99 protein-coding genes and 1 pseudogene are annotated in these 113,482 nt (G+C 71.2%); 46 read left to right on the top strand and 54 right to left on the bottom strand.

Annotated features, from left to right (window positions below):
- From ftsZ to murB, 5 genes are all read right to left on the bottom strand, one after another.
- A partial coding sequence (gene ftsZ, locus MTDSW087_RS13105) for a cell division protein FtsZ (RefSeq protein WP_144764503.1) occupies positions 1-1,612 on the bottom strand: 1,612 nt, incomplete at its 3' end.
- Positions 1,613-1,704: 92 nt separating this feature from the next.
- Positions 1,705-3,027 carry a cell division protein FtsA gene (gene ftsA / locus MTDSW087_RS13100; RefSeq protein ID WP_144764501.1) on the bottom strand — a complete coding sequence of 441 codons (1,323 nt, stop codon included), beginning with the start codon at positions 3,025-3,027 and terminating at the stop codon, positions 1,705-1,707.
- A 59-nt stretch (positions 3,028-3,086) separates the two neighbouring features.
- Positions 3,087-4,019: a cell division protein FtsQ/DivIB gene (locus MTDSW087_RS13095; protein ID WP_144764499.1), complete on the bottom strand. Its 933-nt coding sequence runs from the start codon at positions 4,017-4,019 to the stop codon at positions 3,087-3,089.
- Positions 3,986-4,909: a D-alanine--D-alanine ligase gene (locus tag MTDSW087_RS13090; protein ID WP_144764497.1), complete on the bottom strand. Its 924-nt coding sequence runs from the start codon at positions 4,907-4,909 to the stop codon at positions 3,986-3,988. The genes MTDSW087_RS13095 and MTDSW087_RS13090 overlap by 34 nt, the downstream gene beginning before the upstream one ends.
- Before the next feature lie 35 nt (positions 4,910-4,944).
- On the bottom strand, positions 4,945-5,868 hold the full coding sequence (murB, locus tag MTDSW087_RS13085) for a UDP-N-acetylmuramate dehydrogenase (RefSeq protein WP_144764495.1): 924 nt from the start codon (positions 5,866-5,868) through the stop codon (positions 4,945-4,947).
- Positions 5,869-5,915: 47 nt separating this feature from the next.
- Between murB and MTDSW087_RS13080 the strand changes: the two genes are divergently transcribed.
- A complete protein-coding gene (locus MTDSW087_RS13080) occupies positions 5,916-6,173 on the top strand; it encodes a type II toxin-antitoxin system RelE family toxin (protein ID WP_144764493.1) in 258 nt (85 codons plus the stop codon).
- A gap of 10 nt (positions 6,174-6,183) precedes the next feature.
- Positions 6,184-6,567 (top strand): helix-turn-helix transcriptional regulator, encoded by a 384-nt coding sequence (locus tag MTDSW087_RS13075; protein ID WP_144764491.1) that lies wholly within the window; start codon positions 6,184-6,186, stop codon positions 6,565-6,567.
- A 16-nt stretch (positions 6,568-6,583) separates the two neighbouring features.
- Here the strand turns inward: MTDSW087_RS13075 and murC are convergent, their stop codons facing one another.
- The 3 genes from murC to MTDSW087_RS13060 are packed head-to-tail and all read right to left on the bottom strand — an operon-like array spanning position 6,584 to position 10,323.
- The gene (gene murC / locus MTDSW087_RS13070) at positions 6,584-7,990 is read right to left on the bottom strand and encodes a UDP-N-acetylmuramate--L-alanine ligase (protein WP_144764489.1); all 1,407 of its coding nucleotides are present in this window, start codon (positions 7,988-7,990) and stop codon (positions 6,584-6,586) included.
- Between the two features lie 60 nt (positions 7,991-8,050).
- Entirely contained in the window at positions 8,051-9,160 is a 1,110-nt protein-coding gene (murG, locus tag MTDSW087_RS13065; RefSeq protein ID WP_144764487.1) for an undecaprenyldiphospho-muramoylpentapeptide beta-N-acetylglucosaminyltransferase, read from the bottom strand.
- Positions 9,157-10,323 carry an FtsW/RodA/SpoVE family cell cycle protein gene (locus tag MTDSW087_RS13060; protein WP_144764485.1) on the bottom strand — a complete coding sequence of 389 codons (1,167 nt, stop codon included), beginning with the start codon at positions 10,321-10,323 and terminating at the stop codon, positions 9,157-9,159. Before MTDSW087_RS13060 ends, murG begins: the two co-directional genes overlap by 4 nt.
- Before the next feature lie 252 nt (positions 10,324-10,575).
- On the opposite strand from MTDSW087_RS13060, the gene MTDSW087_RS13055 reads away from it, so the two are divergent.
- Positions 10,576-12,051 (top strand): methyl-accepting chemotaxis protein, encoded by a 1,476-nt coding sequence (locus MTDSW087_RS13055; protein ID WP_144764483.1) that lies wholly within the window; start codon positions 10,576-10,578, stop codon positions 12,049-12,051.
- A 218-nt stretch (positions 12,052-12,269) separates the two neighbouring features.
- Here MTDSW087_RS13055 and glgB read toward each other — a convergent pair whose 3' ends face one another.
- The 7 genes from glgB to MTDSW087_RS13020 all read right to left on the bottom strand — a co-directional run bounded on the left by glgB (position 12,270) and on the right by MTDSW087_RS13020 (position 31,872).
- On the bottom strand, positions 12,270-14,549 hold the full coding sequence (gene glgB / locus MTDSW087_RS13050; RefSeq protein WP_144764481.1) for a 1,4-alpha-glucan branching protein GlgB: 2,280 nt from the start codon (positions 14,547-14,549) through the stop codon (positions 12,270-12,272).
- Positions 14,550-17,810: a maltose alpha-D-glucosyltransferase gene (gene treS / locus MTDSW087_RS13045; RefSeq protein ID WP_144764479.1), complete on the bottom strand. Its 3,261-nt coding sequence runs from the start codon at positions 17,808-17,810 to the stop codon at positions 14,550-14,552. It abuts the gene before it with no gap.
- Positions 17,811-17,960: 150 nt separating this feature from the next.
- A complete protein-coding gene (locus MTDSW087_RS13040; RefSeq protein ID WP_144764477.1) occupies positions 17,961-21,344 on the bottom strand; it encodes a maltotransferase domain-containing protein in 3,384 nt (1,127 codons plus the stop codon).
- Positions 21,345-21,440: 96 nt separating this feature from the next.
- Positions 21,441-26,339 carry a malto-oligosyltrehalose synthase gene (locus MTDSW087_RS13035; protein ID WP_144764475.1) on the bottom strand — a complete coding sequence of 1,633 codons (4,899 nt, stop codon included), beginning with the start codon at positions 26,337-26,339 and terminating at the stop codon, positions 21,441-21,443.
- Entirely contained in the window at positions 26,336-28,141 is a 1,806-nt protein-coding gene (gene treZ / locus MTDSW087_RS13030; protein WP_144764473.1) for a malto-oligosyltrehalose trehalohydrolase, read from the bottom strand. The genes MTDSW087_RS13035 and treZ overlap by 4 nt, the downstream gene beginning before the upstream one ends.
- A gap of 163 nt (positions 28,142-28,304) precedes the next feature.
- Positions 28,305-30,416, bottom strand: coding sequence for a glycogen debranching protein GlgX (glgX, locus tag MTDSW087_RS13025; protein WP_144764471.1), 2,112 nt, complete (start codon positions 30,414-30,416; stop codon positions 28,305-28,307).
- A gap of 34 nt (positions 30,417-30,450) precedes the next feature.
- Positions 30,451-31,872 carry an alpha,alpha-trehalose-phosphate synthase (UDP-forming) gene (locus MTDSW087_RS13020; RefSeq protein WP_144764469.1) on the bottom strand — a complete coding sequence of 474 codons (1,422 nt, stop codon included), beginning with the start codon at positions 31,870-31,872 and terminating at the stop codon, positions 30,451-30,453.
- 571 nt (positions 31,873-32,443) lie between these two features.
- Here MTDSW087_RS13020 and MTDSW087_RS13015 point away from each other — a divergent pair.
- From MTDSW087_RS13015 to MTDSW087_RS12955, 13 genes are all read left to right on the top strand, one after another.
- Positions 32,444-32,947 carry a hypothetical protein gene (locus MTDSW087_RS13015; RefSeq protein WP_238178596.1) on the top strand — a complete coding sequence of 168 codons (504 nt, stop codon included), beginning with the start codon at positions 32,444-32,446 and terminating at the stop codon, positions 32,945-32,947.
- Between the two features lie 8 nt (positions 32,948-32,955).
- On the top strand, positions 32,956-33,369 hold the full coding sequence (locus MTDSW087_RS13010) for a phage holin family protein (RefSeq protein ID WP_144764467.1): 414 nt from the start codon (positions 32,956-32,958) through the stop codon (positions 33,367-33,369).
- The gene (locus tag MTDSW087_RS13005) at positions 33,366-33,746 is read left to right on the top strand and encodes a DUF3618 domain-containing protein (RefSeq protein WP_373321876.1); all 381 of its coding nucleotides are present in this window, start codon (positions 33,366-33,368) and stop codon (positions 33,744-33,746) included. The genes MTDSW087_RS13010 and MTDSW087_RS13005 overlap by 4 nt, the downstream gene beginning before the upstream one ends.
- Before the next feature lie 34 nt (positions 33,747-33,780).
- Entirely contained in the window at positions 33,781-34,590 is an 810-nt protein-coding gene (locus tag MTDSW087_RS13000) for a hypothetical protein (protein WP_144764464.1), read from the top strand.
- Between the two features lie 227 nt (positions 34,591-34,817).
- A complete protein-coding gene (locus MTDSW087_RS12995; protein WP_144764462.1) occupies positions 34,818-35,888 on the top strand; it encodes an apurinic/apyrimidinic endonuclease family protein in 1,071 nt (356 codons plus the stop codon).
- 38 nt (positions 35,889-35,926) lie between these two features.
- Positions 35,927-36,478, top strand: a complete 552-nt coding sequence (locus tag MTDSW087_RS12990; RefSeq protein WP_144764460.1) for an RBBP9/YdeN family alpha/beta hydrolase — start codon at positions 35,927-35,929, stop codon at positions 36,476-36,478.
- A gap of 89 nt (positions 36,479-36,567) precedes the next feature.
- The gene (locus MTDSW087_RS12985) at positions 36,568-36,792 is read left to right on the top strand and encodes a hypothetical protein (RefSeq protein WP_144764458.1); all 225 of its coding nucleotides are present in this window, start codon (positions 36,568-36,570) and stop codon (positions 36,790-36,792) included.
- 158 nt (positions 36,793-36,950) lie between these two features.
- Positions 36,951-38,450, top strand: a complete 1,500-nt coding sequence (locus MTDSW087_RS12980) for an MmgE/PrpD family protein (protein WP_144764456.1) — start codon at positions 36,951-36,953, stop codon at positions 38,448-38,450.
- Between the two features lie 138 nt (positions 38,451-38,588).
- Positions 38,589-40,556 (top strand): AI-2E family transporter, encoded by a 1,968-nt coding sequence (locus tag MTDSW087_RS12975; protein WP_144764454.1) that lies wholly within the window; start codon positions 38,589-38,591, stop codon positions 40,554-40,556.
- A 76-nt stretch (positions 40,557-40,632) separates the two neighbouring features.
- Positions 40,633-41,421: a histidinol-phosphatase gene (gene hisN, locus MTDSW087_RS12970; protein ID WP_144764452.1), complete on the top strand. Its 789-nt coding sequence runs from the start codon at positions 40,633-40,635 to the stop codon at positions 41,419-41,421.
- A gap of 55 nt (positions 41,422-41,476) precedes the next feature.
- Entirely contained in the window at positions 41,477-42,628 is a 1,152-nt protein-coding gene (locus tag MTDSW087_RS12965) for a hypothetical protein (protein ID WP_144764450.1), read from the top strand.
- 141 nt (positions 42,629-42,769) lie between these two features.
- Positions 42,770-44,215: a YcjX family GTP-binding protein gene (locus MTDSW087_RS12960; protein WP_144764448.1), complete on the top strand. Its 1,446-nt coding sequence runs from the start codon at positions 42,770-42,772 to the stop codon at positions 44,213-44,215.
- A 19-nt stretch (positions 44,216-44,234) separates the two neighbouring features.
- Positions 44,235-45,263 (top strand): YcjF family protein, encoded by a 1,029-nt coding sequence (locus MTDSW087_RS12955; protein ID WP_144764446.1) that lies wholly within the window; start codon positions 44,235-44,237, stop codon positions 45,261-45,263.
- A gap of 139 nt (positions 45,264-45,402) precedes the next feature.
- Here MTDSW087_RS12955 and pncB read toward each other — a convergent pair whose 3' ends face one another.
- Positions 45,403-46,692, bottom strand: coding sequence for a nicotinate phosphoribosyltransferase (gene pncB / locus MTDSW087_RS12950; protein WP_144764444.1), 1,290 nt, complete (start codon positions 46,690-46,692; stop codon positions 45,403-45,405).
- A gap of 136 nt (positions 46,693-46,828) precedes the next feature.
- A complete protein-coding gene (locus MTDSW087_RS12945; protein WP_144764442.1) occupies positions 46,829-47,332 on the bottom strand; it encodes a pyridoxamine 5'-phosphate oxidase family protein in 504 nt (167 codons plus the stop codon).
- Positions 47,333-47,496: 164 nt separating this feature from the next.
- Between MTDSW087_RS12945 and MTDSW087_RS12940 the strand changes: the two genes are divergently transcribed.
- The 3 genes from MTDSW087_RS12940 (at position 47,497) to mobA (ending at position 49,638) form a co-directional block, all read left to right on the top strand.
- Positions 47,497-47,781 carry a hypothetical protein gene (locus MTDSW087_RS12940; protein ID WP_144764439.1) on the top strand — a complete coding sequence of 95 codons (285 nt, stop codon included), beginning with the start codon at positions 47,497-47,499 and terminating at the stop codon, positions 47,779-47,781.
- Positions 47,782-47,882: 101 nt separating this feature from the next.
- Positions 47,883-49,016 carry an iron-sulfur cluster carrier protein ApbC gene (gene apbC, locus MTDSW087_RS12935; protein ID WP_144764437.1) on the top strand — a complete coding sequence of 378 codons (1,134 nt, stop codon included), beginning with the start codon at positions 47,883-47,885 and terminating at the stop codon, positions 49,014-49,016.
- Between the two features lie 7 nt (positions 49,017-49,023).
- Positions 49,024-49,638: a molybdenum cofactor guanylyltransferase MobA gene (gene mobA, locus MTDSW087_RS12930; RefSeq protein WP_144764435.1), complete on the top strand. Its 615-nt coding sequence runs from the start codon at positions 49,024-49,026 to the stop codon at positions 49,636-49,638.
- A 669-nt stretch (positions 49,639-50,307) separates the two neighbouring features.
- Here mobA and MTDSW087_RS12925 read toward each other — a convergent pair.
- From MTDSW087_RS12925 to MTDSW087_RS12915, 3 genes are all read right to left on the bottom strand, one after another.
- Positions 50,308-51,438, bottom strand: a complete 1,131-nt coding sequence (locus MTDSW087_RS12925) for an NADH:flavin oxidoreductase/NADH oxidase (RefSeq protein ID WP_144764432.1) — start codon at positions 51,436-51,438, stop codon at positions 50,308-50,310.
- 122 nt (positions 51,439-51,560) lie between these two features.
- On the bottom strand, positions 51,561-53,483 hold the full coding sequence (locus MTDSW087_RS12920; RefSeq protein WP_144764430.1) for a propionyl-CoA synthetase: 1,923 nt from the start codon (positions 53,481-53,483) through the stop codon (positions 51,561-51,563).
- Between the two features lie 148 nt (positions 53,484-53,631).
- Positions 53,632-53,814, bottom strand: a complete 183-nt coding sequence (locus MTDSW087_RS12915; protein WP_144764428.1) for a YdcH family protein — start codon at positions 53,812-53,814, stop codon at positions 53,632-53,634.
- A 172-nt stretch (positions 53,815-53,986) separates the two neighbouring features.
- Between MTDSW087_RS12915 and MTDSW087_RS12910 the strand changes: the two genes are divergently transcribed.
- The 4 genes from MTDSW087_RS12910 to MTDSW087_RS12895 all read left to right on the top strand — a co-directional run bounded on the left by MTDSW087_RS12910 (position 53,987) and on the right by MTDSW087_RS12895 (position 57,174).
- Positions 53,987-54,232 (top strand): YdcH family protein, encoded by a 246-nt coding sequence (locus tag MTDSW087_RS12910; RefSeq protein WP_144764426.1) that lies wholly within the window; start codon positions 53,987-53,989, stop codon positions 54,230-54,232.
- Between the two features lie 146 nt (positions 54,233-54,378).
- Complete coding sequence (gene purE / locus MTDSW087_RS12905) at positions 54,379-54,846, top strand: 5-(carboxyamino)imidazole ribonucleotide mutase (RefSeq protein WP_144764523.1); 468 nt, start codon at positions 54,379-54,381, stop codon at positions 54,844-54,846.
- Between the two features lie 5 nt (positions 54,847-54,851).
- Entirely contained in the window at positions 54,852-55,940 is a 1,089-nt protein-coding gene (locus MTDSW087_RS12900; RefSeq protein WP_144764521.1) for a 5-(carboxyamino)imidazole ribonucleotide synthase, read from the top strand.
- Between the two features lie 370 nt (positions 55,941-56,310).
- On the top strand, positions 56,311-57,174 hold the full coding sequence (locus MTDSW087_RS12895; RefSeq protein ID WP_373321878.1) for a tetratricopeptide repeat protein: 864 nt from the start codon (positions 56,311-56,313) through the stop codon (positions 57,172-57,174).
- A gap of 41 nt (positions 57,175-57,215) precedes the next feature.
- On the opposite strand, the gene MTDSW087_RS12890 is transcribed toward MTDSW087_RS12895, so the two are convergent.
- The 7 genes from MTDSW087_RS12890 to MTDSW087_RS12860 form a co-directional block, all read right to left on the bottom strand.
- Positions 57,216-58,067, bottom strand: coding sequence for a hypothetical protein (locus tag MTDSW087_RS12890; RefSeq protein ID WP_238178597.1), 852 nt, complete (start codon positions 58,065-58,067; stop codon positions 57,216-57,218).
- Positions 58,064-59,317: a glycosyltransferase gene (locus MTDSW087_RS12885; RefSeq protein ID WP_144764421.1), complete on the bottom strand. Its 1,254-nt coding sequence runs from the start codon at positions 59,315-59,317 to the stop codon at positions 58,064-58,066. Before MTDSW087_RS12885 ends, MTDSW087_RS12890 begins: the two co-directional genes overlap by 4 nt.
- A gap of 100 nt (positions 59,318-59,417) precedes the next feature.
- Entirely contained in the window at positions 59,418-61,307 is a 1,890-nt protein-coding gene (locus MTDSW087_RS12880) for a glycosyltransferase (RefSeq protein ID WP_306421674.1), read from the bottom strand.
- The gene (locus tag MTDSW087_RS12875; RefSeq protein ID WP_144764419.1) at positions 61,304-62,035 is read right to left on the bottom strand and encodes a hypothetical protein; all 732 of its coding nucleotides are present in this window, start codon (positions 62,033-62,035) and stop codon (positions 61,304-61,306) included. The genes MTDSW087_RS12880 and MTDSW087_RS12875 overlap by 4 nt, the downstream gene beginning before the upstream one ends.
- A gap of 38 nt (positions 62,036-62,073) precedes the next feature.
- Positions 62,074-63,063, bottom strand: a complete 990-nt coding sequence (locus MTDSW087_RS12870) for an NAD-dependent epimerase/dehydratase family protein (protein WP_144764417.1) — start codon at positions 63,061-63,063, stop codon at positions 62,074-62,076.
- Positions 63,060-64,043, bottom strand: a complete 984-nt coding sequence (gene gmd, locus MTDSW087_RS12865; RefSeq protein ID WP_144764415.1) for a GDP-mannose 4,6-dehydratase — start codon at positions 64,041-64,043, stop codon at positions 63,060-63,062. Before gmd ends, MTDSW087_RS12870 begins: the two co-directional genes overlap by 4 nt.
- 216 nt (positions 64,044-64,259) lie before the next feature.
- Positions 64,260-64,493, bottom strand: a complete 234-nt coding sequence (locus tag MTDSW087_RS12860) for a hypothetical protein (RefSeq protein ID WP_144764413.1) — start codon at positions 64,491-64,493, stop codon at positions 64,260-64,262.
- Positions 64,494-64,633: 140 nt separating this feature from the next.
- Here MTDSW087_RS12860 and guaA point away from each other — a divergent pair, with 140 nt between their 5' ends.
- Positions 64,634-66,190: a glutamine-hydrolyzing GMP synthase gene (guaA, locus tag MTDSW087_RS12855; RefSeq protein ID WP_144764411.1), complete on the top strand. Its 1,557-nt coding sequence runs from the start codon at positions 64,634-64,636 to the stop codon at positions 66,188-66,190.
- Positions 66,191-66,296: 106 nt separating this feature from the next.
- Here guaA and MTDSW087_RS12850 read toward each other — a convergent pair whose 3' ends face one another.
- Complete coding sequence (locus tag MTDSW087_RS12850; RefSeq protein ID WP_144764515.1) at positions 66,297-67,595, bottom strand: RsmB/NOP family class I SAM-dependent RNA methyltransferase; 1,299 nt, start codon at positions 67,593-67,595, stop codon at positions 66,297-66,299.
- Between the two features lie 134 nt (positions 67,596-67,729).
- On the opposite strand from MTDSW087_RS12850, the gene MTDSW087_RS30125 reads away from it, so the two are divergent.
- Entirely contained in the window at positions 67,730-67,900 is a 171-nt protein-coding gene (locus tag MTDSW087_RS30125; RefSeq protein ID WP_186383826.1) for a hypothetical protein, read from the top strand.
- Here MTDSW087_RS30125 and panE read toward each other — a convergent pair.
- From panE to MTDSW087_RS12835, 3 genes are all read right to left on the bottom strand, one after another.
- Positions 67,894-68,841 carry a 2-dehydropantoate 2-reductase gene (panE, locus tag MTDSW087_RS12845; protein WP_144764409.1) on the bottom strand — a complete coding sequence of 316 codons (948 nt, stop codon included), beginning with the start codon at positions 68,839-68,841 and terminating at the stop codon, positions 67,894-67,896. The genes MTDSW087_RS30125 and panE overlap by 7 nt on opposite strands.
- A 79-nt stretch (positions 68,842-68,920) precedes the next feature.
- Complete coding sequence (gene guaB, locus MTDSW087_RS12840) at positions 68,921-70,414, bottom strand: IMP dehydrogenase (RefSeq protein WP_144764407.1); 1,494 nt, start codon at positions 70,412-70,414, stop codon at positions 68,921-68,923.
- A 184-nt stretch (positions 70,415-70,598) separates the two neighbouring features.
- Positions 70,599-71,486, bottom strand: a complete 888-nt coding sequence (locus MTDSW087_RS12835; protein WP_144764405.1) for a DUF3313 domain-containing protein — start codon at positions 71,484-71,486, stop codon at positions 70,599-70,601.
- Between the two features lie 260 nt (positions 71,487-71,746).
- On the opposite strand from MTDSW087_RS12835, the gene MTDSW087_RS12830 reads away from it, so the two are divergent.
- Positions 71,747-73,168: an MFS transporter gene (locus MTDSW087_RS12830; protein WP_144764403.1), complete on the top strand. Its 1,422-nt coding sequence runs from the start codon at positions 71,747-71,749 to the stop codon at positions 73,166-73,168.
- Between the two features lie 60 nt (positions 73,169-73,228).
- Here MTDSW087_RS12830 and MTDSW087_RS12825 read toward each other — a convergent pair whose 3' ends face one another.
- Together MTDSW087_RS12825 and MTDSW087_RS12820 are read right to left on the bottom strand one after the other, a co-directional pair.
- Positions 73,229-73,729: a DoxX family protein gene (locus MTDSW087_RS12825; RefSeq protein WP_144764401.1), complete on the bottom strand. Its 501-nt coding sequence runs from the start codon at positions 73,727-73,729 to the stop codon at positions 73,229-73,231.
- Between the two features lie 88 nt (positions 73,730-73,817).
- A complete protein-coding gene (locus tag MTDSW087_RS12820) occupies positions 73,818-74,984 on the bottom strand; it encodes an MFS transporter (protein ID WP_144764513.1) in 1,167 nt (388 codons plus the stop codon).
- A 297-nt stretch (positions 74,985-75,281) separates the two neighbouring features.
- On the opposite strand from MTDSW087_RS12820, the gene MTDSW087_RS12815 reads away from it, so the two are divergent.
- Complete coding sequence (locus MTDSW087_RS12815) at positions 75,282-75,455, top strand: YqaE/Pmp3 family membrane protein (protein ID WP_142582948.1); 174 nt, start codon at positions 75,282-75,284, stop codon at positions 75,453-75,455.
- A 61-nt stretch (positions 75,456-75,516) separates the two neighbouring features.
- On the opposite strand, the gene MTDSW087_RS12810 is transcribed toward MTDSW087_RS12815, so the two are convergent.
- The 4 genes from MTDSW087_RS12810 to MTDSW087_RS12795 all read right to left on the bottom strand — a co-directional run bounded on the left by MTDSW087_RS12810 (position 75,517) and on the right by MTDSW087_RS12795 (position 79,963).
- Positions 75,517-76,515 carry a class I SAM-dependent methyltransferase gene (locus tag MTDSW087_RS12810; RefSeq protein ID WP_210248285.1) on the bottom strand — a complete coding sequence of 333 codons (999 nt, stop codon included), beginning with the start codon at positions 76,513-76,515 and terminating at the stop codon, positions 75,517-75,519.
- A 110-nt stretch (positions 76,516-76,625) separates the two neighbouring features.
- Complete coding sequence (locus MTDSW087_RS12805; RefSeq protein WP_238179473.1) at positions 76,626-78,137, bottom strand: L,D-transpeptidase family protein; 1,512 nt, start codon at positions 78,135-78,137, stop codon at positions 76,626-76,628.
- A 138-nt stretch (positions 78,138-78,275) separates the two neighbouring features.
- Positions 78,276-79,013 (bottom strand): DUF1796 family putative cysteine peptidase, encoded by a 738-nt coding sequence (locus MTDSW087_RS12800; protein WP_144764399.1) that lies wholly within the window; start codon positions 79,011-79,013, stop codon positions 78,276-78,278.
- Positions 79,010-79,963: an acetyl-CoA carboxylase carboxyltransferase subunit alpha gene (locus MTDSW087_RS12795; protein ID WP_186383828.1), complete on the bottom strand. Its 954-nt coding sequence runs from the start codon at positions 79,961-79,963 to the stop codon at positions 79,010-79,012. Before MTDSW087_RS12795 ends, MTDSW087_RS12800 begins: the two co-directional genes overlap by 4 nt.
- A 289-nt stretch (positions 79,964-80,252) precedes the next feature.
- Between MTDSW087_RS12795 and MTDSW087_RS12790 the strand changes: the two genes are divergently transcribed.
- Positions 80,253-80,621, top strand: coding sequence for a hypothetical protein (locus MTDSW087_RS12790; RefSeq protein WP_144764395.1), 369 nt, complete (start codon positions 80,253-80,255; stop codon positions 80,619-80,621).
- Positions 80,622-80,644: 23 nt separating this feature from the next.
- Here MTDSW087_RS12790 and MTDSW087_RS12785 read toward each other — a convergent pair whose 3' ends face one another.
- Together MTDSW087_RS12785 and MTDSW087_RS12780 are read right to left on the bottom strand one after the other, a co-directional pair.
- Positions 80,645-82,018: a PleD family two-component system response regulator gene (locus MTDSW087_RS12785; protein ID WP_144764393.1), complete on the bottom strand. Its 1,374-nt coding sequence runs from the start codon at positions 82,016-82,018 to the stop codon at positions 80,645-80,647.
- Positions 82,019-82,079: 61 nt separating this feature from the next.
- Entirely contained in the window at positions 82,080-82,454 is a 375-nt protein-coding gene (locus MTDSW087_RS12780; RefSeq protein WP_142582914.1) for a response regulator, read from the bottom strand.
- A gap of 77 nt (positions 82,455-82,531) precedes the next feature.
- On the opposite strand from MTDSW087_RS12780, the gene MTDSW087_RS12775 reads away from it, so the two are divergent.
- Positions 82,532-82,831 carry a DUF3572 domain-containing protein gene (locus tag MTDSW087_RS12775; protein ID WP_342353839.1) on the top strand — a complete coding sequence of 100 codons (300 nt, stop codon included), beginning with the start codon at positions 82,532-82,534 and terminating at the stop codon, positions 82,829-82,831.
- 20 nt (positions 82,832-82,851) lie between these two features.
- Here MTDSW087_RS12775 and MTDSW087_RS12770 read toward each other — a convergent pair whose 3' ends face one another.
- Positions 82,852-83,730 (bottom strand): cell envelope integrity EipB family protein, encoded by an 879-nt coding sequence (locus tag MTDSW087_RS12770; RefSeq protein ID WP_144764389.1) that lies wholly within the window; start codon positions 83,728-83,730, stop codon positions 82,852-82,854.
- 308 nt (positions 83,731-84,038) lie between these two features.
- Between MTDSW087_RS12770 and MTDSW087_RS12765 the strand changes: the two genes are divergently transcribed.
- From MTDSW087_RS12765 to MTDSW087_RS30785, 3 genes are all read left to right on the top strand, one after another.
- Entirely contained in the window at positions 84,039-84,572 is a 534-nt protein-coding gene (locus MTDSW087_RS12765; RefSeq protein WP_144764387.1) for a ComEA family DNA-binding protein, read from the top strand.
- A gap of 103 nt (positions 84,573-84,675) precedes the next feature.
- Positions 84,676-84,891 carry a hypothetical protein gene (locus MTDSW087_RS30790; RefSeq protein WP_142582918.1) on the top strand — a complete coding sequence of 72 codons (216 nt, stop codon included), beginning with the start codon at positions 84,676-84,678 and terminating at the stop codon, positions 84,889-84,891.
- Positions 84,888-85,364 carry a DUF3016 domain-containing protein gene (locus tag MTDSW087_RS30785; protein ID WP_373322026.1) on the top strand — a complete coding sequence of 159 codons (477 nt, stop codon included), beginning with the start codon at positions 84,888-84,890 and terminating at the stop codon, positions 85,362-85,364. The genes MTDSW087_RS30790 and MTDSW087_RS30785 overlap by 4 nt, the downstream gene beginning before the upstream one ends.
- Before the next feature lie 205 nt (positions 85,365-85,569).
- On the opposite strand, the gene MTDSW087_RS12755 is transcribed toward MTDSW087_RS30785, so the two are convergent.
- The 3 genes from MTDSW087_RS12755 to MTDSW087_RS12745 form a co-directional block, all read right to left on the bottom strand.
- Positions 85,570-86,382, bottom strand: a complete 813-nt coding sequence (locus MTDSW087_RS12755; RefSeq protein WP_144764383.1) for an enoyl-CoA hydratase — start codon at positions 86,380-86,382, stop codon at positions 85,570-85,572.
- Positions 86,383-86,520: 138 nt separating this feature from the next.
- Complete coding sequence (locus MTDSW087_RS12750) at positions 86,521-87,294, bottom strand: AMP-binding protein (RefSeq protein ID WP_144764381.1); 774 nt, start codon at positions 87,292-87,294, stop codon at positions 86,521-86,523.
- 73 nt (positions 87,295-87,367) lie between these two features.
- The gene (locus MTDSW087_RS12745; RefSeq protein ID WP_144764379.1) at positions 87,368-89,068 is read right to left on the bottom strand and encodes a thiamine pyrophosphate-binding protein; all 1,701 of its coding nucleotides are present in this window, start codon (positions 89,066-89,068) and stop codon (positions 87,368-87,370) included.
- 163 nt (positions 89,069-89,231) lie between these two features.
- Here MTDSW087_RS12745 and MTDSW087_RS12740 point away from each other — a divergent pair, with 163 nt between their 5' ends.
- On the top strand, positions 89,232-89,660 hold the full coding sequence (locus MTDSW087_RS12740; protein WP_144764377.1) for a hypothetical protein: 429 nt from the start codon (positions 89,232-89,234) through the stop codon (positions 89,658-89,660).
- A 4-nt stretch (positions 89,661-89,664) separates the two neighbouring features.
- Here the strand turns inward: MTDSW087_RS12740 and MTDSW087_RS12735 are convergent, their stop codons facing one another.
- From MTDSW087_RS12735 to MTDSW087_RS12725, 3 genes are read right to left on the bottom strand one after another with little or no spacing between them, the layout of a single operon-like run.
- Positions 89,665-90,357 (bottom strand): uracil-DNA glycosylase, encoded by a 693-nt coding sequence (locus tag MTDSW087_RS12735; RefSeq protein ID WP_144764375.1) that lies wholly within the window; start codon positions 90,355-90,357, stop codon positions 89,665-89,667.
- Entirely contained in the window at positions 90,354-91,886 is a 1,533-nt protein-coding gene (locus MTDSW087_RS12730) for a bifunctional metallophosphatase/5'-nucleotidase (protein WP_144764373.1), read from the bottom strand. The genes MTDSW087_RS12735 and MTDSW087_RS12730 overlap by 4 nt, the downstream gene beginning before the upstream one ends.
- Before the next feature lie 8 nt (positions 91,887-91,894).
- The gene (locus MTDSW087_RS12725; protein WP_144764371.1) at positions 91,895-92,842 is read right to left on the bottom strand and encodes a class I SAM-dependent methyltransferase; all 948 of its coding nucleotides are present in this window, start codon (positions 92,840-92,842) and stop codon (positions 91,895-91,897) included.
- A gap of 134 nt (positions 92,843-92,976) precedes the next feature.
- On the opposite strand from MTDSW087_RS12725, the gene hemH reads away from it, so the two are divergent.
- Entirely contained in the window at positions 92,977-94,062 is a 1,086-nt protein-coding gene (gene hemH, locus MTDSW087_RS12720; protein WP_144764369.1) for a ferrochelatase, read from the top strand.
- A 66-nt stretch (positions 94,063-94,128) separates the two neighbouring features.
- Here hemH and MTDSW087_RS12715 read toward each other — a convergent pair whose 3' ends face one another.
- The gene (locus MTDSW087_RS12715) at positions 94,129-94,392 is read right to left on the bottom strand and encodes a hypothetical protein (protein WP_144764367.1); all 264 of its coding nucleotides are present in this window, start codon (positions 94,390-94,392) and stop codon (positions 94,129-94,131) included.
- Between the two features lie 200 nt (positions 94,393-94,592).
- Here MTDSW087_RS12715 and MTDSW087_RS12710 point away from each other — a divergent pair, with 200 nt between their 5' ends.
- Positions 94,593-94,844 (top strand): hypothetical protein, encoded by a 252-nt coding sequence (locus tag MTDSW087_RS12710; RefSeq protein ID WP_144764365.1) that lies wholly within the window; start codon positions 94,593-94,595, stop codon positions 94,842-94,844.
- A 52-nt stretch (positions 94,845-94,896) separates the two neighbouring features.
- Here MTDSW087_RS12710 and MTDSW087_RS12705 read toward each other — a convergent pair whose 3' ends face one another.
- A complete protein-coding gene (locus MTDSW087_RS12705; RefSeq protein ID WP_144764363.1) occupies positions 94,897-95,802 on the bottom strand; it encodes a peptidylprolyl isomerase in 906 nt (301 codons plus the stop codon).
- Positions 95,803-96,077: 275 nt separating this feature from the next.
- On the opposite strand from MTDSW087_RS12705, the gene MTDSW087_RS12700 reads away from it, so the two are divergent.
- From MTDSW087_RS12700 to MTDSW087_RS12685, 4 genes are all read left to right on the top strand, one after another.
- Positions 96,078-96,392, top strand: a complete 315-nt coding sequence (locus MTDSW087_RS12700; protein ID WP_144764361.1) for a hypothetical protein — start codon at positions 96,078-96,080, stop codon at positions 96,390-96,392.
- A gap of 155 nt (positions 96,393-96,547) precedes the next feature.
- Positions 96,548-99,442, top strand: a complete 2,895-nt coding sequence (secA, locus tag MTDSW087_RS12695; protein ID WP_144764359.1) for a preprotein translocase subunit SecA — start codon at positions 96,548-96,550, stop codon at positions 99,440-99,442.
- A gap of 198 nt (positions 99,443-99,640) precedes the next feature.
- Positions 99,641-100,312, top strand: a complete 672-nt coding sequence (gene bioD, locus MTDSW087_RS12690; protein ID WP_144764357.1) for a dethiobiotin synthase — start codon at positions 99,641-99,643, stop codon at positions 100,310-100,312.
- Between the two features lie 103 nt (positions 100,313-100,415).
- On the top strand, positions 100,416-102,341 hold the full coding sequence (locus MTDSW087_RS12685) for a potassium transporter Kup (protein ID WP_144764355.1): 1,926 nt from the start codon (positions 100,416-100,418) through the stop codon (positions 102,339-102,341).
- 282 nt (positions 102,342-102,623) lie between these two features.
- Here MTDSW087_RS12685 and MTDSW087_RS12675 read toward each other — a convergent pair whose 3' ends face one another.
- The 5 genes from MTDSW087_RS12675 to MTDSW087_RS12655 all read right to left on the bottom strand — a co-directional run bounded on the left by MTDSW087_RS12675 (position 102,624) and on the right by MTDSW087_RS12655 (position 106,468).
- Positions 102,624-103,616 (bottom strand): catalase family peroxidase, encoded by a 993-nt coding sequence (locus tag MTDSW087_RS12675; RefSeq protein ID WP_144764354.1) that lies wholly within the window; start codon positions 103,614-103,616, stop codon positions 102,624-102,626.
- 112 nt (positions 103,617-103,728) lie between these two features.
- A complete protein-coding gene (locus tag MTDSW087_RS12670; RefSeq protein WP_244948384.1) occupies positions 103,729-104,622 on the bottom strand; it encodes a VOC family protein in 894 nt (297 codons plus the stop codon).
- Positions 104,619-105,521: an SMP-30/gluconolactonase/LRE family protein gene (locus tag MTDSW087_RS12665; RefSeq protein WP_144764352.1), complete on the bottom strand. Its 903-nt coding sequence runs from the start codon at positions 105,519-105,521 to the stop codon at positions 104,619-104,621. Before MTDSW087_RS12665 ends, MTDSW087_RS12670 begins: the two co-directional genes overlap by 4 nt.
- Before the next feature lie 10 nt (positions 105,522-105,531).
- The gene (locus MTDSW087_RS12660; protein ID WP_144764350.1) at positions 105,532-105,981 is read right to left on the bottom strand and encodes a cupin domain-containing protein; all 450 of its coding nucleotides are present in this window, start codon (positions 105,979-105,981) and stop codon (positions 105,532-105,534) included.
- 10 nt (positions 105,982-105,991) lie between these two features.
- Positions 105,992-106,468 (bottom strand): DoxX family protein, encoded by a 477-nt coding sequence (locus MTDSW087_RS12655; protein ID WP_144764348.1) that lies wholly within the window; start codon positions 106,466-106,468, stop codon positions 105,992-105,994.
- A 202-nt stretch (positions 106,469-106,670) separates the two neighbouring features.
- On the opposite strand from MTDSW087_RS12655, the gene MTDSW087_RS12650 reads away from it, so the two are divergent.
- Positions 106,671-108,236 (top strand): GMC oxidoreductase, encoded by a 1,566-nt coding sequence (locus MTDSW087_RS12650; protein WP_144764346.1) that lies wholly within the window; start codon positions 106,671-106,673, stop codon positions 108,234-108,236.
- Between the two features lie 4 nt (positions 108,237-108,240).
- Here MTDSW087_RS12650 and MTDSW087_RS12645 read toward each other — a convergent pair whose 3' ends face one another.
- Positions 108,241-108,756 (bottom strand): phenylacetaldoxime dehydratase family protein, encoded by a 516-nt coding sequence (locus MTDSW087_RS12645; RefSeq protein ID WP_238179792.1) that lies wholly within the window; start codon positions 108,754-108,756, stop codon positions 108,241-108,243.
- A 260-nt stretch (positions 108,757-109,016) separates the two neighbouring features.
- On the opposite strand from MTDSW087_RS12645, the gene ykgO reads away from it, so the two are divergent.
- From ykgO to MTDSW087_RS12615, 6 genes and pseudogenes are all read left to right on the top strand, one after another.
- Entirely contained in the window at positions 109,017-109,142 is a 126-nt protein-coding gene (gene ykgO, locus MTDSW087_RS12640; protein WP_003601867.1) for a type B 50S ribosomal protein L36, read from the top strand.
- A gap of 130 nt (positions 109,143-109,272) precedes the next feature.
- Positions 109,273-109,884, top strand: coding sequence for a tetratricopeptide repeat protein (locus MTDSW087_RS12635; protein WP_144764344.1), 612 nt, complete (start codon positions 109,273-109,275; stop codon positions 109,882-109,884).
- A 74-nt stretch (positions 109,885-109,958) separates the two neighbouring features.
- The gene (gene lgt / locus MTDSW087_RS12630) at positions 109,959-110,855 is read left to right on the top strand and encodes a prolipoprotein diacylglyceryl transferase (RefSeq protein ID WP_144764342.1); all 897 of its coding nucleotides are present in this window, start codon (positions 109,959-109,961) and stop codon (positions 110,853-110,855) included.
- Positions 110,852-111,913, top strand: coding sequence for a class I SAM-dependent methyltransferase (locus MTDSW087_RS12625; protein ID WP_238179793.1), 1,062 nt, complete (start codon positions 110,852-110,854; stop codon positions 111,911-111,913). The genes lgt and MTDSW087_RS12625 overlap by 4 nt, the downstream gene beginning before the upstream one ends.
- A gap of 355 nt (positions 111,914-112,268) precedes the next feature.
- Entirely contained in the window at positions 112,269-113,033 is a 765-nt protein-coding gene (gene pgeF / locus MTDSW087_RS12620) for a peptidoglycan editing factor PgeF (protein WP_144764340.1), read from the top strand.
- Between the two features lie 260 nt (positions 113,034-113,293).
- Positions 113,294-113,482, top strand: a pseudogene (locus tag MTDSW087_RS12615) (porin family protein); the annotation flags it as partial.

The following is a 113,482-nucleotide window of genomic DNA, read 5'->3' as shown; positions in this document are numbered from 1 at the left end:
GGGCCGGGGCGACGGGCGCCTGCGGCTGGGGCGCGCGGGGCTGCTGGGCACGCGGGGCCGGGGCGGGCTCGGCCTCCTCGCGCCGGCCGCCGAAGCCGACGGTGGCGAGGCGGCGCAGCAGCGAGGTGCGCTTGGCGTCGGCGGGCTCCGGCGCCGGCTCGGCCCGGCTCGCCATGATCTGGTTCTGGGCGATCGGGGGCAGCTCGTGGATCTGCGGCATGCGCGGGGCGCGGGCGACCGGCGCGGAGGCCGGGGCGGCCGGGCGCGGCGGCACGAACGGGCCGGCATGGTGCTGGGGCACCGACTCGGCCTGCGGCGCGGCCGGGGCGGGCACGAAGGGCGCCGCGGCGCGGGGCTGGGCATGGGTCAGCACCACGTCGTCGCGCATCAGGGAGGCGGCCTCGATGGCGGCCTCGACGGAGGGCAGCACCGGGGCGGGCGCGGCCACCGGGGTGACCGGGATGTGAGCGGCCGGCATGTGCGGCGCCGGAGCCTGGGCCAGCGGCGCCTCGGTGCGGATCGAGGGGATCGCATGGCCGGCGGCGGCGCGGGAACGGGCCTCGGAGCGCAGGCGCTCGGCGACCTCGGCGATGCGCTGCTCGGTCTCGGCGATGGCCGGGTTGTTCGGCGAGTTCGCCGAGATCAGGGCCGGCTCGATGCCGGTGGCGACCACCGACACGCGGATGATGCCGTCGAGGCTCTCGTCGAAGGTGGCGCCCAGGATGATGTTGGCGTCCTGGTCGACCTCCTCGCGGATGCGGGTCGCGGCCTCGTCGAGCTCGTAGAGGGTCAGGTCCGAGCCGCCGGTGATCGAGATCAGCAGGCCGCGGGCGCCCTTCATCGAGACGTCGTCGAGGAGCGGGTTGGCGATGGCCGCCTCCGCCGCGCGGTTGGCGCGCTTCTCGCCCGACGCCTCGCCGGTGCCCATCATCGCCTTGCCCATGCCGCGCATGATCGCGCGCACGTCGGCGAAGTCGAGGTTGATGAGACCCTCCTTCACCATCAGGTCGGTGATGCAGGCGACGCCCGAGTAGAGCACCTGGTCGGCCATCGCGAAGGCGTCGGCGAAGGTGGTCTTCTCGTTGGCGACCCGGAACAGGTTCTGGTTCGGGATCACGATCAGGGTGTCGACGGCGGCCTGGAGCTCCTGGATGCCGGACTCGGCCGTGCGCATGCGGCGCATGCCCTCGAACTGGAACGGCTTCGTCACGACGCCGACCGTCAGGATGCCCATGTCGCGGGCGGCCCGCGCGATGACCGGAGCGGCGCCGGTGCCGGTGCCGCCGCCCATGCCGGCGGTGATGAAGCACATGTGGGCGCCCGAGAGCTGGTCGCGGATCTCGTCGATCACCTCGTCGGCGGCGGCCGAGCCGACCTCCGGGTGCGAGCCGGCGCCGAGCCCCTGCGTGACGTTGAGGCCCATCTGGATCACCCGCTCGGCCTTCGAGGAGGTGAGCGCCTGCGCGTCGGTGTTGGCGACCACGAACTCGCAGCCGAGGAGGCCCGACTCGATCATGTTGTTGACGGCGTTGCCGCCCGCGCCGCCGACGCCGAACACGGTGATGCGGGGCTTGAGTTCGCGGATGTCGGGCGCCTGGAGGGAAATGGCCATGGTGTCGAGCCTCTCGTGACCTCTGTGTTGCGTGCGGCGCCTCGAGCGCCATTTTTCGAGCGGCCCGTCCTCGCGGAGGGGCCGGGAAACCGTCAGAAGCTTTCGCGGATCCAGCGGACGACCTTGGGCAGGTAGCGGTCGGTGCCGGTCGCGGCGAAGGCGCCGTGCCCGCGGGGCTCGAAATGCTCCGCGTGCGCGACCTGCGGGTAGACGAGCAGGCCGACCGCCGCCGAGAAGGCGGGGCCCTTGGCGGCCTCGGGCAGGCCGCGGATGCCGAGGGGCCGGCCGATGCGGACCTGGCCCTGCATCACCCGACGGGCGACCTCGGGCATGCCGACGAGCTGGCTGGCGCCGCCCGTCAGCACCACGCGGCGCCCGGCCTGGGCCGCGAAGCCCGCATTGCGCAGGCGGTCGCGGACGAGTTCCACCACCTCCTCGACGCGCGGCTTGATGATGCGCACGAGCTGCGAGCGCGGCACGTGGGCGGGCGCCTCGCCCTCCTCCTCGCCGACGCCGTGCACGGCGATCATGTCGCGCTCGTCGGAGGGGGTGGCGATGGCCGAGCCGTAGAGGGTCTTCAGCCGCTCGGCCGCCGCGACGCGGGTGGAGAGCCCGCGGGCGATGTCCATGGTGACGTGGTGGCCGCCCACCGCGATCGCATCCACGTGGACGAGGTGGCCGCCGGAGAACACGCCGACGCTCGTGGTGCCGCCGCCCATGTCGACCACGCAGACGCCCATCTCCGCCTCGTCGTCGACGAGGGCCGAGAGGCCGGCCGCGTAGGGCGTGGCGATCACCGCCTCGACGCCGAGATGGCAATGCTCCACGGCGAGCATGACGTTGCGCGCGGCCGCGGCCTCGGCGGTGACGACGTGGAGGTCCACGCCGAGCGCCTCGCCGATCATGCCGGACGGGTCGATCACGGCGCCCTGGCCGTCGAGGGCGTAGCCGGTGGGCAGGGCGTGCAGCACGGCGCGGCCGGGGCTGACGCCGTGGGCGCTCGCGGTCTCCAGCACGCGCTCCACGTCGGTGCCGGTGACTGTGCCGGTGCGGACGTTCACCCGCGCCTGGAAATGCTGCGAGGCGAGGCGGCCGCCCGACATGTTCACGATGACCGACTGGACCTCGACCTTCGCCATGCGCTCGGCGGCGTGGACGGCCTGACGGATCGCGCCCTCGGCGGCCTCGAGGTCGACGATGGCGCCGCCCTTCAGGCCGAGCGAGCGCTGGTGGCCGATGCCGATGATGCGCGCGAGATGGGTGCGGCCCCTGAGCGTCGACATCGCCTCGGCCGGCTGCAGCTCGGCGATCAGGCAGACGACCTTGCTCGTGCCGATGTCGAGCACGGAGAGCGTCGTCGCGCGGCGGGCGGAGAGCGGCTTCAATCGGGGCGTGAGGCCGTGATGGCTGTGCATCGAACGCTACCGGGCGACAGGACGGGCTGGGGCGGGACGGCGGGACGGCTGAAGGGCGATCACGAACTGGTGCCCTTCTTCGTCTTCTTCTGCGCCTCGGCGCGGGCGGCGGCGGCTTCCTCGGTCAGGCGGACCACGACGCGGTCCGGCAGGCGCAGGTCGACCGCGATGATGTCCTTCTCGAGGAGGCGCTCGTTGCGCTCCAGATCGACGAGGCGGGCGAGCGCGGCGGCGGGATCGGATTCGGGCAGGCGGATGTCGACGCCGTCGAGCTTCAGGGTCCAGCGCCGGCCCGAGACGTAGGTGCCGGCCTTCACCCGCTCGGCGAGCCCGCCCACCGAGGCGATCAGGGCGAGGTACTCGCCGAGCTTGGCGTTGGCGCCCTCGCCGACCACGAGCGGCAGGCTGGCGTAGCGGTCGTCGCGCAGGGTGTCGATCACGGTGCCGTCGGCGGCGATGACGCTGACCTCGCCGTTCCGCTGCCAGAGGGCGGCGGGCTCGCGCTCCACCTGGTTGATCACGATCTCGTTGGGATAGATCTTGCGGACCGAGGCCGAGGCGATCAGCGGCACCGCGAGCAGGCGCTGCCGCACCTCGATCACGTCGAGGAAGGGCACGGAGGAGCGCCAGTCGATGCCGGCCGCGGCCAGCACCTCGCGCTCGTACATCCGCGAGATCCCGGAAATGGTGACGCGCTCGACGCCGAAGCCCGAGAGCCGCGCCGCGATGTCGAGGGGGCGGCCGTGCTCGGCCACGAATCCGTCATAGCGCCCGCTCGCCACGAAGCCGGCGAGCGCCACGGCTGCGAAGGCGGCCGAGAGGCCGACCGCGCCGAGGCCGCGGGGCAGGCGCCGATCCAGCGGCTCCTTGGAGCGGAAGGCCGAGCGGCGGAGCGAGCGGGGCAGACGCTCGGCGAGCCCGGAGACCAGCCGCGCGGCGAGGCCGGGGGCGGCGGGGCTCAGCGGCCCAGAGAAGCGTCCTCCACCATCCATCGGACGAGCTCACCGAATCCGTAGCCCGCATGGGCCGCCATCTCCGGCACAAGGCTCGTCTGGGTCATCCCGGGTTGCGTGTTGACCTCGAGCACGACGAGGGCACCGGTTCCTCCCGGTGTATCGTCGTAGCGGAGGTCCGCACGGCTGACGCCCCGGCAGCCCAGTGCTTGATGCGCCGTTAACGCCAACTCTTGGACACGCTGGTAAACATTTGGTTTAAGGTCGGCCGGCAGCACGTGGATCGAGCCCCCTTCGGCGTACTTGGCGTCGAAGTCGTACCAGTCGCCCGTGGCGGGCTTGATCTCGATCACGCCGAGGGCTTCCTCGCCCATCACCGCGCAGGTCAGCTCGCGGCCGGCAATGTAAGTCTCCACAAGGACTTCCTCGCCGTAGGTCCACTCCGCCGAGGCCAGGATCTGGGGCGGGTGCGAGCGCCCGTCGCGCACGATGATGACCCCCACGGAGGAGCCCTCGGAGACCGGCTTGACCACGTAGGGCGGCGGCAGGACGTGTGACTTCGCGGCCACGTGACGGTTAACGACGCGGCCCTCCGGCACCGCGACGCCGGCCGCCTTCATCACCACCTTGGCCCGCTCCTTGTGCATGGCGAGCGCCGAGGCGAGCACGCCGGAATGGGTGTAGGGAATCTTCAGGATCTCCAGGAGGCCCTGGATGGTCCCGTCCTCGCCGGCCGGCCCGTGGAGGGCGTTGAAGGCCACGTCCGGGCGGAGCCCGGTGAGCACCGAGGCGACGTCCGCGCCGACATCGACGCGGGTGACGCGGTAGCCGACGCCCTCGAGCGCGTCGGCGCAGGCATTGCCGGAGCTGAGCGAGACCACCCGCTCGCTGGAGGTGCCCCCCATCAGGACGGCGACGTGCTTGGGCATGGAGGGTCTCCGGTCGTCGAAGGTTCGGGCGGGATTCACGCTGCCGCGGCCACGCCGATGCGCCGGATCTCCCAGTGCAGCGCGGTTCCGGAGGTCTCGCGCACGCGGCGGCGCACCTCCTCGCCGAGGTTCTCGATGTCGGCGGCGCTGGCCTCGGCCCGGTTGATCAGGAAGTTGCAGTGCATGGGCGAGACCTGGGCGCCCCCGAGGGTGAGCCCGCGGCAGCCGGCGGCGTCGATGAGCTGCCAGGCCTTGCCGCCCTCGGGATTCTTGAAGGTCGAGCCGCCGGTGCGCTCGCGGATCGGCTGGGCCGCCTCGCGGGCCGCGGTGACGCGCTCCATCTCCGCCTCGATCGCGGCGCGATCGCCCGGCCGGCCGCGGAACAGGGCGCTCGTGAAGATCACGTCCTCGGGCGCTGCGCTATGCCGGTAGGTGAAGCCCATCTCGGCATGGCTGAAGGTGCGGACCTGCCCCCGCCGGTCGATCCCGCGGGCCTCGACCAGCACGTCGGTGGTCTCGCCGCCATGGGCGCCGGCATTCATGCGCAGCGCCCCGCCGATGGAGCCCGGGATGCCGCGGTAGAAAGCGAGCCCGTCGAGCCCGGCCTCGGCCGCGGCCTTGGCGAGGCGCATGTCCGGCACGGCGGTGCCGACCCGGAGCGTGTCGCCGTCGATGTCGATGCCGCCGAAGGCCCGGCCTCCGAGGCGGATCACCACCCCCGGCACACCGCCGTCACGCACGATCAGGTTCGAGCCGAGCCCGATCACGGTGACAGGCACCGCCGGATCGAGGGCCGCGAGCAGGAGGCTAAGATCCTCCTCGTCGGCCGGCGTGAACAGCACCTCGGCCGGCCCGCCGACGCGGAACCAGGTGAGGTCGGCGAGCGGCTGGTTCGCGAGCAGGCGCCCGCGCAGAGCCGGCGCCGCAGCGCGAATGGAGTCGTGGAGTGCGTTGGTCATGCTAAGCTTCGCACCGGCCGGACCGGCTTGCGTGAGGGGAACGCGGCATGGGCAAGGACCTCGTCTTCACCCGCGCGGCCGCGCGGACCTTGAGCCGGATGCCGCGCGATACGGAGGATCTGATCCGCAGGAAGTTGCGGCAGTACGCGTCGGATCCGGCGAGTCTCGCCAACAACGTCAAGGCGTTGAAAGGCGAGGGAGAACGCTGCCGCCTGCGGATCGGAGACTGGCGCGCGGTCTTCACGATCGAAGCGGATCGGATCATTGTCCATGCCGTGGGCCCGCGCGGCTCGATCTACGGATAGGAGCGTGACCGTGACGATCGTGCGAACCCGGACGCCCTCGGGCGAGGCCATCGTAATCCTGCCCGAAGCCGAGTTCGAGCGCCTGCGCGAGCTCGCGGAGGATGCCCTGGACGCGAAGCTCTTGGACGAGTCGGCGGCCCGGCTGGACGCCGGCGCGGACGAACTCCTGAGCGAGGCGGAGCTCGACGCCCTGCGCGCCGCGCCGAGCCCCCTCGCCTTCTGGCGGGAGCGCCGCGGCCTCACGGTTGCGGCCCTCGCGCAGGCGGGCGGGGTTCCCGAGGCGCGCATCGCGACGCTTGAGCGGAACGAGGCCACGGCCGAACCGGCGCTCTACGAACGGCTCGCCGGGGCCCTCGACGTGGACGTCGAGGACATTCGGCCGGAAGCGGCGTGAGCGGCAGGCACGCGCCTCACCCCTTCAGCGCGGCGAGGTCGCCCGGCAGGGCGTAGGCCCACTGGGTGATGTTGCCGGCGCCGAGGCAGACGACGTAGTCCCCGGGCTTGGCGAGCCCCGCGATGATCCGCGGCAGGTCCTCGGGCCGCTCCAGCGCCTGGGCGTCGCGGTGGCCGCGGGAGCGCAGGCCCGCCACCAGGCCGTCGCGGTCGATGCCCTCGATCGGCTGCTCGCCCGCCGCGTAGACGGGGGCGACGATGACCGTGTCGGCATCGTTGAAGCAAGTGCAGAAATCGTCGAACAGCGATTGCAGGCGGCTGTAGCGGTGGGGCTGCACGATCGCGATGACGCCGTGCTCGGTGGAGGCGCGGGCGGCCTTCAGCACCGCCTTGATCTCCACCGGATGGTGCCCGTAATCATCGAAGATCGCCGCGCCGTTCCATTCGCCGGTGCGGGTGAAGCGCCGCTTGACGCCGCCGAACTGCGACAGGGCCTGGCGGATCGCCTCGGGCTTCACGCCGAGCTCGTGCGCGACCGCGAGCGCCGCGGTGGCGTTGAGCGCATTGTGCTTGCCCGGCATCGGCAGGATGAGATCCTCCATCTCCATCCGGTAGCCCGGCCGCCGGTCGCGGATCATCACGCGGAAGCGGCTCTGGCCGCCGCGCAGGTCCACGTCGATCAGGCGAACGTCCGCCTGGGGGTTCTCGCCGTAGGTGATGATGCGCCGGTCCTCGATATGGCCGACGAGGTCCTGCACCACGGGATGGTCGATGCACATCACCGCGAAGCCGTAGAACGGGATGTTGTCGATGAAGCGCCGGAAGGCGTCCTTCACCGCGTCGAACGAGCCGAAATGGTCGAGATGCTCGGGGTCGATGTTGGTGACGATGGCCACGTCCGCCGGCAGCTTCAGGAAGGTGCCGTCGGATTCGTCGGCCTCCACTACCATCCACTCGCCCTCGCCCATGCGGGCATTGGTGCCGTAGGCGTTGATGATGCCGCCGTTGATGACGGTCGGGTCGAGGTTGCCGGCATCGAGCAGCGTCGCGACGAGGGAGGTCGTCGTGGTCTTGCCGTGCGTGCCGGCGATGGCGACGCAGGACTTGAAGCGCATCAGCTCAGCCAGCATCTCGGCGCGGCGCACGACGGGCAGGCGGCGCTCGCGGGCGGCCTGCAACTCCGGGTTGTCGCGGCGGATCGCGGTCGAGACCACGACGAGGGCGGCCGCCTCCACGTTCGCGGCGTCGTGGCCGACGAAGGTGCGCATGCCCTTCTCCGCCAGACGGCGCACGTTGGCGTTGTCGGAGGCGTCAGAGCCCTGCACCGTGTAGCCGAGATTGTGCATCACCTCGGCGATGCCGGACATGCCGATGCCACCGATGCCGATGAAGTGGATGGGGCCGAGCTTGTCGGGCAGCTTCATGGGTCGAACCGTCGTGTCGCGGGATCCGCGAGGCGGTATCCCAGAAGAATCAGGTGAGAATCAGGTGCGTGCGGCCGTCTCGGCGACCACCGTGGCGAGACGCTCGGCGGCGTCGTGAATCCCGGCGCTTTTGGCCGCCTCGGCCGCGCGGGTCAATTTTTCGGGAGTTTCGAAGTATTCCACCAGCTCCGCCGTGAGGCGATCCGGGGTGAAGGCGGTCTGCGGCAGCGCCAGGGCGGCGCCGATCCGGGCCAGCGTCGCGGCGTTGGCCGCCTGGTCCTGGTCGAGGGCGCCGGGCAGCGGCACCAGGATCGCGGGCCGGCCGATCGCGGCGAGTTCCGAGACGGTGGAGGCGCCCGAGCGCGAGACCACGAGGTGGCTCGCCGCCATGCGGGCGGGCAGGTCCTTGAAGAAGGGCGCGGCCTCGAGCCCGGCGAGGCCCATGGCGCGATACGCGGCCTGGACGGCAATGAGGTCCTCGGGCCGGACCTGCTGCACGAGGTGCAGGCGCGCGCGCAGGTCCGCCGGCAATTGCGCCAGCGCCTTCGGCACCACCTCGCCCATCACCCGCGCGCCCTGGCTGCCGCCGAAGACGAGGAGGCGCAGCGTCCCGTCCGCGGCGAGCGCCGGATAGGGCGTCCGCGCCGCCTCGATCACCGTGGGGCGTAAGGGGTTGCCGGTGTGGATGCGCGGGGCGGTCGCCTTGGCGGGCACGCCGCGCACCTCCGCGAAGCCGGTGGCGATGGTGCGCGCACCGCGCGCCAGGAAGGCGTTGGCCCGGCCCATCACCGCGTTCTGCTCGTGCAGCACGGTGGGCACGCGCAGGATCTGGGCGGCCAGAACCGGCGGCACGGTCGGGTAGCCGCCGAAGCCGACCACCGCCGCCGGGTTGATGCGCTTCACTTCCTTGGCGGCGACGCCGAAGCCGCGTCCCAGGGTCAGCACGGCGCGCGCCCGCTTGACGAGGTTGCGCCCCGAGGGCGTCGCCGAGGGGATGGTGACGAACTCGGAGGCCGGAAACGCGTCCTTCAGCGCGTCGACCCGGGCGTCGGTGGCGAGCGCCACCCGGATGCCGCGAGCGCGGAGCGCATGGGCGAGGCTCTCGGCGGGGAAGAGATGGCCGCCGGTGCCGCCCGCGCAGAGCAGGATCGTGGGGGTGAAGACCGTCACCGCATCACCCCGGCGACGGTGGCCGGCGCGGTGCCGGGCGGCTTCTGGCTCAGCAGCGTGCTGCGCGGGCGCTTGCGGGTGAGCGCCACGAGGAAGCCCATGCCGAGCGCCAGCGAGATCAGCGAGGAGCCGCCGTAGGAGACGAAGGGCAGGGTCATGCCCTTGGCCGGCATGAGCTGGGTGTTCACCGCCATGTTGATGCAGGCCTGGAGGCCGAACAGCGTGGTCAGCCCCGTGATGGCGAGGCGCGAGAAGGTGTCGTCGGTCCGCCGCGCCTGCTTCAGGCAGCGCAGCACGATGTAGGCGAAGAGGGCCACGAGGCCGAGGCAGACCAGCACGCCGAATTCCTCGCCGGTGACGGAGAAGATGAAGTCGGTATGTGCATCCGGCAGGTGGCGCTTGGCCACCCCCTCCCCCGGGCCCGTGCCGAACCAGCCGCCGGAGCGGAAGGATTCCTGCGACCAGAACACCTGGAAGCTGTCGCCCGAATCCTTGTCGAGGAAGCGCTCGATGCGCTCCCGCACGTGGTGGAAGAAGGTGTAGGCGGCGAACACCCCGACCATGCCGGCAAGCCCGAGGGCGCCGACCCAGATCAGGTGCAGGCCGGCCACGAAGAACAGCGCGCACCAGACCAGGGTTATCAGCATGGTCTGTCCGAAATCGGGCTGCAGCAGCAGGGGCACGATGGTCAGGGGCAGGATGAGCAGCCCCAGGATGCCGCCCGGCATGTCGCGGCGCTGCGCGCCCTCCGAGAAAGCCCAGGCCGCCACCACCACGAAGGACGGCTTCACGAATTCCGAGGGCTGCAGGCCGAGCGAGCCGAACTGGATCCAGCGGTGCGCGCCCTTGATCTCGGGTCCGAACTTGGCCGCGAAGACGCAGAGGACCACGCCGATCGCCCAGGTGATGAGCGCGAGGCGGCGGACGCCGCGCAGCGACAGGAAGGAGACGGCGCAGATCAGCAGGATCGTCGGGACGAGATAGATCGCCTGGCGGTTGAGGAAGTAGAAGGTCGGCAGGCCGATGCGCTCGGCCACCGGCGGGCCGCCGCCCATCAGGAAGACGAGGCCGGCCACCATCAGGCAGCCGAGGGCCGCGAGCAGGCTGCGGTCGACGGTCCACCACCAGTCCGTCAGGGGCGTGCGTTCCGCGCGGGACATCATGGCTGGGGACGCGTCTCCGGGGCGCGCGGCGGGAATCCTGCGCGCCGGCCGCGATCCTGTGCCCGAATGGTAAACGCATCCTTGATGGAGCTTGGCCTGATGGGGGATGGCGCGAGCCGGCCGTGCGCAATCGAATGTTAACCTGTGTTTTACAACCATAGGTCGCATCGATCGGTCGATCGATGCCGGCGGTAGGGTGCGACCGCCGGAAGCCGCACCCGGCCGAACCGCACGGCCGCCCGCGAGACGATGATGTTCACAGCCAGGAAGACGCGCGAGGAGCGCGCGAAGCTCGTCGCCCTCGACAATGTGCAAGCGGTGATCGAGTTCGATCTCGACGGCAACGTGCTGACGGCCAACGAGAATTTCCTGCGCGTGATGGGCTATGCCCTGTCCGAGGTGGTCGGGCGCCCGCACGCGATCTTCGTGGCGCCCGAGCATCGGCAATCGCCGGATTACCGCGCCTTCTGGGAGCGGCTGCGCTCCGGCGCGCGCGAGGTGGCGCAGTTCCGCCGGATCGCCAAGGACGGTCGCGAGGTCTGGATCGAGGCCTCCTACAACCCGATCCGCGACGCTTCCGGCCGGCCCTACAAGGTGGTGAAGTTCGCCACCGACATCACCCGCCAGAAGGCGGAGGATGCCGATCTGGCCGGCCAGATCGCGGCGCTCCATAAGGCGCAGGCGGTGATCGGCTTCGACCTCGACGGCACGATCCTCGACGCCAACGAGAACTTCCTCGCCGTCGTCGGCTACCGGCGCGAGGAAGTCGTCGGGCGCCACCACAGCCTGTTCGTCGACCGCGCCTACGCGGCGAGCCCCGAATACGCCGCCTTCTGGGCTGGCCTGCGGGGGGGCACCTACCAGGCCGCGCAGTTCCGCCGCATCGGCAAGGACGGGCGCGAGATCTGGATCCAGGCCTCCTATAACCCGATCCTCGATGCGGGGGGCAGGCCCTACAAGGTGGTGAAGTTCGCCACCGACATCACCGAGCAGGTCCGCCTGCTTGCCAGCCTGCGCACCCTGATCGACCGGAATTTCGGGGAGATCGAGGGCGCGGTAGAGCGTTCCTCCCGGGCCGCGCGCGACGCCTCCACCGCGGCGGACGCCACCTCCGGCACGGTGCAGACGGTCGCCGCCGCGGCCGAGGAGCTCGCGGCCTCGGTCCGCGAGATGTCCCAGAGCATCATGCGCTCGCAGGGGGCCACCGACACGGCCTACGAGCGCGTCCAGGAGGCGGACGGCCAGACCAAGCGGCTCGCCGAGACGGCGACGGCGATGACCGGCATCGTCGGGCTGATCCAGACCATCGCCGGCCAGATCAACCTGCTCGCCCTCAACGCCACCATCGAGGCAGCCCGCGCCGGCGAGGCCGGCCGCGGCTTCGCGGTGGTGGCCTCCGAGGTGAAGGCGCTCGCCGATCAGGCGGCGCGGGCGACCGAGCAGATCAACGCCGAGATCGGCAGCATCCAGGCCGTCTCGAAGGAGGTGGTCGAGGCGCTCGGCTCGATCCGCGGCTCGGTCGGGGTGATGCGCGAGACCGTGGTGGCGACCGCCGCGGCGATCGAGGAGCAGAGCGCGGTGACGCGTGACCTCGCCGAGAACATGCAGCACGCTGCCGACGCGGTGGGCTCGATCACCGGCAATATCGGCGCGATCGGCGAGGCCGTGACGCGGGTCTCGGACGCCGTCGCCACCACGCGCGACGCCGCCAAGGTGCTGGCGCGGTAGGGACCGGTTCCGGACGAGGCGCCTCCCCGCCCCACGGATCTCGGGCTTGCCCGAGATCCGCTCCTTGCCTGTCCAGATCGGGCAAGCCCGATCTGGATGGGCAGGGGTTTGGGGTGGGGGTGGTTCAGGATGAGGCGTAGCGGTGCCTTCTGCGCCACCCCCACCTCCGGCTCCTCCCCGCAAAGGGGGAGGAGAGGTGTGGTGAGTCCTCCGCCGCCTCAGCGCTGCAGCACGAAGATCGTCGTGGAGAGCGGCGGCAGGGTCAGGCCGAGGGACTGGGCGCAGCCGTGGCTCGGGGCGTCCTCGCTCTCGCGACCGCCCATGTTGCCGATGTTCGAGCCGCCATATTGCGCGGCGTCGGAGTTGAAGGCCTCGCGGTAGAAGCCCGGCTCCGGCACGCCGATGCGGTAGCCCTCGCGCGGCACGGGGGTGAAGTTCGAGACCACCACCGCGATCTCGCCCGGCTCCCTGCCCTTGCGGGCCCAGGCGATGACGCTGTTGTCCTGGTCGTCGGCCACCAGCCATTGGAAGCCGCCGGGCTCCACGTCCCGCGCGTAGAGGGCGGGCGTGGCCTGGTAGAGGTGGTTGAGGTCGCGGATCGCATCCTTGACGCCGCGGTGGAGCGGGTCGTCGAGCAGGTGCCAGTCCAACGACTGGTTGTGGTTCCATTCCCGCTCCTGGCCGAACTCGCCGCCCATGAAGAGCAGCTTCTTGCCCGGATGCCCCCACATGAAGCCGAAATAGGCGCGCAGGTTCGCGAATTTCTGCCAGCGGTCGCCCGGCATCTTGCCGAGCAGCGAGCCCTTCCCGTGCACCACCTCGTCGTGGGAGAGCGGCAGCACGAAATTCTCGGAGAAGGCGTAGAGCAGGCCGAAGGTCAGGTCGTGGTGGTGGTAGCGCCGGTGGATCGGCTCCTTCGAGATGAACTCGAGGGTGTCGTGCATCCACCCCATGTTCCACTTGAAGCCGAAGCCGAGGCCGCCGGTATAGGTCGGGTGCGAGACGCCGGGCCAGGACGTCGATTCCTCGGCCACCGTGATCGTGCCCGGCGCGTGGCTGTAGGTCGCCTCGTTGGTCGTGCGCATGAAGTTGATGGCGTCAAGGTTCTCGTTGCCGCCATACTGGTTCGGGATCCACTCGCCCGCACGCCGCGAATAGTCGAGGTAGAGCATCGAGGCGACCGCATCCACGCGCAGGCCGTCGAGATGGTAGTGCTCCAGCCAGAAGCGCGCGTTGGCGGCGAGGAAGGTCGCAACCTCGGCGCGGCCGAAATTATAGATGTAGGTGCCCCAATCCTGGTGGAAGCCCTGGCGCGGGTCGGCATGCTCGTAGAGATGCGTGCCGTCGAACAGGCCGAGCCCGTGCGCGTCGAGGGGGAAGTGGCCGGGCACCCAGTCGAGCAGGATGCCGATGCCGGCCTCGTGCGCCGCGTCCACGATGGCCGCGAAATCCTCCGGCGTGCCGAAGCGGCTCGTCGGCGCGAAGAGCGAGACCGGCTGGTAGCCCCAGGAGCCGTCGAACGGGAACTCCGTGATCGGCAGCATCTCGATATGGGTGAAGCCCATCTCCTTGACGTAGGGGATGAGGCGGTCGGCCAACTCCCGGTAGGTCAGGTAGCGGTTGCCCTCGTCGGGCACCCGCGCCCAGGAGCCGAGATGCACCTCGTAGATCGACATCGGCGCGTGGCGCGGATCGCGCTTGCCGCGCGACTCCATCCAGGCCTTGTCGTGCCAGACGATGTCGGAGGTGCCGTGCAGGACCGAAGCCGTCTCCGGCGGGTGCTGGGCGCGGAAGGCGAGCGGGTCGGCCTTCAGCGGCAGCACTGAGCCGTCCGGCCCGCGGATCTCGAACTTGTAGCTCTGCCCCGCCACGAGCCCGGGCACGAACAGCTCCCAGATGCCGCCGTCCTGCCAGAGGCGCATCGGGTGGCGGCGCCCGTCCCACTCGTTGAAATCGCCGACGATGCTCACGCGGCGCGCGTTCGGCGCCCAGACTGCGAAGCGGAACCCGTCGATGCCGTCGAGGCGGCCGCGCTGGGCGCCAAGCACCCGGTAGACGAGGTTGGTGCCGGGCTCGCGCAGGGTCGAGACGTCGTGCTGCTCCAGGGAAGAGCCGAAGCTGTAGGGGTCGTAGCGGCGGCGGGTGGTGCCGTCCCAGAGCTCGATCTCGATCTCGTAGAGGGGCCGGCCCTCGCTCTTCACGGGGGCGATGAAGAATCCGTCCGGATGGCGCCGCTCGAAGGAGATGCGGGTGCCGCCGACGAGGAGCGTGGCGCTGCGCGCCTCGGGCAGGACGGCGCGGACCTCCCAGGCGCCCGGTCCCACCTGATGGGGGCCGAGCACCGAGAAGGGGTCGCCGTGGTCGGCGGCCATCATGGCCTTGATCGCGTCCGGATGGACCCCGGAGCGCGCAGGCGCGGCGGGCGGCGGGGCCTCGGCGGTGGGAGCGGCCGATCCGCGCTCGGTCCCGGTCGCGAAGCTCTCGTCGATCGCCGTCATTCAGTCGCCTTTCATCCCTGCGTCCAGAATATCGAGAACCCCGCGTGCGGGAATTTCGATCCAGTCCGGGCGGTTGTTGGCCTCGTAGTCGATCTCGTAGAGGGCCTTGATCAGCAGGCAGAGGCGCAGCAGTGCCGCTGCCGTCCCGGGCTCCGTCACCGCCGCGGGGCTTTCCGCGACCGCGTCGCCGTAGCCGGCCAGGAAGGCCTGCTCGATCATGCCGCGCCAAGCCACGGCCGCGGCGCGCCCGCGCCCCTCAGAATCGGCGAAGCGGCTCGCGATCTCGCGGATCACGGTCTCGGCGCCGTAGGCGAAGGAGCGCAGCATGCCGGCCACGTCCCGCATCGCCGTCGACTTGGCGCGGCGCTCCTCGGCCGGCCGCGAGGGCTCGCCCTCGAAGTCGACGATGATCAGGTCGCCCTCGGAGACCAGCACCTGGCCGAGATGGAAGTCGCCGTGGATGCGGGTCCGCTGCGCGCCGCGCGGGGCGGTGGCCGCCAGACGCTCGATCAGGGCGTCGATCTCGCGGCGGCGGCCGTGCAGCTCGGTCACCGCCGGGCGGTCGAGCCCGCGCTCGACCACGAGCTTCATGCCGCGGAAGGCGCGGTCGGCCTGGAGCCGCGCGTCGCGCGCGAGCACCGCCACATCCTCATCCGTGAAGGGCTCGGGCGTGAAGGCCGGGTCGTCGGTCGGCGCGGCGAGCGCCCGGTGCATCTCGGCCGTACGGCGGCCGAGGAGGTCGGCCCAGCGCAAATGCGCGCTGAACGCGTCCTCGGGGCTCGGCGCCTCGCTCTCGGGGGCGAGCACCACGGTCTCGAAGTCGCGGCGCAGGCCCTCCAGCATCACCGTCCAGGCATCGCCCTGGTTGAGGACGAAGCGCTGCAGCACGGCGAGCGCGGTGCGGGTGCCGTCCTCGGCCACGTGCTCCAGGGTGCCGAGCAGCGCCGGGGTGTTGGTGAACTCGGCGACCTCGGTGAGGAAGCGGCCGACCTCGATCTCGGGATGCGTGCCCGGCTGCAGGCGGCGCAGCAGCTTGAGCATCATCTTCGAGCCGATGGCGATGGAGGTGTTGCTCTGCTCGGCCGAGAGGCGGCGCACCTCGCCGGCCTCGAAGGTCATCTCGGGGTCGAAGGCCGAGGTCTTCGAGAAGACGAGCCGGCCGTTCTCGGTCGGGATCTCGCGGCCGGCGCGCATGCCCTCGATCAGGCAGATCGCGAAGTCGTCGGAGCCGGCGGCGCCGTAGAGCAGGCCGGTGCGGGGGCCGCGGCGGACGCGCGCCACCGCGAAGGGCATCAGCGTCTCGTCCTCGCGGCCCTCGTCGACGCCGACGGGCACGAAATAATCCTGCCGCTCGCCGGTCGAGAGCTGGACGGCGATGCGCGGCAGCAGGAAGCGGGCTTCGCCGGCGCTCTCCTTGACCACGGCGCAGTCGACGATCTGCACGCTGCGGATGCGTGAGCCCTTGGCGCCGAACCAGCGCCGGGTGCTGAGGAAAGGCGGGATAACGGTCCGCTCGAAGGCGGTGCGCTCGCGGCCCGCCACCAGCGATTCGATGCCGCCGGTGAGCACCAGCGTGAACAGCTCCGGCGGCTCCTGCCGCGGGCCGACCGCGCCGGTATTCGCGCTCGACAGGGAGAACCAGTAGAAGCCGTAGGAGGGCAGCGTCAGCAGGTAGGGCAATTCGCCGATCGCCGGGAACTCGGTGCCGCCGGTCAGCTCGATCGGCACGGCGCTGCGCAGCTCAGACAGGTCGAGCTGCACCGCCTGGGGTGCGCGCGACAGGTTCGCGACGCAGAGGATGCGCTCGCCCTCGAACTCGCGGATCCAGGCCAGCACCTTGCGGTTCGACGGGTAGAGGAACTGGATCGTGCCGCGGCCGAGCGCGACCGAATTGTTGCGGATCGCGATCATGCGCCGCGTCCAGTTCAGCAGGCTCGTCTGCGCCTGGGTCTGCGCCTCGACGTTGATGGCGTCGAAGCCGTAGATCGGGTCCTGCACCGAGGGCAGGAACAGCTTCTGCGGGTTCGCCCGCGAGAAGCCGCCGTTGCGGTCCGGCGACCATTGCATCGGCGTGCGCACGCCGTCGCGGTCGCCGAGATAGATGTTGTCGCCCATGCCGATCTCGTCGCCGTAATAGAGCACCGGCGTGCCGGGCATCGACAGGACGAGGGACTTCATCAGCTCGATCTTGCGCCGGTCGTTCTCCAGGAGCGGCGCGAGGCGGCGGCGGATGCCGAGATTGATGCGGGCGCGGCGCTCGGCGGCGTAGAACGACCAGAGGTAGTCACGCTCTTCGGCCGTGACCATCTCGAGCGTCAGCTCGTCGTGGTTGCGCAGGAAGATGGCCCATTGGCAGCCCTCCGGGATCTCCGGGGTCTGGCGCATGATGTCGGTGATCGGGTGCCGGTCCTCGCGCGCGATCGCCATGTACATGCGCGGCATCAGCGGGAAGTGGAATGCCATGTGGCACTCGTCGCCGTCGCCGAAATACTGCGCCGTCTCCTCCGGCCACTGGTTCGCCTCGGCGAGCAGCATCCGGTCGGGATAGCTCGCGTCGAGGGCGGCGCGGATCGCCTTGATGACGTCGTGCGTCTCCGTGAGGTTCTCGCAGTTCGTGCCGTCGCGCTCGATCAGGTAGGGGATCGCGTCGAGGCGCAGGCCGTCCACGCCCATGTCGAGCCAGTAGCGCATCACCTCAATGACCGCGTCCAGCACGGCCGGGTTGTCGAAGTTGAGGTCCGGCTGGTGGCTGTAGAAACGGTGCCAGAAATACTGCTTGGCGACCGGGTCCCAGGTCCAGTTCGAGACCTCGGTGTCGAGGAAGATGATGCGCGTGTCGCTATAGGGCTCGTCGGTGTCCGACCAGACGTAGAAGTTGCGCTCCGGCGAGCCGGGAGGCGCCTCGCGGGCGCGCTGGAACCAGGGATGCTGGTCCGAGGTGTGGTTGATGACGAGCTCGGTGATGACGCGCAAGCCCCGCTCGTGCGCCGCCTCCACGAAGGCCTTGAAGTCCTCCATGGTGCCGTAGGACGGGTTGATGTCGCGGTAATCGGCGATGTCGTAGCCGTCGTCGCGCAGCGGGGACGGGTAGAAGGGCATCAGCCAGATCGCGGTGACGCCGAGATCGCGCACGTAGTCGAGCCGCTGGGTCAGCCCCGCGAAGTCGCCGATCCCGTCATTGTTCGCGTCGAAGAACGACTTGACGTGGATCTGGTAGATGATGGCGTCTCGGTACCACTGCGGATCGGTGCGATCGATCATCGCGTCGCTGCCTCATGCGTCGGGTCGGAGCGGGGCCGGTCCCGCCCGACGGGGGTCGGTGCGTGAACGGGGTCGATGCAGCTTGCGCGCATCATCTCGGCGAGAGCGCGGCGGCCTGCGCCGCGTCGGAGTCTGGTCGCACGGGGCGCCTCATCCCGCAACCCGACGTGGCACCGCCAGGCGCCAGACGATGCAGGAGCGCTCCGCCGGGTCGAGGGCGATGCGGTGGGACTTGCCGCGCAGCTCGAAGGTGTAGCCCTGGAGCAGATCCTCGACCGCGACCGCGCCGTCGTCGGGCAGGCCGAGCAGCCAGAGCGGCACCTCGTAGGTGCATTCCTGGCGGTTCCTCGGATCGAGGTTCACCATCACGAGGATGCAGTTGTCGCGCGCCGGCGTCACCTTCGCGAAGGCGATGATGTTCTCGTTGAAGGCGCCCGTGAAGTGGATGTTGCGGAAGTCCCACAGTGCCGGGTTCTCGCGGCGGATCTGGTTCAGCTTGATCACGTGCTCACGGATGTTGCCGGGGCGGTGGTAGTCCCAGGCCTTCAGCTCGTACTTCTCCGAGTTGAGGTACTCTTCCTTGCCGGGATACGGCGCGGCCTCGCACATCTCGAAGCCGTTATAGATGCCGTAGACGGAGGAGAGGGTCGCGGCGAGCGTGGCGCGGATGACGAAGCCCGGCCGCCCGCTGGTCTGGAGGAAGTACGGGTTGATGTCCGGCGTGTTGGCGAAGAAATTCGGCCGATAGTACTCGCCCATCTCGCCCGCGAGTTCGAGGGCGTATTCGGTCAGTTCCTGCTTCGTGTTGCGCCAGGTGAAGTAGGTATAGCTCTGCTGATAGCCGGCTTTGGCGAGCTTCTTCATCATCTTCGGCCGGGTGAAGGCCTCGGCGAGGAAGATCGCGTCCGGATAGGTGCCGTTGACCTCGCCGATCACCCATTCCCAGAACGGGATCGGCTTGGTGTGGGGGTTGTCGACCCGGAAGATGCGCACGCCGCGGGCGCACCAGCCGAGCAGGATGTCGCGCAGCTCGATCCAGAGCGAGGGCAGCGCGCCGCCGTAGAAATGGACGTTCGAGATGTCCTCGTACTTCTTCGGCGGGTTCTCGGCGAACTTGAGCGTCCCGTCCGGCCGCCACTCGAACCATTCGGGATGGTTCTTGATCCAGGGATGGTCGGGCGAGCACTGGATCGCGAAGTCGAGGGCGATCTCCATGCCGTAGGCGTGGCTCGCCGCGACGAGCTGTGCGAAATCCTCGAAGGTGCCGAGGTCGGGGTGCACGGCCTCGTGGCCGCCCTCCTCCGCGCCGACCGCGTAGACCGAGCCGACATCGCCCGGCTCGGCCTTCAGGGTGTTGTTCTTGCCCTTGCGGTTGGTGCGGCCGACCGGGTGGATCGGCGTGAAGTAGAGCACGTCGAAGCCGAGTTCGCGGATCTCGGGCAGGCGGGCGATCACGTCCCGGAAGGTGCCGTGCCGGTTCGGATCCATGGATTGCGAGCGCGGGAAGATCTCGTACCAGGCCGAGAAGCGCGCCGCGAGGCGATCGGCGATCACCGGCAGGATCACGGGATAGCGCGTGAGGTTCACCCGCTCGGCATTGGCCCGCACCAGCCGCACCGAATCCGGCTGGAGGATGCGGTCGAGCTGCGCGGGCGAGCCGGTCTCCTCGGCGGCGAGGGCGGCGACCAGGGCGGCAAGACGGTCCTTGTCGCGGCCCTTCGCGAGGTCGGCGGCGTTCTGGACCAGGGTGACGCCCTCGATGGTCTCCAGGCGTATGTCCACTCCGGCGTCGCGCTTCTTCAGGGTGTCGCGCATCCAGGAGAAGAAGCCGTCGCGCCACGCCTCGATCGTGTACTCGTAGCGGGCGTTCCGCTCGAGCGGGAATTGGCCGCCCCAGCGGTCGTTGTCGATGAAGACCAGCGGGTCGCGGCGCCAATCTTCCGTGCCTGCGACGCGCGACAGGATGGCCGCGTCGATGATCTCGTGGCCATCGGAGAAGATGTCGGCCTCGACGCGCAAGGACTCGCCGACCACGCGCTTCACCGCCGAGCGCCCGCCATCGAGTTCCGGGGTCACGGCCTCGATGACCACGCGGCCCCTGCCATCCGGCCGGTCGTTCGTGGGCAGGCGGGCGACCTTGGCAGCCTCGGCCGCGATGATCCGGAGTTCGCCCGGCGCGAGGTCGATCGCGCTGCCCGGATGGAAGGCGATGGGCTCGGCCTCCGGCGTGCGGTCCACGAAGGGCCCGAGCAGGCCGCCGGTGCGGGCGATCAGCGTGCCGGCATCGACGGGGAGCGGGCGGCTGGTGGGATTGTAGAGCACCAGCACGGCGCTGCGAGCCGAGGCATGGTGGCCGGTATCGTAGCGGATCAGCGCGACCACGTCGGAATCGGGGGCGGACAGGCTCGCCTGTGCACCCTCGACATTGGCGGCGGGCAATTCGGCCCGCAGGCGGTTGATCGCGGCGATCGCGGCCGAGATGTCGATGCCGGTGTCGCTCTCGCGATAGGCCGGCGTGGTGTCGACCACGTGCAGCCGGCGGCGATAGCCCCATTCGTAGCCGATCGGCATCAGCACGCCGGCGGAGAAGAAGGCGGCGAGCGCGTAGCGGGCGCGCAGATGCGCCGTGATCTCGGCCGGGCCGCCGACCACCTCGGCGGCGAGCCGGCCCATATCGTGGTTCTCGGGGAAGGCGATGGAGGGCGCGAGCACCCGCAGGCGCTCGTACTGCTCCAGCGCCCAGGGCTTCTTCAGGTCCCACCACGCGAAGGAGTTGAACAGGTAGTCGAAGCCGGCACCGGCCGTGTCGCGGGCCTGCGCGAAGGTGCAGCCGAGGGTCTCGGCGGCGAACAGGCTCTCGGGGTCGCGCGCCTTGGCCTCCGCGATGATGGCGCGCCACGTGTCGGCGGGGACCATGTAGGCGGCATCGCACCGGAAGCCCGCGACGCCGAGCCCCTGGAGGTGGGCGACGTAGCCGCTCCAGATCCGGGTCAGCTCGGCGCGGGCCTGCTCGGAATGGTAGTCGAACTCGGCGAGGTCGCCCCAGACCGTGCGCTTGTCCGGATCGTCCGGATCGACCGCGAAGGGGCTCGCGATGCTGCCGTCGGGATTCTTCGCGAACAGGTCGGGCCGCTCGCGGGCGAGCCGCCCGTCATTGGCGGCGTGGTTGACGACGAGGTCCGTCATCACGCCGAGGCCCTGCGCCGTCGCCGCCGCGCAGAAGTCGCGGATCTGGTCGTCGTCCGAGCGGCCGTCCTGGTCGCGGAAGCGCTCGTCCAGCCGGTCGGGATCGGCCACCGCGTAGAGGCTGCCCGAGCCGCCGGTCTGATGGAACGGGTTGAGATAGACCCAGTCGAAGCCGAGGCCGGCGATGCGGGGCAGTTCGGCCGTCCAGTCCGAGACGCGTCCGACGAGGAGCGGGAACAGGTTGTAGATCCGCGGCCCCTCCGCCCGGGGGGCGAAGGCCGCCGGGAGGGCCTCGACGCCGGTCGCCGGGGCGGCCTTGGCCGTCTTCGCGCTGGTCGGTGCGTTCATTCTGGCCTCGTCGTCGTTCATCGTATCCGGCTAACGCCCGAGCCGCCGGAGCGTGCCGGAGGCATCGGGCGTCCCACGGCTTAAGCCCGGTGGATGTCAGTCCGTCCGTCGCAGCACCGCGAAGGGCAGGTTTCGGAACAGGTCGGCACAATCGACCCGGTTCCCGTCGAGGCTCTCCCCCGTCACCAGATCGCGCCAGCGCGTGCCCGTGCCGAGCTCGATCGCGGTCCCGGCGAAGGCCTCCGCCGACCAGACCGCGCCTTCGGGCACGAGCTTGGCGACGAGGCGGGGCAATGCCACGAACAGGTCCTCGGCCCCGTCCGCCCCGTCCGAGCGCAGGAAGGCGAGGACATGGGCCGCGCGCTCGCCGGAGGCTTCGAGGGCCCGGTAATCGGCATCGGCGTAGAAGCCGGGGCGCTCGGCCCGCTCGGCCAGGAGCCGGGCCAGCACCGCCTGCTTCACCCGCCCGTCCGGCCAATGCGCCAGCAGGTCGGCCGCGGGCCTCCCCTCCTCCAGCGCCCGCTCCCGCGCGCCGTAATCGACCGGGCGGCGGTTGTCGGGATCGACGAAGGAGAAGTCCCAGAACTCGGTGCCCTGGTAGGTGTCGGGCAGGCCCGGCAAGGTGCATTTCAGGACCGTGCGGCCGAGCGAGGCCAGCATGCCGAGATGGGCGAGGCGTCGCGCGAAGGGCCTGAGCTCGCGCAGGAAGTCGGATCCCGGCGCGATCAGCGCCTCGAACAGGCGCCGCACGGCGCCCTCGTAGGCCTCGTCCACGTTGACCCAGCTCGAGCGGCGCTTGCCCTCGCGCATCGCCTTCTCGCCGTAGGCGATCAGGCGGTCGCGGAAATCCGCGATCGCCGCCGGGTCGTCATGCTCCAGCAGCTCCAGCGGCCACGCCCCCAGGATCGCTTGGAAGAACATCCACTGGTCGTTGGCGTCGGGCGCCGGCTCGTCGTCGATGGTGGCGAGGCGCGGGGTGGCGGTGGCGCGCCAGAGGTCCCAGGCGCGGGCCCAGGCATCGGGCATCTCGGAGAGCGCGATCAGGCGCGTGCGGGCATCCTCGCCGCGCTTGGTGTCGTGCGTCGCCGTGGTGATCATGGCGTTCGGCCAGTCGCGGGCGCGGGCTGCCTGGAGCGCGTGGAAATGCTCCGCGTCGATGCCGTACTCGCCCGGATCGCCGCCGACCTCGTTGAGGCCGAGCAGCATGGCGAACCGGTAGAACAGGGTGTCCTCCAGGCTCTTGGCCATGACCGGCCCGGTGAGCTGCTGGAAGCGGCGGCGGAAGCGCAGCACCGTGCGCGGATCGGGCCGGCCGGGGCCCGAAGCCTCGACGCGGCCGAGCAGGACGTCGCGCGCGAAATGGTGCACCGAGCGGTCGGGCAGGCCCGACCAGCGCTTGGCCTTGGCGACGGCGCCCTCGATCAGGCGCACGTCCTCCGGCTCGATCTCGGCATCCTCGAGTTCCGGCGGCAGGTAGCTGCGGTAGGTCGGGAAGCGGGCGATGATCTCGATGAGCGCGCGCCGGATCGCGGTGAGCGAGAAGTCGCGGGTGCGCCGGTCGGAATCGGCCACCTCCTTGAGGTCGGCGGTGAGCACCTCCAGCTCGCTGGCGAAGCTGATCTCCAGGATCTCGGCCTTGGCGGCGCGGAGCTGGAAGCCATAGGGCTCGTCCACGCCGGAGGCCCATTCGTAGAGGCGGCGGACCTTGGCGCGCTTGTCCCGGTCGACCAGGATGCCGTCGAGCTGGTTCAGCACGTCGTAGCCGGTGGTGCCGGCGACGGGCCAGGGGCGCAGGCGCTCGCCGGGCTCCAGGATCTTCTCGACCACCACGTAGAAGCCGGGGCCGACCGCCGCCTGGAGCGCCCTCGCATAGCCGAGCGGATCGGCGAGCCCGTCGATATGGTCGATGCGCAGGCCGTCGATCCGGCCCTCGCGCACGTGCCGGAACACGGTCTCGTGCGAGCGGTGGAAGATGTCGGTCTTCTCGACGCGCAGGCCCGCCAGCGAGTTCACGTCGAAGAAGCGGCGGTAGTTGATGTCGCTCGACGCGATGCGCCAATGGGCCAGCCGATAGGCTTGGCTCTCCAGCAGCCGGTGCAGCGGCCCGAAGCTGTCGGGATGGCCCTTGAAGCCGTTGAGGAGCTTGAGGCCGCGCGCCATCGCGTCGCGGATCGCGGGCGAGGCCGCGTGGACCGCGGCGAGGCGCTGCTTCAGCCCCTCGGCCTCCGCGGGCAGGGCGCGGCGGCGCTCGGGATGGGTCTCTTCGCCCATGGTGCGCAGGCGCTCGGAGATGGCGAGCAGTTCCGCCGAGGCGTCGTCGCCGACATCGCCGAGCGCGGCGAGCACGCGGTTGAGGATGGTCGGGTAGTTGAGCGGCCGGATCGGGAACAGGTGCTCGTAGTGCCAGACGCTGAAGGCGCCGGCCTCGGCGTCGAACTTCAGCTCCAGCGTGCCCTTCTCCAGGGCCTCGCCGTAGCGATCGCCGAGGAAGGGGATGACGAGGTTGCGGTTGGCCCCGAGCCGCGCCCAGTCGATGTCGAAGGCGTGGGCGAACGGCGACAGGGGCCCCCATTCGAGGACCGAGAGCCACCACGGGTTGTCGGCGCCGCCGACGCCCATGTGGTTCGGCACGATGTCGAGGAGAAGCTTCAGCCCGTGCGCGCGGAGGGCGTCGGAGAGCTTCACGAAGCCCGCCTCGCCGCCGAGCTCCGGGTTGATCGCGCCGTGGTCGACGATGTCGTAGCCGTGGGTCGAGCCCGGCCGCGCCTTCTGGAGCGGCGAGGCGTAGACGTGGCTGATGCCGAGCCGCGCGAGATAGGGGACGATCCTCTCGGCGTCCGCGAAGGTGAAGTCCTTGTGGAACTGCAGCCGGTAGGTCGCCCGCGGCGGCGGGGCGGCGAGCCGCGCGGCGCCGGAATGGGGCCCGCGCTCCTCGGCCGAGAGCGCGGCGGCGAGCTTGGCGAGCGGGCCGCCGGGCTCGGCGATCGCCGCGAGGTCGCGGTCGAGCTTGCGCCGCCAGTTCGGATAGCCCTCGGTGGAGCCCGGCACGTTGGCCTGGGAGAGTTCCGAGATCACGTCCTCGTACTGGACGGCGGTGAGGATCGCGGGGGCGCGGGCGAGGTAGCGCGCGGCGGCCTCGAAGGGCGCGGCCTCGGGCGGGTCCCAGCTCGGCAGGAGCTGCTCGCCGGCCAGAGCCTCGGTGAGGCGGCGCCGCTCGGTCACGCGCTCGCCGCGCTCGGCCTCCGCGCGCTCCTGGTCGTAGAGGCCAAGCGCCTGCCGCGTGTCGGTGTCGACGCCGCGCCACCAGCCGACGAAGGTCGGCAGGTCGTGCGTGGTGATGGCGGTGAGCGCGTCGCGCGGATAGGCGCCGGGCGCCTTGAAGCGCCCGTCATGCTCGCGCTCGAAGGCGAGGATGCGGTAGCTCAGGATGCCCGCCCGCATCAGGGCGTCGGAGAAGCCTTCCGGCGCGGTGCCGAGATCCTCGGCGATGACGAGGCAGGTGTTGCGGTGGCTCTCCAGGCGCAGCACCGCGAGCATCGGCTCGAAGGGCATCGCCACATAGGCGCCGTCATGGGCCGAGCCGCCGAGCGGGATCAGGAACAGCCGGGCGAGCTGGAAGGCGTGATCAATGCGGATCGCGCCGGCATGGCGCATGTTGGCCTGGACCAGCGCCCGGAAGGCGGCGAGCCCGTCGCGCTCCATCTCCAGCGGGTCGAAGGCCGGCAGGCCCCAATCCTGGCCCTTCGGTGCCAGGAGGTCCGGCGGCGCGCCGATGGAGACGCCGTTGGCGAAGCGCTCGGGATGCGACCAGATCTCGGAGCCGCCGCGGTCGGCGCCCACCGCGAGGTCGCGGTAGAGGCCGATGCGCATGCCTGCGTCGAGGGCGGCCTCGGAGGTCGCCCGAAGCTGGCGGTCGGCGAGATATTGCAGCCAGGCGTGGAAGCTCACCGCCTCCGCCTGCTCGGCCTCGAAGGCGCGCACGGAATCGGTGCCGGCGCGGCGGTATTCCTCCGGCCAGTCGCCGAGCCAGTGCGCGCCCTTCGCCTCGAAATGGACCGACAGCGCCTCGAACAGCGCGTGCGCTTGCAGGCTGGCGCCGCCCGCCTCGCGAAAGGCCCGAAAGTCCGGATCGTCGCCGGCGCGGGCGGGCGAATCCTGCCAGAGCGCCTCGAGGACGGGCGCCAGCACGGCCCAGACGCCCTCGTGATCGACGAGGGAGGCGTCGCGCAGCGCCTCGACGGCGCGGCCCGACGCGTCGAGCAGGGCCTCGGCCCGCGAGCCGGCGAAGCCCGGCAGGTCGCGCGGGGCGATGAACAGCGTCTCCAGGAACAGGCGCGAGGAGGGCGAGTAGGGCGAGATCTTGCTCCGGTCGGCCGCGAACAGGGCGTGGACCGGGCTGAGCCCCAGGAAGGCTGCCCCGCGCAGGCCCGCATCGTGCGCGGCGCGGCCCGCATCGGCATAGGTGCCGATGCCGATATTGTCGGCCGAGCGCAGGCCGTAGAGCTGCGCGGCGAGGCCCCAATCGGCGGCGCCCTCGTCCGCATAGGCGCGCGGGCGCCAGCAGCGCTGCGGCGCCGCGATGATCCAGGCCTCGGCCCTGGCCTCGCCGAGCGTCACCGCGAGGTGGTGGTAGCCGGGGGTGAGCGGCGGCAGCTCGAAGGCGGCCTCCGGCCCGGCGAGGGCGGCCCGGCCCTCGCGGGCATGGCCGCGCTCGTCGACGACGCGCCAGGCCACGGTGCCGCCCTCGGCGCGCACCGGCACGCGGGCGGCGCGGCGCGCCTCCACCGGCACGAGCGGCGGGATCAGGCCGCGGCGCAGGGCCTCGACCATGCGCAGCGATTCCGCGATCTCGGCCTCGCTGCCGACCCGGAAGCCGAGCGCCGCGAGCAGGCCGCGGCGGGTCTCCAGCGCGGTCTCGACGGGTTTTCCGAAGGCATCCGTATAGCCGCCGGCGACGCCGACGAGGTCGGCGAGACGTTCGAGAGTGCCGCTCACTGCAGGGAATCCGTCAGGAAGACGCCGGTCCAGCCCGGCAGGCTCGCACCCGACCCGTCGGGCGCGTTGGTCCAGATCACCCGGCCGGAGAGGTCGTCCGGCTCGAAGGCCGCGTCGCCGAGATTGGCGACGAAGCGCATCCGCCCGGCCCCGAAGGTCCAGGTGCAGTCGATCACGTCGGCGCGCGGCCGGGTCGCCGCGGCGCCGTGGTAGCCCGACTTCGCGAGGGGCACGACGACGTCGCGGCGGATCGCGAGGAGCCGCTTCGTGTCGGCCAGGACCTCGCGATGGGGCGAGCGCGCCTGCTCGGCCCAGTCGAGCTTCGAATCGAGGAAGGTCTGCTCCGCGGTCGGGTCGGGGATCACCGAGGTGTCGTCGGCGAACGCCGCGAAGCTCTTGAACTCGCGCCGCCGTCCCTCGCGCACGGCCTTGTTCAACTCTTCGTCGGGGGCGAAATCCACGAAGAACAGGAACGGCGTCGAGGCCGACCATTCCTCGCCCATCCACAGCATCGGGATCTGGGGTGCCAGCAGGAAGCCGGCCCGGGCGAGCGCGAGCTTTCCGGGATCGGCGAGCTGGCTCAGCCGCTCGCCGAGCGCCCGGTTGCCGACCTGATCGTGGTTCTGCAGGAAGGTGACGAAGGCCGAGGGCGGGAGATGGCCCGAGGGCTCGCCGCGCGGGTGGTCGTCCAGCGTCTTGAAGGGCTCGCCCTGGTAGGCGAAGCCCTCCGCGAGGCAGCGGGCGAGACGCTCCACCGGCCTGTCGCTGAAGCTCGCATAGTAGCCCGCATCCTCACCGGTCAGCAGGACGTGCCAGCAATGGTGCAGGTCGTCCGCCCATTGCGCGTCGTGCTGGCGCGGCCTGCCCGACGCGTCGCGCTCCAGCCAGCGGGCCTGGTTGGCCTCGTTCTCCAACATCAGGTGGATGTGGCGGTCGGGGAAGCGCTTGCGGACGGTCTCGCCGAGCTCGGCCAGGAAGTGCGTCTCCGAATCGTCCAGGATCGCGTGCACGGCATCGAAGCGGATGCCGTCGAAATGGTACTCCTCCAGCCAGTAGAGCGCGTTCTGGATGAAGTACTGGCGCACGATGTGTCCGCTCTCCTTGCCGTCGAAGTTGATCCCTGCACCCCACGGCGTCTGGTGGCGCTCGGTGAAGAACGTCTTGGCGTAGGCGTGGAGATAGTTCCCGGCCGGTCCGAAATGATTGTAGACCGCGTCGATATAGACCATCAGCCCGAGCGCGTGCGCCCGGTCGATCAGGCGCTTCAGGTCGTCGGGCCGGCCGTAGGCGGAATCGGGCGCGTAGGGCAGCACCCCGTCATAGCCCCAGTTGCGCGTTCCCTTGAAGTCGGCGAGCGGCAGCAGCTCGATCGCGGTGACGCCGAGGTCGCGCAGCGCCTCGAGCTTGCCCATCAGCCCGGCATAGGTGCCCTCGGGCGTCGCCGCGCCGATATGGGTCTCGTAGATCACCGCCTCCGTGAAGGGGCGGCCGTGCCAGGCATCGTCGCTCCAGGCGAAGGCGTTCGGGTCGATCACCTCGCTCGGGGCCGAGACGTCCTCCGGCTGGAAGCGCGAGGCGGGGTCGGGCACCACGAGGTCGCCGTCGATGCGGAAGCCGTAGCGGGCGCCCGCCTGCACGCCCGGGACGACGGCGCGGTGCCAGCCGCCCTCGGCTGCCGTCAGCGGCCGGTCGGCGCCGTCGAGGACGAGGCTCACGCTCTGCGCGGTGGGGGCCCAGAGCGCGAAGCGCACGCCGCCCTCCACGAACTCGGCTCCGAAATCCATGCTGTGGGCACGCCGCATCGGGCCGTCATCCTCGTCTGTCCGGGAGCGCTCGCGGGGCGCGCGACCGGCGCGCCCTCCATGCAGAAGGCCTGCGCGGTCCGTCGGTTCCCGCGGCGCAACTAAGGCAGCGGCGCGGGGCGGCAACCGAGCGGGACGGCAGATTCCCGGGGGAATGTTCCGGTCAGGCCGGCACGAAGCGCGGCGCGGCGCCGAGCGCCGCGAGCACCTGCACGCTGCGCCCGGGCAGCGTCACCGTGCCGCCCTCCGGCACGGGCTCGGCTTGTCCCGCGGGCACCGCGCCGGTCTCGCTCGCGGTGTCGAAGACGGGACGCCAGGGGCCGCCGACGATCGGCGCGAGGCGGAAGTCGCACGGGATCTCGGCGGCGTTGAACAGCAGGAGGAGCCGGTCCCCGGCCTCGGCATCGTTGCCGATCTGCATGCCGAAGGCCTGCCGCCCGTCGTCGCCCCAGGCCTCGCCGTCCATCTCGGTGCCGTCCGGCGAGAGCCAGTGCACGTCGCGCAGCGGCTCGTCCGGATCGATCTGATGGCCGTCGAAGAACTTGCGGCGGCGCAAAGCGGGCTGGGCGCGGCGCAGGCGCAGGAGGTTGGCCACGAAGCTCGTCAGCGTCGGATCCGGGTCCGAGGTCCAGTCCATCCAGGTGGTGGCGTTGTCCTGGCAATAGGCGTTGTTGTTGCCGCCCTGGCTGCGCGAGCGCTCGTCGCCCATCAGCAGCATCGGCACGCCTTGCGCCAGGATCATCGTGGCGAGGAGGTTGCGCTTCTGGCGGGCGCGGAGCCCGAGGATCGCGCGGTCGTCGGTGTCGCCCTCGACGCCGTAATTGCGCGAGAGGTTGTGGCCGTGGCCGTCGCGGTTCTCCTCGCCGTTGGCTTCGTTGTGCTTCTCCTCGTAGGCGACCACGTCAGCCAGGGTGAAGCCGTCATGGCTCGCGGCGAAGTTGATGCTGGCGAGCGGCGAGCGGCCCGAGGGCGCGAAGACCTCGCGCGAGCCGGACAGGCCCTGCGTGACCTTCGCCAGGGTGCCGCGGTCGCCGCGCCAGAAGCCGCGGGCGGCGTCGCGGAACTGGTCGTTCCAGTCGCTCCAGCCGCGGGGATAGCCGCCGAGCTGGTAGCCGCCCTCGCCGATGTCCCAGGGCTCGGCGATCATCTTCACGCCCGCGAGGATGGGGTCCTGCGCCACCGCCTGGAAGAAGGCGGCCCGCGGCGTGAAGGCCATGGGCGCCCGGCCGAGACTGGAGGCGAGGTCGAAGCGGAAGCCGGCGATGCCGTAGGCGGTGACCCAGTGGCGCAGCGAATCGAGGACGAGCTGCATCACCCGCGGATGGTCGAGGTTGAAGGTGTTGCCGCAGCCGGTGCAGTCGATCTCGAGGCTGCGGTCGGCGGGGTCGAGCTTGTAGTAGCTGGCGTTGTCGATGCCGCGGAAGGAGAGGGTCGGGCCGGTATGGCCGCCCTCGCAGGTGTGGTTGTAGACCACATCGAGGAAGACCTCGATGCCGGCCGCGTTCAGCTCCCGGATCGCCGCCTTGAGGCCGCCGATGCCGCCGCCGCCGAGATAGCGCGGATCGGGCGCGAAATAGGCGAGCGGCTGGTAGCCCCAGTAGTTGACCAGCCCCTTCTCCACGAGGAAGCGGTCGTCGGCGAAGGCCTGGATCGGCAGGAGCTCGAGGGCGGTGATGCCGAGCTTCCACAGGTGCTCGATCACCGCAGGATGGGCGAGCGCCGTGTAGGTGCCGCGCTCCTCCTCCGGGATCGCCGGATGCGTCATGGTCAGGCCGCGGACATGGGCCTCGTAGATCACCGTGTCGGCGAGCGCGCGGCGCACGGGCTTGAGCGCGAGGTTCTGCGCCTCGGGGGCGGTGACGACCGCCTTCGGCATGTAGGCCGCACTGTCGCGCCGGTCGATCCGGTCCTCGCGCGCCAGCGTCCGGCGATGGCCGTAGAGGGCGTCGTGCCAGCGGATGCGGCCGGCGATCTCGCGGGCATAGGGGTCGAGCACCAGCTTCGAGGCGTTGAAGCGGTGGCCGGATGCCGGGTCCCACGGGCCGTGGACCCGATAGCCGTAGAGCTGGCCCGGCAGCACCCCGCGCAGGTAGCCGTGCCAGACGTCGCCGGTGCGGCAGGGCAGCCGGATCGTGCGCGTCTCGTGGCGCTCCCCCGGCTCGAACAGGCAGAGGTCGACCGCGGTCGCGTATTCGGAGAACAGGGCGAAGTTGACGCCGCGCCCGTCGAAATGCGCACCGAGCGGGGCCGGCACGCCGTCGTCGACGCCGATCATGGACGCGGGTTCCGTCTGGACAGGGGCTGCCGGGCTACTCGGCGGCCTGCGCCGCGGTCGGGGGCTCGCGCTCGACGGTGCGGAAATGCTCGAGCTCGGTCAGGAAGTTGCGCGCCCACCAATCCACGTCCTCGCGGGTCATGCGCTCCGCCATCGGCTTCCAGCGCTCGAGCCGCTCGCCCCGCGACATGTAGAGCGCGGTGCGGATCGCCTCGGCCACCTCGAAGCGGTCGTAGGGGTTGACCAGCAGCGCCTCGGGCAATTGCCGTGCCGCGCCCGCGAATTTCGACAGCACCAGGACGCCGGGATCCTCCTCGCTCTGGGCGACGACGTATTCCTTGGCGACGAGGTTCATGCCGTCGCGCATCGGCGTGACGAGACCGACGCGGGCGGCGCGGTAGAGGCCGGCGAGGACGGGGCGCGGATAGGCCTTGGTGACGTACTGGATCGGCGTCCAGGCCGGGTCGCCGAGCGAGCCGTTGATCTCGCCCACCGTCTCGTTCACCTCGCGGGCGAGCTGCTCGTATTCCGGCACCTCGCTGCGCGATTTCGGCGTGATCTGGATGTAGGTGACGTTGCCGCGCTGGTCGGGGTTCGAGGCGAAGAAGCTCGACACCGCCTCCATGCGCTCGGGCACGCCCTTGGAGTAGTCGAGCCGGTCGACGCCGATCAGCAGCTTGCGGGTGCGCAGGCCCGCGATGGTCTCGCGCACCACCTTGTTGGAGCCGGCCTTGTCGGCGGCCTCCCGGAAGCCATCGACGTCGATGCCGATCGGGAAGCTGCGGATGCGGGTGCGCCGCCCGTCGACCATCAGGGAGCCGCCGCCGAGCGGGATCGCGCGCATCGTATCGATGAGGTTGCGCGAGAGGTTCTGTACGTCCGGATCGGTCTGCAGGCCGATCAGGTCGTAATCGGCGATGGCGCGCAGCAGGTCGCCGCTCGCGGGCAGCGAGTTGAACACGTCGGCCGCCGGCCACGGGATGTGGTGGAAATAGCCGATCGGGTTGGCGAGCCCGAGGCCGCGGAGTTCCGAGGCGAGCGGCAGCAGATGGTAGTCGTGCACCCAGATGATGTCGTCGGGCTCGACGAGCTTGGCGAGCGCCCGGGCGAAGGTGCGGTTGACGCGGCTGTAGCCCGAATAGTCCGAGCGCGAGAAGGCGCCGAGCCCGAGCCGGTAATGCATGATCGGCCAGAGCGCGCGATTGGCGAAGCCGGCGTAATATTCCTTGTGGTCCTGGGGCGAGAGGTCGACCACCGCGTACTGGACACGGCCGCGGTCGATCAGCGTCGGCTCCTCCGCCGGGTTCTCGGTGACGGTGCCGCTCCAGCCGAACCAGAGGCCTTCGTAGGAGGAGAACGCCTCCTTCACGGCGACGGCGAGGCCGCCCGCGGCGACCGCCTTGCCGCCCTCCTCCGGAACCGCGACACGGTTCGATACGATGACTAGGCGTGCCACGCAGCCGGCTCCGGATCCTCGAGCTGGCGGGCGCAGCGTGAGACGCGCGTCCGCAACCTGACTTCAGCAAGAACGCGCGGAAGCGATGCGCGATCCGTCGGGCCCTGAACCAAGCGCGAACCCCCCGCCGGGTCAAGATGCCGGGGCCGTCCTGTCCCGACAAATGCCGGCCCCCGGCGTGCACGGACGGGCGGATCCTGCCGCAACGCAACGCGTTATCGGTCCGCCGGCATAAGCACGTTTCAGAGCGGCGATGATTCCCGGGCGCTGCGCCCTCTCCTCCCCCTTGCGGGGAGGAGCCGGAGGTGGGGGTGGTGCAGAAGGCACCGCTCCGCTTCATCCTGAGCCGCCCCCACCCCTGGCCCCTCCCCGCAAGGTGGGAGGGAACCCGCACCTCGCTCGGGCAGCGGCGCGCTCGATCCAGGAGACCGCGCTGCGCCGGCCGGCGGCACCGCAAAAACACCGTCGGGAAGCTTGGCCGCGGCCGGAACCGCTACGGGCCCGAAGGGTTACTCAGCCGAGTTCGAATGCATCTGCCGTTGCATCCGCCGTGGCGAGGAGTTGACCGAAGATGGCCGCCAGCGAGTCCCCCCACATCCCGCAGCCCGAGACGGCCGCCCCCGCCGGGGCCGGCCCCGCGGCCCGCGAGCAGGCGGACTGGCACGCCCTGAAGGGCGATGTCGAGGGACTCGCCGACGAGGCGGCCGAGCGCGGGCGCGGCCTGCTCGACGCGGCCCGGCTGCAGGCGCAGGACTATGTCGAGCGCCGCAAGAACGACGCGGCCCAGTCGGTGCACGACTTCGCCCGCACGCTGCGCACCTCGACCAAGGATTTCGAGGACAAGCCGAACATCAAGGCCTTCTTCGACAGCGCCGCGGACGGGCTGGAGCAGCTCGGCTCCTCCATCGAGACCCGTAGCTTCAGCGAGTTCTACACCGAGGCCGAATCCTTCGCCCGCCGCGCGCCCGTGGCCGTGGCGGTCGGCACCTTCGTGGCGGGTCTCCTCGCCGCGCGGCTGATCAAGGCGTCGAGCCTGCCGCCGGACGGCGACGCGCGCGACCGGTTCAGGGCCTGAGGCGCGCCATGGCCGAAGGGACCACCCCGCCGCCGCCCGGCCCGTCGAGCATCCAGGCGCTGCTCGGCGACGTGCTGCGCGAGACGAGCGACCTCGCGCGCAAGGAGATCGCGTTGTTCCGGGCCGAGATGGCCTCGAACATCCGCTCCCTCGTCGTCGGGCTCGCCTGCATGGCCGCCTCGGCCGTCTTCGCCGTGGTGGCGCTGATCGTGCTGATCGGCGCCTTCGTGAAGTGGCTCGCCACCATCGTCGGCTCGGAATGGCTCTCCGCGCTGATCGTTGGCGGCGTGCTGCTCGTCATCGCGGCCGGGCTCGCCTTGTGGGCGCGCAGCGCCCTGTCCCTGTCGACGCTCGCGCCGACCCGGACCACCCGCCAAGTCCGCCAGGACGCCCGTGCATTGTCGGAGCGCGTATCCGGATGAGTGGCATGAACGAGTTGGAGCGGGAGATCGAGGAGAGTCGGGCCCGGCTCGACCAGACGATCGACCAGATCCAGGGCCGCCTGTCGGCCTCCAGCCTCGTGGACGAGATGCTGGGCAATGCCCGCCGCACGCCGGCGCTCAGCGGCGCCTATGACGGCGCCCTGGAGGCGGTGCGCAAGAACCCGGTGCCGGTGCTGATGATCGCGGCCGGCGTCGGCTGGCTCCTGCATCGCATGTCCCAGGATGCGAGCCGCCGCCGCACCCAGGTCCAGGCCGAGCGCGTGCCGGTGCTCAACACCGGTGCCGCCCGCACCTACGACCCCGACCTGCCGACCGCCAAGGCGGTGCAGGACCCTGTCGAGGAGACCCGCCTCTGACCGGGGGCGAGGCCGCGCTTTTGAGGAGTTGACGATGAGTGACGCTGACGGCGCGCCGAAGGGACCCGGCTCCTTCGCGGGCGATGCTGGGCTCGACCCGCATGCGCGGGCGGCCGACCACAGCCTGCGGCCGGACCCGAAGGGCGAGCACGACCCGGTTCGCGGGGCGGGCCTCGGTCCGCACGACCGCGCGGACGACTTCACTCTGCGGGCGGATCCGGCGGGCGTGCACGACCCGCTGAAGGGCGCCGATTTCGACCCGCATGCGCGCGCTGCCGACTATTCCCGGTCGACGGGCGCCGGCTCCACGGCCGAGTCCCTGCGCGACCGGGCGGAGGCCGCGACGGCGGAGGCCCGCGAGCGCGTGGCCGAGCATGCGGACGCGATCCAGGACCGGATCGGCGAGGCGGCCGAGGATGCCCGCGGCCGCATCCGCTCGGCCTACGGCGATGCCCGTTCCTGGGCGGAGGACACGCGCCAGAGCGGCCTGCGCCGGATCGACGACCTGACCGACCGCAGCCGGGAGGGGCTCGACCGCGGCCGCACCGCCGTCGAGCAGTTCGTGAACGAGAATCCGCTGCTGGTGGGCGTCGTCGGCGTCGCGGCGGGCCTGCTGCTCGGTGCGCTCCTGCCCCGCACGCGGCAGGAGGACCGCAATCTCGGCCCCTTCGCCGACGAGATGCGCGACCAGGGCCTGCGCTACGCCCGCGAGTTCACCAGCCGCGGCCGCGAGTTCGTGCACAACGCCCTCGACCCGGAGAACGTCAACGCCGCCGCCCGCCGCACGGCGGGCGACAACGACGACGGCCGGCCGCCGAGCGACCCGGTGCGGCATACGCTCTGAGGCCCCGTCAGGCTGCGATTGAGGTCCGGGCGGCACCGTATCCCTGCTCGCCCGGGCCGCGTCGGACCGTCTTATTGACAGGGCGCGGGTCCCCTCTCCCGTTCGGGAGAGGGAGCCCGTGGCGGTTCCGCCCGCACGCCATGCAAGGGGGCGAGAGCGCCCGTCTTCGTGAGTTGAAATCGTATCGGGCGATGCGTCCCGAACCGCCCGAGCCGCGTTGACCGCACATGCGCGACGAACCCCGCCTCGGCTTCTGCTGCAAGTTCATCCCCACCGACCCACCCGGCACCCACGCCACCCAGAAGGCGGCCAAGGACGCCGCGCTCGCCATGAACCTGACGAGCGCGACCATGGCCCATCTCGGCAAGCTCCAGCCGGCCGCGCGCCGGGAGAAGCTCGCCACGATCGTGCTGCACAACCTCGTCGCGCTGGAGCGGCAGATCGAATGGGTCGGCGCCCGGCCGCCGCTGGAGCGGCTCCTGCGGATCGCGAGCAGCGTGCTGCCCGGCTACACGCATCCGGTGGCCGCCCCGCTCTATGACGAACCGACCTTCGCCCGCGCCATCGCGGACGGGCTCGCCCGCATCGGCGCGCGGGCCCGGGAGCTCGGCGTGCGCCTGAGCTTCCATCCCGGCCCGTTCTGCCTGCTCGCGAGCCGCAATCCGTCGGCGATCGCGAACGGGATCGGGGAGCTCGAATATCACGCCCGCATCTTCGAGATGATGGGCTACGGCTCGGGCTGGCACCCGTACGGCGCGCACATCAACATCCATATCGGCGCCCGCGACCCGGGGCTCGCCGGCTTCCGCGAGACCCTGCCCCGGGTGAGCCGGACGGCGCGCGACCTCCTAACCATCGAGAACGACGAGTTCGGCTTCGGCCTGGACGAACTCCTGACGCTCGCCGACCTCGTGCCCATCGTGCTCGACCTGCACCATCACTGGGTCGAGAGCGGGGGCGCCTATATCGAGCCGGAGGATCCGCGGATCGGGCCGATCCGGGAATCCTGGCGCGGCGTGCGCCCGATCGCCCATGTCAGCGTCTCCCGCGAGGGGCTGTGGCCGGGCCAGGACCCGGACGTGCTGCCGGACTACGCGGCCCTGCGGGCTTCGGGCTATTCCGGCCGCGACCTCGCCGCCCATTCCGACCTGATGTGGAACCGGGCGCTCAACGACCTCGTGGCGCGCCACCTCGCCTGGGCGGATTTCGAGATCGAGGCCAAGGCCAAGAACCTCGCCTCGGTCGGCATCGCCGACCATGTCCGCGCCGGCCGGACCGCCCTGCTTGCGGCGGAGTGAGGCTCGACGTGAGCCCGCCCAGGGTCTAGGCAACCCCCATGAAGACTGCCGATTGCGACATCCTCATCCTGCCCGGGCTCGCCGGCTCGGAGGAGGGGCACTGGCAGGCCCGCTGGGCGAGCCGCCTGCCCACCGCCCGCATCGTCGCCCAGGACGATTGGCACGCGCCCGAGCCCGCCGCCTGGAAGGGCCGGATCGTGGAGGCGGTCGCCGCGGCGAGCCGGCCCGTCATCCTCATCGCCCACAGCCTCGGGGTCGTCGCGGCGGTCGAGGCCGCGCCGGACTTCCCCGCCGACGTGGTCCGCGGCGCGCTGCTCGTGGCGCTCCCGGACATCGAGGAGGCGCCGGATCTGCCCGCGAGCGTGCGCGCCTTCGCGCCGCTGCCGCGCGACCCGCTGCCCTTCCCGTCCCTGCTGGTGGCGAGCCGCACCGACCCGCACTGCACCTACGCGCGGGCCGAGGATTTCGCCTATGCCTGGGGCGCGCAGATCCTCGATGCTGGCGATTCCGGCCATATCAACGTGGCGAGCGGGCACGGGCCCTGGCCGGAGGGCCTGATGCGGCTCGCCGGATTCCTGAAGGCCCTTTAGCCGCGCGCGGCCGGCTCGTTTTAACCCTTCGTTTACCCTGGGGTCGTCTGGTGGGCGGAGGCGGGCAGGCCCGCCCGCGGGAGACGGACGTGACGCGCAAAGAGCTTCTGGAACGACTCGACGCCGCGCTCGCGGCGCTCGGCCCCCGTGCGCCGATGAACTTCAACAGCTCGATCTTCGGCGACGCGGCCCTCCTCAAGCGCATCGAGGCCTTCGAGTCCCAGGCGACCGTGGTCGAGAAGCCGAAGGTCGCCGACTACACCGGCAACATGTTCTCGCGCATCGCCAACCGGCGCGCCGCGGCGGGCAAGTAAGCGCCCCTCGGCTCGAACAGCTTCGCCGATGCTCCGGGCTCCCGGTGCCCGGGCGCGGTGTCAGGCCGGTCGGGGTTGAAACCGGAGCCGGGAACGGCGCCGGATTAAACGTGGTAGGCGGCATGCCAAGGATCCGCAGGGACCCTGGGAGGAACGCCATGTCCGCCACAGATAAGTCCACTACAGACAAGTCCACCACCGATCGCCCCACCATCGGCCGTCGCGCGCTGCTCGGCGCCGCCGGGCTCGCGCTGGCCGGCCCCGTCGCCGCCGCGCCCGCCCGCGCCGCCGAGAGGCAGGGGCCCGCTCCGGCGCCGAAGGACGTGACGCGCACGCTCGCCCGCTACGTCACCGGCGCCCGCTATGAGGACCTGCCCGAGGCGGTGCGCAAGGAGGCGACGCGCACCTTCCTGAACTGGGTCGGCGTCGCCATCGGCGGCTCGCATCACGAGACCCTGGACGTCGCGGTCTCGGCGCTGCAGCCCTTCAGCGGACCGCCGCAGGCCGGCCTGTTCGGGCGCGGGGAGCGCTTCGACATCATGAAAGCCGCCTTCCTCAACGGCGTGTCGAGCCACATCTTCGATTTCGACGACACCCACCTGAAGACCGTGATCCACCCGGCCGGCCCGGTGGCCTCGGCGATCCTCGCCTATGCCGAGATGCAGCCGGTCTCCGGCCGCGACTTCCTCAACGCCCTGGTGCTCGGCATCGAGACCGAGTGCCGGATCGGCAATGCGGTCTATCCGAACCATTACGATGTCGGCTGGCACATCACCGGTACGGCGGGCGTGTTCGGCGCGGCGGCCGCGGCCGGCAAGCTGATGGGCCTCACCGAGCAGCAGATGGTCTGGGCGCTCGGGCTCGCCGCCTCGCAGCCCGTGGGCCTGCGCGAGTCGTTCGGCTCCATGAACAAGAGCTTCAACCCGGGCCGGGCGGCGTCGAACGGGCTGTTCGCGGCGATCCTGGCGGCCAAGGGCTATACGAGCAGCGACGGGATGATCGAGGCCAAGCGCGGCTGGGCCAACACCGTCTCGACCAAGCAGGATTACCGCGAGATCACCGAGGGTCTGGGCACGCGCTACGAGACGCTCCTCAACACCTACAAGCCCTTCGCCTGCGGCATCGTCATGCATCCGGCGATCGACGCGGCGATCCAGGTCCGCGACGGCGACCGCGTGAAGCCCGAGGACGTCGCCCGCATCGACCTCAAGGTCCACCCGCTGGTGCTGGAACTCACCGGCAAGACCGCGCCGAGGACGGGCCTGGAGGGCAAGTTCAGCATCTACCACGCGGTCGCCGTCGCCCTGGTGGAGGGCGCGGGCGGCGAGAAGCAGTTCAGCGACCGGGCCGTGAACGACCCGCGCGTGGTGGCCCTGCGCCAGAAGGTGGTGCCGGTCGTGACGCCCGGCATCGAGGCCGCGCAGGTCGACATGACTGTGGTGCTGAACGACGGCCGCACCATCAACCGGCGGATCGCGCACGCCATCGGCAGCGTCGAGAAGCCGATGACCGACGCGATGCTGGAGCGGAAATTCGCCGACCTCGCCGACGGCGTCCTGCCCGGGCCCCAGGCGGCCCAGGTGATGCGCCTGTGCTGGGGCATCGCCGACCTGAAGGACGCGGCCGAGGTGACGCGAGCCGGCACCGCACGGGCCTGAAGGCCCTCGGCCAGACCCTCACGCCCCCGTGAGAATCGCGGCCGCGGCCCGGGATCGTTTTCGAGCCGCCCGGGGTTCCTCGTGCGGCGGCGCAGCATCCCGCGCCGCCGCTGCGTGGCGTTTCAGGGCTGGCGGGACATGGCGACGTCGACATCCGAGGGTCCGCTGATCCAGCCGCGGCCGACCCGCGTCGCCGCCGCCGAGACGCCCCGGGCCGCGCTCGCCTCGCCGGTCGTCATCGCCGCCGTGATCATTGCCGGCCTCTATTTCGGCCGCGAGATCCTGATCCCCATCGCGATCGCCCTGCTCCTGTCCTTCGTGCTGGGGCCGCTCGTCCAGTTCCTGCGCCGGCTCCGCCTGCCGCGCCTGCTCGCGGTGGGGCTGACGGTGCTGATGACGATGGGCGTGCTTGCGGCGCTGGCCACGCTGATCGGCGTGCAGGTGGCCGACCTCGCGGATGACGTGCCACGCTACCAGCGCACCATCGAGCGCAAGATCGAGGGCCTGCGTGAGAGCCCGGTCGGGCGGCTCACCGGATACGTCGCCAATATCGGCCGGGCGATCCACACCGCCGGCACTGCCGAGCAAACGGAGAAGGCGGAGAAGACGGGCCCCGCTCCGAAGGCCGAGCCCGAGCCGAAGCCCGTCGTAGTGGAGACGCGCCAGCCCCCGCCCGGCCCCCTGGAGATGGCCGAGAAGGTGCTCGCCCCGGTGATGCAGCCGCTCGCCACCACCGGCATCGTCGTGGTGGTGCTGCTCTTCGTGCTGATGCAGCGGGAGGACCTGCGCGACCGCATGATCCGGCTCGCCGGCTCCAGCGACCTCCACCGCACCACGGTGGCGATGGACGATGCCGCGCGCCGCCTCAGCCGCTACTTCGTCGCCCAGCTCGCGCTGAACACCGGCTTCGGCCTCGTCATCGGCGTCGGCCTCTACCTGATCGGCGTGCCGAACCCGGTCCTGTGGGGCATCTTCGCCGCGCTGATGCGCTTCGTGCCCTATATCGGCGCCTTCCTCTGCGCGCTGCTCCCCATGGCGCTGGCCGCGGCGGTCGATCCCGGCTGGAACATGCTGATCGCCACCGCGCTCCTCTTCGTGGTGCTGGAGCCGCTCGCCGGCCAGGTCTTCGAGCCGATGCTCTACGGGCACTCCACCGGCCTCTCGCCGCTGGCGGTGCTCGTCTCGGCCCTGGTCTGGACCTGGCTGTGGGGGCCGATCGGCCTGCTGCTCTCGACGCCGCTCACCGTCTGCCTCGTGGTGCTCGGCCGGCACGTCGACAAGCTCGAATTCCTCGACGTGCTGTTCGGCTCCAGCCCGGCCCTGACCCCGGTGGAGAACTTCTACCAGCGCATCCTCGCCGAGGATCCGGAGGAGGCCCAGGAGCATGCCGACCTCATCCTGCAGCAATGCTCGCTCTCGGCCTATTACGACAGCGTGGTGGTGAAGGGGCTCGAACTCGCCGCGCGCGACGCCGCCCGCGGCGTGCTGACGGTGGAGCAGCGCTCCGCCATCCGCGAGAGCGTCACCGAGCTGATCGATGAGCTCGCCGGGCACCCGGACGCGGAGCCCGAGGCGCCGCTCGCCGAGCGTGGGGACGACGACGAGGCCCGCCCCGGCACGGTGCCCTTTGCGCCGAAGCCCCCCACCGTGCCCGAGATCTGGGCGCGCGAGGGCGCGGTGCTCTGCGTGGCGGGCCGCGGCTTCCTCGACGAGGCGGCGGCCGCGATCCTCGCGCAGCTCCTGGCCAAGCGCGGGCTCGGCACCCGCGTCGTTCCGTTCTGCGACCTCGCCCGCGCACATATCGACGCCTTCGATCCGGGCCCGGCCCGGATGACCTGCATCGTCTCCCTGGCGATTCGCGGCGAGCCCACGCATCTGCGCCGCCTCGCCCGGCGCCTCGAGCAGCGCATGCCGCGGGTCCCGATCCTCGTCGGGCTCTGGCAGGTGGACGATGTCGCCGCCGCCGCCGCCGCCGTGCCGGCCGGCCAGCACGTCTCGACGCTGCGCGCCGCCACCGAGGCGGTGATGGCCGCCGTGCGCCAGGACGCCACCCCGGTGGCTGCCGGGCGCCGCGCCGAGCTTGCGGGAGCCGATGCCGGGGCTTGACGCGGAGCGCCCCATGCGGGCTTCGTCGGTCGGGCCGGGACCTGTCCCGGGCCTGCCCCGGAGCGGAGAAGTGCCGATGAGCGTCGTCGAACTCGGACGGTTCATGGACGATCTCGCCGATGCCTCGGGCCGCGCGATCCTGCCCTTCTTCCGCGCCCAGTTCGGCCTCGACGACAAGGCCCATGGCGGCGCTCCCTTCGATCCCGTCACCGAGGCCGACCGCGCGGCGGAAGTCGTGATGCGGCGGATGATCCGCGACGCCTTCCCCGGCCACGGCCTCCTCGGCGAGGAATTCGGCTCCGAGCGGCTCGACGCCGATTGCGTGTGGGTGCTCGACCCGATCGACGGCACCCGCGCCTTCATCGCCGGCCTGCCGACCTGGGGCACGCTGATCGGCCTGCGCAAGGGCCAGACCGCGGTGCGCGGCATGATGCACCAGCCCTTCCTCGCCGAGCGCTTCTTCGGCGACGGGCGCAGCGCCAAGCTCAGAAATGCCGCCGGCGAGCGGGCCCTGCGCACCCGCCGCTGCGCCGACCTCGCCTCCGCGCTCCTCTGCACCACCGATCCGCGCCTGTTCGCGGCGGGCGAGGAGGCCGAGCGCTTCCAGTCCGTCCAGGCCCGCGTGCGGCTCGCCCGCTACGGCACCGATTGCTACGCCTATTGCATGCTGGCGGCCGGCCAGGTCGACCTCGTGGTGGAGGCGGGCCTGAAGCCCTACGACATCGTCGCCCTGATCCCGATCGTCGAGGGCGCCGGCGGCATCGTCACGAGCTGGGACGGCGGGCCGGCCACCGAGGGCGGGCGCATCGTGGCCGCGGGCGATCCGCGCCTGCACGAGGCGGCGCTGCGGCGGCTCTCGAGCTGAACCGGATCGGCGGCTCGGCCGTTTCCCGGACAGCCCCGCCCGGATCGCCCCCGCCTTGCTGCTCACCGCCCTCATCGTCCTGACGACGCTGCTGCCGCGGGCCGGGCTCGACGGGGTCGAGCGCCGCCTCGACGCGCTACGTCCCGCGCCGGCGCCCGCGCCGGCCTATGAGGCGCAGGGCCGCGCGGTCTCGAACTGGCGGCCGGAGGCGGAATCCTCCCTGCGGCCCTACGCGCTGGCGCTCACTGCGCGGCTCTCGGCGAGCGATCCGGCCTTCGTCGCCCGCTGCGTCAAGCTCAACAATTACTGGTGCATCAAGCGCGCCCGCTGGTCGGGCGAGATCGGCGGCGACGCCGAGGGGCACACCGCCTTCCGCAGCGCCGCAGACGGGGCGGATGCGGCCGCGAACCTGCTGCGCCGCTATTACCAGGCTTACGGGCGGCGCAGCGCGCTCGCCATCGTCCGCCGCTGGGCGCCGGCCGCGTGCGGCATCGCGCCGGTGGTTGCTTCCTCGGCCGCCCGGACCGGGCCGGCCGCGCCGTCGCCCGCGGTGGCGCCGGGGCTGACCACGCACGGCCTCGGCAAGACCCTGCGCGCCCGCTTCCTCGCCCGGCACCTGCGCGGGGGTGCGCCGCGCCGCGCCGTGGCGGTTCGGAGCAAGCCGGGTCTGCGCGTCCAGCCGTGGTCGCCGCTCGCCCGCATGGCCGGCCGGCCCGGAGCGCGGCCGGGGGGGCGTGCGATCGCGGCGCCGCCCCTACCGGCGATCGCCACCGGCATCGCCGAGGCGCGCCCCGCGCCCCGCGCCGCCACATCCCATGTCCCGATCCGCGGCGCCGACAACCCGGCCGCGCTCCTCGACCGGCGCACGCCCTCGCCGGAGCAGCTTGTGGCGGAATCGGCGACCCTGCCCCTCCTGGCGCCGGGCTTCTCCCTCACCGACCTGAAGGCGCCCGCGCCGATCTGCGCGGGCGACAGCGTCCGCATCGACAATTACGCGGCCCGGATCGCGCGCAGCGTCGGCCTGAAGCCCACCGACGACCTCAAGCTGTTCTCGACCGAGGGCGCGCCGCTGCCGAACCTCGCCGCCGTCATGCTCGCCATGTCGGCGGTGGAGCTCGGCACGATGCGCGCCGCGCCCGACCTCGTGGACGCGGCGATCGCCCGCCTCGCGACCGCGCCGGGGACCACGGCACAGGCGGGCCCGTGAGGGGGAGGGAGAGCGCGCGTCCAACAGTGCGCCACCCGCCAGTGCCGCCTTCGCGGCGGATGACACCCTTGCGGCCGAGCCTCCCGCGCGCCACGTGAGCGCGGCCTCCCATCGACTCCTCCACCCCTCGAGCGGATCACCGTGCCCCTGTCCGATTTCGCCGCGCGCGCCGGCTCCGCCGTTCGGGCCCTCGCCGAGGCGTCGAGCGATCTGCTGATCCAGCCGACGCTCCGGCTCGGCGTCACCGGGCTCGCCCGCTCCGGCAAGACGGTCTTCACCACGGCGCTGATCCACCACCTCACCGAGGGGCGCGGGCTGCCGGCCTTCGCCCCGGTCCACGAGGGGCGCCTGCGCCGCGCCCGGCTGGTGCCGCAGCCCGACGACGACGTGCCGCGCTTCCCCTTCGAGGAGCACATGGCGGCGCTGACGGAGGAGCGGCGCTGGCCGCGCTCCACCGACCGGATCAGCCAGTTCCGCCTCGCCATCGCGTACGAGCGCGCCGGCTCCTGGCGCTCGGGCCCCGGCACGCTGATGCTCGACGTGGTCGATTATCCCGGCGAGTGGCTGCTCGACCTCGCGCTGATCGAGCAGGACTACACCGCTTGGTCGCGGGCCACGATCAACGGCACCCGCCGGGCGGGCCGGGCCGCCTTCGCGGCGCCCTGGCTGGCGCTGCTGAAGGGGCTCGACCCGAACGGCCCCCTCGACGAGGTGGTGGCCGAGCGGGCGAGCGACGCCTTCAAGACCTATCTCGCCGCCCTGCGCGCCGGGCCCGAGTCGGTGGCCACCACGCCGCCGGGGCGCTTCCTGATGCCGGGCGACCTCAAGGGCTCGCCCGCCCTGACCTTCGCGCCCCTCGACGACCTGCCCGAGACGCTGGCCCCGGACAGCCTCGCCGGGCTGATGGAGCGGCGCTTCGAGGCCTACAAGGCCAAGGTGGTGCTGCCCTTCTTCCGCGACCATTTCCAGCGGGTGGACCGGCAGATCGTGCTGGTCGACGTGCTCTCTGCGGTCGATGCCGGGCCGACCGCGCTCGCCGAGCTGGAGGAGGCCCTCGACGCGGTGCTGCTCTCGCTGAATATCGGCCGCAACAGCCTGCTGTCGCGGCTCTTCGCACCGCGGGCCGACCGCATCCTGTTCGCAGCGACCAAGGCCGACCACCTGCACCAGACCAGCCACGACCGGCTCGACGCGCTGCTGCGCCTTCTCGTCTCCCGCGCCATGCGCCGCACCGAGGCGGCGGGCGCCCGTGTCGGCACGGTGGCGCTCGCCTCGGTGCGGGCGACGCGCGAGACCAGCGTCCACGACGGCGGCGAGGTGCTGCGCGCCGTGGCCGGCACGCCGGAGGCCGGCGAGATCGTGGACGGCGAGCGCTTCGACGGGCTGAGCGAGGCGGCGATCTTCCCCGGCGAGCTGCCGGCCCGCCCCGAGGCGGTGCTTGAGGGCGCGGTGCCGCCGGGCTCGCTGCGCTTTCCGCGCTTCCGGCCGCCCCTCGTGAAGCCCGACGCGCTCGGTCGCCCCGGCAGCCTGCCGCAGATCCGGCTCGACCGGGCGATGCAGTTCCTGATCGGCGACCGGCTCGCGTGAATCATTTGGGACAGGACCGATGAGCGATCCCAGACGGCCGCGCGCCTTCCGCATCCCCTCGAACGGGCCCCCGGCACCGGAGACGGACGAGGCCGAGGCGCCGCCGCCGCTGGCCGATATCCGCATCGTCGAGGAGCCCTTCGAGATCGTGGACGCGGCCGACGGCACCCCGGTGCCGGTGGCAGCCAAGAGCCGCTCGCCCTGGGGCGCGCTGCTCCTCTCCTCGGTAGGCGGCCTCGTCTCGATCGCGGTCGGCCTCTCGGTGGAGCGGCTGATCGCCGACCTGTTCGCCACCGCGCCCTGGCTCGGCTGGGTGGCCCTGGTTCTCCTCGGCCTCGCGGGCCTCGCGCTCGCGGCGATCGTCGCCCGCGAGCTGTCGGGGCTCTGGCGCGAGCGCAGGATCGAGCACCTGCGCGAGGCGGCGATCGGCGCGATCGCCACCCGCGACCACACGGCGGCGCAGGGCGTGGTGCGCGACCTCTCCGCTTTCTACGCCGACCGCGCCGCGCTGAAGCCGGGCCGCGAGCGGCTGGCGACGCTCGAGGACGCGATCCTCGACGTGGACGACCGCATCGGGCTGGCCGAGCACGAATTGCTCGCGCCCCTCGACCGGCAGGCGCGCAACGCCATCGCCACGGCGGCCAAGCAGGTCTCGGCGGTGACGGCGCTGAGCCCGCGGGCGATCGTGGACGTGGCCTTCGTGGTCTTCGCCGCCGTGCGGCTGCTGCGCCGGATCGCGGCGATCTACGGTGGCAGGCCGGGGCTCCTCGGCTTCATCCGCCTCGCGCGGGCGGCCGTCGCCCATCTCACGGTGACGGGCGGCATGGCGGTGGGCGAGAGCGTGCTGCAGCAGGTGCTGGGCCTCGGCGTCGCGGCCCGGATCTCGGCCAAGCTCGGCGAGGGCGTGCTGAACGGGCTGATGACCGCCCGCTTCGGCCTCGCGGCGCTCGCGGTCTGCCGGCCGCTGCCCTTCACCCGCGAGCCGCAGCCGAAGCTCGGCGACGTCGCGGGCGAATTGCTCCGCGCGGCGGAGCCGGAGGTGAAGTAGCGGCTACGGGGCAGATCCTCCGGCCTCGGGCTTCCCCGCCCCATCCAGATCGGGCCTGCCCGATCTGGACAGGCAAGGGCAGATCTCGGGCAAGCCCGAGATCTGTGGGGAGGAGAGGCCCGCCCACGACCGGACGATCTCACACCAGCACCGGCAGCGTCGCCTGCGCCTCGACGCCGAAGACCCGCTTGTAGCGCTCCACCTCGGCCTCCGGCCCCTGCGCCTTGCTCGGGTTGTCGGAGATCTTCACGGTGGGCCGGCCGTTCGCCTCCGAGACCTTGCAGACGATCGAGACCGGATCGAGCCGGTTGCCGACGAGGCCGCGGAAATCGTTGGTCAAGAGCGTGCCCCAGCCGTAGCCGATGCGCATGCGCCCGTGGAAATGCGCGTGGATCCGCTCGATCGTGTCGATGTCGAGCCCGTCGGAGAAGATCGCGAGTTTTTCGCGCGGGTCGCAGCCCCTCGCCTCCCAGAAGGCCACCACCTCCTCGCCGCCCTCGATCGGGTCCTTGGAATCGATGCGCACGCCGGTCCAGGCGCTGATCCAGTCGGGGGCGTCGCGCAGGAAGCCGGTGGTGCCGTAGGTGTCGGGCAGGACGATGAGGAGGTTGCCCTCGTAATCCTGCTGCCAGTCGCGCAGCACATCGTAGGGGGCCTGCGCCAGGGCCGCGTCGTCCTCGGCCAATGCCGCGTAGACCATCGGCAGTTCGTGCGCGTTGGTGCCCACCGCCTCGACCTCGCGGCGCATGGCGATGAGGCAGTTCGAGGTGCCGGTGAAATGCGCGCCGAGCCCCTCGTGCATCGCCTGCACGCACCAATCCTGCCAGAGGAAGCCGTGGCGGCGGCGGGTGCCGAAATCGGCGATGGAGAGGTCGGGCAGGCGGCGCAGGCGCTCGATCTTCTCCCAGACCCGGGTCATGGCGCGGGCGTAGAGCACCTGCAGGTCGAAGCGGCCCATGCCGCGCAGGGTGGCGCGCGAGCGCAGCTCGTTGAGGATGGCGAGCGCGGGCACCTCCCACATGGTGGTCTCGAGCCAGGAGCCGTGGAAGCTCAGCTCGTACTGGCCGTCGCGCACCGCGAGCTCGTAATCGGGCAGGCGGAACGCCTCGAACCAGGCGATGAACTCGGCCGAGAGGATGCGGCGCGTGCCGTAGAAGGCGTTGCCGCGCAGCCAGGTCGCCTCGCCGCGCCCGAGGCGGAGCGAGCGGGCATGGTCGAGCTGCTCGCGCAACTCGCCGATATCGACCTCGTCCGCGATGCGGACGCTGCGCGTGCGGTTGTGGATGCCGAAGGTGACCGAGACCTCCGGATGCCGGCGCAGGATCATCTGCGCCATCAGGAGCTTGTAGAAATCCGTGTCGAGCAGCGACCGGACGATCGGGTCGATGCGGAAATTGTGGTTGTAGACCCGCGTCGCGAGATCGAGCATCGGTCGGGTTCACGCTCCGGCCGCGGGTCCCCTGTGCCCGCACGCGACAGGGCGCATGCCGGGGCGGCGCAAGTCAATGGGCCGGCGGACGGTACCCGCCGGCCCAGTGTGCATTCCGTGTGCGGGGTTCAGCCGCTCAGGCGAGGTCGACCTTCTTGACCTCGGTCTTCGGGGACTCGCCGGTCAGCGCCGCCTTCACGTAGCCGTAGACGTGGACCATCGTGCTGTTCGGGCTGTCCCAGTACTCGCCCTTCTCCGGATGGACGCGGATCAGCGCGACCTCGGGGTCGTCCTTGCCCTTGGGGAACCAGGTCTTCAGGCTCTCCTGCCACTTGGCGTCGATCGTCGCCCTGTCGCGCACGATCTCGGCCTTGCCGGCCACCGAGACGTAGTTCTGGCTCGACGGGTCGGAATAGGCGAGGTTGATCTGGTTGTCCCGGCTGATCTCGGCCGTCTTCGGCGCGTGCAGCTTGGTGAAGAACCACAGGTCGCCGTTCTCGTCGGCGTCGTGGTTCCACATGGGCCGGCTGTTGAGCGTTCCGTCGGAATCGACGGTGGTCATCATCGCGATCTTCACGTCCTTGATCATGTCGAAGAGCTTCTTCGCGCCCTCGTGGTCGCGGTGGTTGCCCTGGTGCATGAAAGCATTCTCCTCAACGCGTCTCGAAAAACCGATCCGGGCGGGCTAGCTCGGGCGATGCGGCCTCGCGCATCGACGGCCCGCCTGAAGCTGCCCCGACAACGGACCAGAGCCCGCTTGGTTCAGCGCCCGGGCACGGCACGACAGAGAGGACGACGAGACCCATGCATCGGTGCCGGACCGCCCTCCTCCTCGCGCTCCTCGCCGGCCTCGCGGCCGGGCCCGCCGCCGCCGAGGTGCGCTTCGGCCCCGGCGTGCGGATCGGCGGGCACGACTTCTCGAACCGGCGCTACCGCAGCGTCCATATCGCGCGGGTGAAGCGGCTGCCCGGCCCGCCCGGTTGCCGCCATGTCCGGAACGGCTTCTACCGGCGCGGCGACGGCACCGTGGTGCGCGGCCCGATGGAGCGCTGCAACCTCGTCGCGATCCCGTCCGCGCGGCGGCGGTGAGTTTGCCGGCGCCGGGGTCTGGCGTTCCCGGCGCGCTCGGTTACATGCAGTGGTATACCTGCTGGCCCGTTGCCCGCCGGCTCCCTGTACGGAGAACGACCTTGGCGATCAGCCGCGACGACGTGATGAAGGCGCTCACCGGCGTCACCGTGGATGCCGCCGGCACGACGCTGACCGGCTCCGGCCGCCTCTCGCAGGTGGTGGTGGATCCCAACAACCGCGTGATGTTCTCGATCCTGATCGACCCGAGCGAGGCCGAGCGCTTCGAGCCGGTGCGCCGCGCCGCCGAGGGCAAGGTTCTGTCGATCCCGGGCGTCACGGGCGTCTTCGCGAGCCTCACCTCCGAGCGCGGGGCCGGCCATCAGGCCCAGAGCACGGCAGCCCCGCGCCCCGTGCAGCCGCCGCGTCCCGGCGCCCCGCCGAACCAGGGCCCGCAGCTCCCGGGCGTGCGCCACATCGTGGCGGTGGCCTCCGGCAAGGGCGGCGTCGGCAAGTCGACCACCGCCTGCAACCTCGCCCTGGCGCTGAAGGCGCAGGGGCTGAAGGTCGGCCTCCTCGATGCCGACATCTACGGCCCCTCCGTGCCGAAGCTGTTCGGCCTGTCGGGCAAGCCCAACGTCGTCGACAACAAGTCCATGGAGCCGATGGAGGGCTACGGCCTCAAGGTCATGTCGATCGGCTTCCTGATCGAGCCGGAGACGGCGATGATCTGGCGCGGGCCGATGGTGCAGTCGGCCATCACGCAGATGCTGCGCGACGTGCTCTGGGGCGAGCTCGACGTGCTCATCGTCGACATGCCGCCCGGCACCGGCGACGCCCAGCTCACCATGGCCCAGGCGACGCCGCTCTCGGGCGCCGTCATCGTCTCGACGCCGCAGGACCTCGCGCTGATCGACGCCCGCCGCGGCGTGACCATGTTCAAGAAGGTCGCCGTGCCGATCCTCGGCGTGATCGAGAACATGGCGACCTTCATCTGCCCGAATTGCGGCCACGCCTCGCACATCTTCGGCCATGGCGGCGCCCGCCACGAGGCCGAGCGCCTCGGCGTGCCCTTCCTCGGCGAGGTGCCGCTCAACATGACGATCCGCGAGACCTCGGATTCCGGCCGCCCCGTGGTGGCGACCGATCCGGACGGGCCGCAGGCCCAGGTCTATCGCGAGATCGCGGCCAAGCTCTGGTCGAACCTCTCCGGCGCGCCGGCAGGCCGGGCCGCGCCGAAGATCGTCTTCGAGTGAGAGACCGGTGAGCGCGCCCGCGCCGGTCCTCGGCCTGATCCTGGCCGGCGGACAGGCGCGGCGGATGGGCGGGGGCGACAAGCCCCTGCTCCGCCTCGCCGGGCGCACGCTGCTCGACCGGGTGGTGGAGCGGCTCGCCCCTCAATGCGCGGCCGGGCTCGCCCTCAGCGCCAACGGCGATCCGGCGCGCTTCGCCGGCTTCCCGGGGCCGGTCCTGCCCGATCCCGTGCCGGGCCAGCCCGGGCCCCTCGCCGGCATCCTGGCCGGGCTCGAACAGGCCGCGGCCGCCGGCATCGGGTCCGTGGTCAGCGTCTCGGGCGACGCGCCCTTCCTGCCGGACGACCTCGTGGCGCGTCTCGCCGCGGCGCGGGACGCGGCCGGAGGCGCCCTCGCCCTCGCCGCCTCGGGTGAGCGGCAGCACTTCACCATCGCCCTGTGGCCGAGCGCGCTCGCGGGGGCGCTCAGGGCCTATCTCGACCGGGGCGAGCGCCGGGTCGGCGGCTTCGTCCTGGCCCGATCCCCCGCCCTCGCCGCCTGGCCCACCGAGCCGGTCGATCCCTTCCTCAACGTCAACACGCCCGAGGACCTCGCGGCGGCTGAAGCGATGCTGAGGGGTGCGTGAGACGGGCGCGCCGTCTTGACAATGTTCCTGTTTTGTGCTCATTTGCCGGGGCCTGCCGCGACGCGTCGTGAGACGCCTCGGGGCGCCGAACCGGTCAGCCGCCGGGACGGCGTGCGACAGGCCGGTGCCTGCGTCTGCCGTCGGCTGCGGCAGCCCCGGGCGCGGGACGCGACACGACCCCCGGCTCGGGCTGGGCGACCTGCCTGGGGAGGAAATGCCCCAGGCCCGACCCTGACCTGGGCGGTGCGGAGGGAAGCTGCGGCGCTGCCCACTACGGGGCAGCGTGCGACGAAGGCTCGCTCGGAAGCGCCGAGGGCTCTGACCTCGGGACTGACTTAGCGCCAGCTCGCGACCCCGCGTGACGGACACCGGACGCAAAATCGGATGCTGGGCTGACGGCCACCGCCTCTCATCCGCGGGACGCCGGGGAGCCGGCTTTGTGCAACGTTGCGTCTTCGGGCTTCGCGGCGTCCCGCGTCACCCCGACTTTGGGCCATGCCCCCGGCGCACCAGCGCGCGGGGCCGAAAGCACATGTGCTCTCCCGACGGATCTCGGGCCTGCCCGAGATCCGCACCCTGCTGCCCAAGTCGGGCAGGCCCGACTTGGGTGGAGAGCGGACCCGCGCTCGATCAAAAACCGTCTCGCCAACAATGGAGGGGCGGCGCGCCTCACCGCTGCCCGAAGGCCGTGTCCTTGAACAGGTCCTTGTACGCCCGCGGCTGCGAGCGCCAGTACTGCTTCGGGGCCCGGACCCGGGCGCCGAGCTCGGCCGCGGCGTGCCAGGGCCAGCGGGGATCGTAGAGCATGGCCCGGGCGAGCGAGATGGCGTCCGCCCGGCCCTCCTGCAGCACGGATTCGGCCTGGGCCGGCTCGGTGATCAGGCCGACCGCGATGGTGGTGAGCCCGGTCTCCGCCTTGATCCGCTCGGCGAAGGGCACCTGATAGCCCGGCCCGAGCTTGATCGCCTGCTTGGGCGAGACGCCGCCGGTGGAGACGTGGATCGCCGGCGAGCCCGCCGCCTTGAGCGCCTGGGCGAATTCGACCGTCTCGTCGAGGTCCCAGCCGTCCTCCACCCAGTCGGTGGCCGAGACGCGCAGCCAGACCGGGCTGCCCGCGGGCACGACCTGACGCACCGCGTCGTAGACCTCGAGCGGGAAGCGCATGCGGTTGCGCAGGCTGCCGCCATATTCGTCCGTGCGGCGGTTCGCCAGCGGCGAGAGGAACTGGTGCAGCAGGTAGCCGTGCGCCCCGTGCAGCTCCACCGCCTCGATCCCGAGCCGCACCGCGCGCTTCGCGGTGGCCACGAAGGCGTCCCGCACCCGTTTCAGGTCGGCTGCATCGAGGGCGTGGGGCGCCACCTCGCCCTCCCCGTGCGGCACCGGCGACGGCGCCTCGGTGCGCCAGCCGTAAGGATGCTCCGGCGGGATCTGCGCCCCGCCCGTCCAGGGCGCCTCGCTCGATGCCTTGCGGCCGGCATGGGCGATCTGGATGCAGATCGGGATCGGCGCGTAGTCGCGCACCGCGTCGAGGACGCGGGCGAGCGCCCGCTCGCAGCCGTCGTTGTAGAGGCCGAGGTCCCAGGCGGTGATGCGGGCCTCCGGCGAGACGGCGGTCGCCTCCAGGGTCAGTAGCCCGGCGCCCGACATGGCGAGCCCTCCCAGATGCATCATGTGCCAGTCGGTGGCCTCGCCGTCGCGGGCCGAGTACTGGCACATCGGAGCGACCAGGATGCGGTTCTCGAGGGTGAGGCCGTCGAGCGTCAGCGGTTCGAACAGGCGTGCGGGCGTGGCTGTCGTCATGGGGCGCTCCAGATGGATGCGCTCCTATCTACGCCGGCCGGCGCGGTATGCCAGCCGGCCAGAGCGCTCTCCGCCGAAGTGGATACCGGTTCGGCGGAAGAGAGCGCGTCACGACAGGAGCCCTACGCCTCGCCGATACCCCTTTGCTCCAGGCTCGCGCCGATCTCGTCGAGCACGGAGGCGTCGTCGATGGTGGCCGGCATGGTCCAGGGCTCGTGGTCGGCGATGCGCTTCATGGTGGCGCGCAGGATCTTGCCCGAGCGCGTCTTGGGCAGGCGCGGCACGGTGAGCGCCAGCTTGAAGGCGGCGACCGGCCCGATCTCGTCGCGGACCTTGGCCACCAGCTCGCGCTCGATCTCGGCGGGGTCGCGGGCCACCTGGGCCTTCAGCACCACGAAGCCGCAGGGCACCTCGCCCTTGAGGCTGTCGCGGATGCCGATGACGGCGCATTCGGCCACGTCCGGATGGCCGGCGAGCACCGCCTCCATGCCCCCGGTCGAGAGGCGGTGGCCGGCCACGTTGATGATGTCGTCGGTCCGCCCGAGCACGGTGATGTAGCCGTCCGCATCGATCACCCCGGCATCGGAGGTGTCGTAATAGCCGGGGAAGGTGGCAAGGTAGCTCGACCGCATGCGCTCGTCCGAGCCCCACAGGGTCGGCAGGCAGCCTGGGGGCAGCGGCAGGCGGATCGCGATCGTGCCCATCGTGTCCGGCGGCACCGGCTTGCCGCCCTCGTCGAGGATCTCGACGCGGTAGCCCGGCATCGGCACGCAGGTGCTGCCGTGCTTCACCGGCAGGAGCCCGAGGCCGAGCGGGTTGCCGGCGATCGGCCAGCCGGTCTCGGTCTGCCACCAATGGTCGATGACGGGACGGTCGAGCACCCGCTCGGCCCAGGCGACGGAATCCGGGTCCGCCCGCTCGCCGGCCAGGAACAGGCTGCGGAAGGCCGAGAGGTCGTGATCGCCGACGCGCTCGCCCCGCGGATCCTCCTTCTTGATGGCCCGGAGGGCGGTGGGCGCCGTGAACAGGCAGACGGCGCCCGTCTCCGACACCACCCGCCAGAGGGCGCCGGCATCGGGCGTGCCGACCGGCTTGCCCTCGTAGAGCACCGTGGTGCAGCCGTGCACGAGCGGTGCGTAGACGATGTAGGAATGCCCGACGACCCAGCCGATGTCGGAGGCGCAGAAATAGGTCTCGCCGGGCGCGACGCCGTAAAGGTTCGGCATCGACCACGCGAGCGCCGCGAGATAGCCGCCGGTATCGCGCACCACGCCCTTGGGCTTGCCCGTGGTGCCCGACGTATAGAGCACGTAGAGCGGGTCGGTGGCGGCCACCGGCACGCACTCCGCCCGGCGCCCCTCGGCCCGTGCCGCGGCGACGGCCTCCGCCCAGTCGCGGTCGCGGCCCTCCGTGAGCTGCGCCGCGCAGTGCGGGCGCTGCAGGATCAGGCAGGCTTCCGGCTTGTGGGAGGCGGTGCCGATCGCCGCGTCGAGGAGCGGCTTGTAGGCGACCGTGCGGTTGGGCTCGATGCCGCAGGAGGCGGCGAGCACCACCTTGGGCCGGGCATCGTCGAGGCGCACGGCGAGCTCGTTGGCGGCAAAGCCCCCGAACACCACGGAATGCACGGCGCCCAGCCGGGCGCAGGCCAGCATCCCGAACAGGGCTTCGGGCACCATCGGCATGTAGAGGAGGACGCGGTCGCCCCTGGCGACGCCGAGATCGGCGAGCACGGCGGCGAGCGTCGCCACCTCGTCGCGCAGCTCGCCGTAGGTGATGGTCCGCTTGGTGCCGGTGACGGGCGAATCGTAGCGGATCGCCGCCTGATCGGCCCGCGCGCCCTCGGCATGCCGGTCGACCGCGTTGTGGCAGGCGTTGAGTTCGCCGTCCGGGAACCAGCGGCCATAGGGGCCCTGATCGGCATCGAAGGCCCGGCTCGGCGCCGTCGACCAGTCGAGAGCCTTCGCCGCATCGAGCCAGAACGCCTCCGGGTCGCGGCTCGCCGCGGCATAGACCTCGGGATAGCGGCCGGGCAGGCTGGCGGGCATGGCGTTTCCTCGGGTGCCGCTCTGTCGGCGGTGCTGGCGACCCTAGCAGAGACGAGGCCCGCTGCGGCAGCCCGCGAAACGCGAAACCGCCGCACCGGGAGGCCGGCGCGGCGGTTCCTGTCTCATCGGCGGGGCGGTCGCGACCGGATCAGTGGATCGTGTCGTCGACGCCCTGGAGTCGGTTGATCTCGTCCTTCAGGTGGAGTTTCCGTCGCTTCAGCTCGGCGATGTGAAGGTCGTCTGCCGAGGGCCTGTGGATCGCTTCCTGAATCTCACGCTCGAGGGCTTCGTGCTTCCGGGTGAGTTGGTTCAGATGCGTCTGCAGCGACATGAGGCGAATCTCCTGTCATTGTTCTGACGCATCGAACCTGCCACAGGATAGGCCGGCTGTCGAAGGCATTTCGGTGGGTGCGGTGCGGAACGGTTAGGGGATCGTGTTGCCGAGCCGGCATGCCTGGCGCATGCTGGGACGCGGCGGTTCGGGTGTTTTTCAGCGGGCGGCGATGACGGTCGAGTCGATCGAGAGTGCGCAGGACAACGCGCGGGTCGAGGATGGGCAGACGGACCTCGTCCGGGAGCTGCACGGCCTGAAGGAAGAGCACCGCGACCTCGACAGCGCCATCGAGGCGCTGGAGCGCAACGTCGTCGCAGACCAGCTCCAGATCCAGCGCCTGAAGAAGCGCAAGCTGACGCTGCGCGACCGCATCGCCTATGTCGAGGACCAGCTGACGCCCGACATCATCGCCTGACGGTGGATCGGCGCGCGACCCGCCTTGCGGGCCCTGGCGCGCGCCTGTAACGGCAGGGTTTCCGCCGCGGCCGGCCCCCGCCGGCGCGGGCCCAACCGCGAGACCTGCGCGTGAGCACACCGGCTGCCTCCCCGGTCGCGATCATCATGGGATCCCAGTCCGACTGGGAGACCATGCGGCACGCCGCCGAGACCCTCGACGCGCTGGCCGTCCCCTACGACGCGCGCATCGTCTCGGCCCACCGCACGCCGGACCGGCTCGTGGCCTTTGCCAAGGGCGCGCGGACGGCCGGCTTCAAGGTGGTGATCGCCGGCGCGGGCGGGGCCGCCCACCTGCCCGGCATGGCCGCCGCGATGACGAGCCTGCCGGTCTTCGGCGTGCCTGTGGAGTCGAAGGCGCTCTCCGGCCAGGACAGCCTGCTCTCGATCGTGCAGATGCCGGCGGGCATCCCCGTCGGCACCCTCGCCATCGGCCGGGCCGGCGCCGTGAACGCGGCTCTGCTCGCCGCCGCCGTGCTCGCGCTGACCGATCCTGCCCTGGCCGAGCGCCTCGACGCCTGGCGCGCCCGGCAGACGGCGAGCGTCGCCGAGAAGCCCGTGACGGAGACCGCGTGACCCCGATGCCCCTCGCGCCCGGTTCCACCCTCGGCATCGTCGGCGGCGGCCAGCTCGGGCGCATGATCGCGCTCGCGGCCGCGAATTACGGCCTGAAGGTCCATGTCTACGCGCCCGACGCCGACAGCCCGGCCTTCGACGTCGCCGCCCGCACCACCTGCGGCGCCTATGACGACGCCGAGGCGCTGACCCGCTTCGCGCAATCCGTCGATGCGGTGACCTACGAGTTCGAGAACATCCCCCGGGAGACCGCCGACCTTCTGGCGCGGCACGCCGCCCTGCATCCGAGCGCCGACGCGCTCTCGATCACCCAGGACCGGCTGTCCGAGAAGAGCTTCATCAACGGCATCGGCATCCCCACCGCCCCGTTCCGGCAGGTGGATACGCCGGACGACCTCGCCCGCGCCCTCGACGCGCTCGGCCTGCCGGCGGTGCTGAAGACGCGCCGCTTCGGCTATGACGGCAAGGGCCAGCGCATCATCCGCGAACCCGCCGAGGGCGACCGCAACGCGATCTTCGCCGAGTTCGGCGGCGCGCCGCTGATCCTCGAGGGTTTCGTGCCCTTCGAGCGCGAGGTCTCCGTGGTGGCGGCCCGCTCCGCGGACGGCTCCTTCGCCGCCTTCGACCTCTGCGAGAACGAGCACCGCGACCATATCCTGGCGCTCACCCGCGTGCCGGCGCCGGGGGTGAGCGCCGAGACGGGCGCGGCCGCCGTCGAGATCGCACGGCGCATCGCCGAGGCGCTCGACTATGTCGGCGTGCTCGCGGTCGAGATGTTCCTGGTCCGGGACGAGGCGGGCGAGCACCTGATCGTCAACGAGATCGCGCCGCGGGTGCACAATTCCGGGCACTGGACCATCGAGGGCGCCCTCACCTCCCAGTTCGCGCAGCATGTCCGCGCGGTCTGCGGCTGGCCGCTCGGCGATCCGGGCCGCACCGGCGGCCTGGCGGTCGAGATGCGTAACCTGATCGGCGCCGAGGCCGATGGCTGGGTCGCCCTCCTCGGGGAGCCGGGCGCGCATCTGCACCTCTACGGCAAGGGCGAGGCCCGGGCCGGACGCAAGATGGGCCACGTCACTCGCCTGATCGGCTGAGACCGCGCGCGAATCGCGGCTTTCCGACCACACCCCCGGCTCCGCGAGCCCGCGCGGAGGCCCCGAAGCAGGGCCTCCGGCCCGCGAGCCATACCTTCGCCACATCCGCTGGCTTCCAAGGTTCCGTCGCCCGGTTCACGATTCCGACGCGCCGCTCGCTTCGCAGGGATCGCATCTCCGCGAGTGCCAAGGGGTTTTCGGCTTCGTTTAAGCGCGCGTTCACCGCGTCGCGAGACTGTCCCCGCGCCCATCCGGTGGCCGCGCGGATTGCGGACCGGGACGGGCGCCGGCAGGACCGGCGCGACGGATGGACGATCGGGGATCGGGCGCGCGCTGGAGCCGGCCCGGAGGGGAGCGGGTGATGAGGTCAATGAGCGTGCGGGCGCCGCGTGTGGCGCTGATCGGTTCGGCCCTGCTGGCGACCGTCGCGCTCGCCGGCTGCGAGACGATGGGCAGCGTGGCGAGCCCGCGCCAATACGCGGTGCTGGAGACCGACGCCACGGGCGCGACCAGCACCAACATCGCCTCGCTGACCGAGGTGGTGCAGCGCAATCCGAACGACGCGGCGGCCTACAACACCCGCGGTGCGGCCTATGCCCGCGCGGGCCAGTTCAACGAGGCCATCGCCGACTTCACCAAGGCGGTCGGCATCGATCCGAATTCGGGCTCCGCCTACAACAACCGGGCGCTGGCCTACCGCCAGACCGGCCGCAACGACGCCGCGCTGCAGGATTTCGGCAAGGCGATCAGCGCCGACCCGAATTACGGCCCCGCCTATATCGGCCGCGCCAACGTGCTGCGCGCCCAGGGCGACCTCGACGGCGCGCTCTCCGATCTCAACGTCGCGATCCGCCTGATGCCGGAATCCGCCGAGGCCTACCACGCCCGCGGCCTCGTCCGGCAGAAGCAGGGCCAGAACACCCAGGCCATCGCCGATTTCGACGCGGCGATCGACCGGAACCCCTTCGTCTCGGCGCCCTACGCCGCCCGCGGCCAGAGCCTGATCGCCACGAACCAGTTCGACAAGGCGATCGAGGACTACAACGCCGCGCTCAACGTGAACAACAAGGACGCGACCTCCTGGGCCTATCGCGGCCTCGCCTACGAGAAGTCGAACCGGCGCAAGGAGGCGATGGAGAACTACCAGCGCGCCGCCGGCATCGACCCGAACAACGCGGTCGCCAAGCAGGGCCTGAGCCGCGTGCAGGGCGGCGTCGGCTCGCTCTTCAACTAAGAAATCCGGGTGGCCGGGGGCGATGCCTCCGGCCCGGATCCTCAGGCCCGGCGCCGCACCGTGAAGGTGCCGCCGGGGAAGACCGCCGCGATGCGCGGCTTGTGCGGGCGCAGGTCCCAGAGCCGCACCTCGGCGCAGCGCAGGACGAGCGGGCCGGCCCGCTCTTCGCCGTAATAGCAATGCTCGAAGGCCGCGAGCAGCGTCGCCCGCTGCGGATGGGCGGCCGAGAGCGGGTCGATCGCGACCGTGAGCTGCTTCAGCCGGCCGAATTCGAACACCTCGAAACCGTCGAGAAGCCCAGCGATCTCCGGGTCGGTCAGCCGCATGAACAGGCAAAGGCGCCGGGCCGGGTCCGGGCAGGCCGCTGCCTCCCTGTGAAGGACGAGCGCGAAGCGCGTCCGCTCGTCTTCCGGCAGGTTTAGGATGTGGTGGGACGGCACGCCCTCCAGCATGTGCGGCTGCGGCGAGCCGAAGGTGGAGCGGCTGACCGGCCGGCCCTCCTGCCGTCCATGCGTACGGTAATGCAGCAGCGGATTCGACCCCGACCCCGCCACGTCCACGTACTGGCTCGTGTACCACAGGGTGTTGAAGCCGGGATTCGGATCGAACCCCTTGCGCGCGCCCATCCGGGTGTAGTGGCGGACCGGGTCGAGCCGGGTCTGCCCGCTCTGGCTGCGGTAGAAGCGCGTGTCGAAATCGGCGGCCGGATTGCGTCCCTGCTCCGCGCCCCGGAGCACGTAGTGGAGGAAGGGGTCGACGCCGCTGCGGGCCACGTCGCGGTTGGCGCGCAGGTAATAGTCGGCGTCGAACAGCTTCGGGACCCGCCCGATCAGGACGCGGCGCGCGGCCAGCGAGAGCAGGCGGACGGCGCCCGCGGGCAGCCCCGGCGTCACGGCCGCACCTCGCACAGGCGCCGCAGGGCCGCCCGGTGGAGGACGGGATCGCAGTCCCGCGCGATCTGCGCGAGGCCGGCCTCGCGCAGGCGGGTCCAGAGCACCTGGTCGTCGTGGAGGCGGCAGAGCGCGTCGGCGAAGCCCGTCGCGTCGCGCCAGTCGCGGGCGAGGTAGCCGGTGCCGGCGGGCCAGCCGATCTGCTCGGCGAGGAGCGCGGTCACCACCAGCGGCACGCCGCGCGAGACCGATTCGTAGACCTTGTGCGGGATGCCCGCCGCGAAGCGCGTCGGCGCGATGCAGACGCGGGCCCGCGCGAAGAGCGGCCCGGGATCGGCAACCCGGCCCAGCACCGAGATGCCCGGCCGCGCGAAGCGGTCGCGGATCTCCGGCAGCACCTCGCCGATGACGGTGAGCGTCACGTCCGGAATGGCCTCGCGGACACGGGGCCAGGCCTCGTCGAGCAGCCAGTCCAGGGAATCGACGTTCGGCTGCCCCTCCCGCGCCAGGGAGCCGATGAACAGGAAGCCCGAGCGGGCCGCGAAGCCCGGGAGCGCATCGTCGTTCGACCCCAGCGCGAAGCCGAGGACGCTGACATTGTCGACCCCGAAGGCGGCCAGCAGCCGGGCCTCGGCTTCCGACACGCTGACGACGCGGTCGGCCTGCGCGAAGAGGCGCGTCTCCTGCAGGATGGCCGTCCGCAGGGCGGCGTCGGTGCCGAAGCGGTTCGTCATCGAGGCGGCGATGAAGTCGCGCAGCGCGAAGACCGCCTCCGAGTCGAAGATCACCCGCGAGCGGACGAAGCCGCGCGGCGTCAGGCCCGCATTGGCGAGTTCCCGGCAGACCATCGCGATGTTGTGCGGGCGGCTGACCCAGAGCACGTCGAAGCGGCCGGCGCCTTCCGCTACGATCCGCCGGAAGCCCTCGGCCTCGTCGGCCTGGAGGATCTCCACCGACCGGTCGATGTCCCGGTAGGAATCGCCGCCGGGATCGCGGGCGAAGACGGGGTAGAAGGTCACGGCGTAGCCGAGATCCGCGAGCGCGTTGACGATGAAGTTGGCCCGCGGCAGGCCGCTGCCGCGGTCGATATGCGGCACGCTGTCGTCCACGTAGAGCACGCGCAGCCGCCATGGATCGTCGCGGCCCGCCGTCGAACCCGTTGCGAGCGCGGCGGCTTCAGGCCCCGGCAGCGCCGGCGCGCGCATCGCGGCCGGGTCGTCCTCTCCGTCCCCCTTCAGCATCTTTGCGTTCACGGCCTCGTGCGCTCCGGCGCACACCCATGCAGCGGTTCGCGCAGCGAGGCAATGAGCGCGGCTGCAGACCGCGCGCGTTGCGGGGAGATCGGCGAACCGCTCAGGCCGGTTTCGGCCCGACGATCAGGTGGCCGATCAGGTCGTCGGCGAGGATGAGGATCCGGTCCGCCTGGAGCCGATCGGCGCGCTGCCGGTCCGGCGGGCTCGCGTCGAGGGCGAGGACGGCCGGCACCAGGGCGAGGGTCGGGTCGGACGAGGCGCGGCGCAGGGCGGCCTGCCGCATCAGCGGCTCGGCGCCGGTCGCGCCGGCCGCCACCGACAGGCCTTCCGAGGAGGCCACGACGAAACAGGCCGTGCGCGGCAGGGCGGACAGGAAGCTGCTCGGCAGGCAGGCGACGAGGTCGAGACGGCCATCGGCCCGTCCGAGCAATTCGGCCTCGCTCCACCAATCCGGCTCGGTGGCGAGGAGGAGCGGCGCGAGCGCTTCGCGGAGGGCTTGGGGCAGCGCGGGGGTCCGCACCCATTCCGGGGACAGGGCGAGGCGGGTGGCGGCGAGCGAGCCGGCGAGCGCCTGCCGTCCCGCCGGGTCCGCGATCTCCCCGGCCCGGGGCACGCGTGCGAACCAGCGGCGCCGGACAGGGGTGTAGCCTCGCGACGGCGCGTCCGGCCCGGCACGCTCCGTCGCCACGAGGATGCCGAGATCCGGATGGCTCGCCGGCAGCGAGCGCAGGTCCCACTCCTCGGTGACCGTGACGGCGCCCAGGCAGATGGTTTCGTTCCGGGGGGCAGGCGCTTCGGGCACGTCCCCCGGCGCGGTGGCGCGCCCTGACGCCGCCGCGATCAGGCCGAGGCATCGCGCCTCGGCCTCGGCGCAGCGGGCCTCGAAGCGGCGGAACAGGTCTGCGCAGTCGGCGCCGAGGGCGGCAAGAGCGGCCGCGTCGCTGCGCAGCGCCAGCACGGCCTCGCGCACCGCTTCGACGCCCGGCAGGCGATGCGCCGCCGCGTAGGGATCGAACCCGTCGAAGGCGGTGGCGGTGCCGACCACCGGAAGCCCGTAGGACAGGGCCTCGGCCACCTTCATCTTGAGGCCGGTCCCCATCAGCATCGGTGCGACGACGGCATCGACCGCGTCGTAGAAGGTCTCAAGCTCCGCGACCCGGCCGAGCAGCGTGAGCCCGGGGCAGGCTTCGAGCCCGAGCGCGGTGCAGACCTCGCCGGCCACGACGAGCTCCGGCATGCCCGGCTGCCATCCGCTGGTCCAGATCTCCGCGAAGGCCCGGATCGACAGGCGGTTGGCGTCGTTGCCGTGTCCGATGAAGCCGATCCGGCGCAGGCGCGTCACCGTCCGCGGCACGCTCTGGCGGGGCAGGCGCGGCGGCAGCAGCAGGACGGGGCGATCGGTGACGGTGCGGAAATAGGCGGCCTCGTTCGCCTGGATCGCCAGGACCGCATCCGCCCGGTCGAGCCCGGCCGCCTCGCCGGCGGCATCCGTGTAGAAGAAGCTCGGCTCCATCCCGAAGGGGCGGTAGATCAGGTGCCGGTCGGCGAAGCGGTCGTGGGTGTCGATCAGCTTCAGGACGCCCGCCGGCACCTGCTCCAGCGCGCGCGACAGGAACACGTAGTTGACGACGATCGCGCAGGTCTCCGGATGGTGCGCGAAGTACCACGCGACGAAGTCGCCGACCTCGTCCGGACACCAGTCGTCGATGCCGAAAGGCCGGCCCGCGCTGCGCAGCGGGATCGGATCGCGCGGCTCGATCCGGAAGACGCGCCGGAAGGCTTGGTCCGTGCGGGCATCGTCGGTGGGCGGGTGCTGGCCGTAGCGCCGGTAGACCTGGTCCTCGTGCGCGAAATAGGCGAAATCCACCGCGAATCCGCCGCGCGCCAGCATCTCGCAGACGGCGAGGAGCCGCCGCCGGTTGCCTGCGAGCGTCGGGAAGGCGGGCATCGGCGCGAGGACGAGGATTGTCCGCGGCGAGGCCTCCGTCACGCGCCCCTCCGGCGGCGCAGGACGCCGATGCGGTGATCGTCGCGTCCGACCAGGATGGCGCGGTCGGCGAGCAGGCCGGGCGTCCAGGCCGGATCGAGGGTGAGCGCGGCCGTTGCGGGCCCGTCGAAGCGGAGGGCCGCTTCCTCGACCGCGAAGCGGTGGTAGCCGTCCTCCGCGCGCAGGACGATCCATTGGGGCAGGTAGCCGCCAGTCACGGTGAGTGTGCGCCCGTCCAGCCCGAGATCCAGCAGCTCCGCCTCGCCATCCGCGTCGAGGAAGGTGTCGAGGCCCGGGGCCAGGAACGCGAGCAGGGCGTCGGCGGCGCGCCGCGCGCCGTCATCCTCCCCGAGCTGCACGGTGAGCGCTGACCGAGCCAGAACCGCATATTCGTGGGGCGTGAGAACGAAGCGATCCGCCGTGAGGATCTCCACCGGCAGGTCGCGGAAATGGGTCGCCAGGACGAAGCCTCCGCCCGGCCGGAAATCCTCCCGGCTTCCGGCGGCGACGCGCAGGAGCAGGAGGTAGGAGATCGCCTCGCCGGCATCCTGCGGGCTCACGGCGAGGGCCCAGGCTTCCAGGCGGGCCCCGGGATTGCCGGCGAGGCCGAGCGGAACGGCGAAGGTGGGCAGGTGCTCGATGCGGCAGACGAGGAGGTCGTCGGCGACGGGGTGGAGGCGGGCGGCCAGCGTCGCGGAGGACGTCGCCGGGGTCAGGTCTGGATCGGGCAAGGCTGGGTCCCTCCGGTCCGGTCGCGTGGCGTCGAGGGTCACGGCGCCGACGCCGCGGCGGAGATCCGGCGGCGCGCATCGTCGAGGATTCCGGCCAGCGTGTCCGCCCAGGGGATCACGGGCGCCCAGCCCGTGGCGGCATGCAGCCGCCGGGCATCGCCGGCCGCCACAGCGATCTCGAAGGGACGCAGCCGCTCGGGCGCGACCGACACTTCGAACGGCACGGTCGCCAGCCTGCGGAGGTCCTCCAGCACGCTCGCGATGGTGCGCGGCTCGCCCGAGGCGACATTGAGCACCGTCCCGCTCGGCACGTCGTCGGCCGTCAGCACCGCGCGATAGGCCGAGACCACGTCCCGCACGTCGAGGAACTCGCGCCGTGCCGACAGATTGCCCACCGCGAGCTGCGGCGGCACCAGCCCGGCCTCGATCCGCGCGATCTGCCCCGCGAAGGAGGAGACCACGAAGCGCTCGTCCTGGCTCGGACCCGTATGGTTGAACGGCCGCAGCACGATCAGGCGGCCCGGCCCGGAGCCGAGGATGTCCTGGAGGGCCTGCTCGCCCGCCCATTTGGAGCGCGCGTAGCTGTTCGTCGGCTGCGGCGCGGCCGTCTCGTCCAGCGCCTCGCCCGACAGGAAGGCCCGGCCGTAGACCTCGCCCGAGGAGGCGAACACGAAGGTCGCGCCCGGCACCTCCGATGCGACCGCCTCGGCGAGGTTGAGCAGGCCGCCGACATTCACCTGCCAGGTCTCGGCCGTCGCCTGCGCCGCCTGCCCCACCGAGGAGAGCGCGGCCAGATGCAGGATGTGGGTCGGCGCGAAGGCGGCGAGGCGGGCGCGCACCGCGGCGCGGTCCATGAGTTCGAGGGGCTGGAAGGCCGTTCCGGGCAGCGCGTCCGCCGCGCACCGCCCGACGCCGAGCAGCGCCACGCCCGGATCGGCATCCGCCTGCAGCGCCGCCATGACATGCCGGCCGACGAAGCCGGCCGCGCCGGTGACGAGGATCCGCCGCGGTGCCGGTGCGGCGCTCATCCGGCCGTGCGCAGCCGCGCGAGATCGGCCTCGACCATCTCCTGGATCATCGCCTCCAGCGAGGTCTCCGCCTGCCAGCCGAAGGCGGCATGCGCCTTGGCCGCGTTGCCGAGCAGCATGTCCACCTCGGCCGGGCGGAACAGGGCCGGGTCGATCACGAGGTGGTCGTCGATGTCGAGCCCGACATGCGCGAAGGCGATCCGGCACATCGCGCGCACCGTCGTGGTGCGGCCGGTGGCGATCACGTAGTCGTCGGGGGTGTCCTGCTGCAGCATCTGCCACATGGCCCGCACGTAGTCGCGGGCATGGCCCCAGTCGCGCTGGGCGTCGACATTGCCGAGCCGCAACTCGTGCGCCAACCCGAGCTTGATCCGCGCCACCCCGTCCGAGACCTTGCGCGTGACGAACTCGACCCCGCGCAGGGGGCTCTCGTGGTTGAACAGGATGCCGTTCGAGGCGTGCAGGCCGAAGCTCTCGCGGTAATTGACCGTCATCCAGTGGGCGTAGACCTTGGCCACGCCGTAGGGCGAACGCGGGTGGAAGGGCGTCGCTTCGGTCTGCACGCTCTCCTTGACCAGGCCGAACATCTCGGACGAGGAGGCCTGGTAGTAGCGCGCATCGGGCTTCAGCATGCGCACGCTCTCGAGCATGTTCACGGCGCCGAGCCCCGTGATGTGCCCGGTGAGCACCGGCTGCTGCCAGGAAGCCGTGACGAAGGATTGCGCGGCGAGATTGTAGACTCCGTCCGGCCGGACCTCCTGCACGATGCGGGCAAGGCTGGAGAGGTCGAGCACATTGCCGTCGTGAAGGGTGATGCGATCGGCGATGCCGAGCCACTTGAGACGGTGGTCGAAGATGCCGGCATGGCTGGAGCGGCGTACCACCCCGTGCACGCTGTAGCCCTTGTCCAGCAGGAGTTGCGACAGGTAGGCCCCGTCCTGGCCCGTCACGCCCGTAATCAGCGCACGTTTGCCGGTCATCCACCTCGCCTCGGCTGCCGCTCAGGTCTCGTTCGCTAGGGATGCCGGAATATCAAGTCAAGCAATCCGCCGGAGCCCGGCGAGCCTCCGCGGTCCGGCGGCATCGCCCGGGCTGGAGCCGCCTCGCGAGGCGGCTCTCAGTCCTTGTTTTGACCCGCTCTCTTTCGCCGAACCGGTATCCACTTCGGCTTGACAGCGCTCCAGGTCACGGCGCGGTCAGAAGCACTGGCGGCGGCGGACCACGGTGACGCGGCCGTAGGGCCCGCGCCGCTTGGTCACCACGGTGCGGCAGCGCGGCCCGCGGATCACGGTGCGCCTGACCACCCGGGCCTGCTCGATGCCGTTGGCCGGCGCGGCGATGGGGCCGCCCGCGAGAGGCAGCGCGCTCGCGGGCGCGGCGAGGCCGGCGAGTGCGACGAGGGCGGCAAGTCCGACGACGGTTGCTTTCACGGTGGAAGCTCCTGGTTCGTTGGTGGGGTGGGCGGTCTGGCCGGGATTCGATGAATGTTGTGTTAACCGCCGGCTCATGCGGGGCAGCCCCCGCGGGCATGCGCGTTGCACGCGACCCGGCGCTCGTCTAACTGCGTGCCATGACGACCGACCACGACAAGATCCTCATCGTCGACTTCGGCAGCCAGGTGACGCAGCTCATCGCGCGGCGCGTGCGCGAGGAGGGCGTCTACTGCGAGATCGTGCCGTTCACGAAGGCCGCCGAGGCCTTCGCCGAGACGCGGCCCAAGGGCGTGATCCTCTCGGGCGGACCGGAATCGGTGACGACCGAGGCCTCGCCGCGCACGCCGCAGGTGGTCTTCGATTCCGGGGTGCCGGTCTTCGGCATCTGCTACGGCCAGCAGACCATGGCGGCTCAGCTCGGCGGCGAGGTCGAGGGCGGCCACCATGCCGAGTTCGGCCGGGCCGAGATCGAGATCCTGGCCGAATGCGCCTTGTTCAAGGGCGTCTGGCACGTGGGCGAGCACTACCCGGTCTGGATGAGCCACGGCGACCGCGTCACCAAGCTGCCCGACGGCTTCACCACGGTGGCGATCTCGAAGAACGCGCCCTTCGCGGCGGTCGCGGACGAGGCGCGGAAGTTCTACGCGGTCCAGTTCCACCCGGAGGTGGCGCACACGCCCCACGGCGCGCTCCTGATCCGCAACTTCGTGCGCGACATCGCTGGCTGCTCCGGCGACTGGACCATGGGCGCCTACCGTGAGGAATCGATCGCCAAGATCCGCGAGCAGGTCGGCACCGAGCGGGTGATCTGCGGCCTGTCCGGCGGCGTCGATTCGGCGGTGGCCGCGGTGCTGATCCACGAGGCGATCGGCGACCAGCTCACCTGCGTCTTCGTGGATCACGGCCTGCTCCGCCAGGGCGAGGCCGAGGAGGTCGTGCGGCTGTTCCGCGACCACTACAACATCCCCCTCGTCCACGTTCAGGCGCAGGAGATGTTCCTCTCGGCGCTCGAAGGGGTCAGCGACCCCGAGGTGAAGCGCAAGACGATCGGACGCCTGTTCATCGACGTGTTCGAGGCCGAATCGAAGAAGATCGGCGGCGCGGCCTTCCTCGCGCAGGGCACGCTCTACCCGGACGTGATCGAGAGCGTATCCTTCACGGGCGGCCCCTCGGTGACGATCAAGAGCCACCACAACGTGGGCGGCCTGCCCGAGCGCATGAACATGAAGCTCGTGGAGCCCCTGCGCGAGCTGTTCAAGGACGAGGTCCGCGTGCTCGGGCGCGAGCTCGGCCTGCCCGAGGGCTTCGTCGGCCGCCACCCCTTCCCGGGCCCCGGCCTCGCCATCCGCTGCCCCGGCACGATCACGACCGAGAAGCTCGACGCCCTGCGCAAGGCCGACGCGATCTACCTCGAGGAGATCCGCAAGGCGGGCCTCTACGACACGATCTGGCAGGCCTTCGCGGTGATCCTGCCGGTCAAGACGGTCGGCGTGATGGGTGATGGGCGCACCTACGACCATGTCTGCGCGCTGCGCGCCGTCACCTCGGTGGACGGCATGACCGCCGACTTCTACCCCTTCGACATGGCCTTCCTCGGCCGGGTCGCGACCCGCATCATCAACGAGGTCAAGGGCATCAACCGGGTGACCTACGACATCACGTCGAAGCCGCCCGGCACGATCGAGTGGGAGTGAGGCTCGGAGCGCTCTCAAGCCGAAATGGATACCGGTTCGGCGTAAGAGGGCGCGTCACAACGAAGGCTTGAAGCCATGTCCGATCGTAGCGCGATCGGAGATGGCTTCAGGCGCGCCGCTCCAGGCTCGCCACGTAGAACCCGTCCGTGCCCGTGCGGGCGGGGCTCATCTGGAGGCCGTGACGGGTGAAGCGCACGGCCTCTGCCAGGCCCGGCAACACGCGCGTGACGACGTCCCGGGCCGACACGACGGTAAAGCCCTTCGTCCGCCCGAGGAAGGCGTCGAGCGCGCCGTCATTCTCCCGCGGCAGCAGCGAGCAGGTCACGTAGACGATGCGCCCACCCGGCCGCACGAGGCGTGCGGCCCGGTCGAGTACGGCCGTCTGCTCGGCGATGCGGGTCTCGAGGCTGCCGGGGCGCAGGCGCCATTTCGCATCCGGGTTGCGCCGCCACGTGCCCGCCCCGGTGCAGGGCGCATCGACCACGACCCGGTCCACAATCCCGTCGAGATCGGCGAGCACGTCCGTGCGCGCCCGTCCGGTGCGGGGCGTCCGCACCTCGGCCGCGGCGCCGGAGCGGCGCAGGCGCTCGTGGATCGGGGCGAGGCGGCGCGGATCCTCGTCGCTGGCGATGAGCCGGGCGCCGTTGCCCGTCTGGCTCGCGAGCGCCAGCGTCTTGCCGCCGCCGCCCGCGCAGAGGTCGACGATGGTCTCGCCCGCCCGAGGCTCTGCGAGGAGAGCCGCGAGCTGCGAGCCCTCGTCCTGGATCTCGTACCAGCCGTCCAGGAATTCCGGCTCGACATGGAGCGCGGGCCCGCGCCCGTCGGCCCCGATGGGGATGCGCAGACCCTGCGGCGCGAAGGGCGTGGGCTCGCCCGCGAGATGCGCGAGGCCCGGCAGAGCTTCGTCGCGGCTCTGCTTCAGCGTGTTCAGGCGGATGTCGAGCGGCGCACGCCGGGCGAGCGCCTTCAACTCGGGCAGCAGCTCGGCGCCCAGCAGGCTCTCAAGTTCCGGCAGCACCCATTCGGGCACGTCGCCTGCGATCGCCGGAGGCGCGTCGGCGAGGTTGCCCTGGTCGAGCCGCGCGCGCTCCTCCGCGTTCAGCGGCTCGGGAGCGAAGCGCTCGGCGCTGAACAGGGCCGCGATCGAGGGCGCGGCAAGCCCCTGCTGCAGGCGCAAGGAGCCGATCAGCACGGCGCGCGGGGCGTCGTCACCCATGATCCAGGCGGAGGAGGCGCGCCGGCGCAGGGCGTCGTAGACGAGGCTCGCGATGGCGGCTCGGTCGCCCGAGCCGGCGAAACGGTGAGCCAGGCCCCAATCCTTCAGAGCGTCGGCCGCCGGACGGCGGCGCGCCGCGATATCGGCCAGCACCTCGATGGCGGCGGAGCAGCGGGCGGCGGGTGTCAGTGTCGTCTCCTCAACGTTCGATTCATCATGTCGCGAAACGGCCACGCTTCGCGCACGCCGTCGTCACGTTACAGCCGAGCTTCCGGCCTTTTCGCGGCCGAGAAAGGCGGCCGCTATACCAGATGGAGCCGACAATGGTCCCCCTGCCCCGCCTCGTCCTCGCGGCGCTCGCTGCCCTCGGGCTCGCCGCCTGCTCGAACGCGCCCGCCGCACCGGGACCGGAGCTGAGCCCCCCGCCCCCGCGCGTCGATGCCAAGACGCAGCTCGAATACGGCGCTCCGCCCCCGCGCGGCCCGCGCTACTGAGCCTCGCGGGCGCGCTTGGCCTCGTAGGCCTTCAGCCCGGTATAGACCAGCGCGAGCAGCGGATAGGTGGAGCCCGGCTTCGCCGCATGGCCGCGCGCAGCCAGGTCGCCGACGATGTGGTCGGCCTCGATGCGGCCTCCGCCCAGGATGTCCCGCAGCATCGAGGCCGTCATCGGCGAGCCCTCCGCCGTCAGCGTCGTCCGCGCCTGAGCGGCGACCTTCTCGCGCGGGGCATGGCCGTTCGCGGCCGCGATCGCGAGGCATTCCTCGTGGAGGCCCGTGATCAGGGCGTGGCCGCCCGGCGCGGCCAGGATGTCGCCGATCGCCGCCCGCATCAGCGTGGTGGAGCCCGCGAGTGTCGCCAGGAACACCCACTTCTCCCACATCTCCAGCAGGACCTTCTCGCTGAGGGGCGCCTGGAACTTGGCGCCCTGCATCACCGCATCGATCGCCTGGACGCGCTCCGAGCGGCCGCCGTCGCGCTCGCCGTAGGTGATGGAGCAGAGCTCGCTCATGTGGCGGATCTCATCGGCCGGTCCCACCGTCGAGATGATGGCGCAGGAGCCGCCGAGCACCCGCGCCGGGCCGAAGGCCGCGTCCAGGGCATCGAGATGGCGCAGCCCGTTGAGGATCGGCAGGACGACGGTGCCCTCGGTTACGGCGGGCGCCATGTCGGCGATGGCGGCGTCGAGGTCGTAGGCCTTGCAGGAGAGCACCACGAGATCGAAGGCGCCCTCGCCGGCCTTGAGCCCGTCCGCCGTGATCGTCCTGGGCCGCTCGATGTGCAGGTCACCGAGCGGGCTCTTCACGACGAGGCCCCGCGCGGCGAGCTTCTCGGCGCGGGCCGGACGCACGAGGAAGGTGACGTCGCGGCCGATCTCGGCGAGCCGCGCCCCGAAATAGCCGCCCGTCGCCCCGGCTCCGACCACCAGTACGCGCATCCGTTCCTCCCGCTCCGATTGAATCCCGGCTTCCATGCGCGTGGCCGAGTCGGGATGCAACGGGCCGCGGACCGGCCGATCAGGTCCGCGACGGGTAGTTCGGGCTCTCGCGGGTGATGGTCACATCGTGGACGTGGCTCTCGCGCAGGCCCGCATTGGTGATGCGGATGAACTGCGCCCGCTCCTGGAACTCGGGGATCGTCGCGGCGCCGACATAGCCCATGGCGGCGCGCAGGCCGCCGGCGAGCTGGTGGAGCACGGCACCGACCGGGCCCTTGTAGGGCACCTGCCCCTCGATGCCCTCGGGCACGAGCTTGTGGGTGTCGCTCACCTCCGCCTGGAAGTAGCGGTCGGCCGAGCCGCGGGCCATCGCCCCGACAGAGCCCATGCCGCGGTAGCTCTTGTAGGAGCGGCCCTGGTAGAGGAACACGTCGCCGGGGGCCTCGTCGGTGCCGGCGAGCAGCGAGCCGAGCATCGCCACCGAGGCGCCGGCCGCGATGGCCTTGGCGAGGTCGCCCGAATACTTGATGCCGCCATCGGCGATCACCGGCACGTCGGCCTCGTAGCCGGCTTCGACGGCTTCCATCAGGGCGGTGAGCTGGGGCACGCCCACGCCCGCGACGATGCGGGTGGTGCAGATCGAGCCCGGGCCGATGCCGACCTTGATCGCGTCGGCGCCGGCATCGATCAGCGCCTGGGCGCCGTCGCGGGTGGCGACGTTGCCGGCCACCACCTGCACGGCGTTCGAGAGCTGCTTCACGCGGCGCACCGCGTCGAGCACCTTGATCGAGTGGCCGTGGGCGGTGTCGACCACGATCACGTCGCAGCCCGCGTCGATGAGGCGCTCCGCGCGCTCGAAGCCGCTGTCGCCCGTGGTGGTCGCGGCGGCGACGCGCAGACGGCCCTGTTCGTCCTTCACCGCGGTCGGGTAGGCGACCTGCTTCTCGATGTCCTTCACCGTGATCAGACCGATGCACCGGTAATGGTCGTCGACGACGAGCAGCTTCTCGATCCGGAACTGGTGGAGCAGGCGCTTGGCCTCGTCCTGGGTCACGCCCTCGCGCACGGTGATGAGCCGGTCGCGGGTCATCAGCTCGGCCACCGGCTGGCTCGCATTGGTGGCGAAGCGGACGTCGCGGTTCGTCAGGATGCCGACGAGCTTGCCGCGCGAGCCGTTGGGACCACGCTCCACCACCGGGATGCCGGAGATGCGGTTCTGCTTCATCACCTCGAAGGCGTCGGCGAGGGTCTCATCCGGATGGATGGTGATGGGGTTCAGCACCATGCCCGACTCGTACTTCTTCACGAGGCGGACCTGCTCGGCCTGCTCCGGCGGCTCGAGGTTGCGGTGGATCACGCCGAGGCCGCCGAGCTGGGCCATGGCGATCGCCATCGGCGCTTCGGTGACGGTGTCCATCGCCGAGGACAGGATCGGCAGGTTGAGCTTGATCGAGCGCGTGAGGCGGGAGCCGACATTGACCTCGGTCGGCATCACCGAGGATGCCGCCGGCCGCAGAAGCACGTCGTCGAAGGTCAGGCCCTCGAGGATCGAGGCGGCGCTGATGGGGGCCATGTGCCAACTTCCCTGCAGGGTTCCGGGCCTTTCCGAAAAGGCTCCGGCGTGAACGGGTTGGCACCGGCCGATATCACGCGGAAAGCGGTCGCGCCAAGGCGACGCGGGCGCGTGGTCCCGGGAAATCGCGCCGGGCCCGTCTGCGCCCGCCGCATGGCAGCCTCCCGGTCGGCCCCGGATCGCCTCAGCGGGCCGGGACGGCAGGCCCCTTGTCGGTCAGCTCGGGCGGCAGGCCGATATAGTCGGCGATGATGCCGTCGACGCCGGGCGGCCGGCCGAAGGCCTCGCAATCGGGATCGAGCGGCGCCTCGCCGAGCGTCGTGATCCGGATGCGGTCCCAGTTCGGGATGGTGAGCGGCGCCTTGAACGGATCCTGGCCGGTGGCCAGCATGAAGCCGAAATCCTGGCCGAAATCGCCGGCGAGGTCGTAGGCGTCGCTGGCCGGCGAGAAGCGCGGCTGGCTGGTGAAGGAGTTCGCCGCCCCGCCCCAGACCATCGCGGCGCGCTGGCGGTGGCGCCGGTCGAGGGCCTCGGCCTCGACGGTCAGGCTGCCGAGACCGATCGGCACGCGCGGGATCGGCACGCGGCCGATGCCCTCGGCGACGCCGACGCCCACCTGCGAGGCGATGGAGACGGCCGCGGACACGCCGATGGTCGAGCCGGCGCCGACGAGGTTCGTCGGCTCCACCCGGGTCACCTGCGCCCGCACCGTGAGGTCGGCGTCGCGGGTCGAGACCACGTCGTACTTCAGGGACAATTCGTAGCAGAGTGCGCGGTCGGCGTTGTTGGCCACCAGCCGGCGCTCGGCCGCGTTGAGGCCGGCCGCGCCCGAGACATTGCCGGGGAAGCTCGTTGGGATGATGCGCACGGTGCGGGTGCGCGCGAGCGCGTCCTGGTCCCTGTAGAGGCGCGCCGAGGTCGAGGCCTCGGTGCTCGGCTTCAGCAGGTCGTAGCGGGTGAGGGAGCCGGTATCGTTGAGAAGCACGGTGCCGCAGGCGGCCACCGTGAGCAGAAGCGCGCTGGCCGCGGCGAGGCGCGGCAGCGAGCGGAGCGTCGTCGGCCTCGGGGGCATCCGGTCACTTTCTTAAGGGCGGTCTCGGATCCCGCGTGCCATGGCACCCATGGCGGAGGCGGGCAGTCGCGGAACGTGCGGCCGAGTTTAAGGCGGCGGCAGCTTGGCCGGAAGGGCTGGCGGTCGCGCGAGCCGCTTTCAGAAACAATCCGTGGCCGATCCGCCACGGATTCCCGCCCGCCCCGCGGAGAGTCGATCACGACTTGCGGAGCGGCGGGAAGGATGCAACCCGGCCTTCACCAAACCGCTTGTTGAGGCCGATGCCTCCCACCCGGATCGTTCCCCTCGTCGTCGCCACCGCCCTGTTCATGGAGAACACGGATTCCACGGTGATCGCGACCGCCCTGCCGACCATCGCGACGAGCCTGGGCGAGGATCCCATCGCCCTGAAGCTCGCGCTGACGGCCTATCTCGTCAGCCTCGCGATCTTCATTCCCGTCAGCGGCTGGATGGCCGACCGGTTCGGGGCGAGGACCGTGTTCCGCGCAGCGCTCGGCGTGTTCATGGCGGGCTCTCTCGCCTGCGCGGCCGCGGACGGGCTCATGGGTTTCGTAGCCGCGCGCTTCCTCCAGGGTCTGGGCGGCGCGATGATGGTGCCGGTCGGGCGCCTCGTGATCCTGCGCAGCGTGCCGAAGTCGGAACTCGTGTCGGCGCTCGCCTATCTCACCATCCCGGCGCTGATCGGCCCGATCCTCGGGCCGCCGCTCGGCGGGCTGATCACCACATGGCTCGACTGGCGCTGGATCTTCTTCATCAACATCCCGATCGGGCTCGCCGGCATCGTCCTCGCGACCCTCTATTTCGAGGATCTGCGCGAGGTGGAGCGGCCGCCGCTCGACCTCGCCGGCTTCCTGCTCCTCGGCCCCGGCCTCGCGGGCCTGATGCTCGGTCTCGCCTCGCTCGGGCGCCATCTCCTGCCGGACTGGCTCTCCTGGGGCTGCCTCGGCCTCGGCGCGGCGCTGCTCGTGCTCTATCTCCGGCATGCCCGGCGCACGGCGCATCCGGTGCTGCGGCTCGACCTGATGCGCTACCCGACCTTCCGCGCGGCGGTGACGGGCGGCTCGCTGTTCCGGATCGGCACCGGGGCGATCCCGTTCCTGCTGCCGCTGATGCTCCAGATCGGCTTCGGGCTCGACGCCCTGCAATCGGGCCTCATCACTTTCGCGGCGGCGGCCGGCGCCATGTTCGTGAAGACGGTGGGGCCACGCATCCTGCGCCGCTTCGGCTTCCGGGCCGTGATGGTGACGAACGCGGTGATGGCCTCGGCCTTCCTCGCCCTGAACGGCCTGTTCACGGCGCAGACGCCGCACTGGCTGATGGTCGGCCTGCTCTTCTTCGGCGGGTGCCTGCGCTCGATGCAGTTCACCTGCATCAACGCCATCGCCTACGCGGATCTGGAATCCCGGGAGATGAGCGCGGGCACGAGCCTCGCGAGCGTGGCGCAGCAGATCTCGCTCAGCCTGGGCGTCACGCTGGGCGCCCTCGCCCTGGAGGGCGCGGCCGCCTGGCACGGCCGCACCGCCCTCGCGGCGGGGGATTTCGGGATCGCCTTCCTCGCGGTGGCGCTGATCTCGGGCACCTCCGTCCTCGCCTTCCGCCGGCTCAGCTCCGACGCCGGCGCCGAGGTGTCGGGCCGGCGCATGGCCGCGGCGGCCCCGGTCGGGGCGCCGGGGCGGAACTAGAGCGCTCTCCGCCGAAGCGGTCGCCGGTTCAGCGGATGAGAGCGCGTCACGACGACGGCTCTAGGCGGCGCGCGCCGGCCTCGCGCCGCGCTTCGGGCCGTTGCTGTTGGCGGCCTTCTTGGCGCCGCCGGCCTTCTTCGCAGGCGCGGCCGCGCCGGCGCGCCAGCCCTGCCAGCTCCAGGCGCCGGGCCCCGAGAGCGCGTAGAACAGGAAGCCGCCGGCGAGGCCGAGATCGGCCAGCATCAGGGTACGCTCGGCCTGCGCCGCGGCTCCGGTGAATTGCCAGAAAGGATGCAACACCAGCGCCATGCCGGCTGCGAAGGCGGACAGCGCAAGGCCGGTGAGCCGCGGCATCACGCCGAGGATCAGGGCGAGCGGCCCGAAGACCTGCACCACTACCATCGCGGTGGCGACCGCGTTCGGGGCCGGGATCCCGGCACCGGCCAGCGTCAGGGCGAAGCCGGAGACGTTGAGCGCCCGGGCGATGCCGGTGGGCAGCAGGGCCGCCGCGAGCAGAAGGCGCGCGGCGAGGCTGAGAGCATCCTGGGCTCGGGTGATCACGGGGGCTCCGGGGCTTCGGGAACGAACCCGGAAAATCTCGCCCCTCAGGGTGGAGGGCCGGTTAAGGCGATCTCTCCGATCGCGCCTATCAACCGGAAACGCCGCCGCGGAACAGGCGGCCATGCTCGGTCCAGGCCACCACGAGGAGGGCGAGCCCGCCGAGGCCGGCATAGCCGATGCCGATCGGCAGCGTCGTCCCGTCGAAGGCCTGCCCGATCAGGAACCCGCAGAAGGCGCCGAGGATCGTCGTGTAGAAGCCGAGGAAGGACGAGGCCGTCCCCGCGATCACCCCGAGGGGCTCCAGCGCCAGCGCGTTGAAGTTCGGCATGGCGAAGCTGATCAGGAACTGGTTCAGCGCCAGCACGCCGAGAAACAGGGCAAGCGGCGGGTGGCCGTGATAGCTCAGGGACAGCCCGACCTGCGCGAGTCCGACACAGAGGAAGGCCGCGAGGCCGGCATGGGAGAGCGGGCGCATGCCGAGCTTGCGCACGATGCGGGCGTTGACGAGGGTCGCCGCGCCCATCGCCCCAGCAACGAGCCCGAAGGCGAGCGGGAACAGCGCCCCGAGGTGGTAGAGCCCGGTGTCGAAGACCTGCTGGGCCGAGCCGACATAGCCCATGATGCAGCCGGTGAGCAGGCCGAGCGCCGTGGCGTAGCCGATGGCGACCCGGCAGCGCAGCGTCGTCATCAGCGCCTCACCCGTTGACCGGAGGGAGAGCGGGCGGCGGTATTCCGGGTGCAGGGTCTCCGGCATGCGCAGCGAGAACCAGAGCGTGCAGATCCCGGCGAGCGCCAGCATCGAGACGAAGACGTAGATCCAGGAGCCGAGCGCCAGCATCGCGCCGCCGATGGCGGGTGCGATCATCGGCACGATCAGGAACACCATCATGATGAGCGACATCACGCTCGCCATCTCGCGGCCGGCGAAGCGGTCGCGCACGATCGCCGTCGAGAGCACGCGCCCGCTCGCGGCCCCGATGCCCTGGACGATGCGGGCGGCGAGCAGCCAGCCGAAGCTCGGTGCGATCATCGCGAGGAGGCTGCCCGCCGTGTAGATCGCGAGCCCGGCGAGCAGCACCGGCCGCCGCCCGAGCGCGTCCGAGACCGGCCCGTAGACGATTTGCGCCACGCCGAAGCCGATCATGTAGACGTAGACGAGGAGCTGCAGGTGGTTCGGGTCGGCGACGGCGAAGCGCGCCTGGATCGCCGGGAAGGCCGGCAGCAGGTTGTCGATCGAGATCGCCGTCACCGCCATCATCAGCGCGACGATCGCCACGAACTCGGCAAAGCCCGGACCCACCCAGGCGGCCGGCGCGTGCAGGCTCGCGCCCTGGGGCGGGTTCGGCCGGATCGGTGCTGTCACAGGGGGCCTCGGGGACAATCCGCGGATGCAGGCGCCGCGCTCCTCCGCCCTCAACGCGGCGGCGATGTGGCCGACCCATGCGGCGGGGGCGAACCTGCCGCGCGCCGACGGGCGTCATGGAACAGAAACGGCAGAGCTTCGTTTCCGCGGGCAGCCGAACCTGTCGGCACATTCTATCGGGGAGCTTCCGTGTCCACCCTCGTCCGCATCCTCCTCGCGATCTTCCTGCCGCCGATCGCCGTCCTGCTCACGACGGGGCTCGGCCTCCAGTTCCTGCTCAACATCCTGCTGACGCTGATCGGCTGGCTTCCGGGCACCGTCCACGCCCTCTGGCTGATGAACCGCGACCGGCCGCTGGCCTGACCGGCTCGGCGGGCGCACCGGGCCGATCGGGGGCGCCCGCCGCAGATTCGGGCGGCCCGGGTCAGGCCGCCTTGGTCGCGATCAGGCAATTGCCGCAGGCGAGCATCGACCGCACGGAATCGTCGAGTCCGCCGCACAGCTCGGACCAGACGGGCCCATCCGGAGGCTCGCGCAGGAGTTCGCCGACCGACATGGCCTCGAACCGGGCGCGCTCCGCGGCGGGCAGGCGCTCCGCGAGCGCCCGCAGGATCCAGGCGAGGGTCTGCTGCGGGCCCTGGTCGGGCCGCGTCTCGGCGCTCTCCACGCGGAAACCGAGATCCTCGAAGATCGAGGTCAGGCCCTCGCGGGTGGCGTTGAAATAGTGCGACGGGTAGCCGTGCACCGGCTGCAGGAACGGCCAGTCGATCCAGATCCGGCCGCCGGGCTTGAGCATGCGGTGGATCTCCCGCGCGACGCGCCAGGGCTGGCGCGTATGCTCCAAGACCGCGAAGCAGCCGATTCCGTCGAAGGCGCCGTCGCGGATCGGATAGGAGCAGTTCGGCGCGACGATCACGTCGGCGGCTGCCGAAGGATAGACCTCAAGATACAGGCAGTTGCGGTGGACGCGCTGCCGCAGGCCGCAGCCGAGGTCGAGATAGTCGCGCTCGGGATGCGCCTCGATCTCCGCGATGAAGGGCGCGAAGTCGAGATTGGCGCTCTCCGAGAGGTAATCCTTCAGGGAGAGGACCGAGCCGGCCATCGCCGGGAAGGACGGGCAAGGATAGGCCGCGTCGAGCAGCCCAGCGAAGCGCGCGAACTTCTCCCGCCGATAGGCGCTTCCGGGATCGACCAGGGTCGGGTTCACCTGGAGGCGTCCCTCCGTGCGCCCGAAGGCCTCGAAATGCAGCGCCGGATCGGCGCCGGCTTGCGCGACGTCCGGATTGGCGAGACGATAGAGGACGGGGTCGAAGGTCCGCGGCGTCACGGGCACGAGGACGTCGACCGGGCCCGTTCCGCTGTCCGCGGCAGGGGCGTCCGTGGGATGGCCCGGGCGCAACGCCCGGCGCAGGAAGGAGATCACGCTGTCCGGCTCCGCGTGCGAGGATCAGAGGTGCGAGCGTCTAGCGCACCGGCCCTGCACTGAGAACCTACACCGACAAGTTGCGTCGCGTGACCCGGACGGCAACCGGATCAGGGCTTCCTGTCGGTCTTCTCGGTCAGCTTGTCGGCCTTGCGGGCCTCGGCGACCTTGGCGTGATCCGGCTTCTTCGTATCCGACTTCTTGGCGTCGGCGATCGCGCCGGTGGCGGTGACCGGCTTCGTCATGTGCGCCTGGATCCGGGCGCGGGCCGCGTGGACCTGCTTGGCCGGCTCGACGGTCGCCGCATCGGTCGCAGGCGTGGCCGGTGCCGGTGCCGGCGTCGCCGCCTCCTTGGCCGTGAGGCCGCCGAACACCTTCTGGAAGGCGGACAGATCGCCGTCGGCATCGGCCACGGTGACGCGGACCGGCTTGTCGGCATCCTTGGCCGGCTCGGCCTGCGCGGTATCCGTCCTCAGCTCGGCCTTGGCCGGCTGCGTCTGGGCGGCGAGCATCACCGGCGCGGGCTTCTCCTTGCGGGCCAGCGCCGCGGCGGCCGCCTTGGTGGGGATCGGGCCGGAGGCGAGCATCGTCGCCTTGGCCTTCGGCTCGATGACGATCTCCTCGGGGGCTGCGGCGAGCGTCTCGGGCCGGCTGATCTCGCCGAGATGATGGCGCCCGAACTCCTTGGCGCTGTAGGGCTGCTCCTCTTCCTTCGTGCCGAGGCTCGCGAAGGCGGTCACGTTGGCGGGCCGGAAGACCGGGTTCTGCCCGCCATCCTGATAGACCACCCGCGTCGCCGGCGTGCCCTTGGCCACCAACTCCGCAATCTGCTGGTCGTCATGCGACCGCTTCTCGGCGACCAGCGGATCGACCTTCGGGGTGCAGGAGCCGGCCGCGGCGTCGGCGCCGCCGAAGACGTACTTGGTGCCGCACAGGCCGACCTTCGGCTCCTGGCGCAGGGCCTCGAAATAATCGGCGCCCTCCTTCAGGTTCTTCCAGAACGGCGCGTTCGGGTCGTTGCGGAACTTGGCCATGTTCTGGGCCGTCATCCGGAACGGATAGGACTGGAACTGGAAGGCGCGCTGGCCACCCGAGAAGGCCTCGCGGGCTATGGCATAGATCTCGGCCATCGAGGCATCGGTCATGGCGAAGCACCCGGCCGAGGAGCAGGTGCCGTGCACCATCAGGTAGTTGCCGGTGCGGCCGTTGGCGCGGTCGAAGGCGTTCGGGTAGCCGGTATCGAAGGAGAGATAGTAGGACGAGTTCGGGTTCATCTGACCCGGCGTGATCGTATAGAAGCCCTCCGGCGCCTGGCGGTCGCCTTGCTTCGTCTTCGGTCCGAGCTGTCCGGACCAGCGGCAGATCGGGAAGGTCTTGAGCAGCGCGTACTGGCCGGAGCCGTCGCGCTTCCACACCTCCATCTCCGCTTCCTTCTTGTAGGCGCGGATCAGGATCGGATCGGACTGGCTCATCCCCTTCGTCTGCATCAGCGACAGGGTCTGCGCGGGAATCGGTGTCAGGTGGCGGGTCGAGGCGCCGCCGACGAGCATTCCGTCCTGGCAAGCCCCAAGGCCGAGGGCCAGAGCGATCAGACCAGCAGCCGCGAGCGGGCGCACAGCCATGGGGAACCTCGTCCTCGATACTCCGCTCGCGGGCGCATCGGCCGGCGTCGAGCGGTCACTCCCCAAACCATTAGCCCCGTTAAACTTGAGCGTCCGTTACCGCAATGACGCGCAAGCCACAGTCGCGCACCCTGTGGACTACGCGAGCTGCGCCGGAACGCGGCTTGCTTCGCGGCCGACGATCTCGAGCAGCGCGGCGTCCTCGGCCGGGTCGGCGAGGCGCAGGCCCACCGGGGCGGAAGCGCAGGCCACCGTGAGCCGCCGTAGGTCGGGCCGCGGCTCGTCCGTCTCGACGAGCCGGAGCGCGGGGTGCCCGGGCAGGAGCTGCAACACGGTGAGGTGATTCCGGCTCGGCTGCCGGGCGAGCCCGTCGCAGATGGCCTCCACCGTCTCGGGCACGATGTGCAGGTGGCTCATCAGCCAGAACCGGTTGCGGGTGCCCTCCGCCGACAGGGCCTGCCTCAGCCGGCGCACGCCCTCGGCGAGGAAGGCGTAATCCGCGTCGCTCGCCGCCGGGTCATGGTGGTTGAAGACGCATTCGAGGCCGTAGCGCGCGCGGTAGAGCCTGTGGCGGCCGCGGGTGATGCCGGGGCCGAGCCGCTCGGCCTCGGGGATCGATTCGAGCTGGCCGCGGTCGGTCAGCGCCGCGAAATCGTCTGCGAGGCAGTCGGACACCATCTCGGGAAGGGTGAACAGCCAGTCGAAGGGCGCCGACCAGGTCCGCAGGTCGAGCGTCTTCAGCGCATGCGCCATCTGGCAATTGCTGCCGAGCGAGATGTGGTTGAAGGCGCCGGGCTCGCGGGTGTCCCGGCGTCGCCCCAATCCGAGATGCCGGCCGAGCGCGGCGAGCACGCCGCCCGCCCCGCCTGAGGTCACAGCTTGCGGCCGATATCGAGGAACTTCGCCGCCCGCTGATCGCGCAGTTCGTTGGGGCCGAGGCCCGAGAAGGCCCGCAGCGCCTCGTCGAGCACCTCTCCGGCCGCGCGGATCGCCCCGTCGCGGTCGCGATGGGCGCCGCCGGTCGCCTCGGGCACGATCCCGTCGATGACGCCGAGGCGAAGCAGGTCCTGCGCGGTGATCTTCATGGCGGTCGCGGCATCGTGCGCGCGGCCCTGGGCGCGCCACAGGATCGAGGCCGCGCCCTCCGGCGAGATCACCCCGTAGATCGCGTGTTCCAGCATCAGGACGCGGTTGGCGGTGGCGAGCGCGATCGCGCCGCCCGAGCCGCCCTCGCCGATGATGAGCGCGACGTTCGGCACGCCCAGCGCGAGGCAGGCCTCGGTCGAGCGGGCGATGGCCTCGGCCTGGCCGCGCTCCTCCGCGTCGATGCCGGGGAAGGCGCCGGCCGTGTCCACGAAGGCCAGCACCGGCAGGCCGAAGCGGTCGGCGAGCTCCATCAGCCGCACCGCCTTGCGGTAGCCCTCCGGGCGGGCCATCCCGAAATTGTGCCGCAGGCGCGTCTCGGTGGTCGCGCCCTTTTCCTGTCCGATCACGCAGACCGGCCGGCCGCGGAACCGGCCGAAGCCGCCGACGATGGCCTCGTCCTCGCCGAAGCTGCGGTCGCCCGCGAGCGGCGTGAACTCCTCGATCAGCCCGGCGCAGTAATCGACGAAATGGGGGCGCTGCGGGTGGCGGGCGACCTGCGTCTTCTGCCAAGGCGTGAGGTTGGCGTAGAGCTCGGCGAGCGCCTGCGCCGCCTTGGCCTCGAGGCGCCCGACCTCCTCGCTGATGGAGACCGCGCCGTCGCGGGCGCCGACCGCCTTCAGCTCCTCGAGCTTCGCCTCAAGCTCCGCCACGGGCTTCTCGAAGTCGAGGTAGGAGCGCATCACCGCCATGGGTTCACACAGGTCCTCGCCGGAGCCGTGTCCGCCTCGGCCTGAGTCGGACCCTACCCCCAGTCTCTTGAGATCACGCGCCTTCCGGGCCGAATCGGTATCGATTCCGACAGGACGCGCCGCGGCGGCCGGCCCGTACGCCGCCATGCGCCGACGGGGCCATAAGACCGGCGGGAGGTGTTGGCGATGCGTGGGGCGCTGTCAACCGGGCAGCGCGACGGCGCCGCCCGATGCGCCTCCGCCATGCTGAGGCCGCGATCGGCGGGAATGACTGGCATCCATGACCCAGCGAACGCTCCTCGGCGCCATCGCCGGTGCCCTTCTCGCCGGCCTCGCGCCGGCTACCGCGCAGACGGTCCCCGCGCCGCAGCCGGCCGACGCCCGGCCCTCCGCCGAGCAGATCGAGCGGATGGACGCATCGGTCCGGACCCGGCGCGGCCTCCACCCGAATCCCGGGGGCGAGACCGCTGCCCCCTCAAGCGATGCCAAGATGGACGATCTGCAGCGGAAGATGGATGCGCGCGTGCGGCGCGTGACCCGCAGCGTCTGTGAGGGATGCTCGGGCGGTGCCGCGACCCGGCGCCGGGCCAGCGCCCCGCTGCGCGACGATATGCTGCCGGCCGATCCCGCCCAGGCTCCGGTCGATTAGAGTCCAGTCCGGGGAGGCGGAGGTCAGGCCGCCTGCGCCTCCACGCGGTTCCGGCCGGCATGCTTGGCGCGATAAAGGGCGAGGTCGGCCCGCTTCAGCATGTCGGCGGGGCCGGTATCGTCGGCCTCCCGGACCGCCACGCCGATCGAGACGGTGACGGGGACGCTGCGGGAGGCGCGGTGGATGTCGAAGGCGGCCGCCTCGACACGGGCACGGATGCGCTCGGCGATGGCCTGCGCCTCGGCGAGCCCGGCATCGGGCAGGACGATCACCACCTCCTCGCCGCCGTAGCGGGCGACGATGTCCACCGTCCGCGTGTGCAGGCGGATCCGCTCCGCGAAGGTGCGCAAAACCTCGTCCCCGGCCTCGTGGCCGTAGGTGTCGTTGACCGACTTGAAGCGGTCGATGTCGAGGATCAGGGCGGCGAGCGGGCGCTGGCGCGAGGCCGCGTCGCAGAACATCGTCCCGAGATGGCTGTCGAGGTAGCGCCGGTTGTGCAGGCCGGTCAGCCCATCGGTGACGGCGAGCTGCATGGAGGCCTGGACGGCGCCGCGCAGCACGTCCGAGAAGCGCTTGCGCCGGATCTGGGTGCGCACGCGGGCGAGGAGCTCGTTCCGGTCGACCGGGCGCATCAGGTAGTCGTGCACCCCGAAATCGAGGCCGCGCACGATGCGGTTCTGGTCCTGCGGCTCGGCCAGCATGATCAGCGGCACGTTGCGGGTCCGGTCGAGGGAGCGGAGCTGGCTGCACAGGCGCAGGCCGTCGAACCCGTCGAGGTCGAGGCTCACCATGACGCAGTCGAAGCCGCCCTCCGCGGCGACGAGCATCGCCCGTTGCGGGTCGGCCTCCACCGTCACGGCGTGGTTCTGGCCGAGCGCCGTCGCCATGCGCTCGGCGGCGCCGCGGCGGTCCTCGACGAGCAGGACCTTGGCGTCGAGGCCGTTCTCGGCCGCGGCGAGCGCCAGGGGATCGCCGATGCCGTAGTCGCGCGACGCGAGCGCGCGGCCTCGAAGCTCGTCGGTCAGCGCCTTGAGGCGGACGAGGCTGCGGACGCGGGAGAACAGGGCGGTGTCGTCGACCGGCTTCGTCAGGAAGTCGTCCGCGCCCGCATCGAGGCCGCGCAGGCGGTCGGAGGGCTGGTCGAGGGCCGTCACCATAACGACGGGCAGGTGGGCGGTGACCGGGTTGTTCTTGAGGTAGCGGCAGACCTCGAACCCGTCCATGCCGGGCATCATCACGTCGAGGAGGACGATGTCGCAGAGGCCCTTCTCGCAGATCGCGATCGCGTCCGGGCCGTTCATGGCCGCGACGGTGTCGAAATATTCGAGCGCGAGCTTCGTCTCCAGAAGCTTCACGTTCGGGAACAGATCGTCGACGATCAGGACGCGGGCCGACATCGGGCTTCGTACCTCGCCAGGAATGCGCGACGCCGCGAGGGTTCCCCGCAGGAGCTCGGCGTCAGGGTTTGTCCTGAAGATAGGTGCGAACGGTTGCTAAAAACTTCGCAACCGAGATGGGCTTGGAGAGGTAGGCCTCGCAGCCGCCCTCGCGGATCCGCTCCTCGTCGCCCTTCATGGCGAAGGCGGTGATCGCGATGACGGGAATATGCTTGAGGTCGTCGTCCTCCTTGAGCCACTTCGTCACCTCCAGCCCCGAGACCTCGGGAAGCTGGATGTCCATCAGGATCAGATCCGGGTGATGCGCGCGGGCCAGCTCGATCGCTTCGATGCCCTTGGCAGTCTTCAACGTAGCGTAGCCCTGCGCCTCCAACAGATCGTTGAAGAGCTTCATATTGAGCTCGTTGTCCTCGACGATCAGCACCGTTTTCTTCATGACGTGGATATCCCGGTGCGCGCGACTCTCGTCGTTAACGGGGGCTCTCCCCGGCGGGGACCTTTTATAAGGTTTACATGTTGATGAAACACAAACCCCTTCAAGAGGATGAATCCATTGACGCCCTGGCTCTCGACGTTCTGCTGTGGATGGCTCAGGACCCCGACCGGCTGATGCCCTTCCTCGGCGCGACCGGCCTCGCGCCCGGCGACCTGCGCGCCGGCATGAACGATCCGACCGTGCTCGGCGCCGTGCTCGACCACGTGATGGCGGACGAGCCGGTGCTCCTCGCCTGCGCCGAGGCGATCGGCGTCAAGCCGGAACGGATCGCCGCGGCCTGGCGGCGGCGCGTGCCGCCCGACTACGAAGCGCCCTGAATTGCCGCAGGCCGAGCCCGTCAGGGCGTGCAGGGTGCGGCCGGCGCCTTGTCCAGGTCCAGGCGGGTCAAATCGCCGATGATCGCGAAATCCCCGTAATCCAGCTTGAGCGCGCCGCTCACGCCGTTGTCGTAGAGGTCGAAGCTCAGGGTGTAGATCGGCGTGCTCTCTCCCTTGCCGCCCGTGAAGTAGCTCAGCGTCACCGGCCAGCGCTGCACGGCGGCGAGCGCCCCCTCGCGCAGGGGCTTGTCGCGGTCCGACCCGGAGGCGGTGGTGGGGCCGGTGGTCGGCCGGCCGATCACGGCCAAGGTGTCGTAGACCTTGCGCCCGTCATCCGAACCGTCGAACACCTTGGCCGAGAGCGTCGTCTCGCCGGCCCGCGCGGCCTCGATCAGGCGGCGCATGTGCAGGCTCGGGAACAGCACGGTGCCCGGCACCGAGAGCTGGTCGCGCTTCGGCTCCTTGAAGCGCACCTTCAGCGCATCGGCCTCGGCGCTCGCTGTGCCGTCGACGGTGGGGCTGCCGGCGCCGTTCACGGTGCTCGCGGTCTTGAAGCGGAACTCGTGCCCGTCGCCATCCTCGAAGGTCGTGTTGCGCAGGTCCGAGGTGCGGCTGCCGGTCTCGGAGGATTCCAGCACCGTGACCTGCCGGGTCTGCATCGTGTAGCCGCGGCAGGCATCGCCCTTGAAGTCGATGACGATGCGGCCGCGGGCGCTGTCCACGGCCCGGGTGCCGCTGCTGGAGGACAGGGACAGGTCGTAGACGGCGCGATGGTTGGCGAGCGGGATGGAGGCCTTGGCCGGCGCCGGCTTGGCGGCCTGCTCCCCTGCCGGTCCGGCCGGTGCCGCCTGGGCGGCTCCCGCGGCGACGAGGAGGGCGAGGGCGAGACGCAGCCGCATGGACAATCCTTCGATCACGAAGGTCCGGAGATAGGCGGCGGCGGCGAAGGCGGCAATGTCGCCCGGGATCGCGATGGCGTGCCTGCCCGTGCGGACCCGGTCCCCTGCGCCGTTTCCGGCGTCAGGGGAGCCGGTTCGACGGGCGGGAGGGGTGGCGACGGCCGGATCTGGCATCCGCTCGAGGTTTTTCGGCTCGATCGCGGTGGATCGCCGAGGGTGGAACTTGTGCCCGACGACCCGAATATTGCCAAATTCTCCCAAGAGTTGCTCCATCCTGACGATGTGGAAGCGGTGGAGCGGGGAATGCGATGCTGAGCGGCTCGGCCATGGCCCGGGTGGCGGTCCTGCTCGTGACCGCCGGATTGCTCGCCGGGCTCGTCCAGTATTTCTGGCCGAAGGCGGCGCAGGAGCCGGCGCCGCGGCCGGCCGGACAAACGGTCCAGCGCGAGCCGAAGCCCGCTCCGGCGCGCGACCCTGTGCGGACCGTCCCGACGGCGAAGCCTGCGGCCGCTCCCTCCGAGCCGCCTCCGGCCTCCGAGGCGGCGCCCCGGCCGGCACCACCGCTCGCCGAGATACCCCCTCCCCCACCTCCTGCGCCGCCGGAGCCCGCCGCGATGGACCCGGCCGAGCGCGCCCAGGACGACGCCGGCCCGCGCGCCGTCGCGCTCGTTGACCTCAACACCGCGACGGTCGCCGAGCTGAACGGCCTGAAGGGCGGCGGCAATATCGGCCGCGCCATCGTCCAGCGCCGCCCCTACGCCTCGGTGGACCAGCTTCTCGCGAAGCGCGTGCTCAGCCGCGCGACCTACGACCGGATCAAGGACCAAGTGACCGTACAGTAGGCCCGCGCGGTCATTTCGGGCCGCGGTGGGCGCTGGCGCGCCCCGCGCGCCTTGCCTATGCTCGACGCCCGCGGCCGAAGGGGCCGGAAGCCAGGGTTTGGGGATGCTGACGCATACCGGGAGCGCGATCCTGCGGCAGGATCTCGGCGTCGAGGAGACGACGGAGACCGACAACATCGTTCGCTGGGACGGCGAGCGCCTCTACGTCGAGCACGACGTCTATCACAACGGGCAGTTGGTCCACCGCAAGTACCGGCGCAACGTGACCGAGCCGGTGGCCCGCGCCCTCCTCGAGGTGATCGCCCGGTCGCGTCAGTGATCGGCCGGGGCGTCCTCGCCGCCCTCCTCCTCGCGGCGGCGCCGGCCGCCGCGCAGCCGGTCAGCGTGCGCTACGTCGCCCCCGAGCGCTTCACCGATGCCGAGAACCGGCTCGGCAGCGGCCAGAGCCTGCGGGTCACCCTCGCGGAGATGACCCGGATCTTCGAGGAGCTCGGCCGCCGCCTGCCGCCGGGCGACAGCCTCGCGGTCAGCGTCCTCGACATCGACCTCGCCGGATACGAGCGGCCGGGAATGGGGCTGCCCCAGTCGGTCCGGGTGGTGCAGGATTTCACCCCGCCGCGGATCCGCCTCGCCTACACCCTGCGCCGCAACGGCCGCGTGGTCGCGCAGGGCGAGGACGTCGTCACCGACATCAACTTCATGCTGAGCGCCAATCCGCGCTTCTCGTCCGGCGGCCTCTACTACGAGCGCGCCGTGCTGCGGGACTGGTTCGGCCGGCGGTTCGGGGTGTGACGACCTCCGTCAGACCAGAGTGCCGCGGATCCCCTCTCCCCGCGCGGCGGGGAGAGGGGAGCGACCTGTCCGCCGAAATCCGATCAACCGGAAGCCGTCTCATACGACAACCGGGTGATCCCGTCGGGATGGCGGATGTCGCCTTCGCTCAGGCGCCGCGCGGACTTGCCGAGACCGCGTCCGGTCCGATCAACCGGACGCGGTATCAGGCCTCCCAGCGGGGCTCGCGCTTCTGCAGGAAGGCGTCGATGCCCTCGGCCGCGTCGGCCATCATCATGTTCCGGGTCATCACCTCGGCAGCGTAGGCATAGGCCTCCTCCAGGCCCAGATCCGCCTGTCGCGAGAATGCCTCCTTGCCGATGGCCAGCACCCGCGGCGCCTTCGCGGCGATGCGTGCGGCCATGCCGCGCACCGTCCCCTCCAGCTCGGATTCCGGCACCGAACGGTTCACGAGCCCGATGCGCAGGGCCTCCGCGGCGTCGATCGGCTCGCCGAGGAGCAGCATCTCCAGGGCGGCCTTGCGCGGCACGGCGCGCGACAGGGCCACCATCGGGGTTGAGCAGAACAGGCCGATATTGACGCCCGGCGTGGCGAAGCGCGCCTCATGCGTGCAGACGGCGAGGTCGCAGGTGGCGACGAGCTGGCAGCCCGCCGCGGTGGCGATGCCGTGGATCTGGGCGATCACCGGCTGCGGCAGCCGGGTGATCGCGAGCATCAGGGCGGAGCAGGCGCGGAAGACCGCCTCCGCCGAGGCCCGGTCCGGCTGGGCGCGCATCTCCTTGAGGTCGTGGCCGGCGCAGAAGGCCGGCCCGGCCCCGCGCAGGATGACGGCCCGCACGCCGCGATCCGCCCGGATCGCGTCGAGCTCCGCTTGAAGCGCCGCCATCAGGCCGAGGGAGAGGGCGTTGCGGGCGGCGGGGCGGTTCAGGGTGAGCGTGGCGATCCCGTCCGCATCCGCGCGCAGGAGCGGCGAGTCCGACGGGGAGTCCTGCTGGATCGGCGCGGCGGCTGCGGACATCGGACGGCTCTCCCTGGCGGGGGCGTCGGGCGCCCCTTGGCCGGGGAGGCTAGGGCCATTCCCGATCGCGTTGCAATCGGGACCGGTGCCGACTCCGTGTTTCGATGTTCTCCTGCGCCGAAGCGCGCGAGCGCGATCTCAGCTCAGCGCGGCGTGGTCCCCGCCGACCCGTGCCGTGGCGCCGCGCAGGAGGCTCGCGCCCGTCGCGACGAGATCGCGGAAGGGGGCCGGGCAGCCGCCGGCCCCGTGCATCCAGGCCATCAGCCGCCCGTGGCTCGCGCCGACGCGCAAGGGGCGGCCGGTCCCGTCCGTGCCGAGGAGGAGGAGGGCCGGATCGTCCGGCGCCGGCCCGGCGGCCTCGCTCTCGCCGAGCGGGGCATCCGACAGGTCCGCGGCTTCGAGGTCGAGCCGGGCGAGATCCGCGCCCGGTCCCTGCCAGCGCACCGTGACCGGTCCGGATGCGAGGGCTTGCACCTCGCCGAGGGCGTCCGCGAGCGCCGGGTCGACCACGAGGAGCTTCGGCGCGGCCACCGCCAGGCAGCGGGCGAGGCGCGTGCCGCGCAAGGCGGGATCGAGCAGGGCGACCCGCATGCCGGCGCGGGCGAGCCCGAGCCAGAGGGCGTGCCGGTCCGGCCGGTCGTGCATCAGGAGCGCGGCGCCGTCGCCGGCGGCGAAGCCCTCGCCGAGCGCCCAGCGGGCATAGCGGGCCTGGCGCGCGGCGAGATCGGAGAAGGTCAGGCTCTCGTCGCTGCCAGCGAGCGCCGTGGCGTCGGGATGGATCGCGGCGAGTTCGGCGACGAGATGCACGACGGTGCTGCGGACGCGCACGTCGGACCGGGCGGGGACTGCGCCGAGCCGGGCCTGGAGGCCGGCGATCCGGGGAGCCGTGCGGTCCGGTGCGCTGTGCAGCATGCGTTCCTGCCCGTGGGCTTGTGCGTTTCCGCCTACTGCCGTGCAGCCCACGGGTTAATTTTCTCTGTTCGGATTATTGCCGTTTCAGCGCCTCTGCGCGGATCTGCTCGAGGGTCCGGCCTGGGGAGATCGCGTCGGTGGCGACCTTCAGGTGGATGATCGTGGGCGCGCCGGCCTCGCGGGCGGCGGCCAGGGCCGCGGGGAAGTCGGCGTCGCGCTCGACTGTGAGGCCGAGCCCCCCGAAGGCGCGGGCATAGGCCGCGAAATCCGGATTGCGCAGGTCGGTCGCCGAGACGCGGCCGGGGAATTCGCGCTCCTGATGCATCCGGATGGTGCCGTAGCTGCCGTTGTCGCAGACGATGCAGATCACCGGCAGGCCGTATTGCACGGCGGTCGCGAATTCCTGGCCGGTCATCAGGAAATCGCCGTCGCCCGCGATGCAGACCACGACCCGCTCCGGATGGAGCCGCTGCATCGCAACCGCCGCCGGCAGGCCGTAGCCCATCGAGCCGGAGGTCGGCGCCACGTGGCCGTGGAGCTGCCGGAAGCGGCAGAAGCGGTGGATCCAGGCGGCATAGTTGCCCGCGCCGTTGCAGAGGATCGCATCCTCCGGCAGCGCCTCGCGCAGATGGAGCATCACGTTTCCGAGATTGACGGGTCCGGGCTGCGGCGTCGCCGCGTCGCTCCAGGCGCGGTAGTCCCGGTGCGCCGCGCGGGTTTCCTCGGCCCAGGGGATGCGGGAGGGCGCGGGGAGCCGCGCGAGCGCTGCCGCTGCGCGGACGGGGCTCGCATTGATCGCGAGGTCCGGCACGTAGATCCGGCCGATCTCCTCAGCCCCGGCATGGATGTGCACGAGCCGCTGCGCGGGGTTCGGGATGTCGAGAAGCGTGTAGCCCTGGCTCGGAATCTCGCCGAGCCGCCCGCCGAGCAGGATCACGAGGTCGGCGCGCGCCGCCCGCTCGGCGAGGCGCGGATTCACTCCGAGCCCGAGATCGCCCGCATAGGCGGTGTGCAGCGGGTCGAACAGGGAGAGCCGGCGGAAGCTCGTGGCGACGGGCAGGTCGAACCGGTCGGCGAAGGTGCGGATGTCCGCCCAGGCCTCTTCCGTCCAGCGGCTTCCGCCGAGAATCAGCAGTGGGCGCTCAGCCTCCGCCAGCAGCGCGGCGAGGCGCTCCATCTCCTCAGGTCCCGGCGCCGCCTCCACCGCTCGCCAGGGCCTGGCGAGTGGGCCAGGGCACGGCTCCTTCAGCACGTCCTTCGGCAGGGCCATCACCACGGGGCCGGGCCGCCCCGCCGTCGCCGTGTGGAAGGCGCGCGAGACGTATTCCGGCACGCGGGCCGGATCCTCGATCTCGGTCGCCCATTTCGCCTGCGGCCCGAAGGCGGCACGGTAGTCGAGTTCCTGGAAGGCCTCGCGGTCGCGCTGGCCGCGCTCGATCTGCCCGACGAACAGGATCATCGGCGAGGAATCCTGCTGCGCCACATGCACGCCCGCCGAGGCGTTGGTGGCGCCGGGTCCGCGGGTGACGATGCAGATGCCCGGCGTGCCGGTGACCTTGCCGGCCGCCTCCGCCATCATCGCCGCGCCGCCCTCGTGCCGGCAGGTGGTGACCGCGATGCCCGATTCGCGGAGCGCGTCGAGCACCGGCAGGAAGCTCTCGCCGGGCACGGTGAAGACGTGGCGCACGCCGTTGGCGTGGAGCTGCGCCACGAGGGCCTGGGCTGCTGTCTGTGTCGTCACGAATCGCTTCCGGGCATGCGCTGGGCCATCCATCGGCCGTGTGCGCTGTTGATAGACCCGGGGCGAAGCCCGCGCACCCGCAAGACCCACCTGCCTGCGCCGCCCTGTCCGCTCGCCGGGCGCCTCGAAACCCTCTATCCCGGCGGTGCTTCAAGCGGATCGCCAGAATCCGCCTCTTCCGAGGAACCTGCCCAGGATGCGTATCCCGACCCTCGCCCTCGCCGCCCTCGCCGCGGTCTCAGCCGGCCCGGCCGGGGCACAGATCCGCAACGCCCCCGCGCCGCGGGCGCTCGAATTCGCGGCCTACATCTTCGCGGCCTCGAACGTCTGCGGCTACCGCATCGGCACCGAGCAGTTTGAGGCGCTGCTCGCCAAGCAGAATGCCCGGGCCGAGGACGTGAGCCCGCGCGGCCCCTTCGGCAACAAGGTGCAGACCATGTTCGCGCTGATGTCGAACCAGATGGCGCTGAACCGCGAGCAGGCCTGCCTCGCGGTCGCCGGCGAGTACGGCCCCGACGGCAATGTCGCCAAGAACGTGCTGCTGCCGGCCGCCGCGCCCGATGCGAAGCCGGCGGACAAGCCCGCCGAGGCTCCGGCCGAGAAGTCGCCCGAGAAGCCGCAATAGCGCGTCAGGGGCCGCCGAGGCACCAGTCGATCGGCGGCAGCCCGCGCTCCGCGAGCCAGGCATTGGCCCGCGCGAAAGGCTGGGAGCCGGGGAAGTCGCGGGCGCGGTTCAGCGGCGAGGGATGGCCGCTCTCGATGACGGCGTGGCGCGCGGGGTCGATCAGGGCCTTGCGCGCCCGCGCCTGCGCCCCCCAGAGCAGGAACACCGCCGGCTCGGGCCGCGCGGACACAGCGGTGACCGCCTGATCGGTGAGGTCGGCCCAGCCGTAGCGCAGATGCGCGCCGGCCTTCCCCGCCTCGACGGTGAGTGCGCTGTTGAGGAGCAGAACGCCCTGCCGCGTCCAGGGCGTCAGGTCGCCTGTCCTGGGCTTCTCCGGGTCGACTTCGGCGAGGATCACCTTGAGCGAGGCCGGGAGGCGCCCGCCGCCCACATAGGAGAAGGCGAGGCCGTTGGCGTCCCCCGGCGTCGGGTAGGGGTCCTGGCCGAGGATGACGACCTTCACGGCCGCGAGCGGCGTGAGGGCGAGCGCCCGGAAGATGTTGCGCGGATCCGGCAGCACCCGTGCCCCCGCCGCGATCCGCGCATCGACCCGCGCGGCCACGTGGTCGGCCTCGCCCTCGCGGAAGAAGGGCAGAGCGGCCCAGGAGGAGCCGGAGGCGCGGAAATCCGCGAGCGCGTCGGCGACGGGGCCGCTCATCGGGCGACCACCAGGCGCTCGCCCTCGCGGATGCCGATCGGGCTGTTGCGGCGGATATAGGCCATGACCTCGTTCGCCACGAGCTTGCCGTCGGTGGCGCCGATCAGGGTGCGCCCGCTGCGCAGGGCCCCGTAACCGTTGCCGCCATCGTAGAGGAAGTTGTTCGCGGCCACCGTATAGGTCCGGCCGAGATCGAGCGGCGCGCCGTCGACCGCGACCGAGAGGATGCGCGCGCCCTGCGGACGCTCGGGATCGAGGCGCACTGTGAGCCCCGAGACCTGGACGAGGCGTCCCGCCGGGCGGCCGTAATCGGCAAGCCCGTTCTCCAGGAGGTTGTACAGGGCCGCCCCGTCGATCGCGACGAGGACGGTGGTGTTGCCGAAGGGCAGTTCCTGCAGGATGTCGCGGCGGGTCAGCTCCGCGCCGGCCGGGTAGAGCCGGTTGCCGCGTATGCCGCCACCATTCATCAGGGCGACGTCGGCGCCGGTCGCCGCGCGCAGGGCGTCGGCGACGAGGTCTCCGAAGCTCGCCTCCCGCGCCCGCACGCTCGCCACGCGGCTGTCGAGGGGCAGCGCCGTGCGCCCGACCGGCACGTCGAGCTGGTTCGACAGTTCCGCCTCGTAATGGGCGACGAGCGCTGCCGTCTCGGGATCGGGCGTCACGTCGTGGGTGTCGTGGATGCGGAAGCGGGGGCGCCAGCGCACTCGGCGCCGCCCGTCTTCTTCGCCAACCGTGCAGAACACGTCGATCGCGGTGACGAAATGCGCGTCGACGCTCGATTCACAGAGCACCCGCTGCCCGTCGTAGCGTAGGAACAGGTCGTGGTCGTGCCCCGACAGGATGATGTCGGCATGGCCCGCCGCCATCATCGCGAGATCCGTCGGCCGCGCCGTGTGGACCACCGCAACCACGATCTCGGCGCCCGCCTCGCGCAGGAGCCCCGCCTGCTCGGCGAGCGTCCCCTCCTCCGGGCCGAAGCGGAGCGCGCCGCTCTGCGCCTTCTCCGGGGTGCTCTCGAGCGCGATGCCCGTCACCCCGACGCGGATGCCGCCGAGATCGGTGATGAAGCGGTCCCCGACCCCTGGCAGGGGCCTACCCTCCCCGTCCCGCAGGTTTGCCGCGAGCGTGCGGAAGGCGGCTCCGCGAATGCGTTCCTGGAAGACCGCTGGCCCGAAATCGAACTCGTGATTGCCCGGCACGAACACGTCGGGGCTCGCCAGCGCGAGGAGCGCCATGATGTGCTCGCCCTTGTCGAAGCCCGACATCAGCGACGGAGAGATCGTGTCGCCCGCATGGGCGTAGAGCATCGGCACGCCCCGGGCGCGCTCGGCCTTCACCACCGCGTTGAGCCGCGCGAAGCCGCCGCGGCCATCGACCTCGTCCATCAGGTAGATGTCGTTGACGAGGAGCAGCGTGAAGGTCGGCTTCTGCGCCGACGCCGCCTCGGACGCCTCCGCGGCGGGCAGGCCGGCAATCAGGCCGGCCCCGAGCCCGAGGCTCAGCGTCTGGCGGCGGCTGGGACCGGACATCGATCCGCTCAGCGGAAGGTGTCGCGCACGGCCTTGGCGTTGCGCCGGACCATCGGCCAAATCCAGGCGCCGGAGGCGAGGTAGGCGCCGGCCGGCATCGGCTTGAGGTCGCGCGCGAGCCGCTCGGCGAGGCCCGGCACGGCGAGCCGCTCCGGCGGGGCGTCGGTCTTGCGGTAGACCACCGTCGTGTCCTCGCGCCAGTAGGCGGTGTCCGGCACCAGCCCCGCCCGGCGGGCGAGCAGGTCGAAGGTCTCGCGCACGTAGCCGTGGACATGGGCGAAGTGGAAGCGCTCGTGCGGCGGCTTGCCGGTGGCGGCCATGTTCGGCACCGCCGCGTAGAGGCGCCCGTCCGGCTTCAGCCAGCGGGCCAGCCGCTCCACGACCTCGGCCGGGTCGCGCAGATGCTCCAGCACGTGATGGGTCGAGATCACGTCGAAGCTCTGGGCCGGGAAGGTGTCGTCGGCGGCATCGTCCAGCACCTCGACCCCGTAGGTCTTGCGGGCGAAGGCGGCGTAGTCGCGCCCCGGCTCGACGCCGATCACCGTGCAGCCGCGCTCCCGCGCCGCGGCCAGGAACTCGCCGGAGCCCGAGCCGAAATCGAGCACCCTCGCGCCCGGCACGAGCTTCGGCGCCAGCAGGTTGGCGCGGAAGGCCGCCTCGCGTCCCGAGCGCTTCACGTGGTGGGGCGGCGGCCCGCCCGCGAAGGCGAGCTGGTAGTCCGCGCGATAGGCGGTGGCGTAGTACTCCGCCAGCTCGGCCGGCGTCGGCATCGGGTCGGTGCGGATCAGGCCGCACTGGGTGCAGGCGATCGAGTGCAGGGTCTTCAGCCGCCTGTCGGTCTCCGCCACCACGACCGAATCGCCGCAGCCGCACAGATTGCAGGCCGCGGGCGCGCCCGTGTAGGGATAGCCCGTGAAGGGAATGAAGTGCCTGAGGAAATAGCGGGGAGACGGCATGTCGCGCTCTGTCCGGGCGGATCTTCGCAAGGTTCCTGCGTGCTCTAGATAGTTCCCACACCCGAGACAATCGCGGCGCCGTCGCACGCTCCCGCACCGGGCCGCCGGCACCCATCGGATATCCAAGCCAAGCGATGAACGAACGCGTCGAACCCGCCACGCTGGCGGCCCGCCAGAGCCTGCAGCCCCAGGCACCGGTGAAGGCCGGCACTCTTCCCGCCGACCATCCGGGCGTGCGCTGGGGCCGCGTCGGCGTGCTCCTGATGAATCTCGGCACGCCCGAGGGCACGAGCTACTGGCCGATGCGCCGCTACCTGAAGGAGTTCCTCTCCGACCGGCGGGTCATCGAGGTGCCGCGGCTGATCTGGTGGCCGCTCCTCAACCTCGTGATCCTGACGAAGCGCCCCGGTCCGAAGGGCCGCGACTACGACAGCGTCTGGAACAAGGCCCTCGACGAGGGGCCGCTCAAGACCATCACCCGCGGCCAGTGCGAGCGCCTGCAGGCTGCGATGGGTGATTCGGTGGTAGTCGACTGGGCCATGCGCTACGGCAAGCCCGAGGTGTCCGTGCGCATCCAGGCGCTGCTCGACCAGGGCTGCGACCGCATCCTGCTGGTGCCGCTCTACCCGCAATACGCGGCGGCGACCTCGGCCACTGCCTGCGACCAGGCCTTCAAGGCGCTGATGCAGATGCGCTGGCAGCCGACGGTCCGCGTCTCGCCGCCCTACCACGACGATCCGGTCTATATCGACGCGATCGCCCGCTCGATCCGCGAGGGGCTCGCCAAGCTCGATTTCGAGCCGGAGGTGATCCTCACCTCGTTCCACGGGGTGCCGAAGAGCTACCTGCTCAAGGGCGACCCCTACCATTGCCAGTGCGTGAAGACCGGGCGGCTGATCCGCGAGGCGCTGGGCTACTCCCCCGAGCGCATGCGCGTGACCTTCCAGTCCCGCTTCGGCAACGAGGAATGGCTGAAGCCCTATACCGACGAGACGGTGCAGGAGCTCGCCAAATCCGGCGTCAAGCGCATGGCGATCGTAGCGCCGGGCTTCACCGCCGACTGCCTGGAGACGCTGGAGGAGCTCGACGGCGAGAACCGCCACTATTTCGAGGAGAATGGCGGCGAGCGCTTCGCCTACATCCCCTGCCTCAACGATTCGGACCTCGGCATGGAGGTCATCGAGCACGTCGTCCGCCGCGAGCTGCAGGGCTGGGTCTGAGCGGATCCGACCTGGAAAGGCCCCACCCCGGGCGAACCGGGGCGAGGCCTTTCTCGTAAGGGGGCCTCAGTGGCGGGTGCCGGAGGTGTCGCCCTTCATGTCCTTGTTCATCGTGCCCGAGCCCGAGGTCGACCCCTTGGTCGAGCCGGTGGTGTCGGACTTCATCTCGTGGCCCGGCGCGTAGCCGGAGGCGCCGGGGCTGCCCGTCCGGCTGCCCTTGTCCTGCATCTCATGGCCGGGCGTATTCGGGGAGGCGCCGCGCTGTTCCGCGGCGAGCGCGGTGCCGGTGAGCGCCAGCGAAGCCAGGACAGCAATGGTCAGGTTCTTCATAGGCCTTCTCCTTGGATGGCAGGAAGGCCTGGAAACGTGACCTCCGACGAAACCGTTCCGAGAAAAGATCATCTCTTCGGCCGCGAAGAATCTCGCCTTTTACGCATGTGAATCTTGCGAGATTCGCCGGAACGGTCCTTCGCCCTGCGCCGTTGCTGGCCCACGCAAAATCGCGACTTCCGATCAAGCAGGAGAGATTCATGTCGATCAAGCCGCTCTCCGTGGCCATTTCGGCCGCGGTGCTGGCCACCAGCATCCTGGGCACCGCGACGGCGGCGCTGGCCGATCCGCCCTGGGCGCGCGGCGGCCACGGCTTCCATCATGGCGGCCCGCCGCCCTGGGCCCCCGCCCATGGCTGGCGGCGCAAGCACGAGCGCTTCGGCTACGGCTACGACCGGCCCTACCGGACCATGCGCCACCGGGAATACCGCTACGGCGGCTACCGGTACTGAGACCTTTTGAACGTGCGCGATCGGGGCGGCCCCAGGCCGCCCCGCCTCTGTCTCAGGGCTTCTTCGGGGTCTCGGCCGGGGGCGCGGCGGGCGTCGGCGTCGCGGCGGACGCAGCGTCAGTGCGCTCGATCTTGGCCTCCGAGCGCAGCTTCAGGATCAGATCCTGCTGCGCCTTGCGAATGAGGTGCTGGTCGATCTGCTCGCGTAGCTCCTCGAAGGTCGGCAGAGGCTTCACCCGCTTCTCCTCGACCCGGATCACGTGCCAGCCGAACTGGGTCTTGACCGGATCGGAGACCTGGCCGGGCTGCATCTTGAAGGCGGCGTCGGCGAATTCCTTCACCATCCGCTCCTTGGTGAACCAGCCGAGGTCGCCGCCCTCGGTCTTCGAGCCCGGATCCTTCGAGGTCTCTCCCGCGACCTTGGCGAAATCCTCGCCGCCCTTGATGCGGGCCGCGATCTTCTTCGCCTCGGCCTCGTTGTCCACGAGGATGTGGCGGGCGTGCACCTCCTCCTCGGGCTTCATCAGCTTGGCGGATTGATCGTAGACGGCCTTGGCCGCCTCCGGAGTCGCGGCCTTCTTGGCCTCGCGCTCCAGGTACTCGTCGAGCAGCAGCTTGTCGCGGAAATAGGCGAGCTTGCGCTTGAAGTCCGGCGTGTCGGCGACCTTGGCCGCCTCCGCCGCCTGGGCGCCGACCTTGAGGTCGACCATGTAGTCGACGAGCAGCCCCTTCTTCTGCGCCTCGTCCACGCCCGGCAGCGACAGGGCCGGATCGTCTGCGGCGACCGCGATGTCGGCCCCGGTGATGGGCTGGCCGTTCACCTTGGCCACCACCGTGTCGGGCGCGACTGGCGCGGCTGCGGCCGGCGCCGCGGCCGGAGCCGTCTCGGCAAGGGCGGCCGGGGTGGCGAGGACGAAGGCCAGCGCGGTGGCGCACCGGAGCAGAGAGGGCATCGGCATGGGGAGGATGTCCTTGGGAACCCGGCCGCGAAGGCGGCCCATCGGAAGGCGCGGGGACCCGCCTCGTCGGCGCCCGCCAGGGTTGAGCGGCGAGACAGGTGGATCCTGCGGCCGGCAAACGCAAGGGCCGGTCCGGGAGCGCCGAAGGCATCGTGGAGAGGCGGCGGCAGGATCACGATGCCGAGAAGCCGCGCGATTCCGGCGATCGGACGTTAAGCCCTCCCCTCTAACTTCGCCTCGGCCCACGGTTCGCGGGAGCAGGGGAGTCGAGATCGATGGCGATGCGCATGATTCCGATGGTCTGCGTTCTGGCGCTGACCGGTCTCCACGCGACCGAGGCCGAGGCACGCCGCCTCCGCCTGCGCTTCGGCGTGACCCCGAGCGTGGCGCTCCCGGCCGTGGCGGCTCCGGTCGCGGCGGTCGCGCGTCCGGAAGCCTCCCCGGAGCCGGCCGAGGCACCCGCGCCGCGGCTGCGGGTCGCGCAGCCGGTGTCCGCGCCTCCGCCGGCACCCCCGGTCAAGGTCGCCGGTCCCTGGTGTGCCGGCAACCGGGTCGTCGGGTCCGGCGCGGGCTTCTGCGAACTGAACTGAGCCGGTCCGCTTCGCGCGGCCCGCGCAGGGCCTGTGCGGGACCCGCCTCTTTTAGATGCGCCCCCCACACTTTACCTCTATAAGCCCGGCCAACTCAGCCATGACCGGCCCGCGACGGCACGCCGTCCGCGGGCTCGCGCGTCCGCAGGTTCACGATGCTAGGCAGCCTCGCCAAGAAGATTTTCGGCTCGTCCAACGACCGCCGCGTGAAGGGCTATCGCCCGCGCGTGGCCGCGATCAACGCGCTGGAGCCCGAGATCCAGGCCCTCTCCGACGAGGCCCTGCGCGACCGCACCCGCATGCTGAAGGCGGAGCTCGCCAACGGCAAGAGCCTCGACGACATCCTCGTCCCCGCCTTCGCCACGGTGCGCGAGGCGGCCAAGCGCGTGCTCGGCCAGCGCCATTTCGACGTGCAGATGATCGGCGGCATGGTGCTGCACGAGGGCGGCATCTCGGAGATGAAGACCGGCGAGGGCAAGACCCTCGTCGCGACGCTGCCGGTCTATCTCAACGCGCTCGAGGGCAAGGGCGTCCACGTCGTCACCGTGAACGACTACCTCGCCTCCCGCGACGCCGAGTGGATGGGCCGGGTCTACCGCTTCCTGGGCCTCACCGTCGGCACCATCGTCCACGGGCTCGATGACGAGCAGCGCAAGACGAGCTACGCCTGCGACATCACCTACGGCACGAACAACGAGTTCGGCTTCGACTACCTGCGCGACAACATGAAGTACGAGCTGTCCCAGCTCGCGCAGCGGGGGCACAACTTCGCCATCGTGGACGAGGTCGATTCGATCCTGATCGACGAGGCGCGCACGCCGCTGATCATCTCCGGGCCCGTCGACGACCGCTCGGAGCTCTACGTCGCCGTCGACGCGCTGATGCCGCGGCTGCGGAAGGAGTACTACGACCTCGACGAGAAGCAGCGCACCGTCTCGCTGACCGAGGAGGGCAACGAGTTCATCGAGGAGGCCCTGCGCGAGGCCGGCATCCTCAAGGAGGGCGACCTCTACGACGCGCACAACGTCACCCTTGTCCACCACGTCAACCAGGCGCTGCGGGCCAACACCCTGTTCACGCGCGACAAGGACTACATCGTCCGCAACGACGAGGTGGTGATCATCGACGAGTTCACCGGCCGCATGATGCAGGGCCGGCGCTACTCGGAAGGGCTGCACCAGGCGCTCGAGGCCAAGGAGCGCGTCACGATCCAGCCCGAGAACCAGACGCTCGCCTCGATCACCTTCCAGAACTACTTCCGCCTCTACAAGAAGCTCGCCGGCATGACCGGCACGGCCTCGACCGAGGCCGACGAGTTCGCCGAGATCTACAAGCTCGAGGTGGTCGACATCCCGACCAACAAGGAGGTCGAGCGCGTCGACGAGGACGACGAGGTCTACCGCACGGTCGAGGAGAAGTACGCCGGCATCATCGCAGAGATCGACAAGGCGCATGCGCGCCACCAGCCGATCCTGGTCGGCACCGGCTCGATCGAGAAGTCCGAGCACATCGCCGAGATGCTGAAGAAGCACGGCTACACGCTGCTCGACTATTCCGACCCGAACGCGCTGACCGACGTCTACGCCGCCGCCCGCGAGGGCCGGGTGACCAAGCGCTTCGCCGTGCTGAACGCCCGCTTCCACGAGCAGGAGGCCTACATCGTCGCCGAGGCCGGCGTGCCGGGCGCGATCACCATCGCCACGAACATGGCCGGCCGCGGCACCGACATCAAACTCGGCGGCAACGTCGAGATGCGCGTCGAGAAGGAGCTGGCGCACCTGGCCGAGGGGCCGGAGCGCGAGGCGGCGGTCGAGGCGATCAAGTCCGAGATCGCGGAGAACCGCGCCAAGGTGCTGGCCGCCGGCGAGCCGGCCGACCCGGCCGCGGGCCGCAAGAAGGACCTGCCCGGCGGCCTCTACATCATCGGCACCGAGCGCCACGAATCGCGGCGCATCGACAACCAGCTCCGCGGCCGCTCCGGCCGCCAGGGCGACCCCGGCCGCTCGAAGTTCTACCTCTCGCTTCAGGACGACCTGATGCGGATCTTCGGCTCCGACCGCATGGACGGGATGCTGCAGAAGCTCGGCCTGGAGCAGGGCGAGGCCATCATCCATCCCTGGATCAACAAGGCCATCGAGAAGGCGCAGCAGAAGGTCGAGGCGCGCAACTTCGACATGCGCAAGAACGTGCTCAAGTACGACAACGTCATGAACGACCAGCGCAAGGTCGTCTTCGAGCAGCGCCGCGACTTCATGGGCCAGGAGAGCGTGCGCGAGACCGTGGACGAGATGCGCCACGGCGTGGTCGACGACCTCGTCGCCCTGCACATCCCCGAGAACGCCTATGCCGAGCAGTGGGACGTGGCGGGCCTGCGCCAGCGCGTCACCGAGGTGCTGAACCTCGACGTGCCGGTGGAGGACTGGGCCAAGGAGGAGGGCATCGCCGACGAGGAGATGCGCGAGCGCCTGCGCAAGGGCGCCGACGAGGCCTACACGGCCCGCTCCGAGCAGAATGGCGCCGAGGTGATGGCCTATATCGAGAAGCAGGTCCTGCTTCAGACCCTCGACCATCTCTGGCGCGAGCACCTCGTCACCCTCGACCACCTGCGGCAGGTGATCGGCTGGCGCGGCTTCGCCCAGCGCGACCCGCTGAACGAGTACAAGTCGGAGGCCTTCGACCTCTTCAACGGCCTCGTCGCCTCGCTCCGCGAGCAGGTCACCGGCCAGCTCTCGCGCATCGAGATCGTGTTCCAGGAGCCCGAGCAGGGCGGCAACCAGCCCTTCGCCGAGACGCCGAGCCTGCCGCCGATGTTCGCCCAGCATCTCGACCCCGTCACCGGCGAGAACGAGTTCGCCCGCGGCGGCTCGGGCAGCGACGGTGGCGGCGGCCCGGCCCTCGGCTTCGCGGCGCAGGGGCTCTCGGCGGACGGCGCCGTGCTGGAGCGCGACCCCACCGATTCCGCCACCTGGGGCCGCGTCGGCCGCAACGAACCCTGCCCCTGCGGCTCGGGCAAGAAGTACAAGCACTGCCACGGCAGCTATCAGGCCTGAGGCGTGTCCGAGGGCAGCCGGGGCCCCTTCCCGGCTGCCTCTTCGTCCCATCCATCTCCCTCATCCTGAGGTGCCCGCGGCAGCGGGCCTCGAAGGAGCCCTCCAGGGGTCTCCATGCTTTCCGGAGGGCTCCTTCGAGGCTGCTGCGCAGCACCTCAGGATGAGGTTTGAGGAGGGGATTTCCGGTTCGAGACCGACATGCCCGCCCTCTTCATCGCCGGCGCCGGCACCGAGATCGGCAAGACCTATGTCACGGCCGCCCTCACCCGGCGGCTGCGCGCGGACGGCATCCGCGTCCGCACCCTGAAGCCGCTCGCGAGCGGGGTCCCGCCCCTCGACGATCCGGCCTTCGCCGAGAGCGACACCGCGCGGCTCCTTGCCGCGCAGGGGCTGGCGCCGAGCTCCGAGGCGGTGGCGGCCTGCTCGCCCTGGCGCTTCACAGCCCCGCTCGCGCCGGATCAGGCCGCCGCCCGCGAGGGCCGCGCGCTCGCGCTTGCCGATCTCGTCGCCTGGTGCCGCGCGGAGATCGCGGCGGCCGGGGGCGTCCTGCTGATCGAGGGCGTCGGCGGCCTAATGAGCCCGGTCACCCCCGAGGCGACGGGCCTCGACTGGCTGAAGGCCCTGGAGATCCCCGCGATCCTCGTCTCGGGCAGCTATCTCGGGGCGATCAGCCACGCGCTGACCGCCTGCGAGACCCTGCGCCTGCATGGCATCCCCTTGCGCGCGGTGGCCGTGAGCGAGAGCCCGGGCGCCCCGACCGGGCCCGAGGTGGTCGCGGCGGCGATCGCACGGCACGTCGCGGCGCCGGTCGCCTGCATCGGCCGGGATGCGCCCTGCCCCGACGCGCTCGCCGCGATCCTTGTCCCGTAACAACGGCGCGACGTCTGAACTGGTCGTGAGGCCATAAGGTCGAGCTTCGCGTTATACGGTGCGATATGACCTGGATCGGGTCGATTCTGCCCGGAGCACTGCGTTGAGCCAGACCGAGGTCCGTGCGGACGGGGAGTCCGGTCACGAGGGGCACGGCCGGCTGAAGCCGGCCTTGCTGCTTGGCGCGCTCGGCATCGTCTACGGAGACATCGGCACCAGCCCGCTCTACGCCTTCAAGGAGGCGGTGCGCGCGGCGAGCCAGGGCGCCCACAGCGCGGCTCCGGCCGCCGTGATCGGCGCGGTCTCGCTGATCCTCTGGGCGCTGGTCCTGATCGTCTCGCTGAAATACGCGGTGCTGATCCTGCGCGCCGACAATCGCGGCGAGGGCGGGATCGTCGCGATGCTGGCGCTGCTCGGGGCGCGCCACGCCAAGTCGGGCACCTGGCAGGCCTGGCTCCTCGTGGTCGGCCTCGTCGGCGCCGCGCTCCTCTACGGCGACGGGGCGATCACGCCGGCGATCTCCGTGCTCTCGGCGATCGAGGGCCTCAAGGTCGATGCGCCGGCGCTCGGCCGCTACGTGGTGCCGATCACCCTCGTCATCCTCGTCGCCCTGTTCCTGGTGCAGAGCAAGGGCGTCGCCTTCATCGGGCGGATGTTCGGACCGGTGATGCTCGTCTGGTTCCTCGTCCTCACCCTGCTGGGCCTCGGCGGCATTCTCCAGAAGCCGGAGATCCTGGCCGCCGCCAACCCGTTCCGGGCCATCGACTTCCTGTTTCATGCCGGCTGGGGCGTCAGCTTCGCGATGCTCGGCGCCGCCTTCCTCGCCGTGACCGGCGGCGAGGCGATGTACGCCGATCTCGGGCATTTCGGCGCCAAGCCGATCCGGGTCTCGTGGTTCGCCCTGGTCCTGCCCGCCCTCGTCGTGAACTATTTCGGCCAGGGTGCGGTGCTGCTCGCCGAGCCCGACGCCATCGAGAACCCGTTCTACCGCCTCGCGCCCGACTGGGCGCATTATCCCCTGATCGGGCTCGCTACGATGGCGACCGTGATCGCCTCGCAGGCGATCATCTCGGGCGTGTTCTCGCTGACGCAGCAGGCGATCCAACTCGGCTTCCTGCCGACCATGCGCATCGTCCAGACGGCGAGCGACGAGCGCGGCCAGATCTACGTGCCGGCGGTGAACTGGCTCCTCGCCGCAGCGACGCTGACCGCGGTTCTGCTCTTCGAGACCTCGGACGCGCTGGCCGGCGCCTACGGCATCGCGGTCTCGCTGCTGATGGCGATCACCACGCTGCTCGCCGCGCTGATCGCCCACAAATGGGGCTACAACGTCCTCGCCGTGATCGCGGTGAACGGCTTCTTCCTCTGCATCGACCTCGTCTTCCTCGGCGCCAACAGCGTGAAGCTGTTCGAGGGCGGCTGGTTTCCGCTGCTGCTCGCCGCGATCATCGCGCTGATGATGCTCACCTGGCGCAAGGGCAACCACCTCGTGGAGGAGGCCCGCACCGGGCTGCGCCTGCCCGAGCCGGTCTTCCTCTCGCATCTCCAGCACCAGGACATCGTGCGCCTGCCCGGGACCGGCGCCTTCCTGTCCTCGGCGACCCACGGCATCCCGCTGCACCTGTCCCGCTTCGTGGAGCGCAGCCACGCACTCCACCGCCGCGTCCTCATCGTCACGGCGCTCTACGAGGAGACTCCCACCGTGCCGCAGAGCGAGCGCGCCCGCGTCACCCTGCTCGCGCCGGACTTCTACCGGCTGGTCCTGCGCTACGGCTTCATGGAGGACGCCTCGATCCCCGAGGGCCTGCGCTGCGCCATGGAGCACCGGCACCTGCCGGCCTCCCTGCTCGACGACCTCACAGTCTTCGTCGGGCACGAGACCATCATTCCGAAGAGCGACCAGCGCGGCATGATGCCGTGGCGGGAGACGCTGTTCGCCTTCATGCAGCGCAACGCCGAGCGCACCGGCGCCTTCTTCTGCGTCCCGACCCGCCAAGTCGTCGAGGTCGGCACCGAGATCGAGATCTGAGCCGGTCTCCGGCCTGGCCGGATCGATCATAGGAAGCGTCCCCTCCCCCTTGCGGGGAGGGGTCAGGGGTGGGGGTGGCTCAGGGTGGAGCGTCGACCGTTGTTCGGCACCACCCCCACCTCCGGCTCCTCCCCGCAAGGGGGAGGAGAGGCCCATCTCGAACTCGAGCGATCACGTTGAAGCCCGGATCCGCCATCCCGAAGAGACCGATCGGATTCGGCGGGATGGTCCCCGGTGTCGCCTCAGCGGCCGGGGTCCCTCTTCGCGCCTCGTCACCGCCGGCTACTGCTGGCGGCGGCTGAAGGAGACGGCGTAGGCCTGGACGCGGGCGTCGATCAGCGGGTCGTCCGAGACCTCGATGCCGTCGGTCAGCGCGTTCGGCATGAACAGGAGCGCCTTCTCGGCCTCCTTGCTGTCGGGCACCGCCTTGGTCAGCGTGAGCGTGCCGAGATCGACGGTCTTGCGCGAATCCGGCCAGGGCTTGGTGGCGTCGTTGGTCGGGTCGCCGGCCTCGGCGAGTTGGGCGAGCACCTTGAAGCTCACCGGCTCCTTGCCGACGCGCGTGGCGATCTCCTGCATCAGGTAGCTGTCGCCCTGCTTGGCCGCCTCTTCAGGGCTGAGCAGATCCTCGCCGGCCACAGGCACGAAGCGGTAACGGAAGGCTTGGCGCTTGCCGGCCTTGTCGACGAACACGAAGGCGTTCACGCCGTTATAGATCTGCCGGGCGAGGCTCGACGGCGTCTTAGCCGTCGCGCCAGCGGTCCCCGCGGCCGGATGGGCGGCGACGAACGTCTCCACCGGCGTCGGCTTGGCCGCATCGGGCCCGCTCTCCGAGACCGCCTTGAGCAGGTCTCGGAACTCCTCGCCCGTTGCGACGGGGAAGAACTTCAGCGCGTTGACGACGACGTCCATCTCGCTGCTGTCGGCCAGCTTGAACTTCAGTGCCATGCCGTGCGGGGTGGCCTTGGCCGAGCCGTCCTGCACCATCGGCAGGCCGGTCGCGTCTGAGAACCGGACGGTGACGGGCACGGCGGGTCCGGCGAACAGCGAGGCCTTGCTGATGGCGGCGGCCTCCTTGCTCGGCGTGAAGCTGCCCTCGACCACGACGCCCTTGGCGTGGTTCGCGCGGAAGCCCGGGTTCTTGCCCCAGAGCTTGTTCATCACGTCGATGGTCTGCTCGGCGGTGCTGGCCTCCTGCGCGCGGGCGGGCGCGCCCGCCGCGAGGGCGAGCGCGAAGCCGGAGAGCAGCGCGAGGCGGATGATCGAACGAGGCATTCAGGGTCCCCACAAGAACGGCGCTGCCGATAAGGGCGAGCGCCTTGCAAATGCACAGCCACAAGCTGCAACGGTTCTAGGTTGTGCGCAATTTATTTGTAGGCCGGATCCGTCAAGGGCTCTGTTGCAGCACGAGTCCGTGCCCGTCCGGTCCGGCGGTGTAGGCCACGTCGCCCGCGACCCGGACGGGATAGCGGGCGGCGCGGATGGCATTCGCCGCGGCCGTGAGATCGGTTACCGCCAAGATGAGGCGGCTCGTCGCGCGGTCGGCGGGGCCGAAGGGGGCAGGCGTCGGCCGATCGGTCCCTGGCCTCCGGTAATGCAGCAATTCGAGATGCGGCGGGCCGCCTCCGGCCGGCTCCAGCGCCAGCACGTCGACCTCCGGATCGGGCAGGCCGTCGAGGCGGGCCTGCTCCGGGCCGACATTCAGGCCCCGTTGCGCCAGCCGGATTCCGAGCGCGCCGGGGAAGAAGGCGAGCGCCGCATCGAGGTCGGTGACGGTCAGCGCCGAATGGTCGATGCCGAGGAACAGGCCGGGCGCCTCCGCCCAGGTCTCGGCGGACGGGCCGCCGGGGAAATCGATCAGCTCGACCGGGTGCCCGTCCGGGTCGCGGGCCTTCCAGGCGGTGACGCCGCCCGACGCGGCCGGCAGCCGTTGCGGGCCGCCGATGCTGATCGGCATCGCCTCGGCGGTGGCGAGCCGGTCCGCGGCCGCCGCCATGTCGCGCACGGGGATCGCGATGTGCTGGAAGAACGGATCGGTCGCCCGCGGCGCCTCGGGATAGGGCGCGCCCGCCGGCTCGACCCGGAGAAAGTCGAGCCGCTGCCCGCCGAGCCGCATGCGGAGCCGGTGCGCCGCGTGAGCCTCGAGCCCCATGGCCTGCCGGAGCGGCTCGGGCAGCGGCTCGGGCGGTCCCTCGGCCTCGAAACCGAGCCCGTCGCGGTAGAAGGCCTCCGTCCGGGCGAGGTCGGCGACGGTGCGGCCGATGGCGAGGATCGCGCTCACACCAGCCGGACCCCGCGCCGGTTCACGTAGATCGCCATCAGGCTGTGCGAGACGCAGAGGAACAGGCGGCTGAGATTGCGCCCACCGAAGGCGAGGTTCGACACGGTGGCCGGCGTCCGGATCTTGCCGAGGAGGTCGCCGCCCGGATCGATCACGTGCACGCCGTCCCCCGCGCTCGACCAGAGATTGCCCTCCTCGTCGCAGCGGAACCCGTCCGCCATGCCGGGCTCTATCGTATGGAAGATGCGCGGCCTGGAGAGGCGGCCATCCTCGGCGACGTCGAAGACGCGGATGTGACGGGTCGGGTTCTCGGCGAATTGCAGGCCGGTCTCCGCCACGTAGAGTAGGCGCTCGTCCGGCGAGAAGCAGAGGCCGTTCGGCCCATCGAAATCGTCGGCCGCGACGGTGAGGGAGCCGTCGCGCGGGTCGAACCGGTAGAGGTTGGCCGGCAGCTCGGAGTCCTGCTTGCCGCCCTCGTAATCGGTCTGGATGCCGTAGGGCGGGTCCGAGAACCAGATCGTGCCGTCCGACTTGCAGACGATGTCGTTCGGGGCGTTGAGCCGCTTGCCCCGGTAGGAATCGGCGAGTGTGGTCACGCTGCCGTCGAGCTCCGTCCGGGCGATCCGGCGCAGGCGGTGCGAGCAGGAGAGGAGCCGCCCCTGCCGGTCGCGGGCATGCCCGTTCTCGAAGCCGACATGGTCGCGGTAGGTACTGAGGCCCGCGCCCTCGCACCAGCGCATCACCCGGTCGTTCGGCAGGTCCGAGAACAAAAGCTCCGCGCGGTCGCCGAACCAGACCGGCCCCTCGCACCAGCGGAAGCCCTCGGCCAGCATCTCCAGCGGTGCGTTCGGCAGCACGAAGCTGTTGAAGCGCGGCTGACAGATCTCGAATCCGTCCATCGCGCCGCCCCTATCTGAAGCGACCGGGCTGGTTCACGGTCGGCGTTACGTCGAGCCCGGTGACGATCATGGTGCAGGGCTCATCCCCCACCGTGCCGGAGAGGTGTCCTTTCCGGCCGTCGCGCGGCTTGGTGTTCTGGTCCTCGCCGAACATCAGCTCGCCCGGGCCCATCTCGACGCGGGTCCCGTCCATGGTCTCCACGAACCAGCGGCCGGAGAGCACGGCGATCCATTGCGGCTTCGGGTTCTCGTGCCATTCGCCGACCCAGCCGACGGGCAGCACCGAGAAGGTCACGCCAGCCTGGGAAGGATCCATCTTGTCGTTCCATTGCGGCGCGACGCCCGGGCCGACGCCCTGGAACTGGAACGCGGTCAGCGCGAACCGCGCCTGCCGGCTCACGCCCTCCGCGTCGGTGTAGACGTGCCAGTAGGGCATGCTCGGGGCGTCAGATTCTGGCATGGCGCGATCCTCACGGGTTGCCGGGCGCCTCGGCCGCGTAGGGGCCGGCGGCGAGGGGATGGCGGGCAACCTCGGATGCCGGCGCGTAGGCGCCGCCGATCACCACGAGGAGCAGGCCGCCGACGAGGCCGAAATTCTTCAGGAAGTCCCAGAAATGCGCCCGGCCCGGGCCGTTCCGCGACCAGAAGTCCGGGTATTCCCAGAAGCGGTGGAACAGCACGGCCGTCACCGCGCAGAAGCCCATCAGCACGAAGGCGGCGGCGCGATCGTACCAGCCGATCACGATGAGCACCGGCGTCACGAACTCGACCACGATGCCGAGCACAAGGAGGAGGCCGGGGAAGGGCAGCGGGCCGGACGAGGCCTGCTCCATCGCCTCGTCCCAATGCGCGATCTTGTCGTAGGCGCTCGGCGGGAACATGCCGACGAGGCAGATCTTGGCGATGAGCGGCACCGCGACGAGATTGAGCCAGGTCGAGACGTCCATCGCGGCGCGCGGGCTCCGTTGCGTGGCGCGGGGGTAAGGCCGCGCGTCCCGGCAACGTCCGCGCGCGGCCGTGGTTGCGACGGGCCGCGCCGGCGACAAATCTTCGCTGCGTCGCAGCGTGCACGATCCCGTGACCCCGCGGCGCGGAACGGCCCCGCTCGGGCCACGTTGGCCGGCTGTCTGACCGATCGGGACGCCGGCGATGCAGGACCATTACGACGTCATCGTCATCGGCTCTGGGCCCGGAGGCGGCTCGGCGACGGCGCGTCTCGCCAAGACCGGGAAGCGCATCCTCCTCCTGGAGCGCGGCGACTACCTGCCGCGCAGCCAGGACAACTGGAACGCCCGCGCCGTCTTCGTGGAGGGCAAGTATCAGGCGCGGGAGACGTGGTATGGCGGCGACGGGCGCGCCTTCTCGCCGGCCCTGCACTACTATGTCGGCGGCAATTCCAAGGTCTACGGCGCGGCCCTGCTGCGGCTGCGCGAGCGCGATTTCGGCGCGGTGCGCCATGTGGACGGGATCTCGCCAGCCTGGCCCGTCTCCTATGCCGCGTTCGAGCCCTATTACGCGCAGGCCGAGCGTCTGTTCGCGGTGCACGGCGAGCGCGGCGAGGACCCGACCGAGCCCTGGGCGAGCGGCCCCTTCGACCATCCGGCCGTGTCCCACGAGCCGCGCATCCAGAAGCTCTCCGACGACTGGGGCAAGACGGGCCTGCGGCCCTACCACCTGCCGCTCGGGATCAAGCTCGACGAGCGCAACGGCCGGGCGACGCCGACCAGCACCTGCATCCGCTGCGAGGCCTTCGACGGCTTCCCCTGCCTCCTCAATGGCAAGGCAGATGCCCAGGTGATGACCGTCGACCCGACGCTTGCCAGCCACGCGAACGTCACGCTCCTTGTCAACGCCTACGTCTCGCGGCTGGAGACCGACGCGTCGGGCCGGACGGTGACGGGCGTCCAGGTCACCCGGGAGGGACGGGAGGAGCGCTACACGGCGGATATCGTGGTGGTGGCCTGCGGCGCGCTCTCCTCGGCGCTGCTGTTCCTGCGCTCGGCGAATGACGCTCATCCGAACGGGCTCGCCAACGGCTCCGATCAGGTCGGGCGCAACTACATGCGCCACAACATGTCGGTGCTGATGGCGCTCTCGAAGGAAGTCAACGACACCGTCTTCCAGAAGACGCTCGCGCTCTCGGACTTCTATTTCGAATCGGAGGCGTGGGAATACCCGATGGGCCTGATCCAGATGTGCGCGAAGACGCATCCGGATCAGATCCGCGGCGAGGAATTCCCGAAATGGACCGGCTTCCTCCCCAACGCGCCCTTCGACATGGTGGCGCGCCACTCGATGGATTTCTGGCTGCAGAGCGAGGACCTGCCGCACCCGGACAACCGCGTCTCGATCGACCGCGACGGCCGCACCATCCTCGATATCCGCCAGACCAACCGCGAGGCGCATGACCGCCTGCGCGCGAAGCTCGAGGATCTGCTGGAGCCCGGCGGCCTCTACGCCTATGTGTTCGAGCGCTCGCTCTATCTCGGCAAGAACATCCCCCTGAGCGGCACCGCGCATCAGGCCGGGACCCTGCGCTTCGGCACCGATCCGACGGCGAGCGTGCTCGACCTCGATTGCAAGGCGCACGAGCTCGACAACCTCTACGTGACGGATGCGAGCTTCTTCCCGTCCATCGGCGCCGTGAACCCGACGCTGACCATCATCGCCAACGCGCTGCGTGTGGCCGACCGGATCGCGGAGCGGCTCGGCTGAGCCGTCAGGCCGCGTCGCGTTCGGGCCCGCTCGGTTCGGGCAGGTCGGAGAGATCGGACGCGGCGTGGTGTTGGTGGCGCGAGGCCATCGTGCCGCGCGCCGGCATCACCGGCATGAATCCGCCGAAGCCGGGATGGGTGTCCGGGGTGGTGTAGATCGCCTCCATCCCGCCGCGCATGTGGTAGGTCTCGTGCCAGATCCCGACGCCCTGCGCGTCCTGGGTGAAGCGCATCCACCAGGTCCGATGCGGCTCGGTCCTCGCCCAGGCCTCCAGGCTCTCCATGTCGCGCCAGTACCAGCGCATGCCGACATGGAAGGGGAAGAACTGGTAGACGATTCGATTCTCGTAGTGCAGCAGCCCGTCCGGACGCGCCGCCCCCGCCCTGTCGATCGGCGGACCGATGAAGATAGCGGTCTTCAAGCCCCGGAGGCTCCGGACCCGCATGCCGAGATACATCACGACGAGATCGGGATAGCCGGAGAAATCGGGCACCCAACCCTGGACTCTGCGCGCGCTCATCGGACGTCCCTCAAGAGTTCGACGTCAGGAGCGCGATCCTCATCCAATTCGACGATCGACGACATACCCTGTTCGGGTTAGGAATGCGGCCGCGGACGGGTATCCGGGAGCGACGAAGCGGCGCGGTCCGGCTTGCCTCCGCAGGGCGAATCCTGATACAGGGGCCGCCTTTCCGCGATGCGTGCACCACCATCGCAGGGGGCCTCCGGGCTTCCCGCTCCCGACACCCGTGCATGGACGGCCGCCGCGCCGAGGACATCATGAAGATTCGCAACTCGCTCAAGTCGCTCCGCGGTCGTCACCGCGACAACCAGCTCGTGCGCCGCAAGGGCCGGGTCTACGTGATCAACAAGACCCAGAAGCGCTTCAAGGCCCGCCAGGGCTGAGCCTTCCGCGCCCCGACCGGGGCCGGACCGATGTTTCGAAGGCAGGTGCCGCTCATGCGGCGCCTGCCTTTTCGCATGCGCGGCGTTCGCGCGCGTTGACGGCACGCCGCGCCGCGACCAAGCTCGCGCCATGCTGCGCCACGCTCCCCTGACGCTCGGCTTCCTCGCGATCCTCGTCGCGGGCAGCGCGCTCGCCGCGCCGCCCGGCCTGCCGGACCGGCCGCCCGCCGGCGAGCGGGAGGGCGCGCGCAAGACCCCGCCGGCGGTCAGCCTGGACGACCTCTACACGCGCCTGCGCGAGACGGAGGACGACGAGGAGGCCAAGGGCGTGGCCAAGCTGATCGAGCGCCGCCTCGACCGCTCCGGCAGCGCCACGGCCGATCTCCTGACGGAGCGCGCCCGACAGGCGATGTCCACCAAGGACTTCCCCCTGGCCGCCGAGCTGATGGACCGGGTCACCGCCTTGGAGCCGGCCTGGTCGGAGGGCTGGAACCGGCGCGCCACGGTGTTCTGGCTGCTCTCGGACAAGCAGGCAGCGGTCACCGACCTGCAGCGCGCCCTCGTGCTGGAGCCGCGCCATTTCGAGGCCTGGGCGGCGCTCGGCCGGATCTACCAGTCCCTGGAGGACAAGAAGCTCGCGCTGAGCGCCTATCGCCGCGCCGTGGCGCTCTACCCCCGCATGCCGAAGATGCAGGAAGCGATCGAACGCCTCGCGCCGGAGGTGGACGGCCGCGACCTCTGATCCAGCCCCGGGGTTGACGCTCGCGGCTGCCCCCGTCCAATGCCTCCCGTTTCCGAAACCGGAGGCCGAGCCCGATGCCGCCGCTCCTTGCCCTGCCCTTCCCGTCCATAGACCCCGTCGCCCTGGCGATCGGACCGATCACGGTGAAGTGGTACGCCCTCGCCTACATCGCCGGGCTGATCGGCGGCTGGTGGTATGCCCGCCGCCTCGTGATGGCCGACCGTCTCTGGGGCGTGGTGAAGCGGCCGACCGTCACCGACATCGACGATCTTGTGGTCTGGGTGGCGCTCGGCGTCGTGCTCGGCGGCCGGATCGGCTACGTGCTGTTCTACAACCTGCCGCTCTACATCGCCGATCCGATCGAGATCTTCGCGATCCGCAACGGCGGCATGTCGTTCCACGGCGGCTTCCTCGGCGCCATCCTCGCCTTCCTGCTCTTCGCCCGTGCGCGCGGCCTCAACGGCTATACGCTTCTCGATATCGGCGCCGTGGTCGTCCCGATCGGCCTGTTCTTCGGCCGCATCGCCAATTTCGTGAACGGTGAGCTCTGGGGCCGCGTCGCGCCGGACTTCCCCTACGCCATCGTCTTCCCGAGCGGCGGGCCCGTCCCGCGCCATCCGAGCCAGCTCTACGAGGCGGCGACCGAGGGCTTCCTGCTCTTCATCGTGATGGCGCTCGCGGTGAACCGGTTCGGTTTCCGCAAGCCGGGCCTCCTCGGCGGCATCTTCGTGCTCGGCTACGCGGTGGCCCGCACCGCCTGCGAGTTCTTCCGCGAGCCCGATCGGCAGCTCGGCTACCTGTTCGGCGAGCATCTCGGGCCGCTCGGCGGCGGCGTCACCATGGGCATGCTGCTCTGCGTGCCGATGGCGCTGATCGGGCTCACCTACATCGTGCTCGCCGCCCGCGGCTGGACGCGCCCGCGCCACCCGGTGGAGGAGAGCGCGGCGGCCGACCGGGCGGTCGAGGCGTGAGCGGGGCGCTCGGCGCCGAGATCGTCGGCCTGATCCGCGAGACCGGGCCGATCGGCATCGACCGCTACATGGCGCTCTGCCTCGCCCATCCCGTCCACGGCTATTACCGGACGCGGGATCCGCTGGGGCCGCGGGGCGACTTCACCACCGCGCCCGAGATCAGCCAGATGTTCGGCGAGCTGATCGGAATCTGGATCGCCCTCGTGCGCGAGGCCATGGGCGCGCCCGAGCGCCTGACGCTCGTCGAGCTCGGGCCCGGCCGCGGCACACTGGCAAGCGACGCTCTGCGTGCTCTTGGCAGTGCCGCGTGCGGCGCCCGCTTCGATCTGCATCTCGTGGAGACGAGTCCGACCCTACGGGCGGCGCAAGGTTCGGCGCTCCAGGCGCATGCGCCGACCTGGCACGAGGGCATCGATACCCTGCCCGAAGGGCCCGCGATCGTCATCGCCAACGAGTTCTTCGATTGCCTGCCCGTGCGCCAGTTCCAGCGCACCGCGGGCGGCTGGTGCGAGCGCGTGGTCGGGCTCGACGGCGACCGCCTCGCCTTCGGCCTCGCACCGGAGCCGGCCTCCGAGATCACGGCCCTGGGGCCCGAGGGCGTGCTGATGACGGTGCCGGGCGCCGGGCTCGACCTGATGCGCCGGCTCGCGCGCCGGCTCGCGGCGCAGGGCGGCGCGCTGCTCGCCATCGATTACGGCCATGCCCGGCCCGGCTTCGGCGACACGCTCCAGGCTCTGGCCCGCCACGCCTTCGTCGACCCGCTGGCCGATCCGGGCGGCGCCGACCTCACCGCCCATGTCGATTTCTCGGCCCTCGGCCGGGCCGCCTCGGCCGAGGGCGCGGCCGTGCACGGTCCGGTGGACCAGCGCGACTTCCTGCGCGCCATGGGGCTCGATGCCCGCGCCGAACGGCTGAAGGCGAAGGCCGACGCCGCCCAGGCCGCCGCCATCGACGCGGCCCGCACGCGGCTCACCGACCCCGGGCGCCGCGGCATGGGCAGCCTGTTCAAGGCGATGGGCGTGGCCGCACCGGGCCTCCCCCTCCCGGCGCTCGGCTGAGTTCGTGTTGCGAAAGGGATCATCCCTTTCGCGGGTCCAGGGCGGAGCCCAGGAACTGCCGGGGCTCTGCCCCGGCGCCCCGCCGCGGGGATGATCCCCTCGGGACCTAGGATGCGGCCGACGCGTTCCGCGGCCGTGGGTGGGTCTGCGTGTCGGCGGGGGCGGAGCCGGAGCGCGTGTCGGCGGGTGGGGTCGGCCAGATCGGCCGGTCGGGCTTGATCCGCTGCGTCATGGTCGAACCTCCTGCGTGACGTCCGGAGCGCACGGCTCTGAGCGAAACAACCGTCGTCACCCGCTTTCGGTTCAGCTATCGAGGCGTCCGACCTTCGGAATGGAAGCGCCGGAACACCCTCGCATGTTCATCGAAGCCCCGGAACTGAGCGGCCATGCCGGCCTGCGCCACGCTTTCTTCACCCGCCAGGGCGGTGTTTCGGAGGGCCTCTACGCCTCGCTGAACGGCGGCATCGGCTCGGACGACGCGCCGGAGCGGGTGATCGAGAACCGGGCGCGGATGTGCGCGCAACTCGGGCTCGGGCCGGACCGCCTCGTCAGCCTGTACCAAGTGCATTCGGCCGAGGTCGTCACCGTCGAGGCCCCCTTCTCCGAGCGCCCCAGGGCCGATGCGATGGTGACCCGCATGCCCGGCATCGCGCTCGGTATCGCCACCGCCGATTGCGGCCCGATCCTGTTCGCCGATCCGGGCAACGGCGTCGTCGGCGCGGCCCATGCCGGCTGGAAGGGCGCGCTCACCGGCGTGATCGCCGCGACCGTGGCGGCGATGGAGGCGCTCGGGGCCGAGCGCAGCGGGATCGTGGCCGTGCTCGGGCCCACCATCGAGCAGCCCTCCTACGAGGTCGGGCCGGATTTCGTGGCCCGCTTCCGCGCCGAGGCTCCCGGCATGGAGCGCTTCCTGGGGCCGGGCGCGCGGGCCGACCATGCCCAGTTCGACCTGCCGGGCTTCATTCTGGCCCGGCTGGAGGAGGCCGGGATCGGCGAGGCGGCGGCCTTGCGCCTCGACACCTACGCGGATGCGGAGCGCTTCTACAGCTTCCGCCGGACCACCCATCGCGGCGAGTCCGATTACGGCCGGCTGATCTCCGCCATCGCCATCGCGCCCTGACCGGCGGAGGCGGGCCGGAGAGGTGCGACATTTTGTCAATCTGGCGGTCCGAAAAAAGCGTGGCCGTGGGTGAACCTTGGCCATTCGAGCGCGTTGTGCAGCCAAGGTAACCGAGGACAGAACGCAGCGCCGCCATCAAAGGGGCCGTCAAAGACGGTCGGCGCGCTGCACGGCATCAAGCCAATCCCGGGAGGCCGATCTTCAGATCCGTGCCGGTCAGCGCTGACGCGCGGCACCTGTGGAGTTGTGAGGACCAGATGCTGAATTCCCTGCTTCGGGGCGCCACCGCCCTCGCCGCTATCGGCTGCGCCGGCTCCGCTCTCGCCGCCGACCTTCCGCGCCGCGCCGCTCCGCCGCCGGTCTTCACCCCGGTGCCGGTCTTCACCTGGACGGGCTTCTACGCCGGTTTCAACGCCGGCTACGGCTTCGGCACCGGCAACGACCGTGGC

The organism is Methylobacterium dankookense (assembly GCF_902141855.1).
In the GTDB taxonomy this organism is placed as follows: domain Bacteria; phylum Pseudomonadota; class Alphaproteobacteria; order Rhizobiales; family Beijerinckiaceae; genus Methylobacterium; species Methylobacterium dankookense.
Note: the sequence above shows the minus strand (reverse complement) of the source record. Positions and strands in the feature narration are given on the sequence as shown.

Bases quoted from the DNA above. Each gene is read 5' to 3' on its own strand.
- ftsA (WP_144764501.1), bottom strand. From the start codon at position 3,027: ATGCACAGCCATCACGGCCTCACGCCCCGATTGAAGCCGCTCTCCGCC.
- MTDSW087_RS13095 (WP_144764499.1), bottom strand. From the start codon at position 4,019: ATGGATGGTGGAGGACGCTTCTCTGGGCCGCTGAGCCCCGCCGCCCCC.
- MTDSW087_RS13090 (WP_144764497.1), bottom strand. From the start codon at position 4,909: ATGCCCAAGCACGTCGCCGTCCTGATGGGGGGCACCTCCAGCGAGCGG.
- murB (WP_144764495.1), bottom strand. From the start codon at position 5,868: ATGACCAACGCACTCCACGACTCCATTCGCGCTGCGGCGCCGGCTCTG.
- MTDSW087_RS13080 (WP_144764493.1), top strand. From the start codon at position 5,916: ATGGGCAAGGACCTCGTCTTCACCCGCGCGGCCGCGCGGACCTTGAGC.
- murC (WP_144764489.1), bottom strand. From the start codon at position 7,990: ATGAAGCTGCCCGACAAGCTCGGCCCCATCCACTTCATCGGCATCGGT.
- MTDSW087_RS13060 (WP_144764485.1), bottom strand. From the start codon at position 10,323: ATGATGTCCCGCGCGGAACGCACGCCCCTGACGGACTGGTGGTGGACC.
- MTDSW087_RS13055 (WP_144764483.1), top strand. From the start codon at position 10,576: ATGTTCACAGCCAGGAAGACGCGCGAGGAGCGCGCGAAGCTCGTCGCC.
- glgB (WP_144764481.1), bottom strand. From the start codon at position 14,549: ATGACGGCGATCGACGAGAGCTTCGCGACCGGGACCGAGCGCGGATCG.
- treS (WP_144764479.1), bottom strand. From the start codon at position 17,810: ATGATCGATCGCACCGATCCGCAGTGGTACCGAGACGCCATCATCTAC.
- MTDSW087_RS13040 (WP_144764477.1), bottom strand. From the start codon at position 21,344: ATGAACGCACCGACCAGCGCGAAGACGGCCAAGGCCGCCCCGGCGACC.
- treZ (WP_144764473.1), bottom strand. From the start codon at position 28,141: ATGCGGCGTGCCCACAGCATGGATTTCGGAGCCGAGTTCGTGGAGGGC.
- glgX (WP_144764471.1), bottom strand. From the start codon at position 30,416: ATGATCGGCGTCGACGACGGCGTGCCGGCCCCGCTCGGTGCGCATTTC.
- MTDSW087_RS13015 (WP_238178596.1), top strand. From the start codon at position 32,444: ATGGCCGCCAGCGAGTCCCCCCACATCCCGCAGCCCGAGACGGCCGCC.
- MTDSW087_RS13010 (WP_144764467.1), top strand. From the start codon at position 32,956: ATGGCCGAAGGGACCACCCCGCCGCCGCCCGGCCCGTCGAGCATCCAG.
- MTDSW087_RS13005 (WP_373321876.1), top strand. From the start codon at position 33,366: ATGAGTGGCATGAACGAGTTGGAGCGGGAGATCGAGGAGAGTCGGGCC.
- MTDSW087_RS13000 (WP_144764464.1), top strand. From the start codon at position 33,781: ATGAGTGACGCTGACGGCGCGCCGAAGGGACCCGGCTCCTTCGCGGGC.
- MTDSW087_RS12995 (WP_144764462.1), top strand. From the start codon at position 34,818: ATGCGCGACGAACCCCGCCTCGGCTTCTGCTGCAAGTTCATCCCCACC.
- MTDSW087_RS12990 (WP_144764460.1), top strand. From the start codon at position 35,927: ATGAAGACTGCCGATTGCGACATCCTCATCCTGCCCGGGCTCGCCGGC.
- MTDSW087_RS12980 (WP_144764456.1), top strand. From the start codon at position 36,951: ATGTCCGCCACAGATAAGTCCACTACAGACAAGTCCACCACCGATCGC.
- MTDSW087_RS12975 (WP_144764454.1), top strand. From the start codon at position 38,589: ATGGCGACGTCGACATCCGAGGGTCCGCTGATCCAGCCGCGGCCGACC.
- hisN (WP_144764452.1), top strand. From the start codon at position 40,633: ATGAGCGTCGTCGAACTCGGACGGTTCATGGACGATCTCGCCGATGCC.
- MTDSW087_RS12955 (WP_144764446.1), top strand. From the start codon at position 44,235: ATGAGCGATCCCAGACGGCCGCGCGCCTTCCGCATCCCCTCGAACGGG.
- pncB (WP_144764444.1), bottom strand. From the start codon at position 46,692: ATGCTCGATCTCGCGACGCGGGTCTACAACCACAATTTCCGCATCGAC.
- MTDSW087_RS12945 (WP_144764442.1), bottom strand. From the start codon at position 47,332: ATGCACCAGGGCAACCACCGCGACCACGAGGGCGCGAAGAAGCTCTTC.
- MTDSW087_RS12940 (WP_144764439.1), top strand. From the start codon at position 47,497: ATGCATCGGTGCCGGACCGCCCTCCTCCTCGCGCTCCTCGCCGGCCTC.
- MTDSW087_RS12925 (WP_144764432.1), bottom strand. From the start codon at position 51,438: ATGACGACAGCCACGCCCGCACGCCTGTTCGAACCGCTGACGCTCGAC.
- MTDSW087_RS12920 (WP_144764430.1), bottom strand. From the start codon at position 53,483: ATGCCCGCCAGCCTGCCCGGCCGCTATCCCGAGGTCTATGCCGCGGCG.
- MTDSW087_RS12915 (WP_144764428.1), bottom strand. From the start codon at position 53,814: ATGTCGCTGCAGACGCATCTGAACCAACTCACCCGGAAGCACGAAGCC.
- MTDSW087_RS12910 (WP_144764426.1), top strand. From the start codon at position 53,987: ATGACGGTCGAGTCGATCGAGAGTGCGCAGGACAACGCGCGGGTCGAG.
- purE (WP_144764523.1), top strand. From the start codon at position 54,379: ATGGGATCCCAGTCCGACTGGGAGACCATGCGGCACGCCGCCGAGACC.
- MTDSW087_RS12900 (WP_144764521.1), top strand. From the start codon at position 54,852: ATGCCCCTCGCGCCCGGTTCCACCCTCGGCATCGTCGGCGGCGGCCAG.
- MTDSW087_RS12895 (WP_373321878.1), top strand. From the start codon at position 56,311: ATGAGCGTGCGGGCGCCGCGTGTGGCGCTGATCGGTTCGGCCCTGCTG.
- MTDSW087_RS12870 (WP_144764417.1), bottom strand. From the start codon at position 63,063: ATGAGCGCCGCACCGGCACCGCGGCGGATCCTCGTCACCGGCGCGGCC.
- gmd (WP_144764415.1), bottom strand. From the start codon at position 64,043: ATGACCGGCAAACGTGCGCTGATTACGGGCGTGACGGGCCAGGACGGG.
- guaA (WP_144764411.1), top strand. From the start codon at position 64,634: ATGACGACCGACCACGACAAGATCCTCATCGTCGACTTCGGCAGCCAG.
- MTDSW087_RS30125 (WP_186383826.1), top strand. From the start codon at position 67,730: ATGGTCCCCCTGCCCCGCCTCGTCCTCGCGGCGCTCGCTGCCCTCGGG.
- panE (WP_144764409.1), bottom strand. From the start codon at position 68,841: ATGCGCGTACTGGTGGTCGGAGCCGGGGCGACGGGCGGCTATTTCGGG.
- guaB (WP_144764407.1), bottom strand. From the start codon at position 70,414: ATGGCCCCCATCAGCGCCGCCTCGATCCTCGAGGGCCTGACCTTCGAC.
- MTDSW087_RS12835 (WP_144764405.1), bottom strand. From the start codon at position 71,486: ATGCCCCCGAGGCCGACGACGCTCCGCTCGCTGCCGCGCCTCGCCGCG.
- MTDSW087_RS12830 (WP_144764403.1), top strand. From the start codon at position 71,747: ATGCCTCCCACCCGGATCGTTCCCCTCGTCGTCGCCACCGCCCTGTTC.
- MTDSW087_RS12820 (WP_144764513.1), bottom strand. From the start codon at position 74,984: ATGGCGGTGACGGCGATCTCGATCGACAACCTGCTGCCGGCCTTCCCG.
- MTDSW087_RS12805 (WP_238179473.1), bottom strand. From the start codon at position 78,137: ATGGCTGTGCGCCCGCTCGCGGCTGCTGGTCTGATCGCTCTGGCCCTC.
- MTDSW087_RS12795 (WP_186383828.1), bottom strand. From the start codon at position 79,963: ATGCGCTCCTACCTCGACTTCGAGAAGCCCGTGGCGGAGCTTGAGGCG.
- MTDSW087_RS12790 (WP_144764395.1), top strand. From the start codon at position 80,253: ATGACCCAGCGAACGCTCCTCGGCGCCATCGCCGGTGCCCTTCTCGCC.
- MTDSW087_RS12785 (WP_144764393.1), bottom strand. From the start codon at position 82,018: ATGTCGGCCCGCGTCCTGATCGTCGACGATCTGTTCCCGAACGTGAAG.
- MTDSW087_RS12780 (WP_142582914.1), bottom strand. From the start codon at position 82,454: ATGAAGAAAACGGTGCTGATCGTCGAGGACAACGAGCTCAATATGAAG.
- MTDSW087_RS12775 (WP_342353839.1), top strand. From the start codon at position 82,532: ATGTTGATGAAACACAAACCCCTTCAAGAGGATGAATCCATTGACGCC.
- MTDSW087_RS12770 (WP_144764389.1), bottom strand. From the start codon at position 83,730: ATGCGGCTGCGTCTCGCCCTCGCCCTCCTCGTCGCCGCGGGAGCCGCC.
- MTDSW087_RS12765 (WP_144764387.1), top strand. From the start codon at position 84,039: ATGCTGAGCGGCTCGGCCATGGCCCGGGTGGCGGTCCTGCTCGTGACC.
- MTDSW087_RS30790 (WP_142582918.1), top strand. From the start codon at position 84,676: ATGCTGACGCATACCGGGAGCGCGATCCTGCGGCAGGATCTCGGCGTC.
- MTDSW087_RS12755 (WP_144764383.1), bottom strand. From the start codon at position 86,382: ATGTCCGCAGCCGCCGCGCCGATCCAGCAGGACTCCCCGTCGGACTCG.
- MTDSW087_RS12750 (WP_144764381.1), bottom strand. From the start codon at position 87,294: ATGCTGCACAGCGCACCGGACCGCACGGCTCCCCGGATCGCCGGCCTC.
- MTDSW087_RS12745 (WP_144764379.1), bottom strand. From the start codon at position 89,068: ATGGATGGCCCAGCGCATGCCCGGAAGCGATTCGTGACGACACAGACA.
- MTDSW087_RS12740 (WP_144764377.1), top strand. From the start codon at position 89,232: ATGCGTATCCCGACCCTCGCCCTCGCCGCCCTCGCCGCGGTCTCAGCC.
- MTDSW087_RS12735 (WP_144764375.1), bottom strand. From the start codon at position 90,357: ATGAGCGGCCCCGTCGCCGACGCGCTCGCGGATTTCCGCGCCTCCGGC.
- MTDSW087_RS12730 (WP_144764373.1), bottom strand. From the start codon at position 91,886: ATGTCCGGTCCCAGCCGCCGCCAGACGCTGAGCCTCGGGCTCGGGGCC.
- MTDSW087_RS12725 (WP_144764371.1), bottom strand. From the start codon at position 92,842: ATGCCGTCTCCCCGCTATTTCCTCAGGCACTTCATTCCCTTCACGGGC.
- hemH (WP_144764369.1), top strand. From the start codon at position 92,977: ATGAACGAACGCGTCGAACCCGCCACGCTGGCGGCCCGCCAGAGCCTG.
- MTDSW087_RS12715 (WP_144764367.1), bottom strand. From the start codon at position 94,392: ATGAAGAACCTGACCATTGCTGTCCTGGCTTCGCTGGCGCTCACCGGC.
- MTDSW087_RS12710 (WP_144764365.1), top strand. From the start codon at position 94,593: ATGTCGATCAAGCCGCTCTCCGTGGCCATTTCGGCCGCGGTGCTGGCC.
- MTDSW087_RS12705 (WP_144764363.1), bottom strand. From the start codon at position 95,802: ATGCCGATGCCCTCTCTGCTCCGGTGCGCCACCGCGCTGGCCTTCGTC.
- MTDSW087_RS12700 (WP_144764361.1), top strand. From the start codon at position 96,078: ATGGCGATGCGCATGATTCCGATGGTCTGCGTTCTGGCGCTGACCGGT.
- secA (WP_144764359.1), top strand. From the start codon at position 96,548: ATGCTAGGCAGCCTCGCCAAGAAGATTTTCGGCTCGTCCAACGACCGC.
- bioD (WP_144764357.1), top strand. From the start codon at position 99,641: ATGCCCGCCCTCTTCATCGCCGGCGCCGGCACCGAGATCGGCAAGACC.
- MTDSW087_RS12675 (WP_144764354.1), bottom strand. From the start codon at position 103,616: ATGCCTCGTTCGATCATCCGCCTCGCGCTGCTCTCCGGCTTCGCGCTC.
- MTDSW087_RS12665 (WP_144764352.1), bottom strand. From the start codon at position 105,521: ATGGACGGATTCGAGATCTGTCAGCCGCGCTTCAACAGCTTCGTGCTG.
- MTDSW087_RS12660 (WP_144764350.1), bottom strand. From the start codon at position 105,981: ATGCCAGAATCTGACGCCCCGAGCATGCCCTACTGGCACGTCTACACC.
- MTDSW087_RS12655 (WP_144764348.1), bottom strand. From the start codon at position 106,468: ATGGACGTCTCGACCTGGCTCAATCTCGTCGCGGTGCCGCTCATCGCC.
- MTDSW087_RS12650 (WP_144764346.1), top strand. From the start codon at position 106,671: ATGCAGGACCATTACGACGTCATCGTCATCGGCTCTGGGCCCGGAGGC.
- MTDSW087_RS12645 (WP_238179792.1), bottom strand. From the start codon at position 108,756: ATGAGCGCGCGCAGAGTCCAGGGTTGGGTGCCCGATTTCTCCGGCTAT.
- ykgO (WP_003601867.1), top strand. From the start codon at position 109,017: ATGAAGATTCGCAACTCGCTCAAGTCGCTCCGCGGTCGTCACCGCGAC.
- MTDSW087_RS12635 (WP_144764344.1), top strand. From the start codon at position 109,273: ATGCTGCGCCACGCTCCCCTGACGCTCGGCTTCCTCGCGATCCTCGTC.
- lgt (WP_144764342.1), top strand. From the start codon at position 109,959: ATGCCGCCGCTCCTTGCCCTGCCCTTCCCGTCCATAGACCCCGTCGCC.
- pgeF (WP_144764340.1), top strand. From the start codon at position 112,269: ATGTTCATCGAAGCCCCGGAACTGAGCGGCCATGCCGGCCTGCGCCAC.